This window comes from Erythrobacter sp. S259 (assembly GCF_057364965.1).
The window spans coordinates 850,763-966,105 of sequence record NZ_CP200286.1; the positions used below are offsets into that span (position 1 = coordinate 850,763).

A 115,343-nucleotide genomic window follows, 5' to 3' on the forward strand; every position below is an offset into this window, starting at 1 on the left:
AATCAAATCCAGCAGGTCCGATTAATACTGACCTGGAGCTTTGCGGTCTTGGGCCTTGGCCTTATCGTTATGGCTCTGCTTCAAATCCGCTATGGCTTGTCCCCGCTTCGCCGGGTGAGGGCGGCGATCCAGAAACTGCGCACCACTGGTGAAAACCGTATTACAGAGCCGCTTCCCGCAGAGGTTGAGCCGCTTGTCGATGAGGTGAACGCGCTGCTCGATCATACTGAACGCCAAGCCGAAGAGGCGCGAACCCATGCTGGCAATCTTGCGCATGCGTTGAAGACGCCGCTGACGGTGCTCACCAATGCTGCAACCGCGCGCGATCCGAACCTCAACGAAGCGGTCTTCCGCGAAACGCGTACGATGCAGCGCCATGTGGACCACCATTTGGCGAGGGCCCGTGCTGTAGGCAGGCGCGCTGTGGGTCAGGCTCGCAGTGACCTTCGAGGAAGCGCCGAAGCTGTGCGCCGCGCGGTCGAGCGCCTCTATCCGCAAGGCCGCCTGGATATAGCCGGTGGCAAAGGCGCCGTGGTCTCTATCGAGAGGCAGGACCTGGATGAAATCCTCGGAAACCTCATAGAAAACGCGGCGAAATACGGCGGGGGAAGCGTGTTTGTGACCCTCGACAATGAGCCTGATGCGCAGCAATGCGTGATCTGGGTCGAGGACGACGGCACCGGCATACCAGAATCAGAGCGCAAGCGCATATTCGACCGCGGAGCGCGGCTGGATACGGGCAAGCCGGGCACGGGTCTGGGCCTGGCAATTGTGCGCGATGTTGCGGAGATATACGGCGGGTCGGTGACGCTTGGTGAAAGCGAGGATTTGGGCGGCCTGCTGGTGGAGTTGCGGTTACCGCGAGCGTAGTTCAATTGGGATTAACCTGTGACGGTCCACACCTAAGAGGCTTGGAGATGTCAATGAGATATGTGAATTCTTGCCTGATAATCGCCGCCGGTCTGGCTCTCACAGGCTGTGCAAACTATGATAAAGGTGTCGGCCTATCCGGCGAGCGCACAGTCTTTCATAATCCCTATGTGGCGCCGGAGCTGGTAAACGGTCCAGTTGGGCCCGAACAATGCGGCGAGCTTTGCTTCGGCAATCGGTATTTACCAGGACTGATCTATCCGGGCGGAGGAAGCTACGCGTATGATCGGGAAGGCAACCGCGTCAAGCTTTCACGCGCCGGACGCCGCGCGTTGCAAGAACGTAGTCGCGCAATTGCGGAGGCTATTCGCGCCGAACGCAAGCTGCATTCTGATCAGCGGGCGGTCACCCCGCCGCTGGAGCCGCAGTCGGCAGTCGACACGTCAAGCACACAATGAATAAGTTAACCGCCGCGCGCTTTCTCATGGTGGCGGATGACTTCCTCGATTATGAACCGCAGGAATTTCTCGCTGAACTCCGGGTCAAGGTCCGCCTCTTCTGAAAGCTTGCGAAGCCGCGCGATCTGACGCTCCTCACGCGCTGGATCGGCAGGCGGCAGGGTTACCTTCGCTTTATACTCTCCCACAGCCTGCGTGATGCGAAACCGTTCGGCCAGCATGTGAATGATCGCGGCATCAATATTGTCGATGCTTTTGCGAAACTTGGTGAGTTGTGGGTCGTGGGACATATGGTGCGCAGTACGCATCAATTCTGCGCTTGCCAAGCCACGCGCGCACCTCCTAAGGCTCTATCCATGACTGCGGACGTTATCCCTCTTCCCCGCAAACAGCCGACGATCGAGCCCATGTTGTCTTTGACAGCAAACGGCATGAACTCGGTAAACACAGTGATTCTGGAACGGATGCAGAGCGAAATTCCGCTCATCCCGCGCCTTGCCGGGCATCTTATTTCTGGCGGCGGAAAACGCCTGCGCCCGATGCTGACGCTGGCTGGTGCTGAGCTGGTGGGATATCAAGGTACGCGCCACCACAAGCTCGCAGCGGCTGTGGAATTCATTCACACCGCGACGCTTCTCCACGATGATGTGGTGGATGGAAGCGAGCTTCGCCGCGGCAAGGCGGCCGCGAATATTATCTTCGGCAATCCCGCGACGGTTTTGGTTGGTGATTTCCTTTTTAGCCGCGCTTTTGAACTTATGACTGAGGATGGGAGCCTTAAGGTTCTCAAAATTCTCAGCAATGCCTCTGCCGTAATCGCAGAAGGCGAGGTCGCGCAATTGTCTTCCCAGCGCCAGATCGAAACCAGCGAAGAGCGCTATCTCCATATCATCGGCGCGAAAACGGCGGCTTTGTTCGCAGCTGCCAGCCAAATCAGTGCGGTGGTCGCAGAATGCAGCGAAGAGCAAGAGCGCGCACTTGAAGATTATGGTCGGAACCTTGGTGTGGCTTTCCAATTGGTCGATGATGCGATCGACTACGATTCAGACGCGGCTGAAATGGGCAAAGACCAAGGTGATGATTTCCGCGAAGGCAAAATGACGCTTCCGGTAATCCTCGCCCATGCAAGGGGCGATGCGGACGAGCGCAAGTTCTGGAAAGATGCAATCCTTGGGCACAGGTCATCGGATGAAGATTTGGCGCATGCGATTGGGTTGATCGAAAAACACAACGCACTCGAAGACACCCGCGAAAAGGCACGCCATTTTGCGCAGCGCGCGATTGATGCGATCTCAATTTTCCCCGACAGCAAGGCCCGCGCCGCCATGGGCGAAGCGGCGCAGTTTGCGGTCGCGCGGGGTTATTGAGCCCTCCCACTACGCATATCCGTTCGCCCTGAGCTTGTCGAAGGGCAGCCTAAGGGTTAGCGCCGTAATCCGAAGTTGAAGCGATGCTTCGACAGGCTCAGCACGAACGGCATTCTTTGGATTCAACTCTCCCCATCTATGAGGTGCTTTCCGATGTTCGGGAAGCCTTGGCGCGCGAAGGTGCGGCGGTTCTGATAGCGCCTCCGGGGGCGGGTAAGACAACCGCTGTCGCGCCGGATCTTCTCGGCGAGGCTTGGTGCACAGGCCAAATCATCCTCACGAGCCCGCGCCGTGTCGCCGCACGCGCGGCTGCGGAACGCATGGCACAAATGCTAGGCGAAAAACCGGGTGAGACGGTGGGGTATATGACCCGGCTCGATTCCAAAACCAGCACCAAAACCCGCGTGCTGGTGGTGACAGAGGCGATCCTCGCGAACCGTCTTGTCGAAGACCCTGAGCTTAGCGGCGTCTCTGCCCTACTCTTCGATGAAGCGCATGAGAGGCATTTGGACAGCGATCTCGGCCTCGCGCTTGCTCTCGAAACGCGCGAAGTCTTGCGCGATGACCTGCGTGTGCTGGTTATGTCGGCGACAATTGATGGAGAGCGGTTTGCAGGTCTCCTCGGCGAAAATGCGTCTGTGGTCGAAAGCGAAGGGCGCAGCTTTCCTTTGGAAATCAAATGGCTTGGATCTGATCCATCCGCGCGTATCGAGGATCAGGTCGCGAATGGCGTGATGGCCGCGTGGCGCGATAGTGCGGGCATCGAAAGCGGAGACATTCTTGCCTTCCTCCCCGGTGTCGGAGAGATCGAACGCACCCGCGAGCGGCTAGAGGCTAAGCTGCCGGGCACACCCATACTGCCCTTGCATGGCCAAATTGAACCCGCTGCCCAGCGCGCGGCAATCCGGCGGGACGCGCAAGGGCGCAGGCGCATTGTGCTCGCGACCGCGATTGCAGAAACATCGCTCACCCTTGACGGTGTCAGCGCGGTGGTGGACGGCGGATTTGCGCGTATGGCCGAATATGACCGTGCGGCAGGCACCACCCATTTGGTGACGCGGCGCGCTTCCCAAGCTGCCGCTGCACAACGGGCAGGGCGCGCGGCGCGGCAAGGGCCGGGCGTCGCCTATCGCCTATGGGAAGAAGGAGGACATCTGGGCCGTCCTGAATTTGCGCCGCCTGAGATCGAAACCGCTGATCTCAGCGCGCTCGTACTGAAACTCGCCAAATGGGGCTCAAGCGATCCTGCGGATTTGCGCTGGATTGACCCGCCGCCCGCAGCATCGGTTGCAGCGGCCAAGCGCGCGCTCACGGCTCTAAGGGCGCTTGATGAAGACGGGCGCATTACCCCTTGGGGCGAGGCAATTGCGGCAATGCCGATGGTGCCTGACCATGCCGCTTGTGTCCTCAGCGGCGCGCGGGCTGGATGCGGGGAAGAGGCTGCCCGCCTCATCATGCTCCTACAGGAACGCGGACTTGGCGGGCGCAGTGAAGATTTGACGCAGCGCCTGTCGCGGTGGAACGGTGATCGTGGAAAGCGGGCAGGGAGCGCGGCGCGTATCGCCTCAGGCTGGGCGAAGACCGCAGCCAAGCTGACCTCGTCGGACACGCGCCTCGATGTCGATGCAGCAGAATGCCTTGCCCTTGCGCGGCCCGATTTCGTAGCGCGCAGGCGCGATCCGTCCGGCGAAAACTGGCTGAGCGCTGGTGGGCGGGGTTTTCAGCTTGATCCTGCTTCACCTTTGGCCCGCGCAGATTGGATCGTGATCGGCGATGCACAGGGACAGGCGAAGGGCGCACGAATTACGGCAGCGGCTGAACTTTCGGGCGCCAGTGTTGAGCGGATATTTGCCGATGAACTCGAAGAGCGCACAATAGCGCGCTGGAATTCTGACAAAAAACGCGCTGAGACCAAGCGCGAAAGACGGCTGGGCGCGATTGTTCTTTCAAGTGGGCCTGATCCTGATCCAGATCCCCAAGTGATTGTGGACATCCTTGTGGAGAAGGCTCTGGATGGTCTGGGGGCAATATTGCCGGCGGGATTTCTCGCGCGGGGTCAATTCGCGGGCGTCGCTGGCCTCTCTGGCGAAAACCTCAGAGCCGAGGCCGCCATGTGGCTCGCTCCCTTGCTCGAAGGGCGGCGCGATCTGAACATGCCAGCGGGCCGCTTTGCCGATGCAGCGCTTGGTCTGCTCGATTGGAACGAGCGCCAAAGGCTCGACACTGAGGCGCCCATGAAGTTCACCTCCCCTGCAAACACGAGCCACGCGGTCGATTACGCAGGCGATGAGGCGCCCAGTGTGGAAGTGCGGGTGCAAGCTCTATTCGGGCTCGACGTGCACCCTATGATCGGCACCACACCGCTGCTCCTAAAGCTCACAAGCCCTGCTGGCCGCCCGATCCAATCGACCCGCGATTTGCCCGGATTTTGGCGCGGGTCATGGGCGGAGGTCGCGAAAGACATGAAGGGCCGCTATCCCAAACATCGCTGGCCCGAAGAACCTTGGAAGGAAATACCCAGCCTTCGGACCAAAAACGCCTTCAATCGTAAGTGATATTGGATTATGGGCCTGCCTCGTAAAGGGATCGAAACGGGCCGCGACAGCGGACCGCAAGGGCGACGGCCCGCCCGCAGCGGTGCGAACTTTGATCGCAATAAGCGAGGATAACCAAAGAATGACAGCGACTATTTATCAGCAACCCAAAAGCGCAATGCAATCAGGCAAAGCCAAGGTTGATGATTGGGTGCTTGAATTCGCGCCCAGCGAAGCGCGCCGCGCGGACCCGCTGATGGGCTGGACCGGAAGCGGCGATACGCAGGTTCAGGTGAAGCTGAAATTTCCAAGCAAAGAAGCAGCGAAAGATTACGCTGAGAAACAAGGGATTGTCGCCCGCGTTCGCGCGACGCCGCCGAAGTCACTTAAGATACAGGCCTACGCCGATAATTTCCGGTAGGGTGCTTTGCCCACCCCGCTGCGACTAAGCCTCACCTTCGGTTCAGCAAGTCTCGCTCCCCTCCCGCAGGCGGGAGGGGTTGAGGGTGGGCCAACAACGCTTGAAATCTCAATCAACCCCCGCCATATGCCTCACCGGGAGTCGGGTGGACGTTTGCGTTCGCTCACCGGGTCAGGACCGGAAGGTAGCAGCCCAGGTGAATTGCGGCGGGTCGCTCGGCTCCTTTTTCTCACAACTTGCCCACACTTCGCGATGACAAGCGGCCTGCAAACGCCTAGCTTGCATGTGTGATTAGTGATTCCGACCCAGACCTGCCCGAGAGCCCAGAAGAAGAGGCTCCAAGCGCTGCCGAATTAGAGGCGGCGGGGCAGAACTCTATGTTTGGGGGCGGCGATATGGGCGCACCGGCTTCAGCACTGGAGCCAACGCCTACACCTGCGCCAGCATCAGCGCCCGCACCGGCTCCTACCGACACCAACCAACCTTACCGCGTACTTGCGCGCAAATACCGGCCTCAGACCTTCTCCGAACTCATCGGGCAAGAACCCATGGTGCGAACGCTTGGCAATGCGATTGAGCGCGACCGGCTCGCGCATGCCTTCTTGATGACCGGGGTGAGGGGGTCGGCAAAACCTCCACGGCGCGCCTTATTGCGAAAGCGCTCAATTGTGTGGGCGAAGACGGGCAGGGCGGCCCAACAATCGACCCTTGCGGCAAATGCGAATATTGCACCGCTATCGCAGAAGGTCGCCACATCGACGTGATCGAAATGGACGCAGCGTCCCATACCGGTGTCGATGATGTGCGCGAGATCATCGAGCAGGTGCGCTATGCTGCGGTCTCTGCGCGCTACAAAATCTACATCATCGACGAAGTGCACATGCTTTCGCGCAACGCCTTCAACGCTCTGCTGAAAACGCTCGAAGAGCCGCCCGCACATGTCAAATTCCTGTTCGCGACAACCGAAGTTGAGAAATTGCCAGTTACGGTACTGAGCCGGACGCAGAGGTTTGACCTGCGCCGCATTCCCGCTGAAATGCTGGCTGAGCACTTTGCCAAAGTCTGCTCGCTTGAAGGTGTGAAGGCAGAAGAAGAAGCGCTCAACATCATCGCCGCTGCTGCGGAAGGATCTGTGCGCGACGGCCTCTCCATCCTCGATCAAGCGATTGCGCACGCGGATATGGACGCCGATATGGGTTCTGGTGGCGGGGTGAGCGCGGAGCGGGTTCGCGATATGCTCGGCCTTGCTGATAAGGGCGCGCAGCGGCGTTTGCTCGGTCACATCCTTGAAGGGGACGCCAAGGCGCTTCTCGCCGGCGTTGATGAGCAATATGCGCTTGGTGTTGAACCGCTGGCTTTGATGCGCACGCTAATGGATCTGGTGCACCGGATCACCGTCGCGCAGGTCTCAGGCGGCGAACCCGATGCACCCAGCGAAGAAGAGCGCAGCGCATTGGCGGAATTTGCGGCAAGGCTGGGAGCGGGAGAGCTTCACCGATTGTGGCAATTGATGCTGAAGGGTCATGACGAGGTCCGCCAAGCGCCCGATCCGCTGGTGGCTTTGCAAATGGCGCTTTTGCGCGTGCTGCACGCAGCCGAACTGCCTGACCCGGGCAAACTCGCCAAACGCATTGAGGAAATCGCGGCCAGCGGTATTGCACCCGCCGCAGCTCCGGCGGGCGAGGGCTCACCAGCACCTGTTGCCAGTGCGCCGAGCCAATCGCTCGATTGGGCGCAACTGGTCGAGCAAGTCGATCAAGGCGGCCAATTGCGCGTGGCTCAGATTATGCGCGACCGGGTCCGTGTGATTGAGCTTTCAGATGGAAAACTGATCTTCGAGCAGGCCGACAGCTATCCTGATGATCCCATCCCCGATATCCGAGATAGCCTGTTCAAACTAACGGGAAAGCGATGGCTGGTTGAGCGTGGCAGCGGCGAGGCGCAGCGATCTTTGCGCGAGGCGCATGAGGCCGCGGCCAAGGCCACAAAAGATCGCATCCGCGCTCACCCGCTGGTAGAAGCGGCTCTCGAGGCCTTTCCCGATAGCGAATTAATTGACCCCGATGAAACTGTAGCCCGCACCGCAAGCGGTGGGCGCAGTTGGAACTAAGAAAAAGGATTACCCCATGAAAAGCATGGAAGAAATGATGCAGGCAGCGCAGCAGGCTGCGGAAACAATCCAAAAACAAATGGGCGATATGCAGGTGAAGCTCGACGCGATTGAGGTCGAAGGTGCGGCAGGCGGCGGCCTTGTCAAAGTGCGCGCATCAGCCAAGGGCCGCATTCTGGGCGTGAGCATCGACGACAGCCTAATGAAGCTGGAAGAAAAGAACATCGTCGAAGACCTCGTGACCGCAGCCTTCAACGATGCGCGTGACAAGGCGGACCGCGTGTCAGAAGAGCAGATGAAAGAGATGCAGAGCGGGATGGGCCTGCCGCCGGGATTTAATCTACCGGGTATGGGGTGAATGCGATGAAACAGAGACTTCGCCAGTGCTTTAGCTTGTCCCTATCAGCAGCGCTTTTTGTAGGGGGCGCCTTGGCCACAGCGAATGTGTCGCAAGAGAGTGAGGGGGCGCAGAAGGGCAATAACACTGTTTCAACCAGCATGGGTGTAATTTGCTGGGCTGCGATTGTAGAGGCCGGTTACCAAGTCGCTTTGAGGTGCGATCTGGGTGATCGTTTTGCATCGCAAGAGACCGTAGCTGCCTACGAACGCTCGCGAAGTGATTTGTCTGAGAGATTTAAAGAGTTTGGCTGGAGCCAGGAAAGGCTGAACGCGTTTCGCTCTCAGCAGGGCAATGCCGACGTGTCTACTGAAGAGTTGTGCACCCTTGATGCGCTGGAAAGCGATACGGACAGGTTTTTGATAGGGCTTGCCCAGGCCAATCCCAGTTCGATTGAAGCGACGACCAAGGCGGTCTTAGCACAGCCCGGTGAACCGACGTGGGGAACCTGCCTTTAGCATCCACAGCTTCGTAACAGCCCCCATTGCGCAGGTAAGTAAGCCTTCCCATATTCCAACAAACGGCGCGCCGCTCGCTTTTGAGTGGGACCGTCTTGGACTGAACAATATGACACACAGCTACCCTCTTCTACCCCTTCGCGACATCGTCGTCTTCCCCGGCATGGTCGTGCCCCTTTTTGTTGGGCGCGATAAGTCGGTGGCCGCGCTAGAAGCCGCGATGGAGGCATCGAAAGATATCTTCCTCCTCGCGCAGCTCGATCCAGCCTGCGATGATCCGGTGAGCGATGACCTTTACGATGTGGGCGTGGTGGCGCAGGTGCTGCAGATGCTCAAGCTGCCTGATGGCACTGTGCGTGTTTTGGTCGAGGGTGCAGACCGGGCCAAGCTCAGCTCTTTGCGCGACGACGACGGCTATGAGCTCGCCATTGTGGAGATGCTTGAGCCTGAGACAGTGGCAGGCACGGAAGTCACAGCTCTCATGCGGCAGGTCACTGACCAATTTGGCGAATACGCAAAGCTCAACAAGAAGATGGGCGAAGAGAACAATGTCGACCTGTCTGAAATAGACGATGCAGGAGAGCTTGCAGACACGATTGCTGCAGCGTTGAGCGCCAAGGTTTCGGATAAACAATCGCTCCTCACCGAAGCCAGCCCATTTAAGCGCCTTGAGCTGGTCATGGCCTTTATGGAAGGCGAGCTTTCTGTTCTCCAGGTTGAGCGCAAAATCCGTGGCCGCGTAAAGCGCCAGATGGAGAAAACGCAGCGCGAATATTACCTCAATGAACAATTGAAAGCGATCCAGTCAGAACTGGGCGGGTCCGATGATGGCGAGGGCGGCGATGAAATCGCTGAGCTTACCAAGAAAATCGAAGAGACCAAGCTTTCCAAAGAGGCCAACGCCAAGGCAAAGGCAGAGCTGAAAAAGCTGCGAGGCATGCAGCCGATGAGCGCAGAGGCGACGGTTGTGCGCAATTATCTTGACGTGCTGCTTGGGCTGCCATGGGGCAAGAAGAGCCGCGTGAAAAAGGACATCGCCAAGGCGCAGGACATTCTCGATGCGGACCACTATGGTCTTGAGAAGGTCAAGGATCGCATCATCGAATATCTCGCGGTTCAGGCCCGCACCAATAAGCTTAAAGGCCCGATCCTGTGCCTCGTTGGCCCTCCCGGTGTGGGTAAAACCTCGCTTGGTAAATCCATCGCCAAGGCAACCGGCCGTGAGTTCGTGCGCCAGTCGCTGGGCGGCGTGCGCGATGAGGCAGAAATCCGCGGGCACAGGCGTACTTACATCGGCTCGATGCCGGGTAAGATCGTCAACAACCTCAAGAAGGCTGGCACCAGCAATCCGCTGTTCTTGCTCGATGAAATCGACAAGCTTGGCCAAGACTTCCGCGGCGATCCCGCGAGCGCGCTTCTCGAAGTGCTCGATCCAGAGCAGAACGACAAATTTCAAGACCATTATCTCGAGCTCGATCTGAACCTGTCGGACATCATGTTCGTGACCACCGCAAACAGCCTCGATCTGCCTCAACCCCTGCTCGACCGGATGGAAATCATTCGGCTTGAGGGCTACACTGAGGATGAGAAGGTCGAGATCGCGACTCGCCACCTGATCGGCAAACAGGTGAAGGACCACGGCCTTAAGAAGGGCGAGTTTGAGCTCACCGAAGAGGGACTTCGCGACCTCATCCGTTATTATACTCGTGAAGCTGGCGTTCGCACCCTTGAGCGTGAAATTGCACGGCTTGCGCGCAAAACCTTGCGCAAAATCTTGGAAAAAGAGGCGACCAGCGTCACCATCACGCCTGAAAATCTCGGGGAATTTGCAGGCGTTCGTAAATTCAAACACGGCATGAGCGAAGACGAGGCGCAAGTGGGCGCTGTGACGGGGTTGGCTTGGACGAGTGTTGGCGGCGAGCTTCTCACGATCGAGAGCGTTACGACGCCGGGCAAAGGCGAGGTGAAAACCACTGGTAAGCTGGGTGACGTGATGCAGGAAAGCGTTGCGGCTGCTTTTTCCTTCGTGAAATCGCGCAGCCCGCACTACGGCATCAAACCATCGCTTTATCACCGCAAGAACATCCACATCCACCTGCCCGAAGGCGCGGTGCCCAAGGATGGGCCGAGTGCTGGCATCGGGATGGTGACGTCAATCGTCTCAACGCTCACAGGTGCTAAAGTGAACCCGGATGTCGCGATGACGGGCGAGGTGACTTTGCGAGGCCGTGTGCTTGCTATTGGCGGGCTCAAAGAAAAGCTCCTCGCCGCGCTTCGGGGCGGGATCACCAAAGTTCTGATCCCGGAGGAGAATGTTAAAGATCTGGCAGAGATTCCTGCAAATGTGAAAGAGGGCCTTGAAATTATTCCCGTATCGCATGTTGATGAGGTGCTAGAGCATGCGCTTATCGACCGGGCATCACCGATTGAATGGACCGAGGCGGATGATCTCGCCATGCAACCTGGTGCTCAGCAATTGCCCGGTGGGGGAACTGCGACAGCGCACTAAACGTTGCGGCGTGATTGTAGCGGTGAGCGGCATGGGCACGGCCGGTCTGGATTGATGGCCCACTAGTTGCAATAAATGCAACTGGTGCCTGCTTTCACAATCTGACCCCCGAGCTCTGTTTTATCGACTTCGGTTGATCGCAAAAGCGCGGATTTGGGTGTTATTATTGGCCCAATCGCCGGAATTGTCTTTGACAGCTTGGGAAAAAACGTCCTAATTCGCCCCTTAGCCGGGGCGATTCACTCTAACCACTTCGAAAAGAATGAGGGGCAGTAGGTAATGAACAAAAACGATCTGATCGGTGCAGTCGCTGAGACTAGCGGACTTTCTAAAAGCGATGCAGCAAATGCGGTGGAAGGTGTGTTTGATGCAATTCAGAAAGCTCTTGCGGATGGTGACGAAGTGCGACTGGTCGGGTTTGGCACATTTGCAGTGGCAAAACGCAAGGCGTCTATGGGCCGCAATCCTCGCACCGGGGAGCCGATGCCGATCAAAGCTTCTAACCAGCCCAAGTTTAAAGCGGGCAAAGGACTTAAGGACGCTGTTAATTAAGCGTGCGCTGCGCTCACAGTCTCTTTGAGCGTGGGCGCAATTAATCAGGCAATAGGGTTAGATTGAATTTAGAATGGCCCCGCCCAGCATATGGCTGGCGGGGCCTTTTCTATTGTTGCTATCATTACGTTGAGAGGTCGATCAAAGCGGTTGGGGCTGCGCGAGTTCGCGGTGAAATCTCCCAAGTGAGCTTTTCGCCGTTCTGGGTCGCGATTGCGCCTTCATCTGTATTGTTTGCCTTAATCGCACCATCGGTCACTATGGTGAAAGAGCCTTCGATAAGGGGTGTGATGGGGGCCTGCTCGCCCGCGCCTGGGCCTGCATTTGGGCCATCAGAAGGCCCAACAGCTTCGCCCGTGCTCCCACTGGCGGCCAGAGTGCCAATTCCCCCCATTCCCGCCAACATTCCTGCCATCATACCGCCCATGGGATCGGCTCCGTTCTGGACTGCAAAACCCGGCGCATTGACCCGCACGGTATTGCCATCGCGCATAATTATCTGAACGAACGGATTTGCGCTGGGAAAACCCTCGATGACTGGGAACATGAAGTCATGGCTGAGCTCACCTTCGATCGTGTAGAGGACATCGAATACGCCGTCGCCTTTGTCGGTGACCCGCTCCCATCCTTTTTGACGTGAAAGAAGCTCGACAAGGTTCGCAGTGGCCTCCGGGTCAGTGGGATCAATGCCGCCCATAAAAGCGCTCATCTGCTTTGCCTGCTCTTGCGCTTTTGCAACGCGCAATGGAGCATTCATCTCCCATACCACCAATTGTTCGGCGAGCTCACTATCGGTGCATTCGCGAAGCTCGTAGCCGTCCTCGCTATAACATTCCTCTGCTTCGAATTCTTCGCCCGCTGCGCCCATTTCTGCGATGCTCGATAGGCCGAGGAAAAATATCTCACCTTCATATGTAAAGGTGAAACGGTTCTCTTTGGTGAGTACGAGTTCAGATGTGAACTTCCCCGGCGTGATGAAACAGCCGGTGAGCAGCAAGGAGAAGCCCGCGATCAGTGCGGTTGCAAAGGCACGCTTTGGTGTGCGGATCTGTGTTTGAACGGTCATTTGGTTTCCCCAGTAAATTAGCCTGTTCCAAAAAGCTGGGAGCGGACCCTTAAGAGCGGGTGGCAACAGCATATAATGCAATAGCTGCTGCATTCGAAACATTAAGACTTTCGATATCCGACGAAATTGGCAGCTTGGCCGTAGTGTCGCAGTGCCCGGCGATGTTGTGCCGCATCCCTTCGCCTTCAGCGCCAAGAACAATCGCGAGCGGGCCGCTTGAAAGGCTTTCGGCAAGGGTCGCCTCGGCCTCTCCGGCAAGTCCAATGCGCCAATATCCAGCCTCGGCCAGTTCATCGAGCGCGCGGGCCAGATTGACGACGCGCACCCACGGCACCGTTTCCAACGCGCCAGAGGCAGATTTGGCGAGCACTCCGCCTTCGGGCGGGGCATGGCGATCCTGTGTGACGATGCATGCAGCGCCGAATGCAGCTGACGAGCGCAAAATTGCGCCCACATTGTGCGGATCGGTAACCTGGTCGAGGATGACCACAGGGCGTGCAGGGTCGCCTGTTGCTGCCTCGTCGAGAAAAACATCGGGCAGTGGCTCGCATTCAAGCACAAGGCCCTGATGAGGGGCATCCTTGGCGACAAGGCGCGCAAGATCGCTGACATCGGCGTATTCAACAGGGAAATCCGCAGGCAGCTCGCCGTCGAGAGTTTCGATCCCCTCGCGCGTTGCCCAAAGCTTGCGGTGTTCGCGTGCCGGATTTTTGAGAGCGGCTTCAACCGGATGGCGGCCCCAAAGACGCACGTAGCCCGCAGTACCCTTGCCCGATCCGCGGCCACCCTTCATCCGTCCAGCGCGGCCTCTTAAAGCCCGTTTGCGATCACCTTTTGCCATAAAATCTCAACTTAAATTGTGCCTTGGCCCATATCTTGTGTGGCCCTTTGCCAGTAGCCCCATTGACAGGCAAGCACAGCTTCGCCAAAGGGGCGCCTCTCGGCAGCAAAGCCTCTGGCTTAGCTTTATGAACAGGCATCCTCGCTGATGCCAAATTCAGGCCCATGTGTGGACAGGTGGCCGAGTGGTTAAAGGCAGCAGACTGTAAATCTGCCCGCGCGAGCGTACGCTGGTTCGAATCCAGCCCTGTCCACCACCGGCACCCACCACCGGCGCCTACCTTTATCGCGGCTTCCGCGGACAGTAACCGGCGCAGCGCCCGTGACCTTGGTTGATGTCGAACATGGCATTTGGGCTGCCAAGTGCCGTTGAAAAGCGTCCCATTCATTGGCCCAGAAATGACTATATGTCAGTGTGTGAGCATCGTGTTCGGGCGTGATATTGGTCGATCAAATGATTACTTGAGGGCAGCTCACCACTCCTACTTTGGGTGTCGCATTTAATCCTACGCGGCAAAGCTACGCATTGCCAAGATTGAAATGCTTTAGCGAGAGTGTCTAATGCCATTCAGATATTTAGCCCCTGAAATTGCCTTTCTTTCATAAATTCGAGTTGTGTATGGCACCTTTATTGACTTGATTGGTTATGGTTTCTGTGCGGACCATTCTAAATGGGCGGCGATTACTACATTTTAATCGCTCAAACCTGCCGACAAGTGATTGAAGTCAATATTGCACCTCGATATAGTACGGGAATGAGGGATCTAAACGTATGACAGATCAAGAAGTTGAAGCTTCTGAAAGCGAATCTCAGCTTGATTTTCCAGTGGTTGGTATCGGTGCGTCGGCTGGCGGGTTAGAGGCCGTTACAGAAATGTTCCGGGAGGTTGATCGCGGACTTGGCATGGCCTTCGTGTTGGTGATGCACTTGGACCCGGACCATGAAAGCATGATGGCAGAGCTACTGTCGAGCAAGACCCAGATCAGGGTTCGCCAGATTTCTGAAAATGACCATGTGGAGATTGATTGTCTGCACATCATCCCCCCGGGCGCGAGCTTGAAGATCGTAGATGGCAAGTTCCGGCTTGAACCATTCCCTCAACCGCGCGGCGTCAGGCGTCCGATTGATGAGTTCCTGACATCGCTTGCCTATTCGCAAGGTCATAATGCGGCCGCGGTGATCTTGTCGGGCACTGGCGGTGATGGGACTGCCGGCGTGCAAATCGTTAAGCAGTTTGGCGGAATTTCGCTGGTTCAAAACCCGGAAGAGGCACGCTATGATGGAATGCCTCATTCAGCGCTTGCCACAAAGGCTGTCGATTTTACCGCCAGTGCGGGCGAGATTGTTCCCCGTATCGCCGGTTATTTTGACGGCGCGTCCAACCAGCTTTTGCCCGGCGATGATGAAGAGGCACAACGGGCGCTTGAGACAATTTGCGATATCCTGCTTGAGGAAGAAGGGTACGACTTTTCCGGCTATAAAAAAGCAACTTTGCTGCGGAGATTGAACCGAAGGATGCAGCTTGTCGCGAGTGCAGATGCAGATGCCTATATCGAATATCTCGCTCAGAGCCGGGATGAACAGCGCGCTCTTGTCAATGACTTCCTGATCAACGTCACGAGTTTCTTTCGCGATCGTGAGAAGTTTGAGCTTTTGCGCAAAGCGATCCTTATCCCGCTCGTCAACAGCAAAGAAATCAATGAACCCTTGCGCGTGTGGATACCGGGCTGCTCAAGCGGGCAAGAGGCCTACACCATCGCCATGATGCTTGAGGAGACCTGCACAGAGCTGAATAAGCGGCCTCTGATCCAGATATTTGCCACCGACCTTGATAAAGAGATGATCAAGACCGCTCGGCAGGGCAGCTATCCAATTTCTTCTTTGCATGAAATCCCGGACAGGTTTCACGAGACCTGTCTGGTCGGGATTGATGACCGTTTTGAAGTGCACAAAAAGATTAGAGAGATGGTGCGTTTCTCCGTCCATGATCTGATCCAAGATCCACCGTTTTCAAAGATCGACCTCATCTCATGCCGCAATTTGATGATCTATCTGTCAAACACCTTGCAGGTCCAGGTTTTCCCGCTGCTACATTTCAGTCTGCGGGAAGGCGGCCATTTGTTCCTTGGCACGTCTGAAAGCGCGTCGCGGGCCGGCGATTTGTTCTTTGAACTCGACAAAGCCTCGCGGATTTACCGCCGTAATGCGAATGCGAAACGCGGCTCGCTCAATCTGCCCTTATCGCTCACGTCTCAAACGCGCAGCGCAAGCAAGATCGGGCGGCGTATGGCGGAGGAACTTGATTTTCCTCGTCACAGCAGTTTCGACAGCTCAAACAAGGCCGTTTTCGAACGCTACGGGCCGCCTTTTATCAGGCTTTCGAGCGACGGGCGTATTGTCGATAGTTCGGGCGATTTGGCGCTCTTTTTAAAGTCCATTCCGGGTGCGGAAAGCCGCCTCGACCAATTGGCCCGCGAGGGGCTTGCCGAAGTGGGCGGGGCGCTGGTTGCGGATGCTTTCGCCTCATCAAGCCGGCGCGCGCTTAAGGACGTCGACATCTCCTCGCCTTTCGGCGTCCAGCGGGTCGATATTATCGCTGATCCGATGGGCGATGACACTGTCTTGTTGATCTTCAACCTCAAACAGCGCCTTCAACCGATTGTCGATGAATATGCGATCGACCCGCCTTCGCAAGACGAGCGTTTTCACGCAGTGCAGGATGAAAATCGCCTGCTGCGCCGTCAGATCAAGGAAAAGGTCGAGGAGATCGAGACCGCCAATGAGGAGCTGAAAAGTTCCAACGAAGAAATGATGTCGATGAATGAGGAGCTTCAGTCATCGAACGAGGAATTGACCACTGCCAATGAAGAGCTCAAAAACAAGATTGATGAGCTCAAATTTGCCAACTCTGACCTAGACAACCTCCTGCAATCGCCGGATTTGGCAATGGTGGTGCTCGACCGGCATATGCGCATTCGTCACTTGAGCGAGGCGGCGCGCAAATTGCTCCCGCTTATGCGCAAGGATGAAGGCCGGTTGATTTCAGAATTCGACCTTCGCCTTGGCAATCTTCCCTTGGAGCGCCGAGTGCGAGAGGTGATCGACACCGGGACCGCCGCTTATGAAACGGTCGATTCCGAAGGCTGGGATCAAAGCTATCTTTTGCGCATCACTCCGTATGTTTATGCAGGAGGCAAAGTAGACGGGGTGACGCTCTCCTTTGTTGATATCACCAAAGAAGTAGAGCTGCGCCGCGAACTTGCAATTGAGACCAAAAAGCTGCGCCTTGCTATGCGTTCATCGAAGGTGGGATCATGGGATTCGGATATCGAGAACAAGACAGCGGCCATCGACGAAGTGGCCGCTGAGCTTTTGGGCCTCAATGGAGCCGGTGTCTTCGCTGAAGAAGTGCTGTTGCACAATGTTAGCGAGGATGAGCGCGAGAGAAACGAAGAACTGAAGCGTTCGGCTATTCCCACTGGCAATGGATATGAGCAAATCGTCGAGGTTGCCGGGGCGGGCGGTGAAAACCGGCGTCTCAAGATCTCCGCAGCGCCCTTTACCGCGCATGATGGCCGCAAAATGATCGCCGGCGTGTGCTTTGAGCTGCCCGGCTCAGGGCCTGACATAGTGGCGCCAAGCGAATGGCATGCCCCTTACAAAGCAGCCATGGGCGGCGCCCAGATGGGTCTTGCGACCCTCGATCTGGATGCGGGATATGCCGATGTAGATGAGACGCTGGCAAGGCAATTGGAACTGGCGGGGGCAGGGCGGGTTTCCCTCGAAGAGCTCACCGCAAACCTGGTTGCGAAAGATGTGCCTCTCATCGCTCAGAACCTGGCAACCGCCAGAGAAGGCGGCGGAAGATCGGTTTTTGATTTTAACGTCAAGTCCAAAGGTAAGAAACAAAGAAAACTTCGAGCAAATATTACCGCCATTGGATCAGACAGCGAAACCACAAGAGCAATCCTTGGGCCAACGATCGAAGTCACTGAAGACTAAATCCTTGTGATTTGTGTCACAAGGAACCAGGCAAATTATGCTCAGTTATTACTGCAAGTGTCTTATGCGCCTCGTTCATTGGCCCGATTAAGGTGGCGACGCATGTGTTTGACACTCTAATGATAGAAATTACTAAGTGACTTTTGGGAGGCAAGCCTCGATGAATGAGCATGACAGTTTGGACGCCGATACACCGAAAAAGGTGTTGGTGCTCGAAGACGATGCCGATTTCGGTATTTTGCTGCTCGGTTCTCTAAAGGAGGCGGGCTATGATGTGGCACTGTTCAGCAATGTGATTGATGCTCTCAGACACATCGAAACTCAGCCTGTCGACTTGGTCATTTCAGATCTCCTCATCGAAGAGAGGCAAGGTAAACTTGCCACTCACGGCGGGATCACATTCATCTCCAAGCTGAAGCAAATCCTTGGTCATCCCGCGCCGGTCATCGCGATTTCTGGCTCCTTTTCGGGAGACCAATTTCAGGCGATTTCCTCTGCAAAATCTGTCGGTGCGGACCGGACGATTGCCAAGCCAATTGACCCCGATGATTTGCTCGATACCGTCAAACGGCTGCTTGCGCCCGGGGGTTTGAACCAGACGAGGCGCTAGTAACGCACATCTTTGGGCGAGCCGAAGGTTATATTTGACGTGATGCCCGCAGCCTGCGGCAACATTCCCAGCAAAGCGGCGTGGAAGGATTTCTCTCGCTATAGCCTGCCGACTTCTCCTGGTGGGAAGTACTCACCTGAGGCTGTGACATTGCGGCATTCGCTGACCTCTTCAGCGCGCAGGCAAGGACTTGCAGGCTGCCATAAGCAGTTAGACACACTCAGCTAGCGACACCCAGCTAGCGTCCGGGGGAGACATCGTTCATGCGATATTTGAAAAAATCCGGCGAGACGAAAGGGAACTTTACCCAGGTTCTTTTTGCGAGACTTTCTTGGCAGGCGTGTCAAACTCGCCGAGCTGTTCGAGATCATCTTGCCCCATGATTTGAGCCATTTGTTCGCGCAAAAGCGGGTCCCATTCGCTTCGGAGTTTCTTGACCAGTTCGATCATCTCTTTGTTCTCCCAAGGAGGCGTATCGAAATCAAATGCCTCGGCCATGGGCTCCATGGTGCTGCGGTCCATCTCTTCAAATTTTTGCGTCATGGCGTCCGCGCGGGCATCTGATACGCCTAGCGCTTGATACGCAGATCGGCCCATTCGAAGCGAGCTGTCGTAAGTCTCTCGGATAATATCGCGGCAGCCAAGCGACCAGAGTTGGAACACGTGGCTGCGATCATAGGCCCGTGCTATAACGTGCACCTTAGGGTGGTTCTGACTGACATAGGTGACAAGGCGGTTTGTGGCTTCTTTATCGTCGATTGCAATGATCAGGAGCTTTGCCCGCTCAATTCCGGCAGAGTGCAAGAGGTCTGGCCGCGAGGCATCGCCAAAATAGGTGCGTATGCCAAATCTGCTCAGCCGGTCGATCTGAGCCGAGGAATAATCTATCACCGTCGTATTGTAGCCGGCGGTTTCCAGCATCCGGTCGACAATCCCGCCAACCCGGCCGCGCCCTGCAAGGATGATGTCGGAAGGCTCGTTGATGTCATCAAAAGCGCGCTCGCGGCCCTGTTGGTACTGGCGCAAGATAACCTTGTCGTAGAAGATGAAAAGGAGCGGCGTGATAAGCATCGACATCGCCACAATCAGCAGCAATTGATCGGCAAGCGCTTGCGGGACGACATATGCGCCAACCGCAAAGCTTAAAAGCACAAAACCAAACTCTCCTGCCTGCGCAAGACCGAGCGAGAACAGCCAGCGGTCCTGGCCTTTGATGCCAAAGAATGTGCCCAGTGCGTACAGCACCGCAACCTTTGTCACGACCAGAACCGCGGTCCAACCAAGCACGCTGGCATAGCTTTCGAACAGGAGAGCGAAGTTGATGCCAGCGCCCACGGTAATGAAGAAGAGCCCTAAAAGGAGCCCCTTGAACGGCTCGATATCGGTCTCAAGCTCGTGGCGGTATTCGCTATTGGCGAGGACGACACCGGCGAGGAACGTGCCAAGGGCAGGGGAGAGACCCACCACAGTCATCAAAAGCGCGATCCCTACCACAAACAACAAAGCGGTCGCAGTGAACAATTCGCGGAGACCCGCTGATGCGATGTATCGGAACAAGGGGCGCGTGAGATAATTTCCAGCAAGCACCACGAACGCGATGGCTCCCAAGGTAATGAGGCCAGCCATCCACGCTGGTAAGCCTTCCAGAATGTTGATCGAATGGCTGTAATCCTCACCGCCAGAACCTGCCGCTGCCCCTGCAAGCTCTGGCAGGGCGAGAAGCGGTATGATCGCCAACATTGGGATCACTGCGATGTCTTGGAAGAGCAGGACTGAAAAGGACGATTGACCACCTTCTGTTTTCATCAGGCCTTTTTCATCCAGCGTTTGCAAGATGATAGCCGTGGAGGAGAGCGCTAGGATCATCCCCACCGCCAATGCGGTCTGCCACTGGCTGCCGACAAAAAGCGCATAGCCTGCCATGAGCCCCATGGTGATGAGCACCTGCCCCCCTCCAAGGCCAAGCAGCCGCACACGCAGCTCCCACAATTTCCGAGGTTCGAGCTCCAGGCCGATGAGGAACAGCATCATCACCACGCCAAATTCGGCAAAATGCTGAAGCGCGATCACATCGACGCCAAGAGCGCCGAGCAAAGGGCTGATCGCCATCCCTGCTATGAGGTATCCAAGGACCGAGCCCAAGCCCAGCCTTGTGGCGATGGGAACAGCGGCGACACCAACGGCGAGAAGGATGGTGGCAAGAAGAAGAAATTCGGTCATGGCCAAAGGAGCTATGCCCGATGTGATCTGTTCACAAGGTCTAACCGTGGGAGGCGCTAACCGAAGGACGGCGCTTTTGACCTTTGCGGCCTTGAACTGTGATTTCTTGTTACATCATCGCTTGCAGCGCTTCCTAGGCGGGCCTATTCGTGCACCCATGCAGGACACTATAACAAACAAAACCACTTCGGGAAAAAGCGCGGTGCTCACCGGACGCCCCGTAATCTCATCGACCGGGCTGTTTACCCCGGCAGATTCCATCACCAATGAGGAACTGGTCGCCAGCTTCAATGAATATGTTGACCGCTTCAACGCTGCCAATGCCGACGCGATCGAGGCGGGCGAGACCGAAAGGCTGATCTATTCCTCCGTCGGTTTTATCGAGAAGGCAAGCGGGATCAAAGCACGCCATGTTCTGAGCAAAGAGCCTATCCTCGATCCAGAGATCATGTCGCCGCGCTGGGAAGAGCGCACCAATGATGAGCACTCGATGATGTGCGAGATTGGGGTGAAGGCAGCGCTCCAAGCTCTTGAGCGGGCCGGGCGCAAAGCTGAGGACGTCGATGCCGTGCTGTGCGCAGCCTCCAATATGGAGCGTGCCTATCCGGCGATGGCGATTGAGATCCAGCAGGCGCTGGGTATCGACGGCTTTGGCTTTGATATGAATGTTGCGTGTTCATCCGCGACCTTCGGTATTCAAACGGCAGCCGACTATGTGCGCGCTGGCAATGCGAAAAGCGTTCTGGTGGTGAGCCCTGAGATCACCTCAGGCCACCTCAACTGGCGCGACCGGGACAGTCACTTCATATTTGGCGATGTGGCGACGGCGGTGCTGGTCGAGGATGAAGCGATCGCGCCCAAAGAACATTGGGAAATCCTCAGCACCAAGCTGAAGACGGTTTTTTCGAACAATATTCGCAACAATTTTGGCTTCCTCAACCGCGCGGCACCGCAGAACGCGGGCAATGCGGACAAGCTTTTCGTCCAAGAGGGCCGCAAGGTTTTCAAAGAGGTGGTGCCGATGGTCGCGCAGATGATCATTGATGAGGCGGAGAAGCTTCAAATGGACCCAGCAACCTTGCGCCGCCTGTGGCTCCACCAAGCCAATGCAGGGATGAACCGCCTGATTTCGCAGCGGGTTCTGGGGCATGAGGCGAATGATGACGAAAGCCCGACAGTGCTCGACACTTACGGCAATACCTCCTCAGCGGGTTCCATCATCGCCTTCCACAGACATAGCGAGGATTTGAGCGCTGGAGACACCGGGCTGATTTGCAGTTTTGGTGCGGGATATTCGGCTGGCACGGTGTTCGTTCGCAAGATCGGCCCAACAGCTTAAAGACGCGCCTTTGAATTGAGGGATCGGGCTGCTTGCTTGCCGTTCAGGTGTGCAGTCCCTAAATGGATGATGTATGGCAGGTGAAATTCTCGACAATCAGGGCCGCGGCGATGCAAGTTGGGGGTGGCCCGCAATCCATCCCGAAGGGCGCAAATATGGGGTGATCGCAGCGGCGATAGCTTTGGTGCCCTTGGTCTTCGGCTGGCAGATCATTGGCTGGCCGCTCTTGCTGTTGTCTCTGGGCGTGTTCGCATTTTTCCGCGATCCAGAGCGCGTTGTGCCTCAGGATGACAAATCGATTGTCGCACCTGCCGATGGGCTTGTGACGCTGATCCAGCAGATGGGGCCGCCCGCTGAAATGCTCGGCAATGACGGCTCAGGCGTGCCGGGCCTGCCGCCAGGGCCGGTTACGCGCGTGTCCATTTTTATGAGCGTTTTCGACGTTCATATAAACCGGGCACCCATCGCCGGCACGGTTCAGCGCGTGGTCTACATACCCGGAAAATTTGTGAACGCTGACCTTGATAAGGCATCTGAGGAAAACGAACGCCAGCTCGTCCTGATTGAGCGCACTGACGGGCTGATGATCGGCTTTACACAAATCGCGGGACTGGTGGCGCGGCGGATTGTTCCATTTGTGAAGCCCGGTGATACGGTCGCCAAGGGACAGCGCGTGGGGCTCATCCGTTTTGGCAGCCGCGTGGATGTTTATCTACCCGCAGGCACACAGCCCCGCGTTTTGATGGGTCAACGCATTGTGGCGGGCGAGACCATTCTTGCCGATGTTGGTGCGACTGCACTTCTTGAAGGGATAGCGCAATAACGCAGCGTAGAGGCCTGTCATGAGCGATCCGTCCTCGCCGCACGAAGGCAGCGGCATATCCGCACCGCGCGTGGGGCCCAAGGCCGCCGAACACGAGAGTTCTGATCTGGCTGAGCCCATCGTGGATGGGGCGGAGATTGCAGATGAACGCACAGGTCTATCGCTGCGGGCGATGCTTCCCAATGCGGTGACGGCGGCGGCTTTATGTTCCGGTCTTACCGCCATTCGCTTCGCTGTTGATGAGAATTGGTCCTTCGCTGTCCTCGCGATTCTGCTTGCAGGAATATTGGACGGTATGGATGGGCGTATTGCGCGGATGCTAAACGCTCAATCACGTTTTGGCGCGGAGCTCGATAGCCTCGCCGACTGCGTTTCCTTTGGTATTGCGCCGGCGCTGGTCTTGTTCATGTGGTCACTGAAGACACTCCCCAGTTTTGGCTGGTTTGCAGCGCTTGGCTTCGCGATTTGCATGGCCCTGCGCCTTGCGCGCTTCAATGCGTTGATTGATGTCGAAGATCAGCCGCATAAATTGGCGGGCTTTTTGACAGGCGTTCCAGCGCCTGTCGGAGGAGGGCTTGCACTGACACCATTGGTCCTGTGGATCGAGATTGGCGAACCTATCCTTCGCGAACCGGTGTTTTTGGCGATCTGGGTGTCGGTCATCGCTGCCCTGCTGATCTCCAACATGGCAACGCTCAGCTGGACGGCGATCCGGCCCCAGCGCGATGTGCGCATTTGGATAATCGCGCTGGTCGGGCTTGCGTTTGCAGGAGTGCTGTTAGAGCCGTGGTGGACCTTAAGCGCAATAAGCGCTGCCTACCTTGCCCTTATGCCCTATGCGCTCATCAAATACGGCAAGATCAAACGCGAGAGCGCGCGCACCCTGATTTAGATTAGCCCTGTGCCTGCGCGGCGCCCAGGTTAGAACGGCGCGCACCGCCGAAACCACTTTTGCGAACACGCGCCGGTGAAGTGCGCGGGGCAGACCGATGTAAAGGTTGGCGCAGGCGCGTCTCGCTTGCCTCGACCTGGGGGACAAAGCCCGCATCGAGCAACTGCTGCTCACGAAAAACGCTCCAAAACGCAGCGCGCGCCTGGAGCCATGTGTCGAGCAGGGTGAGCGTTGCAGCCAATGCCGCAATGACAAGAAGGCAGGCTATGGTCATTGCAATCATCATATCGTTTCCTTTTTTCCGGCCCGCTATTAACTGTACGTTTCATACAGCGTAAAAGTTACACCGGGTCGTATGTTCGACATTTGTTCTGATGCTTTGTTCGCTAAGTGTTCCAACTTAGTCAAGCATTTTGTTCCACTTGTGTTCCTTCCCTTAAAGAACGCACTAGATTTTGTGTGTAACCCCGACTATGTGCGCGGCACTCGCCTCGATGGGGTCTGCGAATCATCGCGAACCGCGCGGGGCGAAATTCACATGGGCAAGCGCACATACCGGTGCCGAAGCGGGATTTCCGCTCAAGGTCACACAGGCTTGCTCAGAGGACTAACCGGAAAGGAACTATCCTATGGCGACCACTACCGTCACCATGCAGCAATTGATTGAGGCCGGCGCACACTTCGGCCACCAGACCCACCGTTGGAACCCGCGTATGAAGCCGTATATCTTCGGCGCACGCAACGGCGTTCACATTCTCGACCTGTCACAAACCGTTCCGCTTTTTGCGCGCGCTCTGGACTTTGTTGAAAGCACCGTTCGCGCTGGCGGCAAGGTTCTGTTTGTTGGCACCAAGCGTCAGGCGCAGGAGCCTATCGCTGAGATGGCGCGCCAGTCGGGTCAGCATTTTGTGAACCACCGCTGGCTGGGCGGCATGCTCACCAACTGGAAAACCATCAGCGGTTCGATCAAGCGTCTCAAAACCCTTGAAGAGCAGCTTTCAGGCGACACCAGCGGCTTCACTAAGAAAGAAGTGCTGCAACTCACCCGTGAGCGTGATAAGCTTGAGCTGTCGCTTGGCGGCATCCGCGATATGGGCGGCGTTCCGGACGTGATGTTCGTGATCGACGCAAACAAAGAAGAGCTTGCCATCAAAGAAGCGGCTGTTCTGGGTATCCCAGTGATCTGTGTGCTCGACACCAACACCGACCCGACCGGCATCGCTTTTCCAGTGCCCGGTAATGACGATGCGAGCCGCGCTGTGCGTCTTTATTGTCAGGCTATCGGTGATGCAGCGAATGCTGGCCGCGGTCAGGCTGTTGAAACGTCTGGCGAAGACTTCGGCGCAATGGACACGCCTCCTGCTGAGGCTGCCGCTCAAGAGGCACCTGCTGCTGAGGCGTAAACAACGCGTCACAATTCCATTCTAGCGCGCCGGGCAGCCTCCCTAAGGGCCACCCGGCGCCCTCACACAAATAAAGGAAATCACCATGGCTGCTTTTACCGCTGCTGATGTGAAGAAACTGCGCGAATTGTCTGGCGCAGGCATGATGGATGCAAAGAAAGCCCTCACCGAAGCCGATGGCGACATTGACGCTGCGGTTGACGCTCTGCGCGCAAAAGGCCTTGCAACCGCACAAAAGAAATCCAGCCGCACCGCTGCTGAAGGCCTCGTTGGCGTTGCCGTCGAAGGCACACGCGGCGTTGCTGTTGAAGTCAACTCTGAGACGGACTTTGTTGCCAAAAACGACCAGTTCCAAGACTTCGTTCGCAGCACAACCGCTGCAGCGCTTGGCGTGGACGGCGACGATGTCGAAGCTCTCAAAGCTGCTGGCTATCCCGGCGGCGGAACAGTCGCTGACAAGCTCACCGACAACATCGCCACCATCGGCGAGAACCAGCAGGTTCGCCGCATGAAAACTGTTGCTGTGGAAAGCGGCGCGGTTGTTTCATACGTCCACAATGCGGCCGCTGAAGGCCTCGGTAAAATCGGCGTTCTCGTTGCTCTTGAAAGCGACATTGCTGCGGGCACCCTTGAGCCATTTGGCAAGCAGCTCGCGATGCACATCGCCTCGATGTTCCCGCAGGCGCTGAATGCCGACGGCCTCGACGCAGACGTGATCGAGCGTGAGCGGGCGATTGCACAGGAAAAGGCAGCCGAAAGCGGCAAGCCTGAGAACGTGCAAGAGAAAATGGTCGAAGGCGCAATTCGGAAGTTTGCCAAAGAGAACGCTCTGCTGAGCCAGATGTTCGTGATGGACAATAAAACCAGCGTCGAAGACACCGTGGCCAAGTTCGGTAAGGACAATGGCGGTTCGGTCGTCCTCAAAGACTACGTCCGCTTCCAACTCGGCGAAGGCATCGAGAAAGAAGAAAGCGACTTTGCAGCGGAAGTTGCGGCTGCCGTTGGCGGGTAAGCCAGCGCTCTAGCCCGGTGCGCATCCCCGCGAAGGCGGGGATCTCCCGCTTTGGTGCACAAGGTTCCCGCCTTCGCGGGGACTCGCAATGAAATGAAAAGGCCGCTCGCAGGGGAAACCTCGCGGGCGGCCTTTTTCTTTTGCGTTTCTCTCGGCTGCCTGAGCGGCGGCGCCTTCTACCGCAGGTGGGCGGGTGCCTCTAATGGCCTCAGCCATATAAAGACAAGCAACCCCGTTATCAGTCCAGCAACCGAAAACACGACGTCATAAGGATCATAGATCTGCGCTCCGCCAAGATGGTGCAGCCCCATTTCCTGGCTAATCACATAAATTCCTGAGACAAGAAGCGCGAAGATAATGAGCCTGGGCAGGGGCAAAACAGCGGACACACGCTCTGAACGCCAAGACACCATGGTGAGTATCATCGTGACCATCAGATAGCCGAACAATCCTTCCGCGAAATTGGGGAAGGAGTAGAGGAAGATCTCAAAAGCCTCGTTCGGATGCCATTGAGCCAGTTCGGTGCGAAATCGTTTGAGTAAGGCGAACACCATTAAAGTGACGAATTGAACCGCAAAGATCGGACGAAAATCGCGCATTGGGATCGTTTAGCTTCGTCGAGGCATGAACAGAAGCGAAAGCTTGGGAAGCAGGATGCTGAGCTTTTGGCCGCCTTCCGGCCCAGTCCCCTTCGTCACCGCCGAAATCGCCGAAACGGTAGTTTCCAAAACACCCCTGTTCATTGTCTCAAAACTGGTGGCATTGCACACGGCCCCTCTTGGCACAGCCCCGCCTTGCCGATAGGGCCTAGCGCTAAACACATACCGCCACGAAAGAGCCCCGAGCCCCATGACACTCCCCCCGATAAAGCGCGTCCTTCTGAAGCTCTCAGGCGAAGTGCTGATGGGGAACCAGGAGTATGGCATTGATCCTGAATACGTCGCGCGGCTGGCAGAAGAGGTGAAGGCGGCCAAGGATAGCGGCATTGAGGTCTGCCTTGTCATTGGCGGCGGCAATATCTTTCGGGGAATCTCTGCGGCGGCCAAGGGGCTTGACCGGACCACCGGCGATTACATGGGTATGCTCGCGACCGTGATGAATGCGCTGGCGATGCAGAATGCGCTGGAGCAGCTGGGCGTGCAAACCCGGGTCCAGTCGGCGATCCCGATGTCATCTGTGTGTGAGCCGTACATCCGGAGGCGCGCTGAACGCCACCTTGAGAAGGGCAGGATTGTGATCTTTGCCGCTGGCACCGGCAATCCGTTCTTTACGACCGATACGGGCGCGGCCCTTCGCGCGGCTGAAATGAACTGCGATGCGTTGCTTAAAGGGACGAGCGTTGACGGCGTCTATGACAGCGATCCCAAGCATAACCCGGACGCCGCCCGCTTCGACACGATCACTTACGATCAAGTGCTCGCGGATAATCTTAAAGTTATGGATGCAACCGCTGTTGCGCTTTGCCGTGAGAACGCCATTCCGCTAGTGGTTTTCTCAATCCGTGAAAAAGGCAATGTTGCCAAAGTGCTCTCGGGCGAGGGCATTCAGACAATTGTCCAGAAAGACTAAAGAGTTAAGTCATGCCTACATACGACAAATCTGACATCGAACGCCGCATGAACGGCGCTGTTGAATCGCTTAAGGGCGACCTTTCGGGCCTTCGCACAGGGCGCGCAAACACCGCGCTGCTCGATCCGGTGGTGGCCGAGGTTTACGGCGCGATGATGCCGCTTAGCCAGGTGGCAACCGTCTCCGCGCCAGAGCCGCGCATGCTGGCCGTGCAAGTGTGGGACAAAACCAATGTGAGTGCGGTCGAGAAGGGCATTTCCAAGGCGAACCTTGGTTTGAACCCCATGACCGATGGTCAAACGATCCGCCTTCCAATGCCTGATCTTACCGAGGACCGGCGCAAGGACCTCGCAAAACTTGCCGGCGAATACGGCGAGAAAGCCAAGGTTGCCGCCCGCAATGTTCGCCGCGACGGGATGGAGAGCCTCAAGGCCGACGAAAAGGCCAAGGAGATATCAGAGGATGAGCGCAAGCGCTTTGAAGATGAGGTGCAGAAGCTGACTGACAAATATGTCGCGGAAATCGACGCGGCGATTGAGAAGAAGGTTCAGGAAATCCTGACCCAATAGAGGGTTAGCAGTCGCTGGGAGCTAGGGGCACGGTTTGGAGAACGGCAGCGTCAATACCGGTGCTAGGCACGTTGCCATCATTATGGATGGCAACGGCCGCTGGGCTAAGAAGCGCAGCCTGCCGCGCGCCGTAGGGCATCAGCGCGGGGTTGAGGCGGTGCGGCGTCTGGTGCGCGCGCTGGAGCCGATGAACCTTGATTGCCTTACGCTCTATGCGTTCAGTTCGGAGAATTGGAAGCGTTCTGAGGATGAGGTGGGCGACCTCATGAACCTCATGCGCAAGTTCATCAAATCGGACTTGGCTGAGTTCGTTGCGAACGATGTGAAACTCAAGATCATCGGCGATTGGCGCGGGCTTGCGCCTGACATTGTTGCCATGCTCGAAGATGCTTTGGCGCAGACGGCCGGCGGCACGCAGACGCTGGCCGTGGCTCTGAACTATGGCTCTCAACATGAAATCGCTCGGGCGGCGGCGAAAGCGTCAGAGGCGGGGGAGATTACGCCCGAGAGCATAGCTGCGCATCTCGATACAGCTGATTTGCCGCCGCTTGATCTGCTGATCCGCACCAGCGGTGAGATCCGGCTTAGCAACTTTCTGTTATGGCAGTCAGCCTATGCCGAAATGCTCTTTGTGGACACGCTTTGGCCCGACTTTAAGCCTGAGCATTTAGCCGGGGCGCTTGAGGATTTTGCGCAAAGGGAGAGGCGCTATGGCGGCAGATAATGGGGCGGATAACAGCAGCAAGGCTGCGGGCGGGGCGACCGGCGGGGCGACGGGCACCGCAGATTTAGCGGTCCGCTTTGTCTCGGCTGTTGCGATGATTGGCGCGGTTGTTATCGCGCTTTGGCTGGGCGGCTGGTTCTGGATTGGATTTGTGATCCTTCTTGCAGGGCTTGTCCTGTGGGAGTGGAACCTGCTTGCCCGCGGGTTTGGCGTCTCGCCTGTTGCCGAAGTTCTTTGGCAGTTCTTTGGCGCGATTTACGTCGGCGGCGCAGCGCTTGCGATGATTGCGGTCAGAAACGGTTGGGGCTTTCTGTTCGGAGAGGGTGCCTCACTTGGCTATGATATGTGGTCGGTGCTCTTTGCGTTCTTCGTCCCGATTATTGCGGTCGATGTGGGGGCCTATTTCTCTGGCCGTTTGATCGGCGGGCCTAAGATTGCGCCGTCGATCAGTCCTTCAAAAACCTGGGCTGGATTTATTGGAGGAGCTGCGGCTGCAGCGTTTGTGGCGCTCGGCGTTGAAGCAGCGGACTTTGGGCCAGCTTCGGCTATGCCGGGCTTTTCTATTGGAAGCCTCTTAGGCGCGGTTCTCGCAGGTGTTCTGATCGCGGTTATCGCCCAGGCCGGAGACTTCTTCGAAAGCTGGATGAAAAGGCGGGCACGGGTGAAGGACTCGAGCAATCTTATTCCGGGTCACGGCGGCGTCTTTGACCGGCTTGATGGATTTATCTCTGTGTTCTTTGTGCTCTTCCTTCTTGCCTTTGTGCCAGCTCTGGTTGGCTATTGATGGCACGCACGATCACCGTTCTGGGCGCGACGGGGTCGATTGGAGCGTCAACGCTCGACCTTGTTCGGCGCAATCCTAATGAGTGGCAAGTTAAGGCTCTGACGGCCCATTCAAGCGCGCAGGAGCTGGCTGTGCTCGCCCGTGAATTCGGAGCAAGGCTTGCAGTTGTAAGCGATGAAACCGCTCTACCCGCTCTTCGCGAAGCCTTGGCCGGAAGCGATGTCGAGGCGGCTGGCGGTGCGCAGGCGCTGTGTGATGCGGCAAAGCATCCGGTTGATATGACGGTTGCAGCGATTGTTGGCTGCGCTGGGCTTGCTCCCACGATGGCGGCGGTAGAACGTGGCGGCACGATTGCCCTTGCGAACAAAGAGGCGCTGGTTTCAGCAGGCGAAGTCATGACCGGCGCGGTCGCCAAGCACGGCGCGACGCTGCTTCCCACTGACAGCGAGCATAACGCGATTTTCCAGTGCCTTGCGGGCGGTAAGATAGAGGATGTCGCAAGGATAACTCTCACCGCGAGCGGCGGCCCTTTTCGCACTTGGGATGCCGCTGCGATCCATGCTGCGACCCCTGAGCAAGCCGTGGCACACCCCAATTGGTCCATGGGCGCAAAGATCAGCGTCGACAGCGCAACGATGATGAACAAGGGCCTTGAATTTATCGAGGCGCATCACCTGTTCCCCGTGGGGCTCGAGCGGCTGAAGATCGTGGTTCATCCGCAAAGCGTCATTCACTCGATGGTCGAGTACCGTGACCGCTCGACGCTGGCGCAATTGGGGCCATCGGATATGCGTGTGCCGATTGCCTCGTGCTTGGCCTATCCCGACCGGATGGAGACGCCCTTGGAGCCGCTCGACTTGGCAGCGATTGGCGCGCTTACTTTCCAGGCGCCCAATGAAGAGCTTTTCCCAGCCACCCGCATCGCGCGCGAGGCGATAGAGGCGGGCGGGGCGGCTCCGGCGATCCTCAACGCTGCCAATGAGATTGCAGTGGAGGCGTTCCTTGCCGGTCACATTGGGTTCAGCCGCATTACTTCAGTGGCGGAAAAGACATTAGAGCGCTATCAGGCGCCAGCGCCGCGCATGCTGGAAGATGTGCTGGCGATAGATAGCGAGGCGCGAATTTGCGCAGCTAAGGCTTTGGAGCACATACCTCTTGTTTGAGCAGCCCCCTTTTTGGATGTACTTTATCGGCTTTCTGGCATTGCTGGGACCGCTTGTGACGGTGCATGAACTTGGCCATTATCTTGTTGGCCGCTGGTTTGGTGTGAAGGCAGAGGCTTTCTCTATCGGTTTTGGGCCTGAGATCGCTGGCTGGAACGATAAGCATGGGACGCGCTGGAAGCTCTCTTGGCTGCCGCTTGGCGGCTATGTTCAGTTCAAGGGCGATATGAACCCGGCGAGCATTCCAGACCCCAGTGCGCCCCCTCCCGAAGAGGTGAACGACGGCAGTTTTCAGAATGCCAGCTTGTGGAAGCGGGCGCTGATTGTTGCTGCGGGGCCGGTTACGAACCTTATCGTCGCGATTGGGATTTTTGCGGCGTTCTTCACGATCTATGGCAATCCAACCATCGTGGGCGCGGAAGATTCTCGGACGGTTGGTGAGTTCTCTGAAGAATCGGTTGCCCGCGATGCTGGTATGCAAATCGGTGATACAATCACCAAAATCGATGGCGAAACCGTCGAGGATTTTGAAGAGATCCGCACGCAGATACTGCTTTATCCTGACAAGGACATGGTCCTCACTGTTCTTCGTGACAGCGAGACAATTGATATTGCGCTGACCACTGCGCGGGTCGAAGACACTGATGCGTTCGGCAATGTGAGCGTGCTCGGCCGAATTGGCGTGGGCCCGTCGGGCGGCCGCTATGAGTTTGAGGAGGTTGGCGTTCTTGCCTCGATCCCGCTTGCCGCAGAGCGGTGCTGGGAGATCACAGGCATGATGGTCACCGGCATCAAGCAGATATTCACAGGCGAGCGCTCAATCAAGGAATTGGGCGGCCCTGTGAAGATCGCGAAATACTCAGGCGAGCAAATGAGCCTTGGCTTTCTCGCCTTCGTGAATTTCGCTGCCCTCATCTCGCTTAATTTGGCATTCATCAACTTCTTGCCAATCCCTGCGCTCGATGGTGGTCACCTGGCTTTCTACGCAGCTGAGGCGATCCGCCGCAAACCTGTCGGACCGCAGGCCACCGAATGGGCCTACCGCGCAGGGATTGCGGCCGTTCTGTTGTTCATGGTGGTGGTCACTGTGAATGACGTAACCTCGCTTCTGCCGTTTGGCGGTTAGGCGAGAGGTCAAGAAATGGGGCCTTGCACCAATCGGGCGCTCCTTTAGAGGGGCGGTCTGAGGCAGTAAGGAAACGGGCAGTGGTCGCATTGCCCGGTCATAGTGCGCTTAGCCTGCTTGACCCGCGCGCCGCGCATCAGGCAAAGGCGACAGCGTTTAGGGTCGGCAAGGCCAGAAGGCTGAGCCATTACGCGTTTGGGGCAGGCGCATTAATGTGGGTAGGACGGGATATTTCATCCATGAATTTTCGTGAGCAAGCAGGCACTGTGTCTGCGACTTGTAAGTATGCCAGTAGAAAATCGTCAGTCGGCCGGTTTGGTGTTGCACTGACTGGCGCGACCATGTTGGCAGGTGTTCCGGTGAGCGCGATTGCGCAGGAAACCGCACCTGTCTCCCAGCCTGCAACCACACCAGCACCTGCACCAGCACCTGCGCCTTCGGCCAACACAATCCGCTCAATCAATGTGATCGGGGCTGAGCGTCTGGAGCCGACCACAATCCTTTCGTATATCCGTTTGCGTGTGGGCCAGGAATACACATCAGCCGGAGCCGACGAGGCCCTCAAGGACCTTGGCGCAACCGAGCTGTTTGCAGACTTCTCGATCCGTAATGAAGCCGGCAATGTAGTCATCAATGTGACGGAAAACCCGGTGATCAACCGCATCGTGCTCGAAGGCAACGATCGGATTGATAACGATAAAATTATCCCAGAGATCCGGCTCGCCCCGCGTCAGATATTCACCCGTTCGAAAGTGCGCGCGGATGTTGCCCGCATTATCGAGCTTTACAAACGACAAGGCCGGTTTGCAGCGACAGTCGAGCCGCAAATGGTCTCGCTCCCGCAGAACCGGGTGGATATCGTCTTCGAGATCACCGAAGGGCCCAAATCCAAGGTTCGCCAGATCAACATTATCGGGAACGAGAAATTCTCCGATGGCGAACTGCGAAGCGAGATGGTGACCAAGCAATCACGCTTCTTCCGCTTCTTCAGTTCCAACACCAGCTATGACCCTGACCGTCTGGCATTCGACCAACAAAAGCTGCGTCAGTTTTACTTGACTGAAGGCTATGCTGACTTCCGCGTTGTCTCAGCGGTGGCAGAGCTTACCCCGGATCAACAAGACTTCATCATCACTTATGTGGTCGAGGAAGGCGAGCGGTATAACTTTGGCGATGTCGAAGTGGACAGCCAAATTCGCGACTTCGACAGCGATTCTCTGGCGTCAGGCCTCGGCATTCAGTCGGGCGAATTCTATAACGCAAAGACCGTTGAAGATACTGTCGAGTCCCTAACGGAGCTCGCAGGCCGGTTCGGTTACGCCTTTGCGGACGTGCAGCCGCGCTTTGATCGCAATCCTGAAGATCTGACGATGGATATCACCTTTATCCTTCGTCAGGCGCCGCGTGTGTATGTCGAGCGCGTGGATGTGAACGGCAACACGCTCAGCCAGGACAAGGTGATCCGCCGCGAGTTTCGTATCTCAGAAGGCGATGCGTTTAACTCGCTCGGCGTCCAGCGGACTACGGCACGGATCAACTCGCTTGGCTATTTTCAAGAAAACTTTGAGGTCACTCAGGTCGAAGGTTCTGCGCCTGATCGCATCGTTCTTGAGGCTAATATCGAGGAGCGACCAACAGGCGAGCTGCAATTCTCAGCCGGTTTCTCTTCGATTGAGCGGTTTATTCTTGCCGGCTCCATACGGCAACGTAACTTCCGCGGACGCGGGCAGACCATTGGGCTTTCAGTCAACTTCTCGCAATTCTCCCGTTCGGCGCAGATCAGCTTTGCCGAGCCCTATCTGTTCGATCGCAATATCTCGGCGGGCGTTGATATCTTTCGAAGAGACTTCAACAGCTTTAACCAATTCCAACAGGATCGCGAAAACACTTTTGAACAGTCGACAACAGGCGGTGCCTTCAGGGTTGGTGTGCCTTTAACTGAGTTTTCCTCGCTCGTGGCTAGCTACACGCTTAACTATGATCAGGTGAGTCTCAACGATCCCGCATTTTTCAGCGATATTGACGGTGATGGGATTGAGGAATGTGACCCTATCATTGCCGGCCGCTTCCTTTGCGATCAGCTCGGCGATCGATTGAGTTCAATTGTTGGTTTGAGTCTCAATTACAACACTCTCAACTCCGGTTTCCGGCCTACTCGAGGGCGGCTGATCTCGCTCAGTTCTGAGTTTGCGGGTCTTGGCGGCGATGTTCGCTACTTGCGTTTCCGAGGGAAGGCTCAGCAGTTCTGGGATGTGTTCAATTCCGGCTTCATCTTCTCTCTCTCATTAGAAGGTGGAACAATTTTCGCGCTGAGCGAGCGCGAAGGAGCCGGTGTCGATGATATCTTCCTTACAGATCGCTTCTTCCTTGGTGAGCCGCAGTTCCGCGGGTTTGACATTCGTGGTGTTGGCCCCAGTGGTCCTCAGACAATTCCCTCTGATTGACCCTAATAGCCCTGGCAACGTGCTGCTCGATGACAACGGCAATGTCGTATTCAATTTGGACCGTGATGAGCAACGCGACGATGCGCTTGGCGGCCGAAATTACTACCTTGGCCGGGCTGAGCTTGAAATCCCGCTGGGGACAGGCGCGCGTGAACTGGGGTTAAGGCCATCTATCTGGCTAGACGTTGGTGCTTTGTGGCAATTGACACAGCCACTCCTGCAAGACGCGCCCGTTTTTCAAGAGATCATCACGAACCCTGACGGTACTCCGGGCACCATCGAGACGACAAATCCGATTGCAGCCGACGGGGTTACTCGAAACACCATCCTTCCCGGACAGGGCTTCCGCGAGGTCTTTGTTGGCGATTCGCCTAGCCCCCGCATCACCGCAGGGATCGGTGTAAACTGGAACTCACCCTTTGGTCCCTTCCGCATCGACTTCGCTCAGACCATTAGAAAGGTCGCGGGCGATGACGACAAAACACTCACGTTCAACGTAGGAACACAATTCTAATGACACGTTTTTCAAAGACTGTTTGCGCAGCCGGCTTTGCTGCTAGCGCCCTTATCGCTGCTGTTTCAACCCCTGCTGCGGCGCAAGTCGAGGGGCGGATTGCAACCGCCGACATCACCCGTGCGATTATCGGCACGAACGCGCTGCAAACCGCTTATTCCCAGATCGGCACAACCTATTCGGCTCAGATCGAACAGCGCAATACAAAGCAAGAGCAGCTTTCTCAGCTCCTTCAGCCGTTTGACACCAACAGCAATGGTCAGCTTGATGATGGTGAACTGGCAGGTGTTCAAAGCTCACCAAACTTCACGCAGATTCAAACGCTTGAACAGGAGGTTGCGCAGTTTAACGGACAGATCAACACAGCCCGTGCGTACGCGGTTGAGCAAATCTTTGCGCAATATCCAGCGGCGCTCGGTGAGGTGGCTCAGCAGCAGCAGATCGTTGCTGTTTTGGCGCCAGGATCGCTGCAATATGCGGGCGAGGGCGCGGATATCACGTCATTGATCACAACGGCGCTCAACACAAAAGTCCCATCGGCTCAGATTGTGCCGCCGCAAAATTACCGCCCCAACCCCAATGCAGCGCAGGTCTTCCAAGATATTCAGCAAACGTTGGTCAGAGCGCAGCTGATTCAACAACAGCAGGCCGCGCAGCAAGGCCAACAGCCAGCACCTGCACCTGCACCTGCGGGCCGGTAATTCACGCTAAATTACTCGGGGGGCGAGAATGAGCGAAGATACGAAATCGGCGGCGCCGATTACCGACTACGACATTCATAAAGTTTTGAAGGCCTTACCTCACCGCTATCCGCTGCTTTTGGTGGACCGGGTGCGCGAAATTCATCTGAATGAGCGCATCCACGCGGTGAAGGCCGTCAGCATAAATGAGGAGTTTTTTCAGGGGCATTTCCCTGGAGCTCCCATCATGCCGGGCGTTCTGCAGATCGAAGCGTTGGCTCAGGCGGCGGCGATCCTTGGGATTGAAACGCTTGAGCTGGCGGGTACGGGTAAGCTGGTTTTGTTTATGGGCATTGACAGTGCGAAGTTCCGCGCGCCTGTGACACCTGGCTGTTTGCTCGACCTTGAGGTGGAGTTCCTTCAACAACGCCGCACGATCTACAAGTTCAAGGGCAAGGCCAGCGTCGAGGGCAAAGTTACGTGTCAGTGCGAGTTCACAGCGATGATCGCGGACCCGCCTGAGAACTGATTTAGTCGATACCCAGACGACACTGGGCTTGCAATTTTCAGGGGCAGCGTTATGTGCGCCGCTTCTTACCAGTTTTATAGCAACTCCGGTCGGAACCGGGGCACGCTTACGAGGATAAAGACGATGAAAGCCGAAGGGCACCCACAATATCATATGATCACGGTCAAAATGACCGATGGTACTGAGTTTCAAACGCGTTCCACTTGGGGCAAAGAGGGCGACACTCTCGCACTCGACATCGACCCAACGAGCCACCCTGCATGGACCGGCGGCAACCGCCAGATCCAGGAAGGCGGCCGAGTGGCAGCGTTCAACAAGCGCTTTGGCGGTCTTACTCTCAAAAAGTAATCGGCTTCCGATTGGAATTGAAAGAGGGCGGTCCTTGATGGGCCGCCTTTTTCTTTGTGGGCTTTGCGAGTAGGCTTGGGCGCATGAACGCATGGATATTCTTAGGCCTCGCTATAGTCTTTGAAGTGAGCGGCACGTTGATGCTCAAGCTCTCATCGGGCTTTGAGAGATGGCAATGGGGCATGGCCTCGCTTGCCGCCTATTCGGTGAGCTTTTGGATGCTCGCGCCCGCTGTAAAGGTCATCCCGGTAGGGGTTGCCTATGCGATTTGGTCGGGCTGCGGGATTGTTGCGATCAGCGTGATTGGCATCTTTGCTTTCGAAGAACGTTTAAGCGCGCTGCAATTTGGGTTTATCGGGATGATTTTGATCGGTGCGGTGGGGCTGAATTTGAGTGTGCAACACGGTTAAACACGTTCGAGCGGGATATGCGGTCCGTTGGGTGGTTCGAACGTGATGCGGTCTCCTGCGCGCACCAATCCGCTGGCAGTTGCGGTGCACATGATGCCCGCCTTGCGCACGATGCCTTGGGGCGTTTTCACAGCCAGCTGTTTAAGCAGGCCAGGCGCGAACTTATCGATCTGAGCGCAAGGATTGCGAAGGCCCGTCACGCGCAGCATCGCTTCATCCCCGACACGCAAAATAGTGTCTCGCCCCAAAGCAAGAAGATCGAGGCCAGATGTGGTGATATTCTCACCAAGGTCTCCGGGGCGCACCGTAAATCCTTTTTGCGCCACCTCGTCAAACAGCTCGCTATGGATCAGATGGACCTGTCGTAAATTGGGCTGGGTGGGGTCGGCGCGCACTCGGCTGAGGTGCTGTACGCGGTCGCCAGCATGAGCATCGCCTTCGACGCCCTGTCCGGCAACAATGCGAATTGACGGCGCGGGTTGCTTTGAGAAAGCATGCTCAGCGCTCATTTGCACATCGGAGACGGCGCCCTGTGCCCTCACCAGGGCCATTCCCGCTCGCGATACCATTTGGTGATCACATATTTTACGCCTTTCCTCACCTTCATCCCGTGATGAAGCGTATTGGGGTTTAGCTCACCATCGGGGCGTTTGTTGTTCCAGCATAGCAGCTTGCCAATTTCGGGCTGAAAGGTCTTACCCACCACCTTGAACCGCGTCGCGCCGCCGGCTTCGACATTGTTGAGGTAGATCATAAAGGTCCATGTGCGCTGGCCTGCCTCGCTGCAAAACTTCTCAAAATCGGCTGTGCCGGGTGTGAAATAATCGGTGTGCGGCTTGAATTCCTGTCCGACATCATATCGCTGGCCTTGGACGGGTTCACCAAGGGCCGGGTTTATCCCGTTTAAATCGTGCAGCAGCAAATCGAGCTTTTGGACCACCGGGTCTGAGCGAGCCAGGTCGCAGGTTTCACTCGTGCGAAAATATGCATCGCCATTGGCATCGGCAATTGTGCTTGGCCTGCGGTCTTTGTCGATCATCGCGACCAATTGCTCGCAGTGCCCAGGCGTTAGGAAATTCTTCGCTTGAAAAAGCTCAATCCTCGAGTGCGGGACACGCTGAAGGCCATCGCGGCGGGCAAGATGGTCGAGTACAGAATCGGTGAGCGGATTCATGATACTGGCATTGTTAAGTGCTTGGCCCGTCTAGGCAAGATCACCGGTGTGCGAAACTTTATTGCGCGAATGCGTTTGCATGGCAGTTTTCGCTTCCCTTACCGCGCGCATTGTGCAACACGCTCGCGCCCGCCTTAAGCGGTCTTGACCTTGGCAATTCTTCGAGCAATGGCGCTCTAAATAGCGCGGCTTGGCGAAGGACCTTGTGTTCACCGATAAGGAGCGGGGTATGTGGCGATCGTAGCTCAGTTGGTTAGAGCGCCGGTTTGTGGTACCGGAGGTCGGGGGTTCGAGACCCCTCGATCGCCCCATTTTTCCCTCTTTAGACTGACCACGATGGTCTATGCTTTTAGACGCGCGCAGACGATGCGCCGACCGCGCTGGGGGCTTTGATATATGACTGCTTTTTGGACCGAAGCCGATTTTGACGACCACGAGTTCGTGCATGTTGTGCGTGAGCCAAACTCGGGCCTGACAGCCATTATCGCGGTGCATTCGGCCCACCTTGGACCGGGCGCTGGCGGTACGCGGTTTTGGCATTATCCCAATCCCAAAGATGGGCTTCGCGATGCTCTGCGTTTATCGCGCGGGATGAGCTATAAAAACGCCATGGCGGGCCTTCCGATGGGAGGCGGCAAAGCTGTGATCCTCGCCGACGAGGCGCGCACCAAGACACCCGAAATGCTCGCTGCTTTTGCCGATGCGGTGAACGATCTGGCGGGCCGTTATGTAACTGCTGCCGATGTTGGCATCAGCGAGGCGGATATGGCAGCGGTTTCGCAAAGGACCGAATTCGTCTCCGGGCTGCCCGTGTCAGGCGGGGATAGCGCTGGCGGTGATCCGGGCCCCTACACCGCTTACGGCATCTATCTCGGTATCAAAGCGGCGGTGAAGCACCGGCTCAAAACCGACAGCATGAAAGACGTGCATGTGGCCGTTCAGGGCACGGGAAGCGTGGGCGGAGGTGTCGCAAGGCTGCTTGCGAAGGACGGCGCGAGGCTGACCTTGGCCGATATCCACGAGGACGGTGTCAAAGCCCTTGCGGAGGAATTGGGGGCACAGGTTGTGGCTCCCGGTGCAATTCTCACGACCAAATGCGACGTTCTCAGTCCCAATGCGCTCGGCGCGATCTTGGATGATGAGAGCATAGCGAAGCTCGACACGCAGATCGTTGCGGGCGGCGCCAACAATCAGCTCGCTCGCGCGCATCACGGACAGGATTTGTTTGAGCAGGGCGCGCTCTATGCGCCTGACTATGTGATCAACGCTGGCGGGATCATCTCGGTCGCGACGGAATATCTGGCTCGCCGGGAAGGGCGTCATGCCTCACGCGATGAGGTGAATGCGCTAATCGAAAAGATCCCAGCGCGCCTTGAGCAGATTTGGCAGGCAAGCGAGACGGGCGCGGTTTCGCCTAATGTCGTTGCGGATTCCATGGCTCAGGAACTGATTGGCCGAGCATAGATAAATATCCCTAGGCCGCCGCTATTCACTGTTGCATGCTTTGCGCTCTTGCAGGGGCCGCTGAGGGCTTTATGACGGGCGCTACGAGGTATTGATCCGTTGCATATTTACGCGAACCCGAAACGATTTTTATCACTCGCCAGTTGGCTCACACCTCTTCTTTTTTGGAGCGGGCTTGCGCTTAGCGTGGGCCCGGTATTGTGGGGCTTGTTCATCGTCTCGCCTGACCGGTTGATGGGCGAAACGGTTCGCATCTTGTTTATTCATGTTCCCGCTGCATGGCTTGGCATGGGAGGCTGGACGGGAATTGCGGTTTCGTCTGCGGCTTTGCTTATTTGGAAACACCCGTTGGCGGGAATATCAGCGCGTGCAATCGCGGTGCCGGGTATGGTTTTTTGCGCCATTTGCCTCGCGACTGGCTCGATTTGGGGTCGGCCCACTTGGGGTACATGGTGGGAATGGGACGGACGGCTGACGAGCATGCTTGTGCTGCTGTTCCTTTATGGCGGTTATATCGCTCTTTCACAGGCGACCGCACGCGAAGGTGGTTCACCCAAAATTCCGGCAATTCTTGGCATTGTGGGGGCGATCATCGTACCGATTATCAATCGCTCGGTGGTCTGGTGGAATTCGCTGCACCAACCCCCCAGCCTCACTGCGGGGAAGAGTTCGATTGATGCCGAATATCTCTGGCCATTGCTTACCGCCACCGTTGGCTTTTCGCTTTTGTTTGGGGCGATCGTCCTGATGCGCATGCGCGCGCTCATCGCAGAACAACAGGTCGAGGCACGGCTTCGCAGGCGGGCGCTTGATGATGATATGACCTCCGAGGATGTGGCCCCAGAAGATGTGACGGGCGTCACAACAAGCGGAATGGAGACAGCGTAATGCGTGAGGCATTGGACCATTGGCCCTTTGTGATTGGCGCATATGTTATCGGCACGCTTGCGCTTGGGGCGCTTATTGCCTGGAGCTATGCGACCATGCGCAAAGCTGAAAAACGCCGCGAGGAGATGAAGCGCAAATGAAGGCTAAACATCAACGCATGACGCTTGTGATACTTGCGCTGCTTGCGGTGGTGGCCGCCGGGCTGATCGCGGCGTGGGCGCTGCGCAGTCAGGCGAACTATTTCTATTTGCCCGAACAAATGGTGCAAGAACCCCCGCAAGTTGGCCAAGCAGTCCGGCTTGGCGGGATGGTAGCGCCCGGTTCTATCCAGACACTTGAAGATGGGATTACGGTCAATTTCACCGTTACTGGCAACACAGCGGACACCGTTCCTGTCGCCTATAGCGGCATTTTGCCGGACCTGTTTGTCGAAGGGTCCGGCGTCGTTGCTGAAGGTTCGTTGCAGTCCGATGGGACGTTCCTGGCGACCAATCTTTTGGCAAAGCACGACGAAAACTACGTGCCGCGCGAACTTGAGGGGCTGGAAGGTCACCAAAAGTCTGACGACTACGCCGAAACCGTGGCGGGATTGAAATAGACCGATATGATCGCTGAACTTGGACATGCAGCCCTCTGGCTCGCAACAGCGCTTGCCATTTTGCAGATGGCAGCCGGAGCGCTTGGCCTTCGTCAAGGCAATGACAGCATAGCGGCCCTTGCAAGGCCGGCCGCCGTGGTGCAGGCATTTCTTGCAACGCTTTCGTTCTTCTTACTGCTCTATGCGTTCGCGATTACCGATCTGTCGATCAAACTGGTCGCGACCAATTCGCATTCGGTGAAACCGTTTGTGTATAAGCTCACCGGAACCTGGGCCAATCATGAAGGCTCGATGCTGCTCTGGGTGATGATCCTGGCGATCTCAGGCGGGCTGTTGGCAGGGCTAGAACGGCGTCTGCCTGAAAAGACGATGTCGGCGAGTTTGAGCGTTCAGGGTTTCGTCGCGCTTGGGTTTTACAGCTTTCTGCTGCTTTCCTCCAACCCGTTCGAACGTCTTCCCGTACCGGTGCCGGAGGGGGCAGGTCTGAACCCGCTCCTTCAGGATTTCGGCCTCGTGATCCACCCGCCCACGCTATATCTTGGCTATGTCGGCATGTCGGTCGCGTTTAGCCTTGCGATGGGTGCACTCATCACCAAACAGGTCAATCCTGATTTTGCCAAAGTCATGCGGCCATGGGTTTTGGGGGCATGGGTGTTCCTGACCCTTGGAATTATCGCCGGATCGTGGTGGGCGTATTACGAGCTTGGCTGGGGCGGCTGGTGGTTCTGGGACCCAGTGGAAAACGCCTCGCTTATGCCTTGGCTTGCTGCGACTGCTCTTTTGCATTCGGTCAGCGTCCTTGCAGCCCGCGATGCCTTGCGTACGTGGACGATTATGCTGGGCGTGCTTGCATTCTCCATGTCGATGCTAGGCACATTTCTTGTGCGTTCAGGCGTTCTGACCAGCGTTCATGCCTTTGCGGTTGATCCTGAGCGCGGAAGCTTCATTCTGGCGCTTCTTGGCATCTATATCGGTGGAAGCCTGCTTATCTTTGCTCTTCGGGCGAACAGTATTTCGGAAGGCAAACGCTTCACCGCGACAAGCCGCGAAGGCGCGCTCGTTTTCAACAATGTGATGCTTTCAGCCATCCTTGCGATTGTCCTTTTGGGCACGCTCTATCCGCTTCTTACTGAAGCGTTCGATGTACGGGTCAGCGTGGGGCCTCCCTATTTCAATCCGGCGAGCGCGATCTTTGCCATCCCGATGTTTGTGGTGATGGCAATAGGACCGATCCTGCGCTGGAAAGAGGACAAGCCTGCGCGTATCCAATTTGAAATGTCGCTCCTTGCTGCGATCCTTATCGCTGCGATTGCCTTAATTGCGTTTTTCGGCGACTATTCGGTGCTTTCAGTCCTTGGTTTGGCGTTCGCCATCGCTTTGGCTGTGGCGGCATTCCTGCCTTTGCGCGGCCGTAAGCTGTCCCGCGTGCCAGCGGCGACATGGGGCATGGTCATGGCGCATTTCGGCGTCGCGGTGTCACTGTTTGGCATGGCAAGCGAGACGGCATTCACATCTGAAAAACTCGCAGCCGTGTCCGTAGGCGGGCAAGATGAGGTTGCTGGTTGGACCTTTGAACTGCAAAGCGTTGACCCTGTAGCAGGGCCAAATTGGACCGCTGTAGAGGCCCGCATTCTTGTTTCAGATGGCAATGGAGACGGGGTTCTCCTCACTCCGCAAGCCCGCAGTTTCTGGGCTCCCACACAGGCGACCAGTGAAAGCGCGCAACTCACAAAATGGAACGGCCAACTTTATGCAGTGATCGGGGATCAGGCCGGCGTCGATGAGGACGGCAATCCCCGCTGGCAGTTGCGCGTTTGGTGGAAGCCGTTTGTCACATTCATCTGGTACGGCGGGTTGTTGATGGCATTTGGCGGCATCCTTTCGATAATTGGACGCCTCAAAGTCGATCTTAAGCGGCGCACCGCAGTAAAGCGCGGCCAGGAACGACGCGATGACGTTAAAGCGCTGGGTGATGATATTGCGCCGGAGCCTGCTGAATAATGCGCCTGCTATATCTCATCCCGCTGGGGCTGTTCCTGTTCTTTGCAGGGGTGGCTGGCTACATGCTGACCCAGCCCAAGCAGAATACGATCCCCTCGCAAATGGTTGAGCAGGAATTGCCTGAGTTCAGTCTCGCGCCTGCGCTAGACGGTATGCCGGGGGCCTCGCGTGCTGATTTTATCGGGGGCAAACCCAAGCTTCTTAACATTTGGGCGAGCTGGTGCGTTCCGTGCATCGCCGAAGCCCCGCATTTGGAGCGTCTCAAGCAAGAGGGGGTCGAGATCATCGGCATTGCCGTGCGCGACCGGCCAGAGGCGGTTGCTGGTTTCCTTTCTCGCTATGGCAATCCGTACACGCGCATCGGAGCTGACGATATTTCTGAGCTTATGCTCAAGATTGGCGCCTCGGGTGTTCCAGAGACCTATGTGATTGATGGTAAAGGTAATATCCGTTACCAGCATATAGGGGACGTTCGCGAGAACCATGTTGAATTGCTCCTTGAAAAATTGGAGGAAGCGGCATGATGCGGCTTATCATTGCACTCATCGCTCTTTTGGCCGCGCCGCTTGCAGCGCAATCGGGCATGCCGCCTGCACCATACGCCTACACCCAGCTTGAAGACCCGGCGCTAGAGGCAGAGGCCACTGCGCTCATGCAAACGCTCAGATGTCTCAAATGTCAGTCGCAGAGCATTGCCGACAGCGATGCGCCCATGGCGGGCGATATGCGCCATCAGGTCCGCTCGCGTCTGCTTGCTGGCGAAAGTCCTGATCAAGTGCGGGACTGGCTGACGGCGCGTTACGGCGACTATGTGAGCTATGAGCCGACTGTGAGCAGCACGACTTGGCCGCTGTTTGTCATTCCTTTGCTACTTCTTGGTGTGGTTGGTTTGATATTGCTTCGCAGACTGGGCAAACCCGGCTCTGACGGGGATACTGCGGCGTGATTGGGACTTGGTTTGCTATTCTCGCCCTTACGCTGGCGAGCTTTGCTTTTGCAGCATTTCTGCTGCGGATGCCGCGTCAGGGTTTTGCGGTGTTTGGCGCGAGCCTTTTGCTGGGTCTTGTCGGCTACAGCTGGATGGGTTCGCCAGGCCAGTCGGCAAGTCCTAAACAGCCTCAGCCAAAGATAGAGCAGCAAACCGGCGAGGCAATGGTCGATGCCCGGCGAGCGCTTTTCGATCCCGCACAGGTGAAACCGGATTATTTGACCTTGTCAGACGCATTTGCCCGGCGCGGCAAGTTTGATGATGCAGCAGGCCTTCTGCGCAAAGGTCTTCGAGAGAACCCCGATCACCTCGAAGGGTGGCTCGCGCTGGCTATGTCTCTGACAGGACATGCCGACGGATTTGTTACGCCAGCTGCCAACTATGCATTTGGAAAGGCCCGGGAAATTGATCCCACCAATCCGGGGCCTGACTTCTTTTGGGGACATCCCTATTGCAGTCAGGTCAGATTTTGGCAGCGCGCGATATCTGGGGCCGGCTGCTGGAGAACTCGCCCGATGATGCGCCTTGGAAGACGGAAATCGAGGCCCGCGTTGCTCGTCTCGATGAGATGATCGCCAATGCGCCCATGTTGCAATAAAGACTTAGGCCGAGCCGGATGTTGCAGGCTCATTAGCTGGGTGGTAGAGGGCGCGACCTTGAGCGGGCTCGGCATGTTCTGAGTCTGGCAGATGGGCCGGTAGACGGGATAGTCGCACACGATGAGTGAGACCTCAGCACAGCAACCCGGCCATTCGGGCGGTCAGGGCCATGCATCGGGCCATAAGGGCTCGAAGGCCGCCCTTGCTGTGGGCGCGATTGGTATCGTCTTTGGCGATATTGGCACCAGCCCGCTTTACGCTTTCCGTGAGACCTTCGCTGGCACCGCTAATGTCGCGATTGACCGTATGCATGTGCTCGGCGTGGTCAGCCTTATTTTCTGGTCGATGCTGCTTGTGGTGGCGATCCAGTATGTGACGATCCTCATGCGCGCTGATAACAAGGGGCAGGGCGGTTCGCTCGCTTTGGTGGCTCTGTTGTCGCGGCATATGGGCAAGTCCTCCTATGGCTGGCTTGTGGTTCTCCTCGGCGTATTTGCGACCTCGCTATTCTATGGCGATTCCATGATTACGCCTGCGATCTCGGTTCTTTCAGCGGTAGAAGGCCTCACCGTGGTCGACGCAGGGTTACAGCAATATGTGATCCCGATTGCGCTTGGCCTCCTAGTGTTTCTCTTCATGCTTCAAGCGAGGGGAACAGCGAAGGTCGGGGCGCTGTTCGCCCCTGTTATGATCGTCTGGTTCGCCGTTCTGGCTGGGCTTGGCGGATGGCAAATCATCCAAAACCCGGACATCTTGTGGGCGCTCAATCCCTATTACGCGGTCCTGTTTTTCGTAACAGATGGGTTTGTCGCTTTCTTGGCACTAGGCGCGGTTGTGCTGGCGGTTACAGGGTCTGAGGCACTCTATTCCGACATGGGGCATTTTGGCCGGGGGCCCATGCGATTGTCGTGGTTTGGCTTTGTTATGCCGTGTCTGCTTCTAAATTATTTTGGCCAAGGAGCCATGATTGCAGGGCTTCCCGCTGAAGAGGCCGCCGTGGTGGTCCAGAACCCGTTCTTCTTGTTGGCGAGCGAGGAATGGCGTTTGCCGCTTGTTTTCCTCGCCACTGTCGCGACATTTATCGCCAGCCAAGCCGTGATCTCAGGCGCGTTTTCAATTACCCACCAAGCGGTGCAGATGGGCTTCATGCCGCGCCTCTCGATCCTCCACACGTCTGAGACCGAGGGCGGCCAGATTTACATTCCGATCGTGAATTGGGCGCTGATGGTGGCGGTGATCCTGCTGGTGCTGACCTTCCAAAGCTCATCGAACCTTGCGTCTGCATACGGCATTGCTGTGACAGGGGCGGTGACCATCGACACGCTTTTGATGGCGCTGTTGCTGGTCAGCGTGTGGAAGTGGAAGTGGTGGTACGCAGCGCCCGTTGTGCTGCTCTTCCTCATCGTTGACGGAGCCTATTTTGCCGCCAACCTGACCAAAGTGCCGGATGGCGGCTGGTTCCCTCTGGCCGTCGGCTTCATCGCCTTTACGCTTCTCACCACCTGGTCGCGGGGCCGAAAACTGATGCGCGCCCGGATGAGCGAGGGCTCACTCCCAATGGAGATATTCGCCAAGTCTGCGAAGAACTCCGCGCTGCGTGTCCCGGGAACCGCGATCTTTATGGCGAGCAGCCAGGCCGGTGTCCCCTCAGCGCTGCTCCACAATATCAAGCACAATAAGATCCTGCACGAACGCGTCGTGATCCTTACCGTAGACATCCAGGATGTGCCCTACGTCGATCCGGAAACGCGGTGCGAATACACCGATATGGGCGATGGGTTTTACCGCGCCGTGCTGCGCTATGGGTTTATGGAAGAGACCAATGTGCCTGAGGGCCTGAAAGGTATGGGCATTTATTGCGGTGGGCATTTCGATATGATGCACACCAGCTTTTTCTTGTCCCGGCAGACTTTGCTGGCTTCTGATAAGCCGGGAATGCCAATCTGGCGCGAGAAGATTTTCGCGTGGATGCTAAGGAACTCAGCGAGCGCGATGGACTTCTTCAAACTGCCCACAAACCGCGTGGTGGAATTGGGAAGCCAGATCGAGATTTAGAGCCCAGAGGCTCGCAAATGGGAGCCAAAAGTGCCCACTAAAGTCGATTTCAAACGCATGGTTCGCGATCATGCCAAGCTTGAGGGCGAGGCAGCGGTCAGCATTGGAACCACCACCTTCACCGGCGACGGCGACCGGCTCTTTTTAAACTTCAAGGATGTGGGGCTGCTCTTTTCTCACGAGGATGCGCAAGACTTTCTCAAAGCGGCCATGGCGGCGTATTTGCGGCTTGGATATGGCGGCGATTCTGGCAGTTCTGGGTAAGCTTGTGTTGGAACCTAAGGGACACCGGTGTCCCTTAGGTTCCAACACGAAATGGGATAAGCTCCTGAAAAATAGCGCCTTGAAGGCAAATGCTATGGGACACTTTGGCGCGGAGAGTGCGAAGATGGCGATTCACTTGTGAAAGAGCAGGCGGCAATATCGCGGCTCTTTTCCAAGTAGGAAAGCGCCGCAAACCGAGGCTCGCTTATTCGCCTGCGGCGCTGTCTCTTTTATCGCCTTTCTCATCCTCATTCTGCCCCACATCGAGCCCGTGTTTGAGCAGCATCGGCAATTGCGTGAAGGTGAAAAGGAAAGTGAGCGGCAAGAACACCCAGAGTTTCGCCCAGAGCCAGCCTTCGAAGTCCATATAGCTGCGAAGGCCTTCATTGAGGGCTGCGAGCATCAAGAAGAACACGCCCCAATTGCGCGAGAGTTTAAGCCAGCCTTCTTCCGAAAGCCCTTCAAACGCTGCTTCGAGCAGGATTTTGAGGAGTGCGCGGCCAGTAAAAAACCCGGCGAGCAATGCCACTCCGAAGAAGGAGTAGATGATCGTGGGTTTAAGTTGCACGAACACCGGGTCGCCAAAGAAGATGGTGAGCGCGCCAAAACTTACGATCAAAGCCGTGGAGAGCCACAGCATCGGGCTGACTTTGCCGAGCTTGAATTTGGAAAACAGCAGGGCAGCGACAGCCGCGACCATGAAGGCGCCCGTTCCGTAAATGATGGCGAGGAGTTCGCCAGCGGCATTGGGCTCAGCCGGCGCGTTGAAACGGTAAACGCCGAGGAACACGAGCAGCGGGCCGTAATCGACCGCGACATTGAGCCAGCCTGAGCCTTTGGGTTTGGCCTGCTCCGAGGATTCTTGGTCAGCCATCAGGCCACTCCTGCAATCACGCGCGCAACCAGATCGGGGTCGAACGGGCGCAGGTCTTCCATTTTCTCACCCACACCGATCGCATGGATGGGCAGGCCGTATTGCTCAGCTGCGGCGACCAAAACCCCGCCGCGCGCGGTGCCGTCGAGCTTGGTCATGATGAGGCCGGTGACCCCTGCGACCTCTTTGAACACGTCGATCTGAGACAGCGCGTTCTGACCATTGGTTGCATCCAGCACGAGGACCACGTCATGCGGTGCCTCCTCATTAAGCTTGCCCAGAACCCGCCTGATTTTGGAGAGCTCTTCCATAAGCTCTTTCTTGTTTTGCAGCCGTCCGGCGGTGTCCACCACCAGCGCGTCGATCCCGGTGTCGGTTGCCTGTTTCACTGCATCGAACACTATGGAGGCCGGGTCTCCGCCCTCTGGTCCGCGTACAATGTCGACGCCTGCGCGCTCTGCCCAAGTGGCAAGCTGACCGATAGCGGCGGCGCGGAAGGTGTCGCCAGCAGCCAAAAGCACACCGTAATCGTCTTCAGTGAAGAGGTGGGCGAGCTTTGCGATGGTGGTGGTTTTGCCCGATCCATTGACCCCGATCACAAGGATCACTTGCGGGCGCGGGAATGCGGTAATTTCTAGCGGCTTTGCCACAGGACGAAGGATCTCTGCGATTTCCTCGGCGACGCTCTCTTTCAGTTCGGCTTGCGTGATCTCAAGGCCAAAGCTTTTGTCCGACAGCTTCTGGCGAATGCGCGCAGCCGCTGCTGGGCCGAGGTCAGAGACGATCAGAGCATCTTCGACATCATCCAGCGTCGCATCATCAAGCCGGGTCGCAACGCCTGTAAGGTTGCTGCTGATGCGCTCAGAAGTTTTGCGAAAGCCGCTAAAGAGCCGCTCGCTCCAACTTTGCGTCATATGAGCATGCCTCCTTCAAGGCTTTGTGGGGTAAGGGCGATGATGGTGCCCGGTGTTGCATCGGCTGGGCAGGAGACCCGCGCGTAATTGGGAGCATAGCCTGTGCCATCGCGTTCGACGAGGACGGATAGCGTTTCGCCCACAAGCGTGTCCAGCCAGGCGGCGCGGCGCTGTTTAACCGCCTCGCGCAATGCGGCAGCGCGCGCTTTCACGGCGGCGCGGTCCAATTGCGGCATTCGGGCGGCGGGCGTGCCGGGGCGGGGCGAATAGGGGAAGATATGGCCGTGGACGATATCGAGCTCTTTGATGATCGAAAGGTTCGCCGCATGGTGCTCATCGGTCTCGGTCGGGAAGCCTGCGATGAGGTCTGCGCCAATGGCGAGGTCCGGGCGGCGTTCCTTAAGGCGCCGCACCAAATCCACCGCATCACCGCGAAGGTGACGGCGTTTCATGCGTTTGAGGATCAGATCATGACCATGCTGCATTGAAAGGTGGAGGTGCGGCATGAGGCGCTCTTCTGTGGCGAAGAGTTCGAACAGTTGGTCGTCGATTTCGATGCCATCAAGGGAAGACATGCGTAGGCGTTTGAGTTTCGGGAAGCGGGTAAGCACCGCTTCCACCAGAGCGCCCAGAGGCGGGGTATCTGCTAGGTCATGTCCCCAACTGGTCACATCGACGCCGGTGAGCACGACTTCTTTTGCGCCCAGCTCCACATGATGACCGACTTCGCGCACAACCTCAGCAATGGTCATCGAGCGGCTTTTGCCGCGCCCTTGCGGGATGACGCAGAAGGTGCAGGCGTGGTCGCAGCCGTTCTGCACGGCGATAAAGGCGCGCGTGCGCGTTGGCGGAGGAGGGGCTTCGGGCCGCATTGGATCGTGGGGCACATTCCAGCTACGTGGATCAAGCTTGCGCTCGTTGGCGATAAGGCCGTCGACCTCAGGCATATCGGCAATCTGGTCGCGCTCAATATCGGCGGCGCACCCTGTCACCATAAGGCGCGCATCGGGGCGCTCGCGGCGGGCCTTGCGGATGGCTTGGCGGGTTTGGCGCACGGCTTCGGAAGTGACGGCGCACGAGTTGATCACCACCACATCGCCGCTATCTGCCAGCATCGCTTTCATGCGCTCGCTTTCAGCGATGTTGAGGCGGCAGCCCAATGATATGACTTGCGCGCCTGTGTTGGGGGAGGGGCTCATGCGAAATCGTCCCACTCGAACTCACCGCGAAAGCTTTCTGCCGCAGGGCCGGTCATGCGGATGGTGGAACCCTCACTCCACTCAATCACCAGATCGCCGCCGGGAAGGGTCACAGTGACCTTATCGCCCACCAGCTTGCAGCGGATCGCAGCAACGGCTGCTGCGCACGCGCCTGTTCCGCAAGCTCGGGTAAGCCCAGCGCCGCGTTCCCATACGTGGAGCTTCAAATGATCAGGCCCCATAACGCTCGCCACATTGACATTTATGCGCTCGGGAAACACCGGGTCATGCTCAATCTCAGGGCCGAGCGCTGCAAGGTCCACAGCATCCGCATCAGCGACAAAAAAGATCACATGCGGATTGCCAACATTGACCGCAGACGGGTGCTGCAATTCGCCCCAGCCGACGGGCATCACCAGCGTGTCCATCGGATAGTCCAGCGGTATCTGATCCCAGCCGAACCGGGGCAGTCCCATATCCACCATTGCGCCGCCCTCTGAAGGCTCCAACGCTAAGACACCGCCAGCGGTCTCAATCGCCGCGTTCTCGCCATGCAATAAAGCCACCGCGCGCGTCGCATTGCCGCACGATTCAACTTCGCCGCCATCATGGTTGAATATCCGCATGCGAAAGGCGTGAGATTCACTTGGCTCAAGAACGATCAGCTGATCACAGCCAACCCCGGTGTGACGGTCAGAAATAGCCCGTGCCGCAGCCTCAGTTACCGCGCCGGGCAGGGCTGTTTCTCGCGCGTCAAGCACGACAAAGTCATTGCCCAGGCCATGCATTTTTATGAAAGGGACGCGCATCTTGGGAGGGCATGTATTCACGCTTGCCTCATGCGTCCAGCCCTAGCGTTTTGTTCGCGCTAGGCGTGCTTTGAAAATGCCCGTTCAATATCGTCTTGTGTGAGAGGCCGGTTTTGGCCAATGTCGCCGTTGGCGGTGCCGCTAAGCTTGCCGCATTTGGCGAGCCGTTCGCGAACTTCCTGGCCGCTCTCAGGACGGCCATAGAGATAGCCTTGACCCTTTAACTTGCCCATCTGTTTGAGCGATTTGAGGATCTCTTCATCCTCGATGCCCTCGACTGTCATCGGCAGATCCAACCCGCGACCAAGCGAGACGATCGCATCAACGATCGGAGACCTGGATTGCGGAGACGATAGCTCGCCAACGAATGAGCGATCAATCTTGAGGCGGTCAAACGGCAATGTGCGAAGCTGCTCAAGGGATGAGTAACCAGTGCCAAAGTCGTCAAGGCTTACTTGAACGCCTTGATTGCGAAGCGACATGATCATTCCGCGGACCATATCTATATTGTCGTGCAAACAGCTTTCAGTGATTTCCACCTCAAGCCGCTTTGCTGGGAAATTGTGCTTCACCAGCATTTTCAAAAGCTTTTGTGCAAACCACGGATCGCGCAATTGCACAGGAGAGATGTTGATCGAAAGCGTTAAGCTATCAGCCCACTCTTTCGCGTCGGTCAATGCACGTTCGATCAACTGATCGGAAAGCTCCGTGATGATACCGATCTCTTCTGCCACCGGAATAAAGACTTCGGGGCTAACCTCCCCCGCCGTGGGCGAAATCCAGCGCGCGAGCATTTCAAAGCCCATCAATTCGCCGGTTTCCACGTCCACTTGTTGTTCGTAATATGGCACGAATTCAGCCTTGCCGAGGCCTGCGCGAATTCCAAACTCCAGCTCATTGCGAACGCGCAGTTCGGTTTCCATGCTGGGCTCAAACCAGAAGTACCGGTTCTTCCCTTCTTTCTTAGCTTGGTACATCGCGATGTCTGCACGCTGCATCAAAGCATCGGATGAATGAAGATGTGGGTCAAAGCCGGACTGATCGTGATCGCTCGCAAGACCGATGGACAAGGTTGCATCAATGGACATTTGATCAAGCTGGAAAGGCGTTGCCATCGCTTCGTGAAGCCGAATAACAAGATCATCAACCCGCTCCGGCTGAACGGGGGGTATGCTACGACAAACGCAAATTCATCTCCTCCAATGCGGGCAAGACCTACCTCGGGGGGAGCGCTTTGCTCAGTCGGCGTGCAAGTTCCACCAAGGCTGCATCGCCCGCAGAATGCCCCTTCATATCGTTGATTTGTTTGAAATTATCGAGGTCAATAAGACAAAAGGCTACCGCCTGACCTTGCGCATTCGCATCCTCTCGCAGCTTTTGCATGACGGTCGCCATACTGCGGCGGTTGAGGCACCCGGTAAGGGGGTCAGTTTCCGCCAGTTCGCGCGCGAGGTTCTCTGCATCTCGGCGATCACTAATCTCGATCTTCAACTCGCGGTAACGGCGCCAGCCGAAAATCACGAGGGCGACATTTAGGAGTAGCGCATTGACCAAAAGAGCGTCCGGACCTGCGCCAACACCTCGCAAGGAATTGATTGCAGCTGGCAGCACAGCTCCGCCGGTTCCAACGAACAAAATGATCGCGGCGAAGGCAATTCCAAGCGCTACGAGATCACGATCCGCAGTGCCTTTCAGTTTTTTGGTTTTCTCGCGTTTCACCATAATTGATGCGCCGTACCCGAGCCCTATCCATTGAATCCCAACGGATAAGTATCAGGATTGACCTAAAGATTGAGTTAACTCCCGATCTGCTCTTCTTCCTCTACTGGAAGTGTTCGCCTGCTTGAATTAAACCTGCGTTCTCTCTCAGCCTTAAGTTTCGACAAAAAACACGATTTCAGGAGACCAATTATGCGCGGATACTGGCTCATAAAATCGGAGCCGTTCAAATATGGCTGGGATGATTTGGTGGCGGAAAAAGAGGGTGTTTGGGACGGTGTGCGCAATCATTCCGCCAAACTTAATTTAAAAGCCATGGAGGTGGGAGATCAATGCTTCTTCTATCACTCGCGCGAGGGGCTGGAGATTGTTGGCATTGCCGAGGTGAGCGTTTCGGACATTCTCGATCCCACCGACCCGGCCGGCAAATGGGCAGCGGTGAAGGTTAAACCTCTGCGCAAGTTCGATACGCCAGTGACGCTGAAACAGATTAAGGCTGAGCCTGGGCTTGCAACGTGCGAATTGGTGCGTTTTTCGCGGCTGTCAGTCGCTAAGATCAAGCCTGAAGAGTGGGCGATGATCTGCGCAATGGCGGAGGGTTAGCGCGCGTTCATCAGGCCTTCGATCTGAGCCCGCTTACGGTCGCGCCGCTGGCAGCAAGCTGCTCCACGTCGATCTCCATGTGGATGATGCGCAGCCCTTCGAGGGTCTTTGCCTCATTAAGCGCGGCTTTGAATTCCTCCGTGGTGGCCACCGTAGAGCTCCACCCGCCGAAACTCGCGCCCAGCATAGCAAAGTCGGGATTGGAAAGCTGCGTGCCAGAGACACGGGAGGGATACTCGCGCTCTTGGTGCATTCGAATGGTGCCATAAGCGCCATTATCGACCACGCACACCAGAAGGTTCACGCCGTATTGGGCGGCGGTCGCAAGTTCTTGACCATTCATCAGAAAATCGCCGTCTCCTGCCACCGCTACGACTGTGCGCTCGGGGTATCGCAGGGCCGCTGCGACAGAGGCAGGTACGCCGTATCCCATCGCGCCAGCGGTCGGGGCAAGCTGGCTTGGATAGCCGGCATAGCGCCAGTACCGATGCCACCACCCGGCGAAATTGCCAGCGCCGTTGCAGATGATGCTATCGCCCGGAAGCGCTTCTCGCATCGCTGCGACGCAGGCCGCCATATCAAGAGCAGGAGGCTTGGAAGCGGGCGAGAACGTCGCCCACTCGCGCCATTCCCGGTTTGCCTCGGGCCCCGCATCGAAGGGGATAATCGAGGCGTCTTCCCACAGGCTCGCGCTTTCCGCGAATTCGTCAACCGAGCATGCGAGCGCCAAATCAGTGCGATAGACACGGCCAAGCTCATCAGGATCAGGGTGAACGTGGATCAAGGTTTGATCGGGATGCTCGGGATCTAGAACCTCATACCCATCAGTAGTCGCCTCGCCCAGTCTCGCGCCCACAGCCAGAACAAGATCCGCGTTCTTGACCCGCTCGATCAGCTTGGGGTTTGGACCATAGCCGAGGTTGCCAGCGTAGACGTTTGAGGAGGGGTCAATCGCATCCTGCCTGCGGAATGCGGTTGCGACAGGAAGGCCGATACGCTCTGCAAATTGTTGAAAGCCAAGGCGCGCTTTGGTGTTCCAACCTGCGCCGCCGATAATGGCAATCGGGCTTGCGGCATCTGCAAGCATTGCGAACAACGCCTGCATCGCGTCAGGGCAAACCGCCTGGGGTGGACGAACGACCGCAGGGCGGGGCTCGAGAATATCTGGCACGGCGTCGCACAGCATGTCTTCGGGCAGCGCAAGCACGACAGGGCCCGGCCTTCCGCTAAGCGCGACCGAATAGGCTCTGGCGATATATTCCGGCACACGGGCAGGGTCATCAATGCGTGCGGCCCATTTGGCGATAGGGCTGAAGAAGGCCTCAAAATTGATCTCTTGAAAGCCCTCCCGGTCTCTCATGGGGCGCGCGACATCACCGACAAACAGGATCATTGGCTGCGAGTCTTGCATCGCCACATGAACACCGATGGAGGCGTTGGTCGCGCCGGGCCCCCTGGTGACGAAAGCCACACCGGGGCGCAGCGCCTCTCCCGCAGCGCTCATCGCGCCGTCCGCGCAGGCCATGAACGCAGCGCCGCCCTCTTGCCGGCAAATTACCGTCTCAATCGAAGTCTGGCCATGCAACGCATCGAGCACTGCAAGAAAGCTCTCGCCCGGCACGGTGAATATCCGGTCCGTGCCCTGTGCCTCAAGGCATTTGACTAAGAGCTGCGCTGCGGTTTGTGTGTGTGTCGCCACCGTGTCACCTTGTCCCATTCGAGTGTGCGATTAGCCGCGAGGAGGACGAAGCGCAAATGGTCTTGCGTGTTTTGACGATCAGATGGGGACGGAGTTCTGGCTCTGTCAAACATGTGGAAATTAACCAAGCGCGCGGCGCAGTGTCCCGCTTCAGGGCAGAGGAAATTCGGCCCTCGCGAAAATGTTAAGAAAGTCTTAACGCTGCTGCCCATGACAGTCGCAAGCATCACCGCCGAGGGGTTCCTGAACGCAGCGCCCGCTCCTGAGATCGAAGAACGGCGTCTGAACGGGCGAAAGCGCCGCGCGCTTGTGCTGACCGATGAAGGCGCGCGCCACCGCTTCCGCGCAAGCCTGCCGAGCCATGTGACTGCCACAGAAGAGCGGCTAGAGCCGGCACAGGCTTTTTGGCAATTGACGCGCGATGATGTTCGCGGTTTTGCCAGCGTGTATTTCGCAACTTTCGCCGCGGTGCTGGTCTTTATATTCTAAGGATCAGGCTTAGGGCAGGGACGCTTCACCGGCTTCTTTTTCGGCCTTATGAAGCATCCAGCCCAGCCAGGCCGAAACCACTGTCATTGCAGCGGCGACCAGCAATTGATCAACCACCGGAAGGCCGATGCTGGTCAAGAGAATGGCGAAAGCAGAACCCAGCACCATGCTGACGCAATTGACGATGTTGTTGACCGCAATCGTCCGGCTCGCTGCGTCCTTTGCGCAGCGCGTGGTAAGGAAAGCATAGAGCGGCACCACGAACATGCCGCCTGCTGTCGAGACGCCAAGGAGCATCGCCGACAGGGGCACTGCAAGCGGCTCAAGGATCCACTCTTCGATAGGCAAAAGCATACCGGCGGCATTGGGTGTCCATGCTTTTGCAACGATGTAAAAACCGATCAGAAACGCACCCATGAACACCACCGAAATCGGTGAATAGCGGGCTGAGACAACGCCCTTCAAAAGCGCGTTAATGCTGACCGAGCCGATCGCGATGCCAAGTGAGAAGATCACCAGAAAGAGGCTTGCGACTTCGGGTGTTGCGAGCAGCTGGTTCTTAGCCAATGGGGGGAACTGGATGAACAACACTGCGCCCATGGTCCAGAAAAAGCTGATCGCGACAATCGCGAGCCATATCTGGCGGTTTTGTTTGACCTCATTAATCAAGCGCCAGCTCATCACCGCTTGATCAGCGACTGCAACAAAGGGGTAACCCAGCCAGCGTTTGACTACATTTTTTGTCTTAGCCGCAAAGGGCTCAAGCAGCGGGAAATGCATCTCGTAATCGCTCATCGGCGGCGCATCGGGGACAAATCTGGCCGAGAAATAACCAAGGAATGCAGTAATGATGATCACGACCATCGCCGTCTCGATATAGACAAAGCCCGCCAAAATCGTGCCGCCAAGAATGGCTATATAGGTGCCTGCTTCGACAAGGCCCGTTCCTGAGAGAACCTCATCTTCCTTGAGCTGCTGAGGAAGGATGGCATATTTTATCGGACCCAGAAATGCCGACTGCGTTGAGGCCAAAAACAGAACCACAAGCAGAAGCGGTATAGCAACAGTGTGGACTGCGATACCTTGCCAGACGAGGTAGAGGCCAAACACGCCAACACTCGTCCAGCCAATCTCGCACAATTTCACGATGCGAATTATCGCAGCCTTGTCCCGCGTGTCCGCGAGCTGACCCGCGAGCGCTGAAAACAGCACAAAAGGAAGCACGAAAATGAGCGAGCCCACCCCGCTGAACAAGGCTTCATGCGTTTCAGAGGAATAGACCGAATAGACCACGAATAAGGTCATCGCGGTTTTGTAGAGATTATCATTAAACGCGTTAAAGAACTGAGTGACCATCAACGGCAAAAAGCGCTTCTGGCGCATAAGATGCGTCGATGTTGTCATGCGTTACGTAGCGTCCCGGCGTACCATTAAGGGATCACATGTAGTGCAATCGGCTAGGGGCACAAGCCTAGCCTTGATAGAATGTTCCGATCGTTGCCCGATGAAATCTAAGGTATTTTGTAAAGCATAAATGGTCGCTAAGGAGCGTTTAAGACTATGCTCACTTTGCCCAACCTTCTTACTCTGTCGCGGATTTTTGCCGTGCCCTTGCTCGGCTTCTTTCTCTGGTGGCCCGATTGGCAAGTCGGTTATCTCATTGGTTTTGCCCTCTATTGTCTAATCGCGATCACGGACTTTTTCGACGGATATTTGGCGCGCGCACAAGGAACGGTCTCCAAGCTCGGCATCTTTCTTGATCCGATCGCGGATAAGATCATGGTGGCTGCGGTCATCTTGATTCTTACCGCCCAAGGGTATTTGCGCGGACCATATGTGGGCGACCTGCATGTGATCGCAGGGGGTATCATCCTGGTGCGCGAGATCACAGTTTCGGGACTTCGCGAATTTCTGGGCGGTATTCAGGTGTCTGTTCCTGTGACCAAGCTTGCCAAATGGAAAACCACGTTTCAACTCATCGCTCTGGGCGCTCTGATCCTCGGAGGCGCTGTGCATGGTCAGCCGTGCCAATCGCTCGAAGCGCCTGATTGTCAAAGCTTTGCGGAAAGCTGGGTTCATGTCGTTGGGCTCGGCAGTCTGTGGCTCGCCGCCGCGCTCACCTGCATCACAGGCTGGGACTATTTGCGGGTTGGCCTTAAGCATATGGATTGAGGAAGCACGCCTGTGCCAAGGTCAATAAAGAGCACAAGCGCGGGCATCTGGAACCGCCCCAAATTATCTTTTGAAGATCATTGCCAGCACGCCCTAGCGGCGGCGGATGCGTGCCACATTGGCGGCGGGCGCAGCGGTTTTGACCTGTTTCGCTGGCATGTGCGGTTTTTGCGCTGCCGCTGATCGCTTCGCGTTCGTCAGCATAATGGGTGCATCACCGAGCCTTTGAATATCGCTAAGGGCGCTTTCATGCTTCAAGTGCGCGTCTTTGAGCTTCTCACCATATTCATGCACCTGTCCGCGCGCCGCATTCAGCTCTCGCTTCAACTTTTGCGTTTCTTTCGCCGAGGCGAGTGTCTGATCTTTGAGCGCCGCGATCTCATCGGTGAGGTCATCATTTCTACCGCGTTCTTCGCCGAGCAGCGTTTTGGTCAAACGGTGGCTCGCACGTTCTTGATCCAGGCCATCGTTCAAGGAGAACACCCGGGCATCACTTGAAACCTTAAGATCGGAGTGTTTTTTGCCAAGCGTCCGCAATTCATCGCGTGAGGCATCCGCCTCCGTTTCCAAATCGGCCAAACGATCCCGGGCCGTCTCTAGCTCCGCAATATTCTCAAGCAGGGTGCGCTCTTTTCGAAGCAAAGCATCTGTCACTTCATCATACTGCGTCTGGAGCTTGGCATTTTCCAGGCGCAGTTCGGTCTCTGCCTGTTTCAAATTGCTCTGCGTGCGGACGCGCTCAGTCAGATTGGTCTTGAGGCAAGCGACTTCGACTTCCGCTTTGTCCCTTGCATCGCGCTCAATTTCGAGATCTCGCTGCGCTTCTTCGAGAGAGTGTATCGCCGTGCGCAGCTGGTCCTGTGACCGGGCCATCTCCATCGCATTGGCGCTCGCCTCGCGCTGGCTTTCGCCGTATTCTTGGCGGAGACGCGCAAGTTCACCTTTCGTCTGGGCAAGTTCGCGCTCAGCGATCTGTGCCTTGGACGCTTCATCATGGGCCGAGCGCACCGCGTCGCTGAGTTGTTCGCGCAAAAGTGCATTTTCGCGCTTTAGATCGCTTGCCTGTCCAGCGCTCACTTCAAGATCGGCCATGTCTTCCATCATCTGATCTGCATCACGGCGGGCATGCTCGATCTGGCGCATCAGAACATCGAGGCTATCGCGCAATTTCTCTGACCGATTGGACCGCATGACGGTGTCAGCAACATCATGTTCGGCAAGCGTGTCAGCCCCTTGCGGGCTGCTGTCTGCTGCCTGTTTCCTGATGCTAAGGAGAGAGCGGAATTGGAAAGCGTTGGCCATTGTATCCTCGCGGGGGGTGTGACTCAGTTTCAAGCTTGAGGCGCTCACACACAGACCAGGGCGAACGCTTCGCTCAAAAAGCGGGTTAGCCGAACACTACCAAACACAATTTGGCCTGAGACCTGGGGTGAGCCCTCAGGAACTAGGCTTAGGAGAGGCACTGGTTCGCTTTGAGCTGAGGACACTTTTATACCGGGGTTTGACGGAGACGGCGGTGCTTGCAAAGGATGCTGCACGCGCTTGAAGAAATAAACGGACACAGTCCCCAATGAGAGGCCCCCAATGACAGCTTGGCGCTTTGCGATTGACCGGGGGGAACCTTTACCGATGTGGTCGCGCTGACACCCGGAGGCGCGTTGGTCACTGATAAGTTGCTCTCTGAAAACCCTGGCCACTATGCTGATGCGGCCAGTGAAGCGGTGCACCGTTTGATGAAGGAGCACGGCGAGGCTCCTATCGCTGAGCTGAGGATCGGCACAACGGTTGCGACCAATGCGCTGCTGGAGCGCAAGGGTGAACGGCTGGCCTTGGCGATAACGCACGGGTTCGGCGATGCGCTGAGGATTGGAACACAGGCGCGGCCCGCCATCTTCGCGCGGCATATCGTGCTGCCGGAGCAATTGCCCCAAGCTGTGGTCGAGGTAAGCGAACGCGTCGGCGTTGGCGGAGAGGTGCTGACCCCGCTTGATGAAGAAGCGGCGCGCGCCGACTTTGCGAAACTGCGCGGGGCGGGCTTTGATGCAATTGCGATTGTGTTGATGCACGGATGGAAACACCGCGAGCATGAGATGCGCCTGGCTGAGATAGCGCGCGATCTGGGTTTTACGCAGGTCAGCACGAGCCACGAGGTATCCCCGCTTATCAAGCTGATCCCGCGCGGTGATACGACTGTTGTGGACGCCTATCTCTCGCCGGTGCTGCGCCGTTACACCGACACATTGCAAACTGAGCTACCCGGCTCGCGGGCTTTGCGTTTTATGCAGTCGAACGGCGGCCTTGCTGAGGTCGGCGCGTTCCGGGGCAAGGACGCGATCCTTTCCGGGCCCGCAGGCGGCGTAGTCGGTATGGTCGCGGCGTGCGAACCACTGGGGCACACCAAGCTTATCGGGTTCGACATGGGCGGGACCAGCACCGATGTGGCGCATTATGCTGGCGAATATGAGCTGACCGGGGACAGCGTGGTGGCCGGCGTCCGGGTCGCAGCACCCATGATGCAAATCCACACTGTGGCGGCGGGCGGGGGCTCGATGTGCGAATTTGACGGCGCGCGTTTCCGAGTGGGGCCGCATAGCGCTGGCGCTGATCCGGGCCCTGCGTGTTATCGCAAGGGCGGGCCGCTTACCGTTACCGACTGCAATCTGTTCCTTGGCCGTATCGACCCCGCCTTCTTCCCCAGCGTGTTTGGCCCCGGCGGCGATGAGCCCCTCGACCCTCTCGCTGCGCGCACAGCGCTTGAAGCGGTCGCTGCATCGCTGCCAGAGCCCAAGCCCTTGGAGGAGATCGCCGAAGGGTTCCTCGCCATTGCGGTCAACAGTATGGCCAACGCCATTCGCAAGATTTCGGTCGCACGCGGTCATGATGTCACCGAATATGCGCTGGCCTGTTTTGGCGGGGCTGGGGGGCAACATGCGTGCAAGGTCGCCGATGAGCTGGGCATGGAGACTGTGCTGGTGCATCCGCTTGCAGGGATCCTCTCTGCTTTCGGCATCGGCCTTGCGCCTGTGAAAGCGATCCGTGAGGTTAGTCTGGTGCGCGCTTTGACAGAGCCGTTCGCGGATGATCTCGGCTTGCTGGAGGGCGAGGCGCGCGAGGCTTTGACACAGCAGGGTATCGCCGAGGACGCCGTCCAAATCACCGCGCGCGCGAGACTGCGGTTTGAGGGCAGCGATTCCATGCTGACGGTTGATTGCGGCGATAGAGCTGCGATGGATGCATCTTTCCGCAAGGCGCACTTGGCGCAGTTTGGCTATTCTGACGAAGGCGCGGCGATCATCCTTGAGGCGCTCAGCGTTGAGGCAAGTGGCAGTTCCGGCGGTCTTGGCAGCACGAAGGCAGCTCCTGTTGCTGTGGGCGGAAAAGCGTCGGGCCGCTGGCGCACGGCCGAACGTGCAAGCATAGGTGAAGGCCAAACCGCCGAAGGCCCCGCGCTTATTATCGACCCCGGCTCCACCACGGTGGTGGAAGAGGGCTGGCAAGCGGTCTTGGCGCCTGATGCGAGCCTTGTCCTTACTCGCACAGTGCCGCTGACCCGCGAACGCGCGGTGGGCACCAAGGTTGACCCTGTGCGGCTCGAGATATTCAACAACCTCTTTATGGCGATTGCAGAGGAGATGGGGGTTGTCCTCCAATCCACCGCAACCTCCGTCAATATCAAAGAACGGCTTGATTTCTCCTGCGCGCTGTTTGACGCGGGCGGAGCGCTGATCGCCAATGCGCCGCATATCCCGGTGCATTTGGGGAGCATGGGGGACTCCATTGCGCGGGTGATCGAGGCGCGCGGTGATGCCCGCGACGGTCGCGGTTTCCTTCGCGGCGATGCTTATGTGCTCAATGATCCCTATCGCGGCGGGACACACTTGCCCGATATCACGGTGATCGCGCCTGTGTTCTATAATGAGGCGAGCGAAGCCCCGGACGCATTTGTCGCAGCGCGCGGGCACCATGCCGATGTCGGCGGGATCGCTCCGGGCTCTATGCCGCCTGAAAGCCGCACTATCGAAGAAGAGGGGGTCTTGATCGACAACCTTCTGATGGTGGACCAAGGCGTTTTCCGTGAGGAGGCTGTGCGCGAAGTGCTGACCTCGGCGAAGTACCCGGCGCGCAGTCCGGACCGAAACATTTCTGACCTCCGCGCAAAACTGGCGGCGTGTACAAGGGGCGCTGACTTGCTGCGCGGTGCGGCGCGTGACCAGGGGACGCAGGTTGTCGCCGCCTATATGGGCCATGTCATCGCTAATGCTGAAGAGAGCGTGCGGCGGCTTCTGGACAGGTTAGAGGACGGCGAGTTCACCACGCATCTCGACAATGGCGCTCAGGTCAAAGTTGCAATTCGCATCGACCGGACCGCGCGATCGGCGGTGTTCGATTTCACCGGCACTTCCCCGCAGCTCCCCGACAATTTCAACGCCCCGAGGTCCATCACCCGGGCCGCCGCGCTCTATGTTCTGCGCACGCTTATCGACGATGTGATCCCAATGAATGACGGGTGCTTGAAGCCGGTTGAGTTGATCGTGCCGGAAGGCTCAATGCTGAACCCAAAGCCCGGCGCAGCGGTTGTCGCTGGCAATGTTGAGACAAGCCAAGCGGTCACCGACACCCTGTTTGCCGCGACCGGAAAGCTTGCGCCTTCGCAAGGCACGATGAACAATTTTACCTTCGGCAATGCGCGGCATCAGTATTACGAGACCATCTGCGGCGGCTCTGGGGCAGGGCCTGACCATGACGGGACGAGCGCAGTTCAAACCCACATGACCAATTCGCGGCTCACCGATCCAGAGATATTGGAAACGCGGCTCCCCGTGCGGCTGGAGGAGTTTTCCATCCGGCGCGGCTCTGGCGGGAAGGGCGCTCACACGGGCGGCGACGGAACTGTGCGGCGCGTGACTTTTCTTGAGGAAATGCGCGCTAACATGCTCGCCAATCGCAGGGCTGTGCCGCCCAGAGGTCTCGGAGGCGGGGGCGATGCTCAGCCAGGCCGCAATTGGGTGAAGCGCACCAATGGCGCACATGAAGAATTGACCGCCACTGACAGCGCCGAAATGGGCGTGGGCGACACATTTGTAATCCTGACACCGGGAGGAGGGGGATACGGCCATGAATGAGGCTGAAATGGCAACCAATTATTGGCCGCTGCTGGGGATTGCCTTGGTGGTGATCGGCTTTGCATTGCGGTTCAACCCGCTGATGGTCGTGGTCGGCGCTGCGGTCGCAACAGGGCTTTTGGCAGGTATTGATCTCATCGGTGTGGTTGAGGCCTTGGGAAAAGCTTTTAACGATAACCGCTATATCTCTGTAACCTGGATCATTTTACCAGTTATCGGCCTGCTTGAACGTCACGGCCTGCAACAGCGCGCGCGCTCGGTGATCGAGAGTGTGCGAGGGGCGACTATGGGCAAGCTTCTCGTCATCTATCTTGGCTTTCGTCAGATCACTGCGGCTTTGGGAATGAAGGATATTGGCGGTCATCCTCAGGCGGTGCGTCCACTGGTTGCCCCAATGGCGGAGGCCGCGGCGGAAAAATCGCATGGGCAATTGGAACCCGAAGACCGCGAAAAAGTCCTCGCCATGTCGGCGGCGACCGACAATGTGGGTCTTTTCTTTGGTGAAGACATATTCTTCGCAATCGCATCTATCCTATTGATTCAAGGTGTTTTTGAGAGTTCTGGATACCCTCTTACGCCGCTTGAGCTTTCGGTCTGGGCGATCCCAACAGCCATCTGTGCGTTCTTTATTCATTCGTGGCGCATCAATGCCCTTGACCGCTCATTGGGGAGGCGCGCGCCATGATTACCTATGAATGGCTATATTGGCTCGCAGGCGCGTTCTTCGCCTTCTGGTCAATTCTGAGCATCGGCGATAAACGCATAGGAAACGCTGCATTTTGGGGTCTTTTGGCTGTCAGCTTTTTTGCTGGCACCCATCTTGGTGATCTGGCCAATGGTGTGCTGGTATTGGCGCTGGTGGCGATTGCGGGCATGGGCGGATTGAAACGCTCTGACCCAGAGACGACAACGCCAGAGCAACGCTCTGCCTTTTCTGAGGCGCTCGGCAACAGGTTGTTTGTTCCGGCTCTGATTGTGCCGATCACTGCTGTCGCAGGAACACTGGTTTACAATTACACCCCGCTCCTTGAGACTGGCCTGTTTGAAGAGCGGCGCGAGACGCTCATCCTGTTTGGGATTGGTGTGGTGATCGCGCTTGTCGCTGCAATGGTTTGGCTGCGTCCGCCATTGCTCGCACCTGTTCAGGAAGGGCGCCGTTTGCTCGATTCCATCGGCTGGGCAGCGATCCTGCCGCAAATGCTCGCAGCGCTGGGCGCGGTGTTTGCGCTGGCGGGAGTGGGCGACATTATCGGCGGTGCGGCCAGCAGTGCGATCCCCGAGGGGAGCGTCTTCCTTACGGTTGTTGTTTTCGCCCTTGGCATGGCGCTGTTCACGATGATCATGGGCAACGCTTTCGCCGCCTTCCCGGTTATGGCCGCCGCGATTGGCATCCCGCTTCTGGTGGAGGGGTATGGCGGAAATCCAGCGGTGATTGGCGCTGTGGGTATGCTTGCAGGGTTCTGCGGTACTTTGCTCACGCCCATGGCGGCCAATTTCAATATCGTGCCCGCAGCCTTGCTCGAGCTTAAAGACCAGAACGCGGTTATCCGTCAGCAGATCGGCACCGCCGTGCCGCTGTGGTTTTGCAATGTCATAATCATCTATGTAGGGGCGTTTCTCCTGTGGAACTGACACTTACGCCGGACATCGCAAGCAAGTTTGCTAAAATCGCGCTTGGTCATGTGGGGCAGGAATACCCCAATTTCACCGGCCATGTGATGGCCGATGATGGCGATGCAAAGACCCCGCGCGAGCTTCATCCGGCCTTCTTTGGCAGCTACGATTGGCATTCCTGCGTCCATTCGTGGTGGCTTTTGTTACGCTTAAGGCGCAAAGACCTTGGTTCGGCAGAAGCAGCCCAGATTGCCGGTTTGGCTGAAACAACCTTAAGTGAGGTCAACCTCGCCGCCGAGCTGGCCTACCTTGAGCGTCCGACGACGCGCGGCTGGGAGCGGCCCTATGGCTGGGCTTGGTTGCTGTATCTCCATCACGAGGCTGAGCACCATGAGGATCAGGAATGGGGCAAGCGCCTAGAACCTTTGGCGCGCGCTTTTGCCGCGCGGTTCAAAGAGTTTCTGCCGCTTCTCACATATCCGATAACTGTCGGCACTCATTTCAACACTGCCTTTGCATTGACGCTGGCCCGCGCGTGGGCGCAGGAGCGTGACGCGCATCTCCTCGCTCTTATCGACGAGTGGGCCATGCGCAACTTTGCTCACAGAACCGACTATGCAGGGTGGGAGCCGGGGGGCGATGAGTTCCTATCGCCCGTCTTAACAGCAGCCTGCCTGATGAGCGATGTCATGACGCCCATGGCATTCGCCCCGTGGTTTGACGCGCTGGCTTTGCGCAATGGCTGGACCGAGCGCGAGTGCCATCCCGTCTCCGTCTCAGACCGCAGCGATGGCAAAATTGCGCATCTCGACGGGCTTAATCTCAGCCGCGCCTGGTGTCTCCTTCGCATAGAACGCGCGCTGGGCGGCTCTTATGCATCAGATCTGCTCAAGTCCCGCGCCGAGCAACATCTTTCCGCGGCGATCCCTCATATAGCGGGTGATTATATGGGCGAACATTGGTTGGCGAGCTTTGCACTGCTCGCTCTGTTGGAAATCCCGTAGCAACGCATTTTCCATAGTTTTTGAACGACTAAGGCCTGAACGCCAGATTAACCTTAGCCCCAGTTTCGCTAAACCCGCAGAACTCCTTGGCTTTTACCGCGTTTTACAAGTGGCAGTAAGGGGTTGATAACCATTTCTGGGTATTTGTCCTAGGTATGGATACCGAGAAACTCATCCGTTCACTGTTCGCCACAACCGTATTGGCGACGTTTACCGTTTCCGCTCCGGCTATGGCCGCGGGCGTCGATGCAGGGTCTCTTATTGAAAACACAGCCAGCGCCACCTTTGAGGATGGCGAGGGCATTAGGACGGTGGAATCAAACACTGTTACTGTGCGGGTGGACGAATTGGTCGATGTGACGGTGACGTCGCAGGATGGCGGTCCGGTCGCTTCAGAAGTCGGCGAGGATATTCTAACTTTCGAAGTGACGAACCAAGGCAACGGCCCGGAAGAATTCACTCTTACGGCTAACCCAGCGGTGGCTGGCAACGATTTCGACACAACCATCACCTCGATCGCAATCGATACCAATGACAACGGTGTTTATGACCCAGGGGTCGATACGATCCTAACCGGGCCAGAGACCACACCGGAGCTCGCTCCTGATGAAGCGGTTACTGTTTTTGTGATTGTCGAGGTGCCAGGCGGCGTGAGCGACGAAGAAACCAGTGATGTTGAACTGCTTGCCGAAGCGGTAACAGGCACAGGCGCGCCGGGAACTCTATTTGCAGGCGCAGGTGTTGACGGCGGAGATGCAATCGTTGGCGCAACGGGCGCTGATGCTGCCGAGACAGGTTCGCTTGTTATCAGCCTGACCACTGTTGAACTTACCAAAGCGGTTAGCCTCGTCGACCCATTTGGCGACGACAGCGCAGTTCCGGGCACGGTAGCAACCTTTACGCTCAACGCGGTCATAGAAGGAAGCGGCTCGATTGACAGCCTGGTCATCACCGACGCCATTCCAGACGACACCACTTACGTAGCAGGCAGCCTTACCCTGGATGGCGGCGCACTCACCGATGAGGCGGGTGATGACGCAGGCGAGGGTTCCGACACCACAGGCATCTCAGTCGACATCGGCACCGTCACTGGCGGTGACACCTTCGAAGTAACCTTCGACGTCACGATCGACTGAATCAGAACACAAAGCAAAAAGGGTCAAATCAATGAACACTCTCAAAACAGCTTTTGTAACAATCGCTTTTGCAGCCTCGGCCATGTTCGCAGTGCCAGCGCTCGCTCAAGACGCGAACCCTGTATCGCTTTCTGGCGATGTGAAAGCGGTTGTCACCACGGTTGATGATGCCGGCAACACAACCACCGAGCTTGTTGAACCTGACAAAATCGTACCGGGCGACCGCTTGGTGTTTGGTACGGATTATTCGAATTCGGGCGATGAGCCGGTGAAGAATTTCGTTGTGACCAACCCGCTTCCAAAACCTGTTCGTCTTGCATCCGACGCCGACGCTAACCTCGAGGTCTCCGTCGATGGCGGCAAGAGCTGGGGCGTGCTCGCCTCGCTCACAGTCGCGCTCGACGATGGCAGTTCGCGAACCGCTCAGCACAAAGATGTGACGCATGTTCGCTGGACGCTCGCAGAGATTGCGCCGGGTGAAAGCGGCCGCCTCGAATACCCTGCCATAATCCGCTGAATTTCTGCGGAAAATCTAATTTCTTTCCTCTGCTCGGCAACGGCTGAGGGAATGTGACCGCCAAGCCTTGTGGGCGGAAGTTTTGACGCAAGGCGCACACTCGCAAAGGACCACTTGCAATGAGACATTCTAAGAGGTTGCTGGGGGCAGTAAGCGCGGTCGCGCTTATTGCGATGACCAGCACTCCGGCTCTCGCAGTCGGAACAACGGCGGGAGAAACGATCACGAACTCCGTGTCAGTCTCCTACCAGGTCGGTAACGACCCCAACACAACACAAACCGCGACCGACAGTGACACATTCACCGTTGACCGCGTGATCGACGTGAACGTCAATTTGACCAGCGTGAGCCCTGTTGAGGTTGCGCCAGGTCAAGTTCAGGCCACTTTGGCTTTTGACGTGACCAACCTGTCGAACGATACGGTCGATCTTGACCTCTCTACCGTTCTGACTGGCGGGACTGCTGCCAACATTGAGAACATCACAATTTATGAAGATCTCAATGGTGACGGCGTTCTCGACCAAGCGGAAATTGACGCTGGCCCGATCACTTTCCTCGACGAAGTGGCAGCCGACGACGGTGCGGGTTCTGAAACCCTCAGCGTTCTTGTTGTTGCTGATATCACCACGGATGCGGTGAACGGCGATACCTTCGACCTTGTTCTGGTTGCTGATGCGCACGAAGCGGGCGGTGCCGGCCTCGGTGCTGAAATCAACGCGAACAATGGTGATGCGAACACAGCCGGCGTGGACACAGTCCTCGGCGATGATTCAGGTACTGCTGAAGAAGGCGTTGCAGGCGGTGATCACTCTGATGAGGGTTCATTCTCTGTTGCTGGCGCAGTTGTGTCGGTTGTGAAATCCAGCCGTATCGTCAGCGATCCGGTGAACGGCACGACCAATCCAAAAGCCATCCCTGGCGCTGTGATCGAATATTGTATTGCAGTCACCAACGCGAGCGGCGCAGCTCCGGCGACAGCCGTTACCGTGAACGATGACCTTCCAGGCGATGTGACCTTCACACCTGGCTCAGGCATCTTCCACGGCACGGCAAGTGTCGACAATTCGGGCGCAACCCCGGTCGCGACTTGTAGCGGTGGTAATGATGAAGAGGGCAATGACGCCATCTTCACAGCTGGCGGCGCGAATGGTGCAGGTGTTATTGATAGCACACTTGCAGACGTTCCAGCTGCGGCCACCAACTCGGTCTATTTCGAAGTCACGATCAACTAGATCGCTGATTTAGAGAGATATTAGACCCATGCGTGTGTGCTCTTCTCTTAAGCGTTTGGCGGCAGGACTAAGTGCAGTCCTGCTGCCATTCGGCGTGCTCGGAGGAAATGCCCTTGCGCAAGACACCACCGATGAGGCCGAGGTTATCGGCACCATTAACAACACTGCGGAAGCCAGCTGGACCATTGAGGGGCGTCAGCGCCAAACGGTTTCCAACGAAATAGAATTCGATGTCACATTGCCTCCTCCTGTGATTCGAGCGTTTCGCTCGACCCCTCAGGGCGATGTCGACCTCAACTTCCGGGCACCCTTGTGCGCGGCAAATGCGCAGGCGCCTGCATCAGGCAGCGGCGGCGATGCATCTTCAAACACCGTAGAATTGACCCCGCAAGAGGGCATGGCGGCAGTCACAACCTCGATTACAACGGGGCAAACGGTGTTGTTCGAGATCACTGCTTTGGCGGCAAACGTAGATAAAACTGAAGCTGACCGCCTTTCAGTGACCATCACCACATCCACCGGTGATGAAGAGACCCTCACGATTTTTGAAACTGGCGCGAATACTGGCGTCTTTGTCGGCCAGATTGGCACCACCCGCATTCCGCCTCAACCGGCATCGGGCGACTGCCAGCTCAGCGTCAATGAAGGCGCGACGATCTTTATTCAAGCGAACCTCCCGGATGAAACGACCGTTCTGGTCGAGACACAGGTTGAGGTGCTTGCAGATCCATTTGGCGTTGTTTTCGACAGTGAAACCGGTGAGCCGGTATCTGGCGCAGTTGTCACGTTGGTTGACGCTGTCACAGGCCTGCCCGCAACGGTATTTGCCGAGGACGGCGTGACACCGTGGCCTTCGACGGTTATTTCAGGTGAGCCGATCCTCTTTGGTGCGAATGGTGAGTTCACCTTTACGCAGGACGAGGGCGAATTCTGGTTCCCGCTGACATCCCTTGGCGATTACCGTCTCGTAATTGAGCCGCCTGAGCCTTACACCGCGCCTTCTGTGGTAAGCCCTGCAAACCTGGCGCAGCTGCGCCGTCCAGATGGGCGTGAGTTTGTTATTCTCGACGCGTCTTTCGGTGCGAGTTTCACACTGACAGACCCGACACCGGTGCAAGTGGATATCCCCCTTGACCGTCCGGGTATTGACATTGGGCTTGTGAAAACGGCGTCGCGTGACCGTGTGCAGCCGGGCGATGTTGTGTTCTATTCGATCACCGCGCGCAACGACGATCCATCGCGTCCAAAGCGCAATGTGGTTTTGACAGACACACCTTCGACCAGCCTGCGCTTCCGCCCTGACACGGTGCGCGTGAACGGTGAGGAAGCTCCTGACGTTGTCGAGTTCGCCCCAGATGGCAGCACCTTGACAGTCGCTCTTGGCGATCTGGATGGCGGCGAAAGCGTTCGTGTTACATATGCAGTGTCGGTGCGTCCTGATGCGAGCCCAGGGCAGGCAGTCAACGAAGCTGTTACCGTGGATTCGCTTGGCCGTGTAACGCGCGCTGGTGCAGCGATCGAAGTTGAACGTGAGACGATTGCGGACCGCTTGACCATCATTGGCCGCATCACCGCTGGTCCATGCTCTGTGCGTGATACCCGTGATGATCCACGCCCCGGCGTGCCCGGAGTGCGCGTTGTTCTGGAAGATGGTTCTTACGCAATCACCGACGCAGATGGCCGCTATCACTTTGAAGGCGTAGTTCCAGGCACTCACGTGGTGGCTGTGGCCCGTATGACCGTTCCAGAGGGCGGTGAGCTCGTGAACTGCCACCTCGACACCCGCAATGCTGGCAGCGCAAGCTCGCGCTTCATCATCGGGCAGGGCGGCTCGCTCGCGGTTGCAGATTTCCATATTGAATTTCCGGAACTGACGCTTGCTGAAACCGACGCAGCAGTTGCGCCACTGTTCGGCGAAACTCGCCCAGACGGTGCCACAGCCCGCGCTGTAAATGCGATTGCTGGCGGTTCGGGCATCCCAAGCGTTGAGCGTGATAACGACCCCATCTCCGCTGTAAACCTCGCCCAAGACGGCGTTCCTGGCAGCACCGCTGAGGCAGCTGAGCGCGCTGAGCCATCCTTTGCGCCTAACACTGATTGGATTGCGCTTGGCGATGGCGAAGACGGCTTCCTTACACCTGGCTTGACAGCAAATCCGCGCGCTCCAGCGATCCGCGTGGCTATCCGTCACCGCCGCGGTCAAACAATCAAACTGCGCGTCAATGGCAAAGAAGTTGGCGGCCTTTCCTTCGACGGCACCTTGACCCCTTCGGAAGGCCGTTTCGCGGTCAGCACATGGCGCGGCATCGTCCTTGAGGGCGAACGCACAGTGCTTGAAGCGGACGTTGTGAACTCCTTTGGCGGCGTCAACGAAACCTTCAAGCGCGAAGTGTTCTTCACCACCACACCAACACGCGTTGAGCTGGTTCCTGAGCTTTCAAACCTTGTAGCCGATGGCCGCACGCGTCCCGTCGCTGCGATCCGCGTCCTTGACCGCAACAACCGTCCGCTGCGTGAAGGTGTCAGCGGCAACTTCACTCTCAATGCGCCTTACGAGAGCGCTGAGCAGGTCGATCGCCAACAGTTGAACCAGCTCACCGGTTTCACTCCTAGCCAAGCGCGCTGGGTTGTTGAAGGCACGGACGGTATTGCTCGCATTGAACTTGCACCAACCATGGTGTCTGGCTCGCTGCGTCTCGACTTTGACTTCAACGATGGTGAGCTGGTGCGCGAGCAGCAGCTTGAGACCTGGATCACTCCGGGCGATATCGAGTGGACTATCGTGGGTCTTGCAGAAGGCACCGTGGGCGCGAAATCGGTTGCTGAAAACATGCAACGTGAAGGCCGCTTTGCCAGCGATCTTGGCGATGATGCGCGCGTTGCGCTCTATGCCAAGGGCCGCATTCTGGGTAAGTTCCTGACCACTATCGCCTATGACAGCGCCGAGCAGCGCGAAGATCAGCGCGTGCTTGGGACATTGGATCCTAACGCGTATTACACTGTCTTCGCAGACGGCTCTTCGCGCCGCTTCGACGCTGCCTCGCGTGAGAACCTCTATGTTCGTATTGAAACCGCGACCTTCTACGCGCTCTATGGCGATTTTGAGACCGCTTTCGACCAGACACGCCTTGCTCGTTACAACCGCACCGCAACCGGTGTTAAGGGCGAAGCGCGCGTGGGCCAATTCAAAGCCAGCGCATTCGCAGCTGAAATCTCTACCCGCCTTCAGCGCCTTGAAATTCAAGGTCAGGGTATCACTGGTCCATATGATCTTGGCTCGCGCCGCGTGCTTGCAAACTCTGAGCGCGTGACCATCGAAGTGCGTGACCGTTTCCGTCCCGAGCAAATCGTTCGCACGACCACTCTGGCGCGCTTCATCGACTATGATCTCGACCTGCTTTCAGGGACGATCACTTTCACGCGCCCTGTACTGAGCCGCGACGAAGACCTGAACCCGCAATTCATTATCGTTGAGTTTGAGACAGACGGTTTTGGCGAGGGTGAACTTAATGCAGGCGTGCGCGCTGACTGGACCAGCGGCGATGGCCGGGTCCGCATTGGCGCCAATGCAATCACCGACAGAGGTGAAGGCGAGCGCACCAACATCGGCACACTCGACCTTCGCGCAAACCTTGGCGACAGCACCGAAGTGCGCGGCGAATTCGCTGTGAGCCGCAGCGCAGGTGAAACTGCAACCGGCTGGCTTGCTGAAGTGCAGCACCAAACCGGCAAAGTGGACCTTCTTGCCTATGCTCGTCAGCTTGACGAAGACTACGGGATTGGTCAGCAAAACGGCGTTGACCTTGGCCGCCGCCGCTTCGGTGTCGATGGCCGCGTGTTCCTGGGCGACAACCTCAGCGTTCTGGGCAGCGTTTGGCAGGATGACAGCCTTACTGACAGTTCACGCCGCCGCGCCGCGCAAACCCAGCTGAGCCTGACACGCGCTGATACCGATTTCCGCTTGGGCCTTACGCATTTCGACGACCGTCTCGCTGATGGCACGACCAACAGCTCCACAGTCCTCGAAGGCGGTGCGACCCAGCGCCTGTTCGAAAACAGCCTCGAGCTGTCAGCATCGACCGCAATCGCGCTCGACCAGGCGGACAGCATTGACCTTCCGGCACGTCACCGCATTGGCGCTCGCTATGCGATTGCCAATGGTGTGCGCCTTGTGGGCACCTACGAGATCGCCGACGGCGAAGAGATCGACGCACGCACGCTTCGCGGCGGAATTGAGCTTACCCCATGGCAGGGCGGTCAGGTGATCACCTCTGTGGGTCAGGAAACCGTGGGCGAGCTGGGCAACCGCACATTTGCAGCCTTTGGCCTTTCGCAGACGCTTCAGGTTAGCCCTGAATTCTCGCTCGATGCGACTATCGACGGCAACCGCACTTTGAACGGCGTACCTGATGCATCTGACCTTATCAACGTGGAGCAACCTGCGGCCTCGGGCGGTCAACTGACTGGTGGCCAACTGTTCGAAGACTTCACAGCAGTCACCCTTGGCGGTGCATGGCGCAAGGACCGCTGGAGCCTCACAGCCCGCGGCGAATATCGCGATGGCGAGCTGGCAGACCGTTACGGCGCAACCTTTGGCGGTATCCGTCAACTGGGCGAGGGCAGCGTTGTTGGCTCCGGCATTACTTGGACGCGCGCCGAAGACGAGCTTGGCCCAGAAGTTGAGATCATAGACGCAGCAATCGCATTTGCTCACCGTCCTGATGCCTCTGAAATCGCCATGCTCGGCAAGCTTGAGTATCGTAGCGACAAAGTGACAGGCGCCGTTGCTGGCGAAGCGGGCGGTGCAGGCGCAAGCGCTCTCATCGTGGACGGCGATGCAACTTCGCGCCGCGTGATTGCCAGCTGGTCCACAAATTGGAGCCCGCGCAATTGGAACGAAGATGAGAATGGCATTACCCGCCAGACGCGCCGCAATGAATTCGGTCTGTTCCTGGGCGGCCGCTACAATTTCGACGAGTTCGAGGGCACAGAGTTCTCTGGTACAACTGTCTTCGTTGGCGCAGATGCCCGCATCGGTATTGGCGAGAAATTTGAGATCGGCGCAACCGCGACCGTGCGCTCAAACCTTGAGGATGAAGTGACGAGTTTCTCCTACGGTCCGACCATTGGCTTTACCCCATTGGATGATATGCTCCTAATCGTTGGCTACAACGTGGAGGGCTTCCGTGATGGGGATTTCTCCGAAGCGCGCAACACTGACAAAGGTGTGTTCGCAAGCGTACGCCTCAAGTTCGACACCAGCAGCTTTGACTTTCTGGGTCTGGGGCGGTGAGCGGAAAGCTTTGTAACGATTGCAAAACAGTAAACGCTCTGTTTACCAAGAATCCATATACCCAGGCCATGTTCGGACACATCGCAAGCTCGCTAAAATTGGCTAAGGTTTGGGCGGGTGTAATCCTGCTCTCATTGTCGCTTATGCCCAGCGTTGCTCAGGCACAAAGCGAAGATATAGATTGGGGCGATGCGGGACAGCCAAGCCAGGGGACTTTCCCAAGCGGGACAGTCGTTGTCGGTTCAGACGATACGACAGCAACCGTCACAAGGGTGGTCACGACCGATGGAGGAACATTCACGCCAGCCTTCTTTGCTCAAGATTTCTTAAGTTACTTTAGTGGTCAGATCGGCGCAGGTGTCCGCCCGCTGCTACTCAATATGGACAACTCGTCCTTCGATCCGGACGACTTTGTCACTTACGATATTGTACTCAGCCGCTCAGTTGAGAACTTCAATTTCATCCTTAGCGATGTCGACAATGGCGGCGGCGGGGTGGATGCGATTGAGGTCTTCTATGACGACGATTTGACCGGCGGCTTTACCAACGCAGCAAACAACAACGCTTTGTGGACTGCAGGGCCTTCAGTCACTCGCACTAATGACGCTATTATCAATGGCTGGCGCGGAACTTCACCTTCGGGCCAATTTACGACCGACGGTGATATCGCTTTCGATTTCAACAGCACTCAAGTTCAGCGCATTCGAGTGGTTATGCGAATTCATACCGGCACCGGAGATCCAGGGCCGCAGTTCGTGGGGCTTTCCACATTGACCTATGACGAGGCGACCGTTGCTCAGGGTGCAGACCTGTCGCTCGCCAAGTCTCTCCTCGGCTCACCCCCAGTGCAAGGTGGCGTGGCGAACTGGCGTCTAACCGTTACTAATAACACAATTTCGACGCAGTCCGCCACGGGAGTGGTTGTGCGCGACACCTTTCCAGGCAGCTTCACCTTCAGCTCTGCAAGTGGCGATGGATCATTCGATCAGGCGAGTGGCAATTGGACCGTGCCCAATCTTGCCCCGGGCGAAAGCGCCAGCATCACCCTCAGTGGGACTATATCGGCGGCAACTGGCACCACAGTGACCAATATTGCCGAAATTATCGCGGTAAATGAACCAGATTTTGATTCCACAGCAGGGAATGGCGCGACAACGGAGGACGACTATGCCGAAGCGAGCTTCACGGTTCAAAGTGGGCGTGCCCCTGGCGTTCCACCTTCGCTGGCATGTCCCGCAGGTGTTTCGATTTTCGATTGGGATCAGATCCCAGGCTGGACCGCTGGTTCAACCGACAACTCTTACGATTTTGCCGGGCTGGGCGACATTCGGTTCCAATTGACCAATGATGGCACCTATCTAAACAGTGCCCCATTTGGAGGACAAAATCCGACCGTGTTTAACATCTTCGGGGGTGGTTTGAACCCAGCAGAAGATACACTCACTGTGGTCACAGACCAAGCCAATCAAGCGGGCGAAGTTGTCATCACTATCACTCTGCCTCGCTCCTTCACAGGTGTTCAATTCTCAGTTTTTGACGTTGACTTCGGTGTGAACCAATTTGCGGACAGGCTCGAGGTGGAAGGTCTGAATGGCGGCGCGGTCGTGCTCCCCCAACTCACGAATGGTAATGTGAACTTTGTCAGTGGCAATCAGATCATTGGTGACGGTAGCTCCAATTCTGACGCGGCATTGGGCAATGCGGTTGTGACCTTTACACAAACGGTGGACACGATCGTACTTCGATATGGCAACCACACGACCGCGCCAGCGGATCCAACTCAGCAGGGCATTGGCTTGCACGACCTGTTTTTCTGTACCCCCGATGTCGATTTGACCGTGAGCAAGATCAGCTCAATCATCGCCGACCCGGTCAATGGAAATAACAATCCGAAAGCCATTCCCGGCGCGACGGTTGAATATTTGATTACGGTCACCAACACCGGCGCCAATGCGACATTTGCAGACACCGTGAGTGTGCTCGACAATGGTCCAGAAGATGCACGGATGTGCCTAATCGATAGTGCGGGAGGGCCGGTTACCTTCAATGATCCGGGGGCAAACACTGGCCTTACTTATGCCTTTGCAAGCCTAGGGTCAGGTGCGGATGATGTGGAGTTCTCGAGCGATAACGGGGCAAGCTTTTCCTATACGCCGGTCGATGACGGGACGGGATGCGATGCCAATATCACCGATTTCCGTGTGAACCCGGATGGAGCCCTTGCGGGCGGCACGACCTTCACAATTACGGTGCGCTACGAAATCGAATAGCTCACGCACATATCAATGCAGATTGCTGCGGTGCAGCATTCCGATTGACGCTAGCGCGCTTTTCTCTACACATTGCAGTCATGCCATCCGCGACCGCATTGAGCGCACCCCCAGCGCTTAGCTCTTTCACCGAGACCCCAGCGCTGTTTCTCGACTTTGACGGGACTTTGGTTGAGCTTGCTCCGGGCCCTGATGCGATTGCACCGATTGGGGGGCTGGCGGCCCGTTTGGCGAAATTGTCGCAGCGCTTGGACGGCCGCCTCGCTTTGGTAAGCGGGCGGGCGATTGACGATATCGAGCAGCATTTGGGGGCTTTGCCAATAGCAGTCGCCGGCTCACACGGCACCGATATGCGCACCGCTTCAGGAGAGGCATTGGGCAAGGCGGCGAGGGCCTTACCCGCCCAGATCGAAGCTGCTCTTCGCGCTTTTGCCGATGAGAACGGCGCAAATTACGAACACAAACCCCACGGCGGCGCGCTGCATTATCGCAGCAATCCCGCAGCGGGTGAGCGGGCGATTGCCTTCGCCACGAACCTTGCCGCCGAGCACGGCTGCAAAGCGCAAGGCGGCAAATTCGTCATTGAGATTGTTGCAGATGGCGGCGACAAAGGGACAGCGGTTGAGGCTTTTATGAGCACTGACATGTTCAAAGGTGCGCGGCCCCTGTTTCTTGGCGATGATCTGACTGATGAGGCTGGCTTTGCTGCTTGCGAAGCCCGGGGCGGGGCAGGTATTCTTGTGGGCGAGCGCGAGCAAACGGCTGCGCGCTACCGCCTTCCCGATGTTCCCTCAGTGCACAAATGGTTGGAGATATAGCGCATGGATACGACTTCGAACCTTGAGTTATGGCCGATTGGCAATTGTCAGGTCTCTGGGCTTATTGATGACACAGGCGCGCTTGTCTGGGGCTGCGTTCCGCGGGTCGATGGGGACCCGGTGTTCTCAGCGCTGCTCAACGACAGCCAGCGCGATGCAGGCATCTGGCGATTTGAGCTGGCAGGCCAGACCAAGTCTTCGCAGCGCTACATCCGCAACACACCGATCCTTGTGACCACGCTTGAGGCTGATGACGGCAGCGCGGTTGAAATTCTCGATTTTTGTCCGCGTTTTGAACGATCTGGCCGGATGTATCGTCCGGTTGCCTATGCGCGGATTGTGCGCCCGATTAAAGGTCATCCGCGCGTCAAAGTGGTGCTGAAACCGACTAAGAATTATGGCGCTGGGCTTGCCGAAACCACTAGTGGCACCAACCACATTCGCTATCTTGCTGGGCAACATGTCTTGCGCCTCTCCACTGATGCCGCCGTCGGCTACATTTTGGAGGACCGCACCTTCCGGATCGAGGAAGACACGCACTTCTTTCTTGGACCTGATGAGCCTTATGTCGGAAACTTGCGCGAAACGGTCCGCTCGATGGAGCAAGCGACCCGGAAATATTGGCAGCGATGGGTGAGAGGGCTTTCAGTCCCGCTTGAATGGCAAGAAGAGGTCATCCGCTGCGCGATCACGCTTAAACTGTGCCAGCATGAAGAGAGCGGCGCTATAGTTGCAGCGCTCACAACCTCCATCCCCGAGGCAGCCAATTCGGAGCGCAATTGGGACTATCGCTACTGCTGGATCAGGGACAGCTATTACACGGTGCAAGCGCTCAATCGCCTCGGCGCGCTCGATGTGATGGAGAAGTATCTCACCTATCTGCGCAACATCATCGACAGCGCGCGCGGAGGGCAAATCCAGCCGCTTTATTCTGTCATGGGTGAGAGCGAACTCAATGAGACAACCGCCTCTTATCTCGCTGGCTATCGCGGGATGGGGCCGGTGCGGCAGGGAAATGCGGCCTACAAACAAATCCAGCATGATTGTTATGGCCAGATTGTTTTGCCGAGCGCGCAAGGTTTCTTTGATCAACGCTTGATGCGGCCAGCTGACGATGCCGATTTTGCAAGCCTCGAGGAGGTCGGTGAAATGGCGTGGAGTATGCACGATCAACCCGATGCCGGGCTTTGGGAGTTCCGTACCCGCGAGGAGGTGCACACCTACTCTGCTGTGATGAGCTGGGCGGCGTGTGACCGCCTCGCTAATGTGGCCGATCACCTTGGAAAGCCCGACCGGGTTCGCCATTGGCGTGAGCGCGCCGATAAGATTGCTGCGACCATCGACCAGAAAGCATGGAAGAGCGATGCAAGCGGCAAGGGCGGCCATTACGGCGCGAGTTTTGAAAGCGATTACCTCGACGCATCGCTTCTTCAGATGGTGGAACTGCGGTTCCTCTCGCCCGACAACGAACGGTTCAAACAGACCTTTTCCGCTGTTGAGGAGCACTTGCGCCGGGGCGATCACATGCTGCGTTATGCGGCAGAAGACGATTTTGGCGCGCCTGAGACCGCGTTTAACGTCTGCACCTTCTGGCTCATCGAAGCGCTGCATTTGGCAGGCCGCAGCGATGAAGCGCGCACTTTGTTTGAAACCATGTTAAGCCACACCACGACATCGGGCTTGCTGAGCGAAGACCTTGACTATGAGACCGGCGAACTTTGGGGGAACTTCCCGCAGACTTATTCCTTAGTAGGTGTGATCAACTGCGCAGGGCTGTTGTCCAAGCCGTGGAGTGAAGTGCGATAAGCCGTCTCGTTGTTATCTCTAATCGTGTGGCCGTGCCTAAAGCGCGCGGCGCTGCTGGCGCGCAAGGCGGATTGGCGGGCGCTTTGAATGCGGCGCTCAAAGATCGCGGCGGCGTTTGGTTCGGGTGGTCGGGTCAGGAAAACAACGAACAGCTTGGCAATATGGACCTCCAGCGCACAGATGGAGTGACCACGGCCACGATCGACCTGTCGACGCAGGAACTCGATGAATATTATAATGGCTATGCCAATTCGACCCTGTGGCCGCTGTTCCATTACCGCATTGATCTGGCGCGTTATGAAAACAAAACGGGCGAAAGTTATGAGCGGGTGAATGACCGCTTTGCCGAAAGCGTGATGCCTCTGATCGAGGAAGAGGACCTTGTGTGGGTCCACGATTATCATCTTATTCCATTGGGCGAGAGGCTGCGCTCGCGCGGGGTGAAGAACCGCATTGGGTTCTTCCTGCACACACCGTGGCCGCCAACCCGTTTGCTCACCTCGCTCCCGTTTCATGAGCGGCTGGTGAAGACCATGCTTTCTTATGATCTCATCGGATTTCAGACACCGGAATGGCTCTCTTCTTTCGTCCACTATTGCGAAAACGAGCTTGGCGCGGATGTTGACCATGACACCGGCCAAATCACCCACGAAGGCCACACAACAATCGCGCGCGCTTATCCTATCGGTATTGATTGGGAGCATTTTCAGGGAGAAGGGGCAAAGCCTGAGGCCAAAGAGGCCGAAGAGCGTTTTCTTGCCTCTATCCGGGGGCGGACCTGTATGATCGGTGTCGACAGGCTTGATTATTCGAAGGGCCTGCCTGAGCGCATCGACGGCATCGGACGCTTCTTTGATGCACACCCCGAGCGTGTGCGCGACCTTGTGTTTGTGCAAATTGCGCCGCCTAGCCGCGAGGATGTGACCAGCTATCAGGAAATTCGCGAGACTCTCGAACAGAAAACCGGTCAGATAAACGGCGCGCGTTCTGAGGTTGATTTGGTGCCCATTCGCTATGTGAACCAAGGCTATTCGCACGCGGAACTCTTCGGTTTCTTCCGCGCCTCCAAGGTTGGCTGCGTCACTCCGCTTCGCGATGGAATGAATCTCGTCGCCAAGGAATATGTCGCAGCCCAAGATCCCGAAGACCCCGGCGTTCTGGTGCTCTCTGATTTTGCGGGAGCCGCGTATCAGCTGGACTGTGACGGCAAAGGCGCGCTGCTTGTCAACCCGCACAGCCCCGATGCTCTGGCAATGGCGATTGGCAAAGCGCTCGATATGCCGTTGGAGGAGCGAAAGAGCCGCTACGAGGCTATGATCGCGACTGTCCGCGATGACAATGTGCGCGAATGGACGACCAATTTCTGCAACGATCTTGCAGCAGACTAAACGCTACAAGATGCGTCTGGGACCCGCCGCGGGGCTGGTGATCCCGGCGCTCTGCTCCAGATAAGTTTGAAGATCCTGGTGACGCTGCTGATCGGTGCGTTTGGCAAGCACGCGCTGCACCCTGTTCGTGAGCCCGCGCGGGTCAAAAGGTTTGCGGATGAAACCATTGGCACCGGCATAGATCGCCTGGCTTTCATCCTGCGCGCCGTTCATCGCGGTGAACATCAGGACGGGCAGATCATAGAAGTCTTCGGATTGTCGCAGTTTTCTGAGCATAGTTATCCCGCTCATTCCGGGCATATCGTGATCGAGCAAGATCACGTCCGGACGGCGCTTTTTCAAAAGCTCCCAGCATTCCTCAGCGCTCGTCACCCAGCCGGATGCGTGGCCTGCATCAATCAGCACCTGGCTGGCCAGCTCTGCAATGAGTTCGTCGTCGTCGGCGATGAGGATAAAGGACATGTTGTTGTTACCATTTGAGTGAGAGGGCTGTTTTGAGCCTCTTCTCATTACAGCGCCCTATGCAAACAGGGCGTTTGGCGCACGCTCCGAAGTGCTACCTAAGGGTGAAGGGCTAAGGGCACCGGGTTAGAACGGCTTGCCGCAAGCCTGGTGCGCTGTCAGAGCATGCCGCTATGATTCGAGAACCATTCCCCAAACCTTTCCTAACCACTGATGGCATCCACAATTTGCGCGACTATGGCGGCTATAGGGGGGCCGATGGTGCTAAAGTGAAGCAAGGCCTGCTATACCGTTCCGGCCAGCATATGGAGGCTAGCGAGGCGGACCTCGACCTGTTCCAGAGCCTTGGGATCAAGACGGTTGTGGATTTTCGCGGGGCTAGCGAGCGAGCCAGTTTTCCCTGCAAACGCCATGCTGATTTTGATGCAGAAGTGATCGCCTTTGATGGAGAGACCACCAGTTCGCCGCCCCATGAGGGCGGGTTGGATAAAACCGATATGACCGCTGAAAAGGGGCGTCAGCGGATGATTTCGGTCTACACCCGCATGCCGGTGAACCCGGCGATGATTGATATGTTCTCCCGCTTTTTCAAGGCGGTGGAGACACGCGGCGGCGGGAATTTGATCCATTGCTTCGCTGGTAAAGACCGCACGGGCGTTGGCGCCAGTTTGCTGCTCCATGTGCTGGGCGTGCACTATGATGACATCCTTGCAGAATTTTTGCTCACCAATGATGCGCCGACGCAGCACATCCTTGAACGCCAATCGCTCCCCCGGATGGAGGCGCATTACGGCGAGATTGAACCCGAAGCGATCCGCAACCTCATTGGTGTACGCGAGGAGTACCTTGCAACGTACTGGAAAGAGGTCACACGCGACCACGGCTCGGTCGACAATTATCTGGCGATAACTTTAGGTGTGGATGGCCCAAGCAAAGCTCGTCTGAGGGAGCGCTTGCTGGCGTGACATTGGCGTGCGAGCCCCCCATATCATTGCCAACACAGATGCAAATTTAAGAGACAACTTATGGCTACCACCCACCGCACAAAAATGCTCATCATTGGTTCGGGCCCTGCTGGCTATTCGGCTGCGATTTACGCGGCGCGCGCTATGCTTGAACCGATTGTGGTGCAGGGCCTTCAACCCGGCGGTCAGCTGACCATCACCACCGATGTCGAAAATTACCCCGGCTACCGCGACGTAGTCCAGGGCCCCTGGATGATGGAAGAGATGAAGGCGCAGGCTGAAAGTGTTGGCACGCGCATGATGTACGACATCATCACCGAGGTTGATCTCGACAATGGCTCACCGTTTCGCGCGGTCGCAGACAGCGGCGATGAGTATATTGCAGACACCATAGTGATTGCGACCGGCGCGCAGGCCAAGTGGCTTGGCGCACCCGGCGAAGAGGCGCTTGGCGGCAAAGGCGTATCGGCCTGCGCAACCTGTGACGGCTTCTTCTATCGCGGCAAGAAGGTTGCGGTGATCGGTGGCGGCAACACCGCTGTCGAAGAGGCGCTTTACCTCACCAACCACTCCGATGATGTGACCGTGATCCACCGCCGCGATGAATTTCGCGCGGAAAAAATCCTTCAAGAGCGCGTGTTCAAGTCGGACAAGATCAACGTGCTTTGGAACAAGCAGGTTGAAAGCTTTGAAGCGGGCGAGGACGGTTCGCTTGGCCACCTCAATTTGAAAGACACGGTGACGGGGGAAAACTCCACCCTCGAGGTGGACGGCGCGTTTGTGGCGATCGGCCATGCGCCAGCGACCGAATTGTTCGAAGGCAAGCTCGCAATGCACTCCGGCAAGTATCTGTCGGTTGAGCCCGGCACGCCCAAAACCTCAATCCCCGGCGTCTTTGCAGCAGGCGATGTGACCGATGCCGTTTATCGCCAAGCGGTCACCGCGGCGGGAATGGGCTGTATGGCGGCGCTTGACGCAGAGCGCTTCCTCGCAACTCTTGAAGACGCACGCGAGGCGGCCGAATAAATAGGGGCGGCCTGCAGGCCGCCCCCTTTAGTCGTTCAAAATCTAGTCGTCTTAGACGAAAACAATCATCGCAGCTTTTGCGATCAGCACGATCAAAATAACGCTAGACAATGCGAACAGCACAAAGCGGACCATGACGCGGTTTGCAGTGACTTGCACAAGGCTGTGCGCAATGCGCAGACCGGTATAAATCCATGCAAGAAACGCGTTCATTCCGTCTCCCTGACCAAGGATCGCAAGCACAATCGCGGCTGCGTAAAACAGCGTGGGCGCTTCGTGCAGATGATTGTAATTGTCCGCTTTCCAATTCACTTTTTCGGGCAATTTTTCCCTTAGCTCTGGACCGACTGTACCCACCATTTTGGCAGGATCGGGGATGTCTGGCGCTTTGCTCATCGCAGGAATGCGCGTGGCGTACATCCACACCCACATCACCATGGTCCAAATCATCAGCGCGACCGCTGGGGCGAGAATTTGCATTCCAATCATAGGTAAATGCCAATCATAATTGGTCCTTCTAACTTATTGCGGCGCCAGGCCGGGATCGGCAAAAGCGGTAGCGAGCACTGCGCGCACAGCCAAAACGATGAGAACAATTGAACTGACCAGAAACAGGCCAAAACGAACCGGCAATTTATTGATCAAGATCTGCCACAGGGAATGCACGATCCTTACCGCAACATAAATCCACGCCAACATCACGTCGATGGCGCCAGCTCCCATAAGTGCGAGAATGACGCTCACCGCGTAGAATAGCGTGGGTTGTTCGTGCAGGTGCGCGTGGTTGTGCGCTGGCCAATTTGCTTTGTCGGGGATTTTGCCTTCCAGGTCCTGACCGCGCCCGCCTTGTTTGCCGGTGAAGACCGATTTGTCTTCGACTTTGGCAATTGCACCGAAACGCACCGGGACAATCCACAGCAGCACGATAAGCGTCCAGACCACCAATACGGCAGCAGGCGCGAGCATTTGAGCTTGCATAACACGATCCCTCTAACCCGGTTTTGACGCCATTCCTGAGATAGGCGCGGGAGATTGTCAAACTTGTCCTGAGCGTTCTTGGGGATCAGGCCCCGATAGTTTGGGCAAAGATATCAGGGTCGGCATTGCCTCCGGTGATCATGATGACCGTACCTTTATCGACCGGAACCTTGCCCGCAATCACCGCGGCCAGCGCTGCCGCGCCTCCTGGTTCGGTAACCAACCGCAGGTTTGCAAAGGCCCAGCGCTGAGCCTCGCGCACCTCGTCATCTGTTACCGTGACAGCGGATTCTATACGGTCTTTCAGCAGACCAAGATTCAGCGCTTTGGTCGCTGCGGGCTGGAGTGCATCGCAAATCGTCTTAGGCGCATCTTGCCCGGCGTGGACAATTTGGCCTTTGCGAAGGGCCTGACCCACCATGTCCCAACCTTCAGGCTCGGCGACATGCACGGCCGCATCCGGGCAGCCAAGCGCAAGGCCCGCAGCAAGGCCCCCGCCGCCGCAACATGCGACAAAGCGCAGCGGGGCGGAGCCCAATTGCTGCGCGGCCTCTATCCCGGCAGAGCCTTGCCCTTCGATCACCCACGGATCGCCAAATGCATGAACCAGCGTGCCGCCCCGCGTCTTAATCAGATCGGCAGCCACGGCGTCACGGTCTTCTCCGGGCCGATCATAAAGGACAACCTCAGCGCCAAGCGCCTTTGTGTTCACCAGCTTCACTTCGGGCGCATCGCGCGGCATAACGATGGTCGCCTTGATCCCCAGCCTCTTGGCGGCCCATGCAACACCTTGCGCATGATTGCCTGACGATACCGCGACCACTCCTGCTTTGCGTTCTTCCTCTGTGAGATTGGAAAGCCGCCACCATCCGCCGCGTATCTTGAACGCGCCAATGGGCTGGAGGTTTTCTGCTTTTGCATGCGCGCGCACCCCGCCAATCTCAATCGGCAAAAGAGGTGTCGGAGGCAATATCGAAGCGATGCTTCTGGCGGCTGCAAGAACGCCGTCTTGTGTAGGTGTTCGGATCATTTGTAGCCCTTAACGCATTCTACTAAAGGACGCGCAAGATTCGAATTTGAAAGGCCGTAATTATGTCAAAGGTATTGGTGGTCGGGGCAGGGGGCGTGAGCTCGGTTTGCGTCCACAAGATGGCGATGAATTCAAAGATATTTCACGAAATCCACTTGGCCAGCCGTACTCTTGCTAAATGTGATGCGATTGCGGCCTCAGTGAAAGAGCGCACCGGTGTGATGGTGCCGACCTATGAGATCGACGCTGAAGAAGTGCCCGCGATGGTGAACCTTCTCAAGCGCATCGGCGTGACCCATGTGGTGAACCTCGCGCTGCCCTATCAGGATTTGCCGATCATGGATGCGTGTTTGGAGGCTGGCGCGCATTACCTCGACACCGCCAATTACGAGCCCAAGGACGAGGCGAAATTCGAGTATCATTGGCAGTGGGCCTATCACGACCGCTTTAAGGACGCTGGTTTGATGGCTTTGCTTGGCAGCGGATTTGATCCGGGTGTCACCAGCGTTTTTACCATGTGGCTGAAGAAACATAAGCTCAAGACAATTCGCACGCTCGACATTCTGGACTGCAATGGCGGCGATCACGGACAGGCGTTTGCCACCAACTTCAACCCGGAAATCAACATCCGCGAAGTGACCGCTCCGGCGAGGCATTGGGAGAACGGCGAATGGGTGGAAACCCCTGCCATGCAGGTTTCAACCCCGTTCGATTTCGATGAAGTGGGCACGCGGCAAGCTTATCTCATGTATCACGAGGAGCTTGAAAGCCTTGCCAAATTCAATCCTGAAATCGAGCGCGCGCGCTTTTGGATGACGTTTGGCGATGAGTACATCAAGCACCTCACCGTGCTTCAGAATGTGGGCATGACCGGCATCGAGCCAATCCGCTATCAGGGCAAAGACATCATCCCGCTGCAATTCCTCGCCGCCGTTCTGCCCAAGCCTGAAACGCTGGGCGAGACCACCAAGGGCAACACTAATATCGGCTGTATCGCGACAGGCGAAGCGCTCGATGGATCAGGCGAGAAGACCTTCTACATCAACAACATCTGCTCCCACGAAGCAGCGTTCGAGGAAACCGGCAACCAAGCGGTAAGCTACACCACCGGCGTGCCTGCGATGATTGGTGCTGCGATGATGGTGCAGGGGATTTGGGAAGGGCAGGGGGTCTTCAATATGGAAGAGATGGACCCTGATCCCTTTATGGAGATGCTCAATGCGCACGGCCTGCCTTGGCAGGTGAAAGAGCTTGATGGGCCGGTTGGGTTTTAGGTGTTTCTCGCAGAGGCGCGGAGGAAAGAGAGACGCGGAGAAGTGAAAGAGAAGTGGAGGAGAGGTCTTGGAGATTGATGAGCTTTCAGGGATCGTCATTGACGAATGTATTGCTATTCACCGCGAGCTCGGCCCGGGTCTTTTCGAGAATGTGTATGAAGCCGTCCTTGCAGGACGGTTAGAGGCGCGAGGGCTCAAAGTTGCTCGTCAACTGGCCGTTCCGGTTGAGTTTGATGGCCAGATGTTTGATCCCGCCTTCCGGCTCGATATTCTGGTTGATGGACGCCTTGTCCTAGAAATCAAAGCGGTCGAGCGCCTGAGCCAGACCCACATCCGACAATTGCTTACTTATCTGCGGCTTCTCAAACAGCCCGTAGGGCTGCTACTCAATTTCAACCATGCCACAATGAAGGACGGCATCCGCCGCGTCGCCAACGAATACAACACGCGCTGACACTTCTCAGCGTCTCTCTTTTCTCTGCGTCTCTGCGAGAAACAATAAAGAGCAAAGCCAAATGCAAACCCAAGCCGGAAACCCGGGCGCATTCGCCCACTTCGATCTAAACCGCGTCGAGAGCCCCGCGTTCGTCGTGGACGCTGCCAAAATCCGCTCCAACTGCCAAATCCTAGCCGATATTCGCGATGAAGCCGGGTGCAAGGTTTTTGCCGCGCTTAAGGCGTTCTCCATGCACTCGGTAGCTCACATCATGGGCGAATATCTCGATGGCGTTTCCACCAGCGGCCTGTGGGAAGCGCGGCTTGCATCCGAATTCTACGACGGTGAAATCGCGACCTACTCCGCCGCTTTCAAGCCGGAGGAATTGGACGAGATTTGCCGTCTTTCTGACCATGTGATCTTCAACTCGCCCGCCCAAATGAAGCGCGCGGCGCTCATCCTCGATCAAGCGGCGGTCACAGGCGGCGACGTATCTGTGGGCCTGCGCCTCAACCCCATGGTCGCAACCGGCGAAGTCGCCAAATACGACCCCAGCGCTCCAGGTTCGCGCCTCGGCTTTCCCATCGACCAGCTCACGGAAGAGCACATGGAAGGCGTCGAAGGCATCCACTTCCACAATCTGTGCGAGCAGACCTTTGAGCCGCTGCGCCAGACATGGGACCGGGTGTTTGACGCGATTGAGCCATGGTTTGGCCAGCTCAAATGGATCAATATGGGCGGCGGACACCATATCACGCGGGCTGACTATGAGCGCGGCGAGTTGATCGAGTTCTTGAAAGACGCGGCCGAAGACACCGGCGCAGAAATCATCCTTGAACCCGGCGAGGCGGTGGCTCTGGATGCGGGCATCCTCGTGGGCACGCTCCTCGACACAGGCTTTAACGAAGTGCCCATCGGCATCGCGGACGTGTCAGCCACTTGCCATATGCCCGACGTGCTCGAAGCGCCGTACCGCCCCGCTATGCTCGGCGAACTCACCGATGACAGCGTGCCCATTCGCCTTGGCGGGCCATCGTGCCTCGCTGGCGATGTGATCGGTGATTACCGCCTGCCCGTGCCAGCAGAACCCGGCGCGCGCTTCGCCTTTCTTGATCAGGCGCATTATTCGATGGTGAAAACCAACACCTTCAACGGCGTGCAGCTTCCCTCGATCTACCTATGGGATTCAGACACAGACGCGCTCGAATGCGTCAAACGCTTCGAATATGAAGACTTCCGCGACCGGCTTAGTTAAGATTCTGGGTTGAGCGGTTAGAGCCCCCGGCCGCGCTCTAGCTTATTAAACGCTAGCGCCAGGTTGGCCAGTGAAGCAAATTGCTTGGCGGTTCTTTCGGCGCGTTGGCGGTCGCCCGTTGAATTGATATGGCCGCTTTCAAACAAGTTCTTTTTCGTGTCGATTGCTATCACCACTTCGCCCTTATCGAATATCGCACGAACCGCAGCGCCTTTGAATGCGCGTTCGATCTCAATCAACTTTTCGACATAGCTGGGGTCGACCAGCACACGAGCCTCGACCTGATCATCGCTCCACACTTCAAACGTATCTTCAAACGCTGGGTGTACCTGATCGATATATTCGAGCCGATGACCATCGAAATGCGCGTGATCGGCGCGGCCCCCGATGCCAAACCATTTTTTATGTTTGCCCGCGCGCTGAAGGAGCGTGGTTGAGCGGAACTTCCGTCCAAACTCCAGTTGGATAATTACACCGCGAAATATGGTTTTACGATGTGAGTTGGTACTCTTCTGATTCTTCCAGTTTTTGTCCGTTTCCAAGTGAGCCTCGTAGAGCCGAAAGGAATGTCCTTCGACCACGCCAAACCACTGATCTTCTAGCTCGCTATGTTCGAAACGCTTAAACAATCCATATCGCATCGCCACGTTGAGTTCGTCTCCAGGTGATACGAAAGATTGATATTCTATACCCAACTCGCGCGCGATCGCGGAATTGATACCGATTTTGATTTCGCGTTTTGCTCGATAGATGGGTATAAAGCCCCAAGTGTAACCGCCAGCGGCAGCGACGAAACCAACGGCGCGTTCTAAATCGGCATCCCAATTGGTAACAAACCAAAGCAACGCAAATAGCGGTATTACGACCGCGGCAGATAGAGCCCAGCGCCAATTCGCCTTATTTTTGGCTTCACTACGCATGCTTTGGCGCTCGTCGAGCCAGCTTCCCAGCTCTCCCTGCATTAGCTTGCTTACATCGACATGTAGCGCCACACTGAACTCCTCCAATTGCTAACGCATATAAAGTGCTTTTCCCTTAATCAATCAGCGTTAATCTTGGAACAATTGAGGTAAAGGACAGGGTTTTTATGACTGCGATTTTTGAAGGGTTCTGGGGCATAACGGCGGTGGTGATCACGCTCGGCATGATTTTCCTCGTCATCGGCATTTACAACCGCTTGGTCGCGCTGCGCCAAAACGTGCATCAGGGCGTAGCTGACATAGACGCGCAATTGCGTCAGCGCCACGATCTGATCCCTAATTTGGTGAAAACAGTGCAAGGCTACGCTACTCATGAGAGAGAAACGCTCGACAGTGTGATTACGGCACGCAACGCGGCGACGTCAGGCGAGCCGAGTTCTGGCAGCGAGCAGCGGCTAAAGCTCTCGCTCGACCGTTTGCTGGCGCTGGGTGAGGCGTATCCAGAGCTTAAAGCTAACACTAATTTTCAAGAGCTTCAGCGCGAGTTGGCCGAGACAGAGGACAAGCTGGCTGCTGCCCGCCGTGCACTGAATGCCGCTGTCGCGCGATTCAACACAGCGCGAGAAGCGTTTCCCGCAATCATCTTCGCCGGTGCGCTCGGGTTTAAAAAAGCCGATTTCGCTCGACTCGACGATAGCGAAATGGGCACGGTCGATCAGGCACCTCAGGTCGCGTTCTGATTGTCAGGAACCAGCGCCTGCCCTGTGCTTTTTGATTGCGTGGGCGCGGATTAACACTATAGCCGCGACCTTGCTGCCTCAAGGGACAATACCACGCGGCGGCCCTGTTGACACGCTTACGGTTTGCGAACCGTTTTAGGAGGTCCCTTGAGTTGTACGTTTATCCCGATGCCAAGGCTGTAGCGCGGGCCCTAGAGCCCGACGAACCCATTATTCTCAACCGTCCGCACGCAGCGCGCCGCGCAGCGCGTTTCTTTGTCGAAAAATTTCCAGGCAAAGTGCTCTATGCGGTGAAAGCGAACCCTGCGCCTGATCTTATTCAGGTGCTGTGGGAGGCGGGCGTGACCCATTACGATGTCGCCTCGATTGCAGAGGTGCGTCTGGTGCGCGAGGCTCTGCCTGAGGCGGAATTGTGCTTTATGCACCCGATCAAGCGCCGCCGCGCGGTTGCGGAGGCCTATCACCAGCACGGCGTGCGAACATTCAGCCTCGATACGATGGAAGAGCTCGAGAAGATCGTGGAGGCCTGCAAGGACCCTGAAACGGGCGCGCCTGCGCAAGACCTTCGCCTGTGCGTGCGTATCCGCGTGTCGAGCGAATATGCCGAGCTGAGCCTAGCCGCCAAGTTCGGCTGCGACCTCACAGACGCTCCCGAACTCCTCCAAGCCGCGCGCCAGCATTGCGATTGGCTGGGCGTGTGTTTCCACGTGGGCTCTCAGGCAATGACGCCGTTTGCCTTCGTGCAAGCGCTCGACCGCACCAGAGCCGCGATTGCCGAGGCAAGCGTTGTGATCGACATGGTGGATGTGGGCGGTGGTTTCCCCAGCATCTATCCCGACATGGAACCGCCTCCGCTAGAAGATTACTTCGCGCTGATCTCCAAGCATTTCGAAGCGCTCCCCATCGCTTACAATGCAGAGCTGTGGTGCGAGCCGGGCAGGGCGCTTGCGTCCGAATACTCAAGCATGATCGTCAGTGTCGACAAACGCCGGGGGACCGAGCTTTACATCAATGACGGCGCATACGGCGCGCTTTATGACGCGGCGCATGTGGGCTGGCGCTTTCCTGTGACAGCGCTTGAAGACGATCTCATCCAGCCGCTTGAGGACTTCTCCTTCTATGGCCCAACCTGCGATGACGCGGACTATATGGCAGGGCCTTTCGAGCTTCCGGCGGACATTCAGGCCGGTGACTACATCGAGATCGGCATGCTCGGTGCATACGGCGCGGCGATGAAGACCGGCTTTAACGGCTTTGGCGATGCCGAAGTTGTGACCGTCGCGGACGAGCCGATGATGAGCCTGTTCGATGGCTCGCGCAGACGCGAGGCGAGCGACAATGTGGTGAGCTTGCGGTAGGGCACATAGGCGCGTTCATATATCTTTGATGACAATCGCTTAAGCCCGCTCTCAAAGTATGAGGGTGGATTGCAGCAATGGCCAATTACAGAGCGGGTGAGGATCTCACGCGGCCCAATCGGGTCTGGCGTTTTGTCGCGGCGGCCGGGCTTGTTTTCGGTGCGATGCTGTCCGCTTTCGGCTTTATCGGTGTGGGCGTTGGACAGTTCTATCATCCTTACACCGATGCCTTCTTCGGCCTTTTGACCTTTGGAGCGCTCACGTCGTTCTTCACCGGCCTAGTTGTGCTCATGCTCGCTTATTGGTTCGCACAACGGATGGGCAAAAGCATGCCGATCAAAGCTGTGACTGGCGGCTTCTTGGGCCTTTGGTTAGCGGGAATTGGTTACCTCATCATCGATCGAGAACCTTGGCCAGAGCATCATGAATGGGCATTTGACGGTTCGATCTATAAGGTCGCTTGGGATCAGAGCGGATTGGATATGGGCACTGCGCCCGGTTTGACGCAATCCAGACCCCACGCGTTGGCATATAAGTACTGCGTTGATGGTTTTAGCGCAGATGTGCAGATTGACCCTGGTTGCGTCGTTGCCGATTATTTTAAAGTCAGGTCCGACCCAGGCTCAGCTGAGAGAGAAGCGGCTAGCGAAGTTTGGCGCGCATTGCGATCAAGCCATAGCAACGACCAGACCGTCGCTATCGGAATCGCGCATGATATCAAGCTCTTGCAGATAGTACCTAAGCACAATCGTTTTTTGGGCCATAGCTCAAGTTCCTCTACATCAACCGGGGGAGCAAGCCACACTGCGGGCTGGAACATGCGCAACAAATTGGCGTGGTCGAGGGCATTCACGACTTTTGGGGCAGTCGAAACTTTGCACGGCCTTGAGGCGGCACAAAGCTTCCGGCAAACGTCAGTTGATGAGCGCGCGTTTACCTATCACTTTTGGGGCGAGCCGACTTCAGAAAAGTTGGAGCGCTGGGCAGTTTGCCGGGAGCACATTAGCGATAACTCCGACGGCGTTTGCCGGATATGGGAGATCCATCAAGGTCGCTTTTACGCCTATTCAATCCCAGCCGACGACCTTGGCGAATGGAGAAGGGCAAGGAATGCACTAATCGCCATGGTTGAAGATCAACGAATTTCATAAACGGATTTTTCTTACTCAAACCCCACAAACGTCGCCGCTTCATCCACCGTCCGCCGTGTGATCTTCACGGGGTTGGCCGCAAAATCTGGGTCGGGCCAGCCTAGCGCTACCGCCTTCATGATGACCTGATCGTCTGGAATGCCAGCGTGTTCGCGCACTACGGGGCTTTGCATGATGCCTTGGGAATTAATCACGCAGCCGAGGCCCTTGGACCATGCGGCGTTGACCAGGGCCGTTGTGGCGGCTCCGCAGTCAAAGACGGTGTCGTCTGCGTCTTCAAGCTCTTTGTCATAGGTGATGATGACGCACACGGGCGCGTCGAACTGGCGAAAGCCGCGCAGCACCCAGTCTTGGCGTTTTTCCTTGTCGTCGCGGCCAATCCCCATCGCCTCGAACAATTGGATCGCGCAGCCCACTTGGCGGTCGCGGTGGACGCCTTGGAACGGGCGGCCTTTGCGGAACTCGCGGCTGTCGGGCTCGCCTGCGAGAATGCGTTCGGTGTTGCCTTTGCGAATGCGGTCGAGCGGCTCGCCGGTAATAACGTGCCAGTGATAAGGCTGCGTGTTCATTGAAGAAGGCGAGCGCATGGCCATGGCCAGCACTTCCTCGAGCAGCTCTTGCGGCACGGGCTTGTCGAGGTAGCCTCTGACCGAGCGCCGCCCGTTCACTATTTGCGCGTGAGTTTGTGTTTCATCGCCGTATTGATTGGCCACGTGAGGCTCTCCCGAATTGTGTTTGTCGGTGAGAGCTAGCGCAGCTTTGCCCCTGCGCAAAGGACGTTACGGCAAAGCGCCGCCTAAGGGGTGAAATAGGGCCTATCGCCTGCGATAGTCACCCGTTCCATTGCGCGGCGTGCTGGGAAATAATCGGAGACGGCGAGATGCTGACACACCCGGTTGTCCCAGAACGCGATGGAGCCTTTCTGCCATTTGAAGCGGCACTGGATCTCTGCGTCTTTGGCGGTTTCATAAAGATGACCCAGCAACCATGCGCTTTCCTCTCGGGACAGCCCTTCTATGTGCGAAGTGAAGGCGGTGTTGACGTAGATCACACGCTCGCCCGTTTCGGGATGGGTGCGGATGACGGGGTGGCGCATGGGCGGGAAGTTCTTGTGGAGGTCTGCGGGCGCTTTATCCATGCGCCCGGCAAAGACGCGGGCGATATCGTGGACCGCCGTTAGCCCCTCGCAAAACCTCTTCATCTGTTCGCTGAGGCGTTCATAGGCGAGGTGCATATTGGCAAAGCAGGTGTCGCCGCCGCATTCGGGCACTTCGCGTGCGAGCAGGATTGATCCCAAGGATGGTTCTTCGCGCCAAGTGACGTCCGAGTGCCAGAAGTTTTCCTGACCCCTGCTGTCGGGACCATAAGCAATGCGCAGGACTTCGGGATTCGGTTGGTCTTTAGGTGTGGCGGGGTGGACCTCAAGATCGCCGAACTCACGCGCAAAGGCGATGTGCTCTTCTTGGGTGAGGTCTTGGTCGCGGAAGAAAATGACGCCGTATTTAAGGAGCGCCGCGCGGATTTCAGGGATGCGTGATGGCGTGTCCGCTGCTCCCAGATCAATCCCGTGGATTTCAGCGCCAATCGCCGGTGTCATTGGCTTGATATCAAGCGCGCCTGTGTCGAGCTTTGCTCGGTCGAATGTGGTGGCCATGTGTTTCTCCCTCTCTCGAAAGGAGTTTGCATGGCTAACGGGCGTAGATCAAGTCTGGGGGGCCTAGGCCGCTTCAGCCAGCTCAATATCCAGACGGTCCCAAATCTCGACCAGCGCCTCGGTCAGCTCGGTCATCATCGCCTCGGTGTGATGCGGACCCGGAGTAAAGCGCAGGCGCTCTGTTCCGCGGGGGACTGTGGGGTAGTTGATCGGCTGCACATAGACGCCGTATTCGGCGAGCAGGATGTCGCTGATTTTCTTGGCGCGGGCAGGGTCGCCTACCATCAAAGGCACGATATGGGTGACCGAATCCATCACCGGAAGGCCCGCTTCGGCAAATTGCAGTTTAAGCGTTGCAGCCGCCTGCTGCTGCGCGTTGCGCTCTACGTTGGAACTCTTGAGATGCTTCACCGATGCGAGCACACCTGCGACCAAAACGGGCGACAGCGATGTGGTGAAGATAAAGCCCGGCGCATAAGAACGCACGCAGTCGATCACCTTGGTGCTGGCGGTGATATATCCGCCCATCACGCCAAACGCTTTGCCCAAAGTGCCTTCGATAATGTCGATGCGGTGGGCGGCGTTGTCGCGTTCGGAGATACCTCCGCCGTGATCGCCATACATGCCAACCGCGTGCACTTCGTCGATATAGGTGAGGGCGTTGTATTTTTCGGCAAGGTCACAAATCGCATGGATCGGCGCAACATCGCCGTCCATGGAATAAACGCTTTCAAATGCGATCAGCTTGGGTGTGGCAGGGTCTTCTGCGGCGAGCAGTTCTTCAAGGTGTGCCATGTCGTTGTGGCGGAACACCCGCTTTTCGCAGCCCGAATTGCGAATGCCTGCGATCATGCTGGCGTGGTTCAATTCATCGGAGAAAATCACGCAGCCGGGAAGTAATTTCGCCAGCGTCGACAATGTCGCATCATTGGAGACATAGCCGCTGGTGAACAGCAGCGCGCCTTCTTTGCCGTGGAGCTCGGCGAGCTCTTTCTCAAGCTCGACGTGGTAGTGGGTGTTGCCGCCAATATTGCGCGTGCCGCCCGACCCTGCGCCCACGTCGTGCAGAGCCTCTTCCATCGCGCCGATCACAACATCGTGCTGGCCCATGGCTAGGTAGTCGTTGGAGCACCACACGGTGATCGGCTTTGGCCCATTGTGGCCGTGGAAACAGCGCGCATTGGGATAGGCGCCTTTGTTGCGCATAATGTCGATGAAGACGCGGTAACGGCCTTCTTCGTGTAGGCGGTCAATCGCAGAATCAAAAATCTGGTCGTAATTCATATGACAGGTTCTTTATCCCAAAGACGCTGGCCATCTATGCGGCTCTTCCACGCCCAATCTTCATCGCTATCAGGACCATATAACCCGCCAATGGCCCAAAGGTTTCTGAGGAGCTATTTAGCAGTCGGGACGCGGATGAAAACCCGCGATCTTTGCGAATGGCTCGCGATTAAAACCGTTCAATCTGATCGATTCCGTATCTCGCTAACACAGGTTTGAGCGTCAAAAAGTGATCCAGATCACCCGTGGTCACCGCAAAGTCGAAGCCGCTGCGCTCAAAGCTCTCACCACTCAGCAGATGTGCAATGCGCCGGGCAATTCCTGCCGCGCCGTCGATGAATTTCACATCAGCAGACCAGCCAAGATCGCGCACAGCCACATCGGCCAGCTCTTCGCGCAAAAGCGGGAAATGGGTGCATCCGAGGATCACGTGATCGAGCGCGAGCGCGAGCGCGTCATCGTTTTGTGTCAGGGCTTTGAGGGCAGCCGCGAGCACTGTGCGGTCAGGGTTCCCCCCGCGCAGTTTTGCTTCTGCTTCGCCGACAAGCTCCGGGGCTGCATGGCGCAGCAGGGTTGTGCCGCCTGCAAATTCGCGCTCAAGCTCATCGACATAAGGCTGCCGGATCGTACCTGCTGTCCCCAGCAATCCGATGACGCCTGTGCGGGTGTTTTCAGCAGCAGGCTTGATCGCGGGTACGGTGCCCACAATCGGTATCTCAAGAACCTCGCGCACCATGCCAAGCGCAATGGTGCTGGCGGTGTTGCAGGCAATGCAGGCAAGGCGAGGGCGGTATCGCTCGGTCATCCGGCCCAGCAATCCCGCAACGCGCGCTGCCACCTGCGCCTCGGTTTTTTGGCCGTAAGGCTGGCCCGCATAATCGGCTGCAAAAAGGATCGGCGCCTGCGGAAGGCTTTTGCGCACTTCGCCAAGCACGCTGAGGCCGCCAACACCGGTGTCGAGGAAAAGAATGGGAGAGGATGGGTCAGAAACGATTGTTTTTTCTCGTTAGCGAACTTGAGCTTCTGCGGTCTATTACTTAGGCATTTGAAAAAGGGAAGCTGCGTGCTGCGGCAGAAAGTGGATCATGGAACCAATACTTGCCGCGATTTTGGGATATCTGTGCGGCTCAATCCCCTTTGGCCTTTTGCTCACGAAAGCGGCCGGAATGGGCGATGTGCGCGAAATTGGCTCTGGCAATATCGGCGCGACCAATGTGCTGCGCACTGGAAATAAGGGGCTTGCTGCGGGCACTTTGCTGCTCGACTTGCTTAAAGGATTTGCGCCGGTTTTTGCAGCCGGGTTGATTTGGGCGGGCGACATGGGTGACGTGGCTAAAGCCTTTGCGGCGGGCGGGGCGGTGATTGGACACTGCTATCCAGTCTGGCTCGGCTTTAAAGGCGGAAAAGGCGTTGCGACCAATGCAGGCGTGTCCTTTGGGCTCGCTTGGGCGATTGGCGGGGCCTATGCGCTGATCTGGCTCTCCATGCTTGCCATTTTCCGCATCTCGAGCCTTGCCGGGATGAGCGCGGTTGTGGCGGCAGCGGCGGCGGCTCCTCTGTTTGGTTTTCCTCAGTTCTTCCCCGTTCTGGCGGCGATTGCTGGCCTCATCATTTATCTCCACCGCGAAAATATCGGGCGTTTGTTTAAAGGCGAAGAGCCGAGGATTGGCGGCTCTAAATGAGCGAAGAGGGGGGCTCTCACAGGCCGAAGCCTTCGCCCGCATCCGTCTTTTGCGCTCGCCCAATATCGGCCCGGTTTCCTACCGCCAGCTGCTCGCACGCTTTGGCAATGCGGTTGATGCGATCGACGGCTTGCCTGAACTGGGAACCAGGGGGAAGAAGGCCTATCGGCCTGCCCCCAAAGACAAAATTGAGCGCGAAATTGAGGGCGTTATCGCCTCAGGCGCGCGCTATCTTTTCCACGATCAGGACCACTATCCCGCGCTTCTCGCCGAAATCGACAGCGCGCCTCCCATCATCACCTGCCGCGGCAATTTGGCACTGGCAAGCGAGCCTTGTGTTGCCATGGTCGGAGCGCGCAATGCGAGCGGGGCCGCGACCAAGCTGGCGCGCGAATTTGCGCAAAGTTTGAGCCAAGCTGGGCTCACCGTCGTGAGCGGTCTCGCGCGCGGGATCGACGGCGCGGCGCATGAAGGGGCGTTTCCCAAGACGATTGGCGTGATCGCCAGCGGCATCGACATCGCTTACCCGCCGCAGCACAAGGATTTACAAGAAAAGATCGCCACCGAGGGCTTGCTGATCGCAGAACAACCTCCCGGCACTGAACCACGCGGTCGCCATTTCCCCAGCCGCAACCGCATTATCGCAGGACTTGCGAGTGGCACTTTGGTGGTGGAAGCCGCCCCGCGCTCAGGCTCGCTCATCACCGCAAGGCTTGCAGGCGAGGCAGGGCGCGAAGTCATGGCGATCCCCGGCTCCCCGCTCGATCCACGTTCGCAGGGGTGCAATCAGTTGATCCGCGATGGGGCGGTTTTGGTATCGACGCCTGAGGAAGTCACTGAACTGCTCGAGACCTTTACAGGAGCCCCGCGATCAACCTACCGCGTCGCCGAAGACCCGACCACATTCGACTACGAAGAACTCAGCAAGCTTGAATGGGGCGAGGCCAAGGCATCAGGCGATGAGGCAGACGCCATAGGCAGGCTTCTTACCAAAGCACCCCTCAGTGTGGATGAGCTGATCAGGCAATCTGGCGCGGAGCCTGCAATGGTGCATATGGTGCTTTTGGAACTGGAGCTGTCGGGGGAGCTGGAGCGCCACGAGGATGGCGGGGTGAGCCGACTTTGACACGCTAAGGTCATGGCTTTGCCAAGCAAGATTGGAAATTTGGGTGAACCAGACAGCAACTCTATCAAGCTTTCTCAACGGCACATTTGCAGAGCTGCGCGAGAACAGCCGGGTCGCGATTACATATCTTGTGATCGTTATTCCGGTCAGTGCACTCAGCAATTATCTTAACCCCGGCGACACAGGAAACTTTGCAAGTTTTGGACTTTCCGTCGATCAAGCTTTGATTTCACAAGGGGCTTTTACAGTCATCGCGGTGATAGGCGCATTCGTCCTTGGTCTTCTTGCTTACTACTGGCTCATTGCGGCCATGACCCTGCGCACGGCCTCGCCCGGATTTGGCCGAGTTCTGCCATTCATCGGGATTGCAATCCTGTCTTGGATTGGCATCGGCTTTGGCTTGGTATTGGTCCTCATCCCTGGCATTTATCTTGCCGTGCGCTGGATCGCTGTTCTGCCGCTGGTCATCACTCGCGAAGAAAACGCGGTGGATGCGTTCGGAGACAGCAATCAAATCACGCAAGGTTTCGGATGGTCGATTTTTGGGACCGGATTAATCCTGTTTGTTTGTTTGATCGTCATTTCAATCGTCACTGAGGGCTTTGCCGGTCTGCTTTCAGGCCTGGGCCTGTTTGGCGCTGCCTTATCAAGCGCGATCCTTGAAAATGTCGCCTCACTTCTTTTTGGCGCATTCACAGTGACGGTATACCGCCAGCTTGCGAACAACGGGGAAGACCTGGCCGAGGTCTTTGAATAGGGCCCTTGCCGAGTGGGGCGGATAAACCTACTTGACGCTTGCCCGCGAGGCGCGCCACCCTCGCGCGTACGTACACGTGTAAGGAAATCGATCCCCTTTTATGCAGCTTGTCATTGTTGAATCGCCCGCGAAGGCGAAGACCATTGAGAAATATCTCGGCGGCGACTTCAAAGTCCTCGCCTCCTACGGCCACATCCGCGACCTGCCGCCCAAGGACGGCAGCGTGGTGCCCGACGATGACTTCTCCATGAGCTGGGAGGTGTATTCCGACAAGCGCAACCGCGAACAGGTCAAAGCGATCTCAGACGCGGCCAAAGACGCCTCGCGCCTGGTGCTCGCGACCGACCCTGACCGTGAGGGTGAGGCAATCAGCTGGCACGTCATGGATGTGCTTAAGAAACGCAAAGCATTGCCAACGAAAGTGGACCGAGTGACGTTCAACTCGATCACCAAGAAGGCGGTGACAGAGGCGATGCAAGCGCCGCGCGAACTCGATCAGCCATTGATTGATGCCTATCTTGGCAGGCGCGCGCTCGATTATCTGTTTGGGTTTACGCTGTCGCCCGTGCTGTGGCGTAAGCTTCCCGGTGCGAAATCCGCTGGCCGTGTGCAATCGGTTGCCTTGCGCCTCATCGTAGAGCGCGAGCGCGAGATTGAAGCGTTTAAGCCTGACGAATATTGGTCGGTGCTTGCCAAGTTGGAGCATGCCGGGACCGAATTTGACGGACGGCTTGTGCGCTTCAAAGGTGAGAAACTGGAAAAGCTCTCTCTAGGCGAAGAAGGTATTGCGATGGAGGCGAAAGCCGCCGTCGAAGGCGGCCGCTTTACGGTTGAGGACGTTGAGAAAAAGCCCCTCAAACGCAATCCTCCGCCGCCTTTCACAACATCGACTATGCAGCAAGAGGCGGCGCGCAAGCTCGGATTTTCTGCCAGCCAGACCATGAGCGCAGCGCAAAGGCTCTATGAAGCAGGCGCGATCACTTACATGCGGACCGACGGTGTGCAGATGGACGGGAGCGCAATTGCTGCGTGCCGCCATGCCATCGGCGACCGCTATGATGCCGCCTATTGCCCTGAAAAACCGCGGTTCTACAGCACAAAAGCCAAGAACGCTCAGGAAGCGCACGAGGCCATTCGCCCGACCAATTTTGGGCAAGACCGTTTCGCCAACGGCGATGAAGCCAAGCTCTATTCGCTCATCTGGAAGCGCGCGATGGCAAGCCAGATGGCGACCGCGCAGCTTGAGCGCACAACCGTCACGATGAAGGATGCCACCGGTCAGCATGAGCTGCGCGCGACGGGTCAGGTGGTGGTCTTCCCCGGTTACTTTGCGGTCTATCAGGAAGGCTTTGACGACAAGGAAGAGGATGAGGACGGCCTCCTTCCGGCTTTGAAAGCGGGTGATTGCCCGGCCAAGAAGTCGGTCGAAGCCACCCAGCACTTCACCCAGCCGCCGCCGCGTTTCTCCGAAGCGTCGCTGGTTAAGCGCCTGGAAGAACTCGGCATTGGCCGTCCATCGACCTATGCCTCGACCATTCAGACCCTGCGCGACCGGGCCTATGTTCGGGTGGAGAGCAAGCGGTTCTTTGCCGAGGATTCAGGGCGTTTGCTGACGTCCTTCCTTGAGCGTTTCTTCCCAACCTATGTGGCGTATGATTTCACAGCGGGCATGGAGGACGAGCTCGACACGGTTTCCGACGGGCGCGAGGATTACAAGGCGCTGCTCGCGAAATTCTGGGCCGATTTTAAACCCAAGGCCGATGAGGTCATGGAGAAATTGCCGTCCGAGGTGACGGAAGCCTTGGACGAATACCTCTCAGATTATCTCTTTCCGCCGCGCGAAGACGGCAAAGACCCGCGCCACTGCCCTTTGTGCGAAACCGAAGGCCGCGAGAACGGCCGCATTTCGCTTCGCGGCGGCAAATTTGGCGCCTTTATCGCGTGTCAGAACTATCCCGAATGCAAGTTCACCCGCCGCTTTGCACAGCCGGGCGGGGACGATGGATCAGACGATGGCCTCATGGGCGTGCACCCCGAAACGGGCGCTGAAATTCACCGCAAATCCGGGCGCTTTGGCCCTTATGTTGAGATGGAGCATGAAGAGAAGAAATCCCGCGCTTCGATCCCCAAAGACCTTGATGATTTCAACCTTGAGTGGGCGGTAAAACTGCTCGACCTGCCGCGTATTATCGGCCCGCACCCCGAGACGGGCAAAGACATTGAGGCTGCGATTGGACGATATGGTCCGTATCTGCGCCACGATGGCAAATATGCCAATATGAAGAACACGGTTGATGTCTTCGAGACCGGTATGAATGCGGCTGTCACGCTTCTGGCGGAGGCTGCAAACCGCAAAGGTGGCCGCGCCAAGGCTGAGCCGATCAAGACGCTTGGCGAGCACCCGACGAGCGGGGGCGAAATCAAGGTGATGCCGGGCCGCTACGGTCCCTATGTCACCGACGGCACGACCAATGCGACCATCCCCAAGGACATTAAGCCTGAGGACATCGAGGCTGCCAAAGCGATCGAGCTAATCGACGCGCGCGCTGCCAAGGGACCTGCGAAGAAGAAGACCGGCAAGAAGGCGCCAGCGAAGAAAAAGGCTCCTGCAAAAAAGGCAGCGGCTAAAAAGCCTGCGGCGAAGAAAAAGGCCCCCGCTAAGAAGAAAGCGCCCGCAAAGTCGGACGAGACCTAAGCGGTTATGGGCAAAGAGAAATTTGAACGCCACAAACAGCCGTGGAACGCCGAAGAAGCGGGCCGCCTCCGCTTACTCGCATCCAAGGGGCAGGGCCTTAAACAGATTGCGAAAGCACTGGGGCGCAGCGAAGAGTCGGCGAAGAGCTTTGCCAAGCAGCAGAAGATCAAGATCGCCAAAAAGCATTGACGGCGGGTAGTTCGTTTAATTCCAAATCGTCACCCCAGCGAAGGCTGGGGTCCAAGGCGAACTAGCACCAATGGCTGCGACCAAAGCACCTCGCCGCTCTAGTTCCCGGATCAAGTCCGGGATGACGTTTGGGGGGCGATGCTAATCCTCGATTTTCAAGAGCTCTAGCCTGCCGATCCGAACAATTCCTCATCTGACTTGGCTGGCACCGCACGCGGCGATGCTACGGCAGGCCGGCCAGCACAATAGTAGGCATCGAAGTCATCAGAAGAATGGCGCAAATTGCTTTCTTCAACATTTTGAACGTCAGACGAGATATAGACCCCGCGCGTTTGATTTAGGCCGTTGTTTTTTAGTTCTGCAATCGTAGGGCCCGAGAAGTCTTGTACAGAAGCAGTTCCCCCTTCATCGCATGGCGCGAGTGCCAGAACATCGCTTTTTTTGAGAAAACTCGCGGCACCCCTTTCATCTGAGGATGCCGATTTTTTTGCGTGGTATGAACCCACGAGAACAAAATTGACCGCATCGGGCCTCTCTCCAGCATTGCGTGCCCAAAGGTTTGCCATGCCGAGTTCATAATAATACTGCGGCCTGATCGTCCTCCAGTCAGGCTGCGAGATAAAAATTGCTATGTCCAATCCCGCTTCTCTCATGGCGTGTAAACGGTCAATCATCGCGAGAAAGGCGACACTTGTCCGCCCATCGAACCCTTCAAGTCGAAAAGGCCAGCTATCCAGAAGTTGTTTGCGCGCTGACAAATCGCCGTTTTGAATATACTGGTTTGCCTCCTTTCCGTATTCGGACGGCAACTCGAGTTGAACATTTACAGGGCCGCTTTGCGCCTGCGTGCACACCATATCGGCAAATACCTCTGGCGCAGTGTCGGTCCCGTGTGTTTCTCCAACGATGATGAACTTAGGATTCGATGCGACTAGCTCGTCAGGGAGGGCCATCGGTCTTTCACAAGGTGATTCATCGAAGTCATTAGCAGCCGCGAAGCGCGGGCAAGCGAAAGCTAAGCAAAAAACTGCAACTGACCAGACTTTCATCACTTCACCCAATCGAGCCCCATTTCCTCAAACACTTCCTTGTCCTCGGACCACCCTTCTGAGTGCTTCACATGGAGGAACAGGTGCACTTTCACCCCCAGCATCTCGGACAATTCCGCCCGTGCCGCAGCGCCAATTTCTTTAATGCGGCTGCCGCCTTTGCCAAGGACAATGCCTTTCTGGCTTTCGCGCGCGACCACGATTTGTTGGCGGATTTCCACGCTCCCATCAGGGCGTTCCTGATAGCTCTCGGGCCGCACAGCGCTGTCATAGGGGAGCTCTTCGTGAAGCTGTTGGTAAAGCTGTTCGCGGGTGACTTCGGCGGCGAGTAAACGTTCTGAGGCATCGGAGACTTGATCCTCGGGGTACATCCACACGCCGTCAGGCATCATGCCGGCGAGCGCATTTTTCATCTGGGGCAGGCCGTCGCCGGTAAGAGCTGAGACGAAGAATATCTCCTCAAACGCGATACGCTCGCCCAGCTCCTGTGCGAGCGCCAAGAGCGGCTCTTTCTTCGCCTTATCGACCTTATTGAGCACCAGGATCTTGCGTTCTTTGCGGTGTTCCAAAGCCTCTATCAGAGGCTCCAGTTCGTGGCGGCGTTGTTTGATTGGATCGACGATCAGGAGGATCGCATCGGCGCTTTCTGCGCCTTCCCATGCAGCGGATACCATAGCCCGGTCGAGCCTGCGCTTTGGCGCAAAAATGCCGGGAGTATCAACCAGAATCATCTGAACTCGGTCCAGCAGCGCAATGCCCAGCATCCGGGCACGGGTGGTTTGCGCTTTGGCGCTCGTAATAGCGACTTTCTGGCCGACGAGCTGGTTCACAAGCGTCGATTTGCCCGCATTGGGGGCACCGATGACGGCCACAACCCCGCACTTTTCAGGGCCGTTCTTAGTATCTGTCATATGTTCAACCAAATTCTTCCAAAAACGCTTTGGCAGCAAGCTTTTCCGCCTCGCTTTTGCTTGATGCATCCGCCTCTGCCTCGCCCACATTGTGGATGCGCACGCGGACTTTAAAGCGCGAGGCGTGGTCAGGGCCGCTTCGCCCTGTCACCTCATATTGCGGCATAGCGCGTTTGTTATGCGCCGCCCATTCCTGAAGCGCGCTTTTCGGATGCTTCGCCTTACCCGCATCGCCCGAAAGGTCGCCTTGCCAAAGCTCCAAGATCACATCGCGCGTCGCATCAAAGCCATTGTCGAGAAAGCTTGCCCCAATAATCGCTTCCATCACATCTCCAAGGATATTGTCGCTATCCGCGCCGCCATCCTCGCGCGCCTGTTTGCCGAGGCGCACATGGTCCTGCATCCCGATCGAGCGAGCCACGCGGGCACAGGTTCGCCCGCTGACAAGTGCATTCAGGCGCTGTGAAAGTTGACCCTCGTGGCTGTCGCTTGCCCGGTAAAGCCAACTGGCGACGGCCAAGCCAAGCACGCGGTCACCCAAAAACTCCAAACGCTGATAGTCGCGTGCATGATCGGTTTGCGCTGGGCTGCCTGAGTTGAAACTCCCATGAGTGAGAGCCTCAAGCCACATGGCCTCATCCTCGACTATGAAGCCAGAAGCGATGAGCCAATCGCGTGTCTCTTCAGCAAGGGTGCTCATAGGATAGTTCCAATCCGGCTCCAGCGCACAGTCGAAAACCAGCTTGTAGGATCAGACCAAACGGCGCTGCCATCGCTTGACCACAAGATGATTGAAGCCTCGCCCACTAGCAGGTCTTGATCCACAATCCCAACGCCCATTCCAGAGACCGCTGCAAAGCGGCTGTCGAGCGATTTGTCGCGGTTGTCGCCCATGACGAACATGTGGCCATCCGGGATGGTAACGGGGCCAAAGACGTCGGCATCTTGGTCAAAACCCAAATCGATTGTGAGATAGTTTTTACCGCCGGGTAATGTCTCGCGATACTGGGTGTAGCGGCAGATCAGATCGCCCGGCTCCAACTCCTGCGTTCGCGCGCGGCCAGGGCAGTTCGTGTTGGGAGAGATTGCCACCGCAGCATCGGACATGGGTTCTTGCGTCAACGGTTCTCCGTTGAGGACAACCACCCCATCTTCAACGGCAACCGTGTCACCGGGCAGGCCAATCACGCGTTTCACATAGTCTACTCCGTCAATCGGATGCTTGAAGATCACAACGTCCCCGCGCTCGGGCTCACCAGGAAAAATGCGGCCATCGAATAGCGGCGCGTTAAAGGGCAGCGAGTTCTTCGAATAGCCATACGGCCATTTCGCCGCGAGCAGCAGATCGCCCGTCTTGAGTTGAGGCAACATGCTTTGTGAGGGGATCGAAAAAGGCGCGAAGATGAAGCTTCGAAAGATCAGGACTGCGATAAGCAATTGCACCAGAAAGATCGCAAAACTTCGCGGTGACTCCCCCTTGGCCTCTTGCTCGGCTGCGTTTGCAGACGTATCTGCAACCCCGGAATTCGAACCCGGGGAAGACGCAGGTGTATTCTCTGGTCTATGCGCGTTGGCGTCCATGCCTAGTCCCTTACGCTGTGGTGTGCGTCCAAGATAGTCATTTCAATCACAAAAAGGTTTGCCCCATGACCGCTTCCAAGAACCAAACCAGCGAAGCCAATGCGATTTGGGAGCGGTTGTCGCAGTTCGAAAGGCCAACGCTTGCCGGCCTATTCGCCAGCGATGAGGCGCGGGCGGCGAAAATGAGTCAGCGGTTGGAGTTTGACCTTGGCGAGATGGGGCCGATGGGGCTGCTGCTCGACTGGTCGAAGACGCATTTGGGTGAGGCCGAGCTTTCAGCGTTCGAGGAATTGGCCGAGGTGATGGATTTCGGCGCGGCCCGCGAGGCGCTTTTCGGTGGAGGCATTGTGAACCCAACCGAGGGACGCCCTGCCACCCACGGTGCAATGCGCGGCAGCGGGACAGAGGCGGATTGCGAAGAGGCGGATCAGCTGCTTCAGCGCATGGGCATGCTGGTGACGGCAATCCATGAGGGCGCGTTTGGCAAGGTCGAGCATCTCATTCATATCGGCATTGGGGGCTCCGCCTTGGGGCCTGATTTGGCAGTGGATGCTCTGACACGGGACTTGAAGTTGGTCGACGTGCGTGTGGTCTCAAACATTGATGGTCTCGCATTGGAGCAGGCATTTGCAGCCTGTGATCCACAAACGACGATGATTGCGGTGGCGTCCAAGACCTTCACCACGACCGAGACGATGACCAATGCGGCGAGCGCTTTGAAGTGGCTGTCCGATAACAAGGTCGATGACCCGAGTGGGCGCGTGGTGGCTTTGACCGCAAGTCCTGAAAAGGCGGTCGAATGGGGCGTTGATGAAACCCGCATTCTGCCTTTTCCTGAGAGTGTTGGCGGGCGCTATTCGCTGTGGTCGAGCATTGGGTTCCCGCTGGCTCTGGCCGTCGGCATGGACGACTTCACCGCGTTCTTGGCGGGCGCACAGGTGATGGACACCCACTTCCGCGAGACTGAGGGCAGGGCGAACGGGCCTTTGCTCGCAGCATTCGGCGACCTCTATTACTCGCGCATCCGTGGGTGTCAGACACGCGCAGTCTTCGCCTATGATGAGCGCTTGGCGTTGCTCCCCGACTACCTCCAGCAGCTTGAGATGGAGAGCAATGGCAAAAGCGTGACGTCAGATGGGAAACCCTTGGATAAGCCCTCGGCTGCCATCACATGGGGCGGGGTGGGCACCGACGCGCAGCACGCCGTGTTCCAACTCCTCCATCAAGGCACGCATCTCATCCCCGTAGACTTCATCGCCAGCATCGCACCGGGCGATGAGCTAGACCCCGCGCACCACAAAGCGCTTCTCGCCAACTGCTTTGCCCAAGGTGCAGCGCTGATGGCAGGCGGCAATATGAGCGCGGATGGCAGGGACCCGGCGCGCAGCTTTGCGGGCGACCGGCCTTCGGCGACGATCTTGGTAGATGATCTGGACGCTGCGACATTGGGCGCGCTGATCGCCTTCCACGAACACCGCGTGTTCGCAGGCGCGGTCCTAATGGGCATCAACCCCTTCGACCAATTCGGCGTCGAGCTGGGGAAGAAAATGGCGAAAGAGGTGGAAAGCGGGGAGGGGGATTTTGATGCGAGTACGAAAGCGCTGATGGAAGCGGCGGGGTTGGGTTAGGTGGAGCCTCGCGAGCGTCCTTCGACAGGCTCAGGACGAACGGAGCTTGGTGGATTCCATGACAGGGACCCGAACCCTGCAAACAAACATCGAAATGGTTTGCCCACGCCGACCGTGTAAGGAACCGTCGCCAGAATATGCGATGCGACCGAGTGGGTGAACTGACAAATACCCGCCCGTTCGTCCTGAGCCTGTCGAAGGACGCGCGCCGACCTATCCGCCTTTCCGGTTTCGAGCGAGGCGTTTGATTTCTTCCCAATCGTCTCGGATGAGCGCTTCCTTTTTGGCGCGGCTCCAGCCTTTGATGCGGCGCTCGCTAAACAGGGCCTCTTCGCGGGTCGGGAATTCTTCGGACCATACCAATTCCACAGGCAGTCTTTCGGCGGTGTAGCCGGGGATTGCTCCTGAGTTATGGGATGCAATTCGGTGTTCAAGGTCGTCCGTGTGCCCTGTGTAGTAGCTGCCATCATTGCATTTGAGGATATAACAATAAAAGGGCATTCTGTGCGTCTACCATGGTCGTGCGTCCTTCGACAGGCTCAGGACGAACGGAGGTGGGTAAGGGGGGCTGTAGGCGAATTGCTTTGACTTTTTGCGCTGCAACATCCATGTGTACCTCAATCACGAAACGCACCCAAAGTCAGCGTGAAGCGGCGGCTCTCTTTTTAACCCGCCCCGGCTTAGCGTTTCACCCAATCTCTTACAGCTTCCCATTTCACGCGGGCGGTTCCGACGAGACGGAGCGCTGCTGCTTTCCACTCGTCATCGCGAGCCCGATAGGGCGTGGCGATCCAGGAGCCCTTATGCGCTCCGCTCTGGATTGCCGCGTCGCCTGCGGCTCCTCGCAATGACTATGGAAGTGTGCGCATCGCCTCACCACCCGCGACGCGCCATCTCGTGCGCCGCACATAGCAAAGAATACACATGACAAATTTCGACCAACTCGGGCTTTCACAGCCTGTCTTACAAGCGCTTGATCTTAAGGGCTATTCCACTCCTACGCCGATCCAGGAACAGGCCATTCCGCCGGTTCTCGAGGGCCGCGACCTCCTCGGTATTGCGCAAACGGGCACCGGCAAAACGGCGGCATTTATGCTGCCTGCTATCGACCGGCTGCGCGCGAGCGACAATCGCATTCCGTTCAAATCCTGCCGCATGCTTGTGCTCGCTCCGACGCGCGAGTTGGTGCAGCAGATTGCTGCCTCGGCCAAAGACTATGGCGCTCTCGCGGGCCTTAAGGTGCAGGCGATTGTTGGCGGCACTTCCGTCAACAAAGACCGCAACAAGCTCCACCGCGGCACCGATATTCTGATCGCGACACCGGGGCGTTTGCTCGACCTCATTGACCAGAAGGCATTCAACCTCAACGGCGTCGAAGTGCTGGTTCTCGATGAAGCGGATCAGATGCTCGATCTCGGCTTTATCCATGCCCTCAAGCGCATCAACGAACTGGTACCCAAAGAGCGTCAGACGCTGTTTTTCTCCGCCACTATGCCCAAGGCGATTAAAGAGCTGGTGAAGAACTATTGCCGCAATCCGGTGCAGGTCAGCGTCACGCCCGAAAGCACGACGGCTGAGCGGATCGAGCAATATATCTTCATGGTCCAAAAGGATGAGAAGCAGTGGCTGCTCGACATGATCCTTGGCGGGCAGCACCGGGTTCCGGGTGATCTTGAGCGCATCCTCATCTTCACCCGCACCAAGCATGGCGCAGACCGGGTGGTGAAGAAACTGCGCCAGCGCGGAATTGAATCGAACGCCATCCACGGCAATAAATCTCAGCCTCAACGCCAACGTGCATTGGATGAGTTTCGCCGGGGCAAGACCAATATCCTGATCGCCACCGATGTGGCGGCGCGCGGGATTGATATTCCGGGCGTTTCCCACGTCATCAATTACGAACTGCCCAATGTGCCTGAGCAATATGTGCACCGTATCGGCCGAACCGCGCGGGCGGGCAAAGATGGGATTGCAATTGCCTTTTGCGGTGAGGACGAGCGCTCCTACCTCAAAGACATCCGCAAAGTGACAAAGGCGGAGTTGGACCGGCTCGACCTGCCGGAAAACTTCCGCGCGGTGGTTGAAGGCGAAGGCCCGACCAAGCCGCCACCTCCCGGCGCAACGCGGGTCTCTAGGAAAAAGGTCAAGCCCAAGCCTGCTGGCGCATCTGCGAAGAAAAAGCCCAAAGGCGAAGCTCCCGAAAAGCCGAAGAAGCCTAAGCCCAAGCATCAGGCCCGCAAAGGCCGGCCAGGTGGTGGTGGCGGCAAGGCCGGCGGCGGCAGGCGCTTTGGTAAGCCGGGCGGTGGGCGCCCCGGCGGCAACCGCAGTGGCGGCGGTGGCAGCGGTGGCAGCGGTGGTCGCTCGCGCCCTTCCAGCAGCTAACTTGCTGCCAGACGGGGTGAAATTTGTTCGCCAAAACACCTCTCTTTAAAGCGAAATTAAGTATAGGCCTCCTAACTGGCGTCTCACATCCGCTAGGGAGCTTTTCGCGATATGATCCGCACCGATACCACTCTGATAATTGGCGCCGGGGCGAACCGCGAGATTGAGATGCCCGACGGGCCTGAACTGCTCGGCAAAATCGCATCCGGCTATGAGTTTGAACGGCTTAATTCCGAGGTCAAATCACGCGATCTGGTGAACCTTGCGCAATTGTTTGAGAAAGTCGCACCTGAGCTGGGAATGACCTACGATCAGCTCGTCGAGGGTGCGAAAGCCATCCGGGATGCGACTTTGGTCAGCACCAATATTGATGCGATCCTTGAGCAATATGGCCATGATCCTGCCGTGCAGGCTGCAGGTAAGCTTGCGATTGTCTATTACACGCTTCAGGCGGAATCGAAGTCGACGCTTGCCCGCGAGCCGCGTTCCGTTGAAGAGCTGCCGCTAAGGGGCACGGAAAACTGGCTTTTCCAGCTGGGCCAGCTCATCGTCAAAGGTGTGCCGCGTGCGCGCGCTGAGGAGTGTTTTGAAAAGCTCTCCATCGTGTGCTTCAACTATGACCGAGCAATTGAGCATTATTTGCCTTGGGTGGTGCAGCGCGCCTTTGGAATGAGCATTGGAGAGGCACAGGAACTGATCGCAGGGCGGCTTCGTATTGTCCATCCTTACGGGGTGGCTGGCCGCCTTCCTTGGCAAGGTGATGCGGAAAACGGGGCTGAGTGGGGCGATGTCGATGCAGAAAATATCGTGGCCCTGTCGCGCCGTATTTTCACCGCAAGCCAGCGAGAGAAATCGCGCCAGTTCCGCTCTTATCTGCGCGCTGAAATGTCACGCGGAAAGCGCCTGGGCTTCCTTGGTTTCGGCTTTGATCCGATGAATGTCGCGATGCTGTTTGACGAGCTGGAACACGACAACCCCGATATGCTCATTACGCTGATGAATATTGGCGAAACTGAGCAAAAAGCGATCCTGAGGCTGATCCACCGCCTTACTGGCATCACGGATGATGGGCTAATCACGCTTGAGAATATGAAAGCCTTTGAGCTTTTGCGCGACTACGCTCGCTTCCTTGAAAGCTGAGCTTCTTGCAAAGCATGCCTTGCGATTGGGCTGCGGTGTAACGTGCTTGCTGGTTTGAGTGAACATGACCATATGCGAACCTATCAAGAGGAACGGATATGGCAGAGCAAGAATACGACTACGACCTTTTCACCATTGGCGCTGGCTCTGGCGGCGTTCGCGCTAGCCGGATCGCTGGCGGGCACGGCGCAAAGGTTGGTATCGCAGAAGAGCACCGCTATGGCGGGACCTGCGTGATCCGTGGCTGTGTGCCCAAAAAGATGCTGGTCTACGCCTCCATGTTCGCAGAGGAACTGTCCCACGCTGCGCACAAGGGCTGGACGCTGAAAGACAACAGCTTTGATTGGGCAACCTTGCGCGATTTCGTGAATAGCGATGTGGACCGGCTTGAAGGCCTTTATGGCCAGACGCTTGGCGGGGCAGGGGTGGAGAGCTTCTCTGAGCGCGCCACTATCACTGGCCCTCATTCGGTTAAGCTCGCCAGTGGGCGCGATATCACGGCAAAATACATCCTTGTTGCGACCGGCGGCGAACCTGTGGTGCCTGATTTCGAGGGCAATGAGCATTGCATCACGTCGAACGAGATTTTCTACCTCGATGAATTTCCAAAGCGTCTGATGGTGATGGGCGGCGGTTATATCGCGCTCGAATTTGCGGGGGTCTTCAACGCGCTCGGAAGCGATGTGATGCTGGTCAATCGCTCCGAAACGATCCTGCGCGGCTATGAACAGGAGATCGTGAACCGCTTGCCTCCCATCATGGAAGCGCGCGGTGTCGACATGCAATTAGGGGCTCAGATTGAGCGCGTCGAAAAGGCCGATGATGGCTCTTTCGATGTGACCTTGACCGACGGCACCAAGAGCCAGGTCGACCAGATATTGGTCGCCACTGGGCGCAAGCCGCGTGTTGAGGGTCTGGGTCTCGAAAACGCTGGGATTGAGCTTGGAAGCAAAGGCGAGATCCCAGTCGACAAATATTCGAAAACCAGCTGCGATAGCGTCTATGCCGTGGGCGATGTCACCGACCGGGTGCAGCTTACCCCAGTTGCCATTCGCGAAGGCCATGCGGTGGCTGATACGCTGTTTGGCGGCAATAAGCGCTGCGTCGACCACTCCTGCATCCCTACCGCCGTCTTCTCTCAGCCTTCGATCGCAAGCGTCGGAATGACCGAAGAAGAGGCGCGTGAGGCTTCCGGCGAGATCAACATCTACAAATCCGATTTCCGCCCGATGAAGAACATCTTCTCAGACCGGATGGAGCGCGGGCTTTATAAGATGATCACCGATGCCAAGAGCGATAAAGTCCTCGGCCTGCACATGATCGGCCCAGAAAGCGCTGAGATCATTCAGGCCGCAGCGGTGGCGATCAAAGCGGGCCTCACCAAGGCTGATTTCGACGCGACGACTGCGATCCATCCCAGCATGGCCGAGGAATTGGTGCTTTTGAAGTAGGCTCCCGCTGCGGAGTATTGAAGGGGGACGAAGTCATGGAAATCGCGGGCAAAAAAGTGCTGCTCACAGGCGGCAGTGCAGGGATTGGAAAAGCTTTGGCCTTTCAAATGCGCGAGGCGGGCGCGGATGTGACGATCACTGGGCGCAACGCTCAGCGCCTTGCAGAAATGCGCACCCAAGGTTTCGGCGCGATTGAGGTGGATTTGTCCAGCCCTCAAGGGGTCGAAGCTCTGATCAATGAATGGGGCAAGAAGACCCTCGATATCCTCATCAACAATGCCGGGATGGGGACTGAGACCAATTATGCGGAAAACGCCGTAGACGGGGATGAGGCGGATGCTTGCTTTTATGCCAACCTCTGCGCGCCTGCACGGCTCACCGGGGGATTGCTCAAACGCCTTCGCAAACGCCCCGAGGCTACGATTGTGTTTGTCAGCTCAGGCCTTGCGCTCGCGCCAAGCAAAGATGCGGCGGTCTATTGCGCGAGCAAAGCGGGACTTCGCAGTTTCGCCCTTTCGCTGCGCGCGCAGTTTAAAGGTGAGCCTGTGCATGTGATCGAAGCGCTCCCGCCGATGGTCGATACGCAGATGACCTCTGCCTATAACACCGCGAAAATGACGCCCGAGCATTGCGCGGGCGATATTCTTGCGGCGATCCAGCGCGATAAGCAGGAGGTTTTTATCGGGCAGACCCGGCTTTTGCGGTTTGTCCATGGGATATCGCCATCGCTCGCACAGCGGATCATGCTGAGTTTTTGATAAGTTGACGCTCGGCGGCCGCTGCGGCAACGACCACTGCTAACAAACCAATAGGGACAGGGACCTTTTGAATGTCTGCCAATATCGCTGAAATGGAACGCAAACGCGAAGCTGCCAAAATGGGCGGCGGGCAAAAGCGCATCGACGCACAGCACGCCAAGGGCAAGCTCACCGCGCGCGAGCGTCTGGACGTGCTTCTCGACGAAGGCTCGTTTGAAGAAATCGACACGTATGTTGAACATGACTGCGTCGATTTCGGCATGGAGAGCCAAAAGATCCCCGGCGACGGCGTGGTCACAGGATCAGGCACGATCAACGGCCGGCTGGTCTATGTCTTCAGCCAGGACTTCACCGTATTCGGCGGCTCCTTGTCGAAACGTCATGCGGAGAAAATTTGCAAGGTGATGGATACCGCGATGAAAGTCGGCGCTCCGGTCATCGGCCTTAACGATAGCGGCGGCGCGCGCATTCAGGAGGGCGTCGCATCGCTTGGCGGCTATGCCGATGTGTTCCAGAAGAACATTCTCGCATCAGGCGTCATCCCTCAGATCAGCCTGATCATGGGCCCATGCGCTGGCGGCGCAGTGTACTCGCCTGCCATGACTGACTTCATCTTTATGGTGAAGGACAGCTCCTATATGTTCGTGACCGGACCCGATGTGGTGAAGACCGTCACCAATGAGGAAGTCACGCAGGAAGAGCTGGGCGGGGCTATTACCCACACGACCAAAACCTCGGTCGCCGATATTGCGTTTGAAAACGATATGGAGACACTGCTCGCAACGCGCGAGTTCTTCAACTACCTGCCATTGTCGAACCGCCCAGAAGCAACAGGGGACGCAGCACCAGAGCTTCCCACCAATGACCCTTGGGACCGGTTGGAGCCATCGCTCGACACGATCATCCCGGACAATGCGAACCAGCCCTATGACATGCATGAGGTGATCCGTAAGACACTGGACGAGGGCGAGTTTTTCGAAATTCAGCCAGCGCATGCCGCCAACATCATCTGCGGCTTTGGCCGGGTTGAAGGGCGCACAGTGGGCGTTGTCGCGAACCAGCCTATGGTGCTCGCCGGCGTGCTCGACATCGCCTCGTCTAAGAAAGCCGCGCGTTTTGTGCGGTTCTGCGATGCGTTTGATATTCCAATCGTGACCTTCGTCGATGTTCCCGGCTTCCTGCCTGGTACAGCGCAGGAAATGGGCGGCATCATCAAGCACGGCGCAAAGCTATTGTTCGCATACGGCGAGGCAACCGTGCCCAAGATCACGATCATCACCCGCAAAGCCTATGGCGGCGCCTATGATGTGATGGCGTCAAAGCACCTTCGCGGAGACCTAAACTACGCCTGGCCCACCGCAGAGATCGCGGTGATGGGAGCAAAAGGCGCAGTGGAGATCATCTTCCGCCAAGACCGCGGCGATGCCGAAAAGATCGCGGAAAAAACCAAGGAATATGAGGACCGCTTTGCCAACCCCTTTGTGGCGGCATCGCGGGGGTATATTGACGAGGTGATCCACCCGCATTCGACCCGGCGCAGGGTTGCGCTGGGACTAAGGAAGCTGCGGACCAAGGAGCTCACGAACCCTTGGAAGAAGCATGATAATATTCCGCTTTAGGGATTGTCTATGAGTGACAAGGATCTCGTTCGCCTTGCCGCCTGGTCCTTTTGGGCAAGTTTTCTGGTCGTACCCGCAGCAATTCTGAGCTTCCTAGCCGGTCTAAGCTGGCTTGGGATCGCCTTGTTTTTTTGGCGCTCTCTTTATGATCCCAGTATTTGCAGTCCTTCATGTGCTTGTTGTTTTGCGAGTGCGTTGCCGATCGTGCGAAAATCGATTCTTTAGCATCTGGCTTTTCCCAGCTCTACAAACCAACTGTCAAACATGTGGCTCTCATAAGTCGGAAGCGATTGATTGATGGCAGATTAGGGATGATTGAGTTGTCGATTGGAAACCGTCATTGCGAGCGTAGCGAAGCAATCCAGGGCGGCGTGCTCATGGCTCTGGATTGCCGCGTCGCTTCGCTCCTCGCAATGACGAGTTATTTTAGCGATAACCAATCCTGCGGCTCCTCCCAATGACGGTTGAGAAGCTGCCTTGCGTCTACATTATGGCAAGCAAGCGCAATGGGACGCTGTACACTGGCGTGACTTCCGATTTGACAAAGCGTGCATGGCAGCACCGCGAGGGTGTCGCTGACGGGTTCACTAAGAGACATGGGTGCAAAACGCTCGTGTGGTTTGAGCGCCACGAAACGATGGAAACGGCCATCGCCCGCGAAAAGCAGATCAAGGCCGGAAACCGAAAAAGAAGCTTGCGCTGATCGAAGCCCAAAACCCAACTTGGCGCGACTTTTTTGAAGACATTGCGCAATGACACCGTACCCGTCATTGCGAGCCGCGAAGCGGCGTGGCAATCCAGAGCGGTTGAGCGAGACGCTCTGGATTGCTTCGCTACGCTCGCAATGACGAAAGGCAAGAAATGAAACTAGGCCGCCTAAACCACATCGGGATCGCCCAATCGTCACCCTGAACTTGTTTCAGGGTTCATTTCTCAACTGGCAAAGTTGGTTCTTGAATGCGAAATGGATCCCGGATCAAGTCCGGGATGACGGGTGGGAGATGGTGATAGGACAATGAAAGAATTTCTCCTGCCCCTTTCCCTGCTCCTCGCTACCGCCGTCTGCGCATTTATCGCCTATCGCATCTACCGAAGCCCGGACAATTGGCACATCGACGGCGAAACCAAGGAATTGCGCTTTCACAATTGGCCCAGCATTGGCATTTTCGCCTGCTTCAGCACTATATGCGCGCTGACAGCATATCTCATTCTCATTTGAACCACGGAAACACCATGAAATTAGGCCGCCTAAACCATATCGGGATCGCAACGCCCTCCATCGCCGAGTCCATCGCGCATTACCGCGACACTATGGGCGCTCGCCAAATTACCGAGCCCTTTGACCTGCCTGAACAAGGCGTCAAGGTCTGCTTTGTCGATACGCCCACAGGCGCTTATGGTTCTGGGGGAATGAACGGCACGCAGCTTGAGCTGATCGAGCCGTTTGACGAGAGCTCTCCGATCAACGGTTTCCTTGCCAAGAACCCCGCAGGCGGTCAGCACCATGTTTGCTTTGAAGTGCCCGATATCGGCGAAGCACGCGCCTACTTCGAGGACAAAGGCAAACGCATCCTTGGCCCCACGCGCATTGGCGCTCACGGCACGCCGATCTTCTTCCTGCACCCCAAGGATATGCAGGGAATGCTCACCGAGATCATGGAAACGCCCAAAGAGGGGCATTGACTCATCCGGCGTCATCCTGAACTGGTTTCAGGATAAAACCTATCAAATGTGCCGCTTGTTATGTTGGAGCGAGTTCAGCATGACGGTGAGGAGGAGAGAGCCAAGATGACCTATGAAACGATTCTAGTGGAGCGCGAGGGCCCGCTGCTGATCCTCACGCTGAACAAGCCGGATCGCCTGAACGCGATGGCTCCGCAAATGGCCGATGAGATCGGGCAGGTGTTCTATGACCTTGGTGATGCACGCGCGGTTCTCATCACGGGTGAGGGCAAAGGGTTTTGTTCAGGCGCTGACCTATCAGCGCGCGCCTCAGCTGATAGTCCAAGCAACAAGGGCGGCTCTCACCAAGCGCTCCAAAACCACTACAACCCAGCCATCAGCCAGATTTTGCGCGCCGAAGTGCCCGTGATCTGTGCGGTGAACGGTCCAGCGGCTGGCGTGGGGTGCAGCCTTGCGCTCGCTGCCGACTTCACTTTCGCGGCGGAACGCTCCTACTTCCTTCAGGCATTCGTCAATATCGGCCTTGTCCCCGATGGCGCATCGACATGGCTCATCACCCGCGCGATTGGCCGCGCACGCGCGACGCGCATGATGATGCTTGGCGAGAAAATCAGCGGCAAGCAGGCCGAGGAATGGGGTCTCGTTTACAAATGCGTTGCGGACGATGCGTTGATGGACGAAGCGCGTGCCCTCGCGGAAAAACTC

At 57.1% G+C, this 115,343-nt stretch carries 103 protein-coding genes, 2 tRNA genes, 1 other RNA gene and 4 pseudogenes (2 of these 110 running past the window's edge); 79 read left to right on the forward strand and 31 right to left on the reverse strand.

Annotated elements, in window-relative coordinates; all coding sequences use genetic code 11:
* Window positions 1-870 carry the 3' portion of a sensor histidine kinase gene (locus tag AC0V60_RS04010; RefSeq protein WP_486177243.1) on the forward strand. It extends 633 nt beyond the left edge of the window, so 870 of the gene's 1,503 nt are visible here — the last part of the coding sequence; its start codon lies beyond the left edge, outside the window; its stop codon occupies window positions 868-870.
* Window positions 871-923: 53 nt separating this feature from the next.
* A complete protein-coding gene (locus AC0V60_RS04015; protein WP_486177244.1) occupies window positions 924-1,328 on the forward strand; it encodes a hypothetical protein in 405 nt (134 codons plus the stop codon).
* A 5-nt stretch (window positions 1,329-1,333) separates the two neighbouring features.
* On the opposite strand, the gene AC0V60_RS04020 is transcribed toward AC0V60_RS04015, so the two are convergent.
* Window positions 1,334-1,618, reverse strand: a complete 285-nt coding sequence (locus tag AC0V60_RS04020; protein ID WP_486179433.1) for a chorismate mutase — start codon at window positions 1,616-1,618, stop codon at window positions 1,334-1,336.
* Between the two features lie 66 nt (window positions 1,619-1,684).
* On the opposite strand from AC0V60_RS04020, the gene AC0V60_RS04025 reads away from it, so the two are divergent.
* The 9 genes and pseudogenes from AC0V60_RS04025 to AC0V60_RS04065 all read left to right on the forward strand — a co-directional run bounded on the left by AC0V60_RS04025 (window position 1,685) and on the right by AC0V60_RS04065 (window position 11,676).
* Window positions 1,685-2,695, forward strand: a complete 1,011-nt coding sequence (locus AC0V60_RS04025; RefSeq protein ID WP_486177245.1) for a polyprenyl synthetase family protein — start codon at window positions 1,685-1,687, stop codon at window positions 2,693-2,695.
* Window positions 2,696-2,778: 83 nt separating this feature from the next.
* Entirely contained in the window at window positions 2,779-5,250 is a 2,472-nt protein-coding gene (hrpB, locus tag AC0V60_RS04030) for an ATP-dependent helicase HrpB (protein ID WP_486177246.1), read from the forward strand.
* 121 nt (window positions 5,251-5,371) lie between these two features.
* Window positions 5,372-5,650, forward strand: a complete 279-nt coding sequence (locus tag AC0V60_RS04035; protein ID WP_486177247.1) for an ETC complex I subunit — start codon at window positions 5,372-5,374, stop codon at window positions 5,648-5,650.
* Between the two features lie 134 nt (window positions 5,651-5,784).
* Window positions 5,785-5,879: signal recognition particle sRNA small type (gene ffs / locus AC0V60_RS04040), an RNA gene on the forward strand.
* Window positions 5,880-5,940: 61 nt separating this feature from the next.
* Window positions 5,941-7,760, forward strand: a pseudogene (locus AC0V60_RS04045) (DNA polymerase III subunit gamma/tau).
* A gap of 16 nt (window positions 7,761-7,776) precedes the next feature.
* Window positions 7,777-8,118 (forward strand): YbaB/EbfC family nucleoid-associated protein, encoded by a 342-nt coding sequence (locus tag AC0V60_RS04050; protein ID WP_486177248.1) that lies wholly within the window; start codon window positions 7,777-7,779, stop codon window positions 8,116-8,118.
* A gap of 71 nt (window positions 8,119-8,189) precedes the next feature.
* Complete coding sequence (locus AC0V60_RS04055) at window positions 8,190-8,615, forward strand: hypothetical protein (RefSeq protein ID WP_486177249.1); 426 nt, start codon at window positions 8,190-8,192, stop codon at window positions 8,613-8,615.
* Window positions 8,616-8,724: 109 nt separating this feature from the next.
* A complete protein-coding gene (gene lon, locus AC0V60_RS04060; protein WP_486177250.1) occupies window positions 8,725-11,124 on the forward strand; it encodes an endopeptidase La in 2,400 nt (799 codons plus the stop codon).
* Window positions 11,125-11,403: 279 nt separating this feature from the next.
* A complete protein-coding gene (locus AC0V60_RS04065; RefSeq protein ID WP_486177251.1) occupies window positions 11,404-11,676 on the forward strand; it encodes an HU family DNA-binding protein in 273 nt (90 codons plus the stop codon).
* A 124-nt stretch (window positions 11,677-11,800) separates the two neighbouring features.
* Here AC0V60_RS04065 and AC0V60_RS04070 read toward each other — a convergent pair whose 3' ends face one another.
* Both AC0V60_RS04070 and AC0V60_RS04075 read right to left on the reverse strand, forming a co-directional pair.
* Complete coding sequence (locus AC0V60_RS04070; protein WP_486177252.1) at window positions 11,801-12,742, reverse strand: hypothetical protein; 942 nt, start codon at window positions 12,740-12,742, stop codon at window positions 11,801-11,803.
* Window positions 12,743-12,791: 49 nt separating this feature from the next.
* Entirely contained in the window at window positions 12,792-13,583 is a 792-nt protein-coding gene (locus tag AC0V60_RS04075) for a TrmH family RNA methyltransferase (protein ID WP_486177253.1), read from the reverse strand.
* A 170-nt stretch (window positions 13,584-13,753) separates the two neighbouring features.
* On the opposite strand from AC0V60_RS04075, the gene AC0V60_RS04080 reads away from it, so the two are divergent.
* From AC0V60_RS04080 to AC0V60_RS04090, 3 genes are all read left to right on the forward strand, one after another.
* A tRNA-Tyr gene (locus AC0V60_RS04080) sits at window positions 13,754-13,839 on the forward strand.
* A gap of 515 nt (window positions 13,840-14,354) precedes the next feature.
* Complete coding sequence (locus AC0V60_RS04085) at window positions 14,355-17,585, forward strand: CheR family methyltransferase (protein WP_486177254.1); 3,231 nt, start codon at window positions 14,355-14,357, stop codon at window positions 17,583-17,585.
* A 160-nt stretch (window positions 17,586-17,745) separates the two neighbouring features.
* Entirely contained in the window at window positions 17,746-18,195 is a 450-nt protein-coding gene (locus tag AC0V60_RS04090) for a response regulator (RefSeq protein WP_486177255.1), read from the forward strand.
* Between the two features lie 303 nt (window positions 18,196-18,498).
* On the opposite strand, the gene AC0V60_RS04095 is transcribed toward AC0V60_RS04090, so the two are convergent.
* Entirely contained in the window at window positions 18,499-20,415 is a 1,917-nt protein-coding gene (locus AC0V60_RS04095) for a cation:proton antiporter domain-containing protein (RefSeq protein ID WP_486177256.1), read from the reverse strand.
* A gap of 157 nt (window positions 20,416-20,572) precedes the next feature.
* Between AC0V60_RS04095 and AC0V60_RS04100 the strand changes: the two genes are divergently transcribed.
* The 3 genes from AC0V60_RS04100 to AC0V60_RS04110 all read left to right on the forward strand — a co-directional run bounded on the left by AC0V60_RS04100 (window position 20,573) and on the right by AC0V60_RS04110 (window position 23,469).
* Window positions 20,573-21,754 carry a beta-ketoacyl-ACP synthase III gene (locus AC0V60_RS04100; RefSeq protein ID WP_486179434.1) on the forward strand — a complete coding sequence of 394 codons (1,182 nt, stop codon included), beginning with the start codon at window positions 20,573-20,575 and terminating at the stop codon, window positions 21,752-21,754.
* A gap of 73 nt (window positions 21,755-21,827) precedes the next feature.
* On the forward strand, window positions 21,828-22,577 hold the full coding sequence (locus tag AC0V60_RS04105; protein WP_486177257.1) for a phosphatidylserine decarboxylase: 750 nt from the start codon (window positions 21,828-21,830) through the stop codon (window positions 22,575-22,577).
* Window positions 22,578-22,596: 19 nt separating this feature from the next.
* A complete protein-coding gene (locus tag AC0V60_RS04110) occupies window positions 22,597-23,469 on the forward strand; it encodes a CDP-alcohol phosphatidyltransferase family protein (protein WP_486177258.1) in 873 nt (290 codons plus the stop codon).
* Between the two features lies 1 nt (window position 23,470).
* Here AC0V60_RS04110 and AC0V60_RS04115 read toward each other — a convergent pair whose 3' ends face one another.
* Window positions 23,471-23,755, reverse strand: coding sequence for a hypothetical protein (locus AC0V60_RS04115; RefSeq protein ID WP_486177259.1), 285 nt, complete (start codon window positions 23,753-23,755; stop codon window positions 23,471-23,473).
* Window positions 23,756-24,098: 343 nt separating this feature from the next.
* On the opposite strand from AC0V60_RS04115, the gene rpsB reads away from it, so the two are divergent.
* Window positions 24,099-24,872, forward strand: coding sequence for a 30S ribosomal protein S2 (gene rpsB, locus AC0V60_RS04120; protein ID WP_486177260.1), 774 nt, complete (start codon window positions 24,099-24,101; stop codon window positions 24,870-24,872).
* An 85-nt stretch (window positions 24,873-24,957) separates the two neighbouring features.
* Window positions 24,958-25,884, forward strand: coding sequence for a translation elongation factor Ts (gene tsf / locus AC0V60_RS04125; RefSeq protein WP_486177261.1), 927 nt, complete (start codon window positions 24,958-24,960; stop codon window positions 25,882-25,884).
* A gap of 176 nt (window positions 25,885-26,060) precedes the next feature.
* Here the strand turns inward: tsf and AC0V60_RS04130 are convergent, their stop codons facing one another.
* Entirely contained in the window at window positions 26,061-26,483 is a 423-nt protein-coding gene (locus AC0V60_RS04130; RefSeq protein ID WP_486177262.1) for a hypothetical protein, read from the reverse strand.
* A gap of 250 nt (window positions 26,484-26,733) precedes the next feature.
* On the opposite strand from AC0V60_RS04130, the gene pyrH reads away from it, so the two are divergent.
* The 11 genes and pseudogenes from pyrH to AC0V60_RS04185 all read left to right on the forward strand — a co-directional run bounded on the left by pyrH (window position 26,734) and on the right by AC0V60_RS04185 (window position 36,744).
* The gene (pyrH, locus tag AC0V60_RS04135) at window positions 26,734-27,453 is read left to right on the forward strand and encodes a UMP kinase (RefSeq protein WP_486177263.1); all 720 of its coding nucleotides are present in this window, start codon (window positions 26,734-26,736) and stop codon (window positions 27,451-27,453) included.
* An 11-nt stretch (window positions 27,454-27,464) separates the two neighbouring features.
* Window positions 27,465-28,022, forward strand: a complete 558-nt coding sequence (frr, locus tag AC0V60_RS04140; protein WP_486177264.1) for a ribosome recycling factor — start codon at window positions 27,465-27,467, stop codon at window positions 28,020-28,022.
* A gap of 82 nt (window positions 28,023-28,104) precedes the next feature.
* Window positions 28,105-28,746, forward strand: coding sequence for a polyprenyl diphosphate synthase (uppS, locus tag AC0V60_RS04145; RefSeq protein ID WP_486177265.1), 642 nt, complete (start codon window positions 28,105-28,107; stop codon window positions 28,744-28,746).
* Complete coding sequence (locus AC0V60_RS04150; RefSeq protein ID WP_486177266.1) at window positions 28,733-29,530, forward strand: phosphatidate cytidylyltransferase; 798 nt, start codon at window positions 28,733-28,735, stop codon at window positions 29,528-29,530. Before uppS ends, AC0V60_RS04150 begins: the two co-directional genes overlap by 14 nt.
* Window positions 29,530-30,693 carry a 1-deoxy-D-xylulose-5-phosphate reductoisomerase gene (gene dxr / locus AC0V60_RS04155; protein ID WP_486177267.1) on the forward strand — a complete coding sequence of 388 codons (1,164 nt, stop codon included), beginning with the start codon at window positions 29,530-29,532 and terminating at the stop codon, window positions 30,691-30,693. The genes AC0V60_RS04150 and dxr overlap by 1 nt, the downstream gene beginning before the upstream one ends.
* The gene (rseP, locus tag AC0V60_RS04160) at window positions 30,686-31,819 is read left to right on the forward strand and encodes an RIP metalloprotease RseP (protein WP_486177268.1); all 1,134 of its coding nucleotides are present in this window, start codon (window positions 30,686-30,688) and stop codon (window positions 31,817-31,819) included. Before dxr ends, rseP begins: the two co-directional genes overlap by 8 nt.
* Window positions 31,820-32,058: 239 nt before the next feature.
* Window positions 32,059-34,777 (forward strand): annotated as a pseudogene (bamA, locus tag AC0V60_RS04165) (outer membrane protein assembly factor BamA).
* Window positions 34,777-35,478: an OmpH/Skp family outer membrane protein gene (locus AC0V60_RS04170; protein WP_486177269.1), complete on the forward strand. Its 702-nt coding sequence runs from the start codon at window positions 34,777-34,779 to the stop codon at window positions 35,476-35,478. Before bamA ends, AC0V60_RS04170 begins: the two are co-directional and overlap by 1 nt.
* A 28-nt stretch (window positions 35,479-35,506) precedes the next feature.
* Window positions 35,507-35,986: a 3-hydroxyacyl-ACP dehydratase FabZ gene (gene fabZ, locus AC0V60_RS04175; protein WP_486177270.1), complete on the forward strand. Its 480-nt coding sequence runs from the start codon at window positions 35,507-35,509 to the stop codon at window positions 35,984-35,986.
* 123 nt (window positions 35,987-36,109) lie between these two features.
* On the forward strand, window positions 36,110-36,334 hold the full coding sequence (gene rpmE / locus AC0V60_RS04180; protein ID WP_348156323.1) for a 50S ribosomal protein L31: 225 nt from the start codon (window positions 36,110-36,112) through the stop codon (window positions 36,332-36,334).
* 83 nt (window positions 36,335-36,417) lie between these two features.
* On the forward strand, window positions 36,418-36,744 hold the full coding sequence (locus tag AC0V60_RS04185) for a DMT family transporter (protein WP_486177271.1): 327 nt from the start codon (window positions 36,418-36,420) through the stop codon (window positions 36,742-36,744).
* Here AC0V60_RS04185 and AC0V60_RS04190 read toward each other — a convergent pair.
* Together AC0V60_RS04190 and AC0V60_RS04195 are read right to left on the reverse strand one after the other, a co-directional pair.
* Window positions 36,741-37,295, reverse strand: a complete 555-nt coding sequence (locus AC0V60_RS04190) for an MOSC domain-containing protein (protein WP_486177272.1) — start codon at window positions 37,293-37,295, stop codon at window positions 36,741-36,743. The two genes, AC0V60_RS04185 and AC0V60_RS04190, sit on opposite strands and share 4 nt — an antisense overlap.
* Window positions 37,283-37,918 (reverse strand): prolyl hydroxylase family protein, encoded by a 636-nt coding sequence (locus AC0V60_RS04195; protein WP_486177273.1) that lies wholly within the window; start codon window positions 37,916-37,918, stop codon window positions 37,283-37,285. Before AC0V60_RS04195 ends, AC0V60_RS04190 begins: the two co-directional genes overlap by 13 nt.
* Window positions 37,919-38,152: 234 nt before the next feature.
* On the opposite strand from AC0V60_RS04195, the gene AC0V60_RS04200 reads away from it, so the two are divergent.
* The 11 genes from AC0V60_RS04200 to AC0V60_RS04250 all read left to right on the forward strand — a co-directional run bounded on the left by AC0V60_RS04200 (window position 38,153) and on the right by AC0V60_RS04250 (window position 46,775).
* Window positions 38,153-38,229: transfer RNA gene (locus tag AC0V60_RS04200), tRNA-His, on the forward strand.
* An 85-nt stretch (window positions 38,230-38,314) separates the two neighbouring features.
* Entirely contained in the window at window positions 38,315-39,382 is a 1,068-nt protein-coding gene (locus AC0V60_RS04205; protein WP_486177274.1) for a Glu/Leu/Phe/Val family dehydrogenase, read from the forward strand.
* Between the two features lie 99 nt (window positions 39,383-39,481).
* The gene (gene ccmC / locus AC0V60_RS04210) at window positions 39,482-40,270 is read left to right on the forward strand and encodes a heme ABC transporter permease CcmC (protein ID WP_486177275.1); all 789 of its coding nucleotides are present in this window, start codon (window positions 39,482-39,484) and stop codon (window positions 40,268-40,270) included.
* The gene (gene ccmD / locus AC0V60_RS04215; protein ID WP_486177276.1) at window positions 40,270-40,410 is read left to right on the forward strand and encodes a heme exporter protein CcmD; all 141 of its coding nucleotides are present in this window, start codon (window positions 40,270-40,272) and stop codon (window positions 40,408-40,410) included. The genes ccmC and ccmD overlap by 1 nt, the downstream gene beginning before the upstream one ends.
* Window positions 40,407-40,868: a cytochrome c maturation protein CcmE gene (ccmE, locus tag AC0V60_RS04220; protein ID WP_486177277.1), complete on the forward strand. Its 462-nt coding sequence runs from the start codon at window positions 40,407-40,409 to the stop codon at window positions 40,866-40,868. Before ccmD ends, ccmE begins: the two co-directional genes overlap by 4 nt.
* Before the next feature lie 6 nt (window positions 40,869-40,874).
* Window positions 40,875-42,869: a heme lyase CcmF/NrfE family subunit gene (locus AC0V60_RS04225; protein ID WP_486177278.1), complete on the forward strand. Its 1,995-nt coding sequence runs from the start codon at window positions 40,875-40,877 to the stop codon at window positions 42,867-42,869.
* The gene (locus AC0V60_RS04230) at window positions 42,869-43,393 is read left to right on the forward strand and encodes a DsbE family thiol:disulfide interchange protein (RefSeq protein ID WP_486177279.1); all 525 of its coding nucleotides are present in this window, start codon (window positions 42,869-42,871) and stop codon (window positions 43,391-43,393) included. Before AC0V60_RS04225 ends, AC0V60_RS04230 begins: the two co-directional genes overlap by 1 nt.
* Window positions 43,393-43,815, forward strand: coding sequence for a cytochrome c-type biogenesis protein (locus AC0V60_RS04235; protein WP_486179435.1), 423 nt, complete (start codon window positions 43,393-43,395; stop codon window positions 43,813-43,815). Before AC0V60_RS04230 ends, AC0V60_RS04235 begins: the two co-directional genes overlap by 1 nt.
* Window positions 43,812-44,429 (forward strand): tetratricopeptide repeat protein, encoded by a 618-nt coding sequence (locus AC0V60_RS04240; RefSeq protein ID WP_486177280.1) that lies wholly within the window; start codon window positions 43,812-43,814, stop codon window positions 44,427-44,429. Before AC0V60_RS04235 ends, AC0V60_RS04240 begins: the two co-directional genes overlap by 4 nt.
* 147 nt (window positions 44,430-44,576) lie before the next feature.
* Window positions 44,577-46,511: a potassium transporter Kup gene (locus AC0V60_RS04245; protein ID WP_486177281.1), complete on the forward strand. Its 1,935-nt coding sequence runs from the start codon at window positions 44,577-44,579 to the stop codon at window positions 46,509-46,511.
* Between the two features lie 30 nt (window positions 46,512-46,541).
* The gene (locus AC0V60_RS04250; protein WP_486177282.1) at window positions 46,542-46,775 is read left to right on the forward strand and encodes a hypothetical protein; all 234 of its coding nucleotides are present in this window, start codon (window positions 46,542-46,544) and stop codon (window positions 46,773-46,775) included.
* A 205-nt stretch (window positions 46,776-46,980) separates the two neighbouring features.
* Here AC0V60_RS04250 and AC0V60_RS04255 read toward each other — a convergent pair whose 3' ends face one another.
* The 6 genes from AC0V60_RS04255 to AC0V60_RS04280 all read right to left on the reverse strand — a co-directional run bounded on the left by AC0V60_RS04255 (window position 46,981) and on the right by AC0V60_RS04280 (window position 52,293).
* On the reverse strand, window positions 46,981-47,649 hold the full coding sequence (locus AC0V60_RS04255; RefSeq protein WP_486177283.1) for an inner membrane-spanning protein YciB: 669 nt from the start codon (window positions 47,647-47,649) through the stop codon (window positions 46,981-46,983).
* A complete protein-coding gene (gene ftsY / locus AC0V60_RS04260; protein WP_486177284.1) occupies window positions 47,649-48,563 on the reverse strand; it encodes a signal recognition particle-docking protein FtsY in 915 nt (304 codons plus the stop codon). The genes AC0V60_RS04255 and ftsY overlap by 1 nt, the downstream gene beginning before the upstream one ends.
* The gene (gene mtaB / locus AC0V60_RS04265) at window positions 48,560-49,762 is read right to left on the reverse strand and encodes a tRNA (N(6)-L-threonylcarbamoyladenosine(37)-C(2))-methylthiotransferase MtaB (protein ID WP_486177285.1); all 1,203 of its coding nucleotides are present in this window, start codon (window positions 49,760-49,762) and stop codon (window positions 48,560-48,562) included. The genes ftsY and mtaB overlap by 4 nt, the downstream gene beginning before the upstream one ends.
* A complete protein-coding gene (dapF, locus tag AC0V60_RS04270; RefSeq protein ID WP_486179436.1) occupies window positions 49,759-50,571 on the reverse strand; it encodes a diaminopimelate epimerase in 813 nt (270 codons plus the stop codon). Before dapF ends, mtaB begins: the two co-directional genes overlap by 4 nt.
* 59 nt (window positions 50,572-50,630) lie before the next feature.
* Window positions 50,631-51,686, reverse strand: a complete 1,056-nt coding sequence (locus AC0V60_RS04275) for a putative bifunctional diguanylate cyclase/phosphodiesterase (RefSeq protein ID WP_486177286.1) — start codon at window positions 51,684-51,686, stop codon at window positions 50,631-50,633.
* A 100-nt stretch (window positions 51,687-51,786) separates the two neighbouring features.
* The gene (locus AC0V60_RS04280; RefSeq protein ID WP_486177287.1) at window positions 51,787-52,293 is read right to left on the reverse strand and encodes a GGDEF domain-containing protein; all 507 of its coding nucleotides are present in this window, start codon (window positions 52,291-52,293) and stop codon (window positions 51,787-51,789) included.
* Between the two features lie 189 nt (window positions 52,294-52,482).
* On the opposite strand from AC0V60_RS04280, the gene AC0V60_RS04285 reads away from it, so the two are divergent.
* Window positions 52,483-52,893 carry an EVE domain-containing protein gene (locus tag AC0V60_RS04285; protein WP_486177288.1) on the forward strand — a complete coding sequence of 137 codons (411 nt, stop codon included), beginning with the start codon at window positions 52,483-52,485 and terminating at the stop codon, window positions 52,891-52,893.
* 10 nt (window positions 52,894-52,903) lie between these two features.
* On the opposite strand, the gene AC0V60_RS04290 is transcribed toward AC0V60_RS04285, so the two are convergent.
* Entirely contained in the window at window positions 52,904-54,592 is a 1,689-nt protein-coding gene (locus tag AC0V60_RS04290; protein ID WP_486177289.1) for a thiamine pyrophosphate-binding protein, read from the reverse strand.
* 210 nt (window positions 54,593-54,802) lie between these two features.
* Between AC0V60_RS04290 and AC0V60_RS04295 the strand changes: the two genes are divergently transcribed.
* On the forward strand, window positions 54,803-55,081 hold the full coding sequence (locus AC0V60_RS04295; protein ID WP_486177290.1) for a hypothetical protein: 279 nt from the start codon (window positions 54,803-54,805) through the stop codon (window positions 55,079-55,081).
* Window positions 55,082-55,090: 9 nt separating this feature from the next.
* Here the strand turns inward: AC0V60_RS04295 and AC0V60_RS04300 are convergent, their stop codons facing one another.
* Window positions 55,091-56,485: an MFS transporter gene (locus AC0V60_RS04300; RefSeq protein ID WP_486177291.1), complete on the reverse strand. Its 1,395-nt coding sequence runs from the start codon at window positions 56,483-56,485 to the stop codon at window positions 55,091-55,093.
* Window positions 56,486-56,641: 156 nt separating this feature from the next.
* On the opposite strand from AC0V60_RS04300, the gene pgsA reads away from it, so the two are divergent.
* Window positions 56,642-57,253, forward strand: a complete 612-nt coding sequence (gene pgsA / locus AC0V60_RS04305; protein WP_486177292.1) for a CDP-diacylglycerol--glycerol-3-phosphate 3-phosphatidyltransferase — start codon at window positions 56,642-56,644, stop codon at window positions 57,251-57,253.
* A 93-nt stretch (window positions 57,254-57,346) separates the two neighbouring features.
* On the opposite strand, the gene AC0V60_RS04310 is transcribed toward pgsA, so the two are convergent.
* On the reverse strand, window positions 57,347-58,555 hold the full coding sequence (locus AC0V60_RS04310; RefSeq protein WP_486177293.1) for a hypothetical protein: 1,209 nt from the start codon (window positions 58,553-58,555) through the stop codon (window positions 57,347-57,349).
* Window positions 58,556-58,837: 282 nt separating this feature from the next.
* Between AC0V60_RS04310 and AC0V60_RS04315 the strand changes: the two are divergent.
* The 12 genes and pseudogenes from AC0V60_RS04315 (at window position 58,838) to AC0V60_RS04370 (ending at window position 79,454) form a co-directional block, all read left to right on the forward strand.
* Window positions 58,838-62,376 (forward strand): annotated as a pseudogene (locus tag AC0V60_RS04315) (hydantoinase B/oxoprolinase family protein).
* Complete coding sequence (locus AC0V60_RS04320) at window positions 62,369-63,061, forward strand: DUF969 domain-containing protein (RefSeq protein WP_486177294.1); 693 nt, start codon at window positions 62,369-62,371, stop codon at window positions 63,059-63,061. The pseudogene AC0V60_RS04315 and the gene AC0V60_RS04320 overlap by 8 nt, the downstream one beginning before the upstream one ends.
* A complete protein-coding gene (locus AC0V60_RS04325; protein WP_486177295.1) occupies window positions 63,058-64,008 on the forward strand; it encodes a DUF979 domain-containing protein in 951 nt (316 codons plus the stop codon). The genes AC0V60_RS04320 and AC0V60_RS04325 overlap by 4 nt, the downstream gene beginning before the upstream one ends.
* Window positions 64,005-64,994, forward strand: coding sequence for a DUF2891 domain-containing protein (locus AC0V60_RS04330; protein WP_486179437.1), 990 nt, complete (start codon window positions 64,005-64,007; stop codon window positions 64,992-64,994). Before AC0V60_RS04325 ends, AC0V60_RS04330 begins: the two co-directional genes overlap by 4 nt.
* A 155-nt stretch (window positions 64,995-65,149) precedes the next feature.
* Window positions 65,150-66,130 (forward strand): hypothetical protein, encoded by a 981-nt coding sequence (locus AC0V60_RS04335; protein WP_486177296.1) that lies wholly within the window; start codon window positions 65,150-65,152, stop codon window positions 66,128-66,130.
* A gap of 31 nt (window positions 66,131-66,161) precedes the next feature.
* The gene (locus AC0V60_RS04340) at window positions 66,162-66,647 is read left to right on the forward strand and encodes a hypothetical protein (protein WP_486177297.1); all 486 of its coding nucleotides are present in this window, start codon (window positions 66,162-66,164) and stop codon (window positions 66,645-66,647) included.
* 119 nt (window positions 66,648-66,766) lie between these two features.
* The gene (locus AC0V60_RS04345; protein WP_486177298.1) at window positions 66,767-67,879 is read left to right on the forward strand and encodes a hypothetical protein; all 1,113 of its coding nucleotides are present in this window, start codon (window positions 66,767-66,769) and stop codon (window positions 67,877-67,879) included.
* A gap of 28 nt (window positions 67,880-67,907) precedes the next feature.
* The gene (locus AC0V60_RS04350; RefSeq protein ID WP_486177299.1) at window positions 67,908-73,172 is read left to right on the forward strand and encodes a hypothetical protein; all 5,265 of its coding nucleotides are present in this window, start codon (window positions 67,908-67,910) and stop codon (window positions 73,170-73,172) included.
* Window positions 73,173-73,270: 98 nt separating this feature from the next.
* Window positions 73,271-75,442 carry a DUF11 domain-containing protein gene (locus AC0V60_RS04355; protein WP_486177300.1) on the forward strand — a complete coding sequence of 724 codons (2,172 nt, stop codon included), beginning with the start codon at window positions 73,271-73,273 and terminating at the stop codon, window positions 75,440-75,442.
* Between the two features lie 98 nt (window positions 75,443-75,540).
* The gene (gene otsB / locus AC0V60_RS04360) at window positions 75,541-76,260 is read left to right on the forward strand and encodes a trehalose-phosphatase (RefSeq protein ID WP_486177301.1); all 720 of its coding nucleotides are present in this window, start codon (window positions 75,541-75,543) and stop codon (window positions 76,258-76,260) included.
* Between the two features lie 3 nt (window positions 76,261-76,263).
* Window positions 76,264-78,066 carry a glycoside hydrolase family 15 protein gene (locus tag AC0V60_RS04365; RefSeq protein ID WP_486177302.1) on the forward strand — a complete coding sequence of 601 codons (1,803 nt, stop codon included), beginning with the start codon at window positions 76,264-76,266 and terminating at the stop codon, window positions 78,064-78,066.
* On the forward strand, window positions 78,063-79,454 hold the full coding sequence (locus tag AC0V60_RS04370) for an alpha,alpha-trehalose-phosphate synthase (UDP-forming) (RefSeq protein ID WP_486179438.1): 1,392 nt from the start codon (window positions 78,063-78,065) through the stop codon (window positions 79,452-79,454). Before AC0V60_RS04365 ends, AC0V60_RS04370 begins: the two co-directional genes overlap by 4 nt.
* Before the next feature lie 3 nt (window positions 79,455-79,457).
* Here the strand turns inward: AC0V60_RS04370 and AC0V60_RS04375 are convergent, their stop codons facing one another.
* A complete protein-coding gene (locus tag AC0V60_RS04375; protein WP_486177303.1) occupies window positions 79,458-79,916 on the reverse strand; it encodes a response regulator in 459 nt (152 codons plus the stop codon).
* Between the two features lie 173 nt (window positions 79,917-80,089).
* On the opposite strand from AC0V60_RS04375, the gene AC0V60_RS04380 reads away from it, so the two are divergent.
* Both AC0V60_RS04380 and trxB read left to right on the forward strand, forming a co-directional pair.
* Window positions 80,090-80,881: a tyrosine-protein phosphatase gene (locus AC0V60_RS04380; protein ID WP_486177304.1), complete on the forward strand. Its 792-nt coding sequence runs from the start codon at window positions 80,090-80,092 to the stop codon at window positions 80,879-80,881.
* A 60-nt stretch (window positions 80,882-80,941) separates the two neighbouring features.
* Entirely contained in the window at window positions 80,942-81,907 is a 966-nt protein-coding gene (gene trxB, locus AC0V60_RS04385; RefSeq protein ID WP_486177305.1) for a thioredoxin-disulfide reductase, read from the forward strand.
* Window positions 81,908-81,958: 51 nt separating this feature from the next.
* Here trxB and AC0V60_RS04390 read toward each other — a convergent pair whose 3' ends face one another.
* The 3 genes from AC0V60_RS04390 to AC0V60_RS04400 all read right to left on the reverse strand — a co-directional run bounded on the left by AC0V60_RS04390 (window position 81,959) and on the right by AC0V60_RS04400 (window position 83,915).
* Window positions 81,959-82,396 carry an MAPEG family protein gene (locus AC0V60_RS04390; protein ID WP_486177306.1) on the reverse strand — a complete coding sequence of 146 codons (438 nt, stop codon included), beginning with the start codon at window positions 82,394-82,396 and terminating at the stop codon, window positions 81,959-81,961.
* Between the two features lie 33 nt (window positions 82,397-82,429).
* Window positions 82,430-82,885, reverse strand: a complete 456-nt coding sequence (locus AC0V60_RS04395) for an MAPEG family protein (RefSeq protein WP_486177307.1) — start codon at window positions 82,883-82,885, stop codon at window positions 82,430-82,432.
* Window positions 82,886-82,970: 85 nt separating this feature from the next.
* The gene (locus AC0V60_RS04400) at window positions 82,971-83,915 is read right to left on the reverse strand and encodes a threonine ammonia-lyase (RefSeq protein WP_486177308.1); all 945 of its coding nucleotides are present in this window, start codon (window positions 83,913-83,915) and stop codon (window positions 82,971-82,973) included.
* A gap of 62 nt (window positions 83,916-83,977) precedes the next feature.
* Here AC0V60_RS04400 and AC0V60_RS04405 point away from each other — a divergent pair, with 62 nt between their 5' ends.
* From AC0V60_RS04405 to AC0V60_RS04415, 3 genes are all read left to right on the forward strand, one after another.
* On the forward strand, window positions 83,978-85,189 hold the full coding sequence (locus tag AC0V60_RS04405; protein WP_486177309.1) for a saccharopine dehydrogenase family protein: 1,212 nt from the start codon (window positions 83,978-83,980) through the stop codon (window positions 85,187-85,189).
* Window positions 85,190-85,256: 67 nt separating this feature from the next.
* Complete coding sequence (locus AC0V60_RS04410) at window positions 85,257-85,643, forward strand: GxxExxY protein (RefSeq protein ID WP_486177310.1); 387 nt, start codon at window positions 85,257-85,259, stop codon at window positions 85,641-85,643.
* A 61-nt stretch (window positions 85,644-85,704) separates the two neighbouring features.
* Window positions 85,705-86,880: a carboxynorspermidine decarboxylase gene (locus AC0V60_RS04415; protein ID WP_486177311.1), complete on the forward strand. Its 1,176-nt coding sequence runs from the start codon at window positions 85,705-85,707 to the stop codon at window positions 86,878-86,880.
* A 17-nt stretch (window positions 86,881-86,897) separates the two neighbouring features.
* Here the strand turns inward: AC0V60_RS04415 and AC0V60_RS04420 are convergent, their stop codons facing one another.
* Entirely contained in the window at window positions 86,898-87,872 is a 975-nt protein-coding gene (locus AC0V60_RS04420) for a DUF3137 domain-containing protein (protein WP_486177312.1), read from the reverse strand.
* 134 nt (window positions 87,873-88,006) lie between these two features.
* On the opposite strand from AC0V60_RS04420, the gene AC0V60_RS04425 reads away from it, so the two are divergent.
* From AC0V60_RS04425 to AC0V60_RS04435, 3 genes are all read left to right on the forward strand, one after another.
* Window positions 88,007-88,540 carry a LemA family protein gene (locus tag AC0V60_RS04425; RefSeq protein ID WP_486177313.1) on the forward strand — a complete coding sequence of 178 codons (534 nt, stop codon included), beginning with the start codon at window positions 88,007-88,009 and terminating at the stop codon, window positions 88,538-88,540.
* A 152-nt stretch (window positions 88,541-88,692) separates the two neighbouring features.
* Window positions 88,693-89,898: a type III PLP-dependent enzyme gene (locus AC0V60_RS04430; RefSeq protein WP_486177314.1), complete on the forward strand. Its 1,206-nt coding sequence runs from the start codon at window positions 88,693-88,695 to the stop codon at window positions 89,896-89,898.
* Window positions 89,899-89,975: 77 nt separating this feature from the next.
* Entirely contained in the window at window positions 89,976-91,049 is a 1,074-nt protein-coding gene (locus tag AC0V60_RS04435; RefSeq protein WP_486177315.1) for a hypothetical protein, read from the forward strand.
* An 11-nt stretch (window positions 91,050-91,060) separates the two neighbouring features.
* Here AC0V60_RS04435 and AC0V60_RS04440 read toward each other — a convergent pair whose 3' ends face one another.
* From AC0V60_RS04440 to murI, 4 genes are all read right to left on the reverse strand, one after another.
* The gene (locus AC0V60_RS04440) at window positions 91,061-91,762 is read right to left on the reverse strand and encodes a nitroreductase (RefSeq protein WP_486177316.1); all 702 of its coding nucleotides are present in this window, start codon (window positions 91,760-91,762) and stop codon (window positions 91,061-91,063) included.
* A gap of 83 nt (window positions 91,763-91,845) precedes the next feature.
* The gene (locus AC0V60_RS04445) at window positions 91,846-92,703 is read right to left on the reverse strand and encodes a TauD/TfdA dioxygenase family protein (RefSeq protein WP_486177317.1); all 858 of its coding nucleotides are present in this window, start codon (window positions 92,701-92,703) and stop codon (window positions 91,846-91,848) included.
* Between the two features lie 63 nt (window positions 92,704-92,766).
* On the reverse strand, window positions 92,767-93,987 hold the full coding sequence (gene hemA, locus AC0V60_RS04450; protein ID WP_486177318.1) for a 5-aminolevulinate synthase: 1,221 nt from the start codon (window positions 93,985-93,987) through the stop codon (window positions 92,767-92,769).
* A gap of 169 nt (window positions 93,988-94,156) precedes the next feature.
* Window positions 94,157-94,981, reverse strand: a complete 825-nt coding sequence (murI, locus tag AC0V60_RS04455) for a glutamate racemase (protein WP_486179439.1) — start codon at window positions 94,979-94,981, stop codon at window positions 94,157-94,159.
* 91 nt (window positions 94,982-95,072) lie between these two features.
* On the opposite strand from murI, the gene plsY reads away from it, so the two are divergent.
* From plsY to AC0V60_RS04480, 5 genes are all read left to right on the forward strand, one after another.
* Window positions 95,073-95,669 (forward strand): glycerol-3-phosphate 1-O-acyltransferase PlsY, encoded by a 597-nt coding sequence (gene plsY, locus AC0V60_RS04460; RefSeq protein ID WP_486177319.1) that lies wholly within the window; start codon window positions 95,073-95,075, stop codon window positions 95,667-95,669.
* The gene (dprA, locus tag AC0V60_RS04465) at window positions 95,653-96,795 is read left to right on the forward strand and encodes a DNA-processing protein DprA (RefSeq protein ID WP_486177320.1); all 1,143 of its coding nucleotides are present in this window, start codon (window positions 95,653-95,655) and stop codon (window positions 96,793-96,795) included. The genes plsY and dprA overlap by 17 nt, the downstream gene beginning before the upstream one ends.
* A 43-nt stretch (window positions 96,796-96,838) precedes the next feature.
* Window positions 96,839-97,552 carry a glycerophosphoryl diester phosphodiesterase membrane domain-containing protein gene (locus AC0V60_RS04470; protein WP_486177321.1) on the forward strand — a complete coding sequence of 238 codons (714 nt, stop codon included), beginning with the start codon at window positions 96,839-96,841 and terminating at the stop codon, window positions 97,550-97,552.
* A gap of 100 nt (window positions 97,553-97,652) precedes the next feature.
* Window positions 97,653-100,247 (forward strand): type I DNA topoisomerase, encoded by a 2,595-nt coding sequence (gene topA / locus AC0V60_RS04475; protein ID WP_486177322.1) that lies wholly within the window; start codon window positions 97,653-97,655, stop codon window positions 100,245-100,247.
* Window positions 100,248-100,253: 6 nt separating this feature from the next.
* A complete protein-coding gene (locus AC0V60_RS04480) occupies window positions 100,254-100,436 on the forward strand; it encodes a hypothetical protein (RefSeq protein ID WP_486177323.1) in 183 nt (60 codons plus the stop codon).
* 164 nt (window positions 100,437-100,600) lie between these two features.
* Here AC0V60_RS04480 and AC0V60_RS04485 read toward each other — a convergent pair whose 3' ends face one another.
* Genes AC0V60_RS04485 through lepB form a run of 4 tightly spaced genes read right to left on the reverse strand, consistent with a single transcriptional unit; the run spans window position 100,601 to window position 103,977 of the window.
* A complete protein-coding gene (locus AC0V60_RS04485) occupies window positions 100,601-101,497 on the reverse strand; it encodes a hypothetical protein (RefSeq protein ID WP_486177324.1) in 897 nt (298 codons plus the stop codon).
* Window positions 101,485-102,396, reverse strand: a complete 912-nt coding sequence (gene era / locus AC0V60_RS04490) for a GTPase Era (protein WP_486177325.1) — start codon at window positions 102,394-102,396, stop codon at window positions 101,485-101,487. Before era ends, AC0V60_RS04485 begins: the two co-directional genes overlap by 13 nt.
* A gap of 4 nt (window positions 102,397-102,400) precedes the next feature.
* Window positions 102,401-103,096, reverse strand: a complete 696-nt coding sequence (rnc, locus tag AC0V60_RS04495; protein ID WP_486177326.1) for a ribonuclease III — start codon at window positions 103,094-103,096, stop codon at window positions 102,401-102,403.
* Complete coding sequence (gene lepB / locus AC0V60_RS04500) at window positions 103,093-103,977, reverse strand: signal peptidase I (protein ID WP_486177327.1); 885 nt, start codon at window positions 103,975-103,977, stop codon at window positions 103,093-103,095. The genes rnc and lepB overlap by 4 nt, the downstream gene beginning before the upstream one ends.
* A gap of 65 nt (window positions 103,978-104,042) precedes the next feature.
* On the opposite strand from lepB, the gene pgi reads away from it, so the two are divergent.
* Complete coding sequence (gene pgi / locus AC0V60_RS04505; protein WP_486177328.1) at window positions 104,043-105,605, forward strand: glucose-6-phosphate isomerase; 1,563 nt, start codon at window positions 104,043-104,045, stop codon at window positions 105,603-105,605.
* A 213-nt stretch (window positions 105,606-105,818) separates the two neighbouring features.
* On the opposite strand, the gene AC0V60_RS04510 is transcribed toward pgi, so the two are convergent.
* Entirely contained in the window at window positions 105,819-106,106 is a 288-nt protein-coding gene (locus AC0V60_RS04510) for a GIY-YIG nuclease family protein (protein WP_486177329.1), read from the reverse strand.
* Between the two features lie 423 nt (window positions 106,107-106,529).
* Here AC0V60_RS04510 and AC0V60_RS04515 point away from each other — a divergent pair, with 423 nt between their 5' ends.
* The 9 genes and pseudogenes from AC0V60_RS04515 to AC0V60_RS04555 form a co-directional block, all read left to right on the forward strand.
* On the forward strand, window positions 106,530-107,987 hold the full coding sequence (locus AC0V60_RS04515) for a DEAD/DEAH box helicase (protein ID WP_486177330.1): 1,458 nt from the start codon (window positions 106,530-106,532) through the stop codon (window positions 107,985-107,987).
* 111 nt (window positions 107,988-108,098) lie between these two features.
* The gene (locus AC0V60_RS04520) at window positions 108,099-109,127 is read left to right on the forward strand and encodes a hypothetical protein (RefSeq protein ID WP_486177331.1); all 1,029 of its coding nucleotides are present in this window, start codon (window positions 108,099-108,101) and stop codon (window positions 109,125-109,127) included.
* Between the two features lie 98 nt (window positions 109,128-109,225).
* Window positions 109,226-110,578: a glutathione-disulfide reductase gene (gene gorA / locus AC0V60_RS04525; RefSeq protein ID WP_486177332.1), complete on the forward strand. Its 1,353-nt coding sequence runs from the start codon at window positions 109,226-109,228 to the stop codon at window positions 110,576-110,578.
* Window positions 110,579-110,613: 35 nt separating this feature from the next.
* Window positions 110,614-111,336 carry an SDR family oxidoreductase gene (locus tag AC0V60_RS04530; protein ID WP_486177333.1) on the forward strand — a complete coding sequence of 241 codons (723 nt, stop codon included), beginning with the start codon at window positions 110,614-110,616 and terminating at the stop codon, window positions 111,334-111,336.
* Between the two features lie 71 nt (window positions 111,337-111,407).
* Window positions 111,408-112,955, forward strand: coding sequence for an acyl-CoA carboxylase subunit beta (locus AC0V60_RS04535; protein WP_486177334.1), 1,548 nt, complete (start codon window positions 111,408-111,410; stop codon window positions 112,953-112,955).
* Between the two features lie 457 nt (window positions 112,956-113,412).
* Window positions 113,413-113,711, forward strand: a pseudogene (locus AC0V60_RS04540) (GIY-YIG nuclease family protein).
* A gap of 259 nt (window positions 113,712-113,970) precedes the next feature.
* Window positions 113,971-114,174 carry a hypothetical protein gene (locus AC0V60_RS04545; protein ID WP_486177335.1) on the forward strand — a complete coding sequence of 68 codons (204 nt, stop codon included), beginning with the start codon at window positions 113,971-113,973 and terminating at the stop codon, window positions 114,172-114,174.
* 14 nt (window positions 114,175-114,188) lie between these two features.
* Window positions 114,189-114,638 (forward strand): methylmalonyl-CoA epimerase, encoded by a 450-nt coding sequence (mce, locus tag AC0V60_RS04550; RefSeq protein WP_486177336.1) that lies wholly within the window; start codon window positions 114,189-114,191, stop codon window positions 114,636-114,638.
* Between the two features lie 105 nt (window positions 114,639-114,743).
* On the forward strand, window positions 114,744-115,343 hold the 5' portion of the coding sequence (locus AC0V60_RS04555; protein ID WP_486177337.1) for an enoyl-CoA hydratase-related protein. 186 nt of this gene lie beyond the right edge of the window; 600 of the gene's 786 nt are visible here — the first part of the coding sequence; the start codon lies at window positions 114,744-114,746; the stop codon falls past the right edge of the window.

Bases quoted from the DNA above. Each gene is read 5' to 3' on its own strand.
- AC0V60_RS04390 (WP_486177306.1), bottom strand. From the start codon at position 82,396: ATGATTGGAATGCAAATTCTCGCCCCAGCGGTCGCGCTGATGATTTGG.
- trxB (WP_486177305.1), top strand. From the start codon at position 80,942: ATGGCTACCACCCACCGCACAAAAATGCTCATCATTGGTTCGGGCCCT.
- AC0V60_RS04115 (WP_486177259.1), bottom strand. From the start codon at position 23,755: ATGATGATTGCAATGACCATAGCCTGCCTTCTTGTCATTGCGGCATTG.
- AC0V60_RS04095 (WP_486177256.1), bottom strand. From the start codon at position 20,415: ATGACCGAATTTCTTCTTCTTGCCACCATCCTTCTCGCCGTTGGTGTC.
- topA (WP_486177322.1), top strand. From the start codon at position 97,653: ATGCAGCTTGTCATTGTTGAATCGCCCGCGAAGGCGAAGACCATTGAG.
- AC0V60_RS04545 (WP_486177335.1), top strand. From the start codon at position 113,971: ATGAAAGAATTTCTCCTGCCCCTTTCCCTGCTCCTCGCTACCGCCGTC.
- frr (WP_486177264.1), top strand. From the start codon at position 27,465: ATGCCTACATACGACAAATCTGACATCGAACGCCGCATGAACGGCGCT.
- tsf (WP_486177261.1), top strand. From the start codon at position 24,958: ATGGCTGCTTTTACCGCTGCTGATGTGAAGAAACTGCGCGAATTGTCT.
- AC0V60_RS04435 (WP_486177315.1), top strand. From the start codon at position 89,976: ATGGCCAATTACAGAGCGGGTGAGGATCTCACGCGGCCCAATCGGGTC.
- AC0V60_RS04350 (WP_486177299.1), top strand. From the start codon at position 67,908: ATGCGTGTGTGCTCTTCTCTTAAGCGTTTGGCGGCAGGACTAAGTGCA.
- mce (WP_486177336.1), top strand. From the start codon at position 114,189: ATGAAATTAGGCCGCCTAAACCATATCGGGATCGCAACGCCCTCCATC.
- AC0V60_RS04510 (WP_486177329.1), bottom strand. From the start codon at position 106,106: ATGCCCTTTTATTGTTATATCCTCAAATGCAATGATGGCAGCTACTAC.
- plsY (WP_486177319.1), top strand. From the start codon at position 95,073: ATGGAACCAATACTTGCCGCGATTTTGGGATATCTGTGCGGCTCAATC.
- rpsB (WP_486177260.1), top strand. From the start codon at position 24,099: ATGGCGACCACTACCGTCACCATGCAGCAATTGATTGAGGCCGGCGCA.
- AC0V60_RS04300 (WP_486177291.1), bottom strand. From the start codon at position 56,485: ATGACAACATCGACGCATCTTATGCGCCAGAAGCGCTTTTTGCCGTTG.
- AC0V60_RS04520 (WP_486177331.1), top strand. From the start codon at position 108,099: ATGATCCGCACCGATACCACTCTGATAATTGGCGCCGGGGCGAACCGC.
- AC0V60_RS04335 (WP_486177296.1), top strand. From the start codon at position 65,150: ATGGATACCGAGAAACTCATCCGTTCACTGTTCGCCACAACCGTATTG.
- AC0V60_RS04275 (WP_486177286.1), bottom strand. From the start codon at position 51,686: ATGGCAACGCCTTTCCAGCTTGATCAAATGTCCATTGATGCAACCTTG.
- pyrH (WP_486177263.1), top strand. From the start codon at position 26,734: ATGACACTCCCCCCGATAAAGCGCGTCCTTCTGAAGCTCTCAGGCGAA.
- AC0V60_RS04245 (WP_486177281.1), top strand. From the start codon at position 44,577: ATGAGTGAGACCTCAGCACAGCAACCCGGCCATTCGGGCGGTCAGGGC.
- AC0V60_RS04050 (WP_486177248.1), top strand. From the start codon at position 7,777: ATGAAAAGCATGGAAGAAATGATGCAGGCAGCGCAGCAGGCTGCGGAA.
- lon (WP_486177250.1), top strand. From the start codon at position 8,725: ATGACACACAGCTACCCTCTTCTACCCCTTCGCGACATCGTCGTCTTC.
- AC0V60_RS04310 (WP_486177293.1), bottom strand. From the start codon at position 58,555: ATGGCCAACGCTTTCCAATTCCGCTCTCTCCTTAGCATCAGGAAACAG.
- AC0V60_RS04320 (WP_486177294.1), top strand. From the start codon at position 62,369: ATGAATGAGGCTGAAATGGCAACCAATTATTGGCCGCTGCTGGGGATT.
- AC0V60_RS04190 (WP_486177272.1), bottom strand. From the start codon at position 37,295: ATGGCCCTGGTGAGGGCACAGGGCGCCGTCTCCGATGTGCAAATGAGC.
- AC0V60_RS04515 (WP_486177330.1), top strand. From the start codon at position 106,530: ATGACAAATTTCGACCAACTCGGGCTTTCACAGCCTGTCTTACAAGCG.
- AC0V60_RS04110 (WP_486177258.1), top strand. From the start codon at position 22,597: ATGAGCGATCCGTCCTCGCCGCACGAAGGCAGCGGCATATCCGCACCG.
- AC0V60_RS04325 (WP_486177295.1), top strand. From the start codon at position 63,058: ATGATTACCTATGAATGGCTATATTGGCTCGCAGGCGCGTTCTTCGCC.
- pgsA (WP_486177292.1), top strand. From the start codon at position 56,642: ATGCTCACTTTGCCCAACCTTCTTACTCTGTCGCGGATTTTTGCCGTG.
- AC0V60_RS04150 (WP_486177266.1), top strand. From the start codon at position 28,733: ATGGCGGCAGATAATGGGGCGGATAACAGCAGCAAGGCTGCGGGCGGG.
- AC0V60_RS04075 (WP_486177253.1), bottom strand. From the start codon at position 13,583: ATGGCAAAAGGTGATCGCAAACGGGCTTTAAGAGGCCGCGCTGGACGG.
- AC0V60_RS04070 (WP_486177252.1), bottom strand. From the start codon at position 12,742: ATGACCGTTCAAACACAGATCCGCACACCAAAGCGTGCCTTTGCAACC.
- AC0V60_RS04285 (WP_486177288.1), top strand. From the start codon at position 52,483: ATGCGCGGATACTGGCTCATAAAATCGGAGCCGTTCAAATATGGCTGG.
- AC0V60_RS04380 (WP_486177304.1), top strand. From the start codon at position 80,090: ATGATTCGAGAACCATTCCCCAAACCTTTCCTAACCACTGATGGCATC.
- AC0V60_RS04535 (WP_486177334.1), top strand. From the start codon at position 111,408: ATGTCTGCCAATATCGCTGAAATGGAACGCAAACGCGAAGCTGCCAAA.
- AC0V60_RS04025 (WP_486177245.1), top strand. From the start codon at position 1,685: ATGACTGCGGACGTTATCCCTCTTCCCCGCAAACAGCCGACGATCGAG.
- dxr (WP_486177267.1), top strand. From the start codon at position 29,530: ATGGCACGCACGATCACCGTTCTGGGCGCGACGGGGTCGATTGGAGCG.
- hrpB (WP_486177246.1), top strand. From the start codon at position 2,779: ATGCTTCGACAGGCTCAGCACGAACGGCATTCTTTGGATTCAACTCTC.
- AC0V60_RS04230 (WP_486177279.1), top strand. From the start codon at position 42,869: ATGCGCCTGCTATATCTCATCCCGCTGGGGCTGTTCCTGTTCTTTGCA.
- gorA (WP_486177332.1), top strand. From the start codon at position 109,226: ATGGCAGAGCAAGAATACGACTACGACCTTTTCACCATTGGCGCTGGC.
- AC0V60_RS04085 (WP_486177254.1), top strand. From the start codon at position 14,355: ATGACAGATCAAGAAGTTGAAGCTTCTGAAAGCGAATCTCAGCTTGAT.
- hemA (WP_486177318.1), bottom strand. From the start codon at position 93,987: ATGAATTACGACCAGATTTTTGATTCTGCGATTGACCGCCTACACGAA.
- AC0V60_RS04035 (WP_486177247.1), top strand. From the start codon at position 5,372: ATGACAGCGACTATTTATCAGCAACCCAAAAGCGCAATGCAATCAGGC.
- AC0V60_RS04100 (WP_486179434.1), top strand. From the start codon at position 20,573: ATGCAGGACACTATAACAAACAAAACCACTTCGGGAAAAAGCGCGGTG.
- AC0V60_RS04405 (WP_486177309.1), top strand. From the start codon at position 83,978: ATGTCAAAGGTATTGGTGGTCGGGGCAGGGGGCGTGAGCTCGGTTTGC.
- AC0V60_RS04170 (WP_486177269.1), top strand. From the start codon at position 34,777: ATGACACGTTTTTCAAAGACTGTTTGCGCAGCCGGCTTTGCTGCTAGC.
- ccmE (WP_486177277.1), top strand. From the start codon at position 40,407: ATGAAGGCTAAACATCAACGCATGACGCTTGTGATACTTGCGCTGCTT.
- AC0V60_RS04255 (WP_486177283.1), bottom strand. From the start codon at position 47,649: ATGGCTGACCAAGAATCCTCGGAGCAGGCCAAACCCAAAGGCTCAGGC.
- AC0V60_RS04345 (WP_486177298.1), top strand. From the start codon at position 66,767: ATGAGACATTCTAAGAGGTTGCTGGGGGCAGTAAGCGCGGTCGCGCTT.
- AC0V60_RS04235 (WP_486179435.1), top strand. From the start codon at position 43,393: ATGCGGCTTATCATTGCACTCATCGCTCTTTTGGCCGCGCCGCTTGCA.
- AC0V60_RS04365 (WP_486177302.1), top strand. From the start codon at position 76,264: ATGGATACGACTTCGAACCTTGAGTTATGGCCGATTGGCAATTGTCAG.
- AC0V60_RS04530 (WP_486177333.1), top strand. From the start codon at position 110,614: ATGGAAATCGCGGGCAAAAAAGTGCTGCTCACAGGCGGCAGTGCAGGG.
- AC0V60_RS04195 (WP_486177273.1), bottom strand. From the start codon at position 37,918: ATGAATCCGCTCACCGATTCTGTACTCGACCATCTTGCCCGCCGCGAT.
- AC0V60_RS04400 (WP_486177308.1), bottom strand. From the start codon at position 83,915: ATGATCCGAACACCTACACAAGACGGCGTTCTTGCAGCCGCCAGAAGC.
- rnc (WP_486177326.1), bottom strand. From the start codon at position 103,096: ATGAGCACCCTTGCTGAAGAGACACGCGATTGGCTCATCGCTTCTGGC.
- AC0V60_RS04375 (WP_486177303.1), bottom strand. From the start codon at position 79,916: ATGTCCTTTATCCTCATCGCCGACGACGACGAACTCATTGCAGAGCTG.
- ftsY (WP_486177284.1), bottom strand. From the start codon at position 48,563: ATGACGCAAAGTTGGAGCGAGCGGCTCTTTAGCGGCTTTCGCAAAACT.
- lepB (WP_486177327.1), bottom strand. From the start codon at position 103,977: ATGGACGCCAACGCGCATAGACCAGAGAATACACCTGCGTCTTCCCCG.
- pgi (WP_486177328.1), top strand. From the start codon at position 104,043: ATGACCGCTTCCAAGAACCAAACCAGCGAAGCCAATGCGATTTGGGAG.
- uppS (WP_486177265.1), top strand. From the start codon at position 28,105: ATGGATGGCAACGGCCGCTGGGCTAAGAAGCGCAGCCTGCCGCGCGCC.
- mtaB (WP_486177285.1), bottom strand. From the start codon at position 49,762: ATGAGCCCCTCCCCCAACACAGGCGCGCAAGTCATATCATTGGGCTGC.
- AC0V60_RS04225 (WP_486177278.1), top strand. From the start codon at position 40,875: ATGATCGCTGAACTTGGACATGCAGCCCTCTGGCTCGCAACAGCGCTT.
- AC0V60_RS04295 (WP_486177290.1), top strand. From the start codon at position 54,803: ATGACAGTCGCAAGCATCACCGCCGAGGGGTTCCTGAACGCAGCGCCC.
- AC0V60_RS04185 (WP_486177271.1), top strand. From the start codon at position 36,418: ATGAACGCATGGATATTCTTAGGCCTCGCTATAGTCTTTGAAGTGAGC.
- AC0V60_RS04130 (WP_486177262.1), bottom strand. From the start codon at position 26,483: ATGCGCGATTTTCGTCCGATCTTTGCGGTTCAATTCGTCACTTTAATG.
- dapF (WP_486179436.1), bottom strand. From the start codon at position 50,571: ATGCGCGTCCCTTTCATAAAAATGCATGGCCTGGGCAATGACTTTGTC.
- AC0V60_RS04020 (WP_486179433.1), bottom strand. From the start codon at position 1,618: ATGTCCCACGACCCACAACTCACCAAGTTTCGCAAAAGCATCGACAAT.
- AC0V60_RS04015 (WP_486177244.1), top strand. From the start codon at position 924: ATGAGATATGTGAATTCTTGCCTGATAATCGCCGCCGGTCTGGCTCTC.
- AC0V60_RS04205 (WP_486177274.1), top strand. From the start codon at position 38,315: ATGACTGCTTTTTGGACCGAAGCCGATTTTGACGACCACGAGTTCGTG.
- AC0V60_RS04395 (WP_486177307.1), bottom strand. From the start codon at position 82,885: ATGCAAGCTCAAATGCTCGCGCCTGCTGCCGTATTGGTGGTCTGGACG.
- AC0V60_RS04280 (WP_486177287.1), bottom strand. From the start codon at position 52,293: ATGGTGAAACGCGAGAAAACCAAAAAACTGAAAGGCACTGCGGATCGT.
- AC0V60_RS04480 (WP_486177323.1), top strand. From the start codon at position 100,254: ATGGGCAAAGAGAAATTTGAACGCCACAAACAGCCGTGGAACGCCGAA.
- AC0V60_RS04065 (WP_486177251.1), top strand. From the start codon at position 11,404: ATGAACAAAAACGATCTGATCGGTGCAGTCGCTGAGACTAGCGGACTT.
- AC0V60_RS04105 (WP_486177257.1), top strand. From the start codon at position 21,828: ATGGCAGGTGAAATTCTCGACAATCAGGGCCGCGGCGATGCAAGTTGG.
- AC0V60_RS04340 (WP_486177297.1), top strand. From the start codon at position 66,162: ATGAACACTCTCAAAACAGCTTTTGTAACAATCGCTTTTGCAGCCTCG.
- AC0V60_RS04445 (WP_486177317.1), bottom strand. From the start codon at position 92,703: ATGGCCACCACATTCGACCGAGCAAAGCTCGACACAGGCGCGCTTGAT.
- AC0V60_RS04415 (WP_486177311.1), top strand. From the start codon at position 85,705: ATGCAAACCCAAGCCGGAAACCCGGGCGCATTCGCCCACTTCGATCTA.
- AC0V60_RS04090 (WP_486177255.1), top strand. From the start codon at position 17,746: ATGAATGAGCATGACAGTTTGGACGCCGATACACCGAAAAAGGTGTTG.
- rpmE (WP_348156323.1), top strand. From the start codon at position 36,110: ATGAAAGCCGAAGGGCACCCACAATATCATATGATCACGGTCAAAATG.
- fabZ (WP_486177270.1), top strand. From the start codon at position 35,507: ATGAGCGAAGATACGAAATCGGCGGCGCCGATTACCGACTACGACATT.
- ccmD (WP_486177276.1), top strand. From the start codon at position 40,270: ATGCGTGAGGCATTGGACCATTGGCCCTTTGTGATTGGCGCATATGTT.
- era (WP_486177325.1), bottom strand. From the start codon at position 102,396: ATGACAGATACTAAGAACGGCCCTGAAAAGTGCGGGGTTGTGGCCGTC.